This is a genomic window from Dyadobacter sp. OTU695, assembly GCF_038440355.1.
Taxonomy (GTDB): Bacteria; Bacteroidota; Bacteroidia; order Cytophagales; family Spirosomataceae; genus Dyadobacter.
The window spans coordinates 1-115,343 of the sequence record NZ_JASATN010000015.1 but is presented as its reverse complement, the minus strand read 5'-3'; the positions used below and the strand labels follow the sequence as shown (position 1 = coordinate 115,343).

Sequence of the window (115,343 nt, the reverse complement as noted above, 5' to 3'; positions counted from 1 at the left end):
CCTGGGCGTTACGTCCATCAAAATCGCTTTTGCCGGCGGCAGTTCATTCACTGAACCCACCATCCAGCCCGTCTGAACCTTTCCTCCAAGCGATTGATAATACGCAGCCAATGCGTCCGCGATGCTTTGGCTGCCACCCACCGGAATCACCCATCCTTTCATGTGCGCCGCCGCCATAAGCATGATACCAAATGCCGACGTAGCGATATTATCCAGCGGCTGAATCGAATGCGCAGCCATCCCGGCCCATAATGCGCGGCCTTCCGTTGTTTTAAACTTCTCGGCCGTCCAGGTAGCCGGGGCCAATGCCGCTAAACCAAACCTTGCCAGACGAAAAGGCTCGGCAGGCCATTTCAGCGGTCCCAGCAAATCCGGCAACAACTCAGGAACCGATTCAAGCAAACTACCCATCCATTTGCGATAAGTATCACCATCTGCACCCAATTGCGCGGCCGTCGACTCCACCGACTGGTCCAGCACCGCCACCCTCCCTCCGTCCAGCGGATGCGCCGCGTCGTGGGTCGGCTGAACGAACGTCAACCCGAAATCCGCGAGCGGTAGCCTTGCGAAAAAAGGAGACATTAAGGCCATCGGATGGATAGCCGAGCAAATGTCGTGTCGGAAGCCGGGTAATGTCAGTTCCGCAGTTCGCATTCCGCCACCAAGTGTGTCTTTGCCTTCGATCAGCAACACCGAAAGTCCCGACTCCCGCAAGGTAATGGCCGCTGCCAGCCCGTTCGGACCGGAGCCGACCACTATCGCATCGTATTCGGGAGCCGCCGCTCCGGGAGTCGCCGCTACGGGAGTTGCCACGCTGATCAGGGTTTAGCTGCGGCGAGGATCTTCAATGCCTCGTCGTCCTTGTACTCGTTCATCAATGCTTTCAGCTTGGTTTTGAGATCGGCTATTAGCGCTTCCGTTCCTTTTGATCCGTAAAGATTCGAAACCTCTTTCGGATCTTTTTGTAAATCGTATAGCTCCCATGAATCAGCACCGCCGTAGAAATAGGCCAGCTTATAACGGCTTGTCCTGAGCCCGAAATGCGGGTATACGTGGTGCGGCTGCGGGAATTCGTAATAGTGGTAATAGGCTTCTTTTCTCCACGGGATCTGTGCTGCGCGGTCCGCTTTCAATAATGGGAAGAACGATTTGCCCTGCATATCGGCGGGCGTTTTGACACCCGCGATATTGAGGACGGTCGGTGCCCAGTCGATATTGACCACGAGATCACTCACTTTGGTCCCCGGCTTAATCACACCCGGATAGCGGATTAGGAAAGGTGTTTTCAATGATTCTTCATAAATAAAACGCTTGTCGAACCAGCCATGCTCGCCAAGGTAAAAGCCCTGGTCGGAGGCGTAGATGACAACGGTATTTTTAGACAAACCGCTTTTGTCGAGGTAATCGAGGAGCTTGCCGATGTTTCGGTCGAGCGAGTTGGCGGTCGAGAAGTAATCGCGCAGGTAACGCTGGAATTTCCATTCCACCAGCGCTTTGCCGGTCAGGTTCTTGTCGGTAACTTCTTTTGAAACCTTGTCATAATAAGCCTTGAAAACCTTTTTCTGCTCGGGGTTTAGCCGATTGTAAAGAAAATCCTTTTCATAATCCACACCCACTTTCAAATCCAGCTTCATGCGCATGGTTTTGTCTATGGTCATGTCCTGGTCTGCGGCTGCCTTTCTTCCTTTATAATCGTCATAAAATGTCGACGGCAGCGGGAAGGTAACATCGTCGTAAGCACCCAGGTCCTCCAAGGCCGGCATCCATTCGCGGTGCGTCGCTTTATGGCCGACGATCAGGAAAAATGGCTTATCGTTGTCACGTTTTTCGAGCCAACCAGTGGCAAACTGCGTAATGAGATCGGAAACGTAACCGGTGTATTTAGTGGTATCGTTCGGCTGACCTACGAATTCCGGATTATAATAATGACCCTGGTCGGGCAGCACATTCCAGTAGTCGAAACCAGCCGGCAGACTATTCAAATGCATCTTACCGATCCAGGCCGTCTGATAGCCGTTCTTGCGGAGCGTTTCGGACAACAGCGTCTGGCTGGTATCGAATTTTGTCCGGTCATTGCGCTTATAGCCGTTCAGGTGGCTGTATTTACCGGTAAGAAGCGTGGCACGGCTCGGGCCGCATATAGAATTGGTAACCAGGTTATTGGTAAGTAACGCGCCTTCCCGGGCAATTCGGTCGATGTTCGGCGTTTTGGCGATTTTATTTCCATATGCGCCGATGCCCTGATAAGCATGGTCATCGGAAAAAATGAAGATAATGTTCGGGCGCTGAGCGGTCTGGCCGAGTGTTGTCGTGACTGGCATCACCAGTGCAAGCAAGCCTGAAAAGGCCGTTAAAATCAATTTCTCGAAGCGGGTAAGGATAGTATACATGAAATACTCTATATAATAGGTAGACAAAATAAACTTATGCAAAATCAAATCGCAAGCGTTTTACCGGAATTACTTTGCAAAGCCGGTCGGCGGCCGGGTTTAAAATTACAAATTGGTGATTTGTTTTCACTATCCCGCGATTTTTAAACGCAAAATGCCCGGAACACTTGGCGTTCCGGGCATTGCAAATCAGAGGTTCAGCTTACTTTACTTTTTTATCGATCGCCTCAGCCTCTTCCAGGTGATGCTTCAATGTCGGCAGTTTTCCCTGCGCCCATGCTTTCACATCCGGGTCTTTCGCGTCCTTTGCAGCCTCCTCGAACTCACTGATATCTTCCTTATGATCGTCGACCATGAAAGAAATGTAGGCTTTATCAAAGTCCTTGCCTTTCTTTTGGGCGAGGTCATCGTACTTTTTCTGCTTCTCGTCACTCAGTGCGGTCGGTAGGGTGATGTTTTTCTGGGTGGCGAGCGCTTTCAGTTCATCGCCGGCTTTCGAATGGTCGGTAACCATCATTTCGCCGAATTTTTTCACGTCTGCACTCGCGGCATTCGTTTTCGCCAGTTCGCCCAGTTTCACTTCCATCATCCCGCCATCGGCCGCTGCTACGGCAAATTCTGAATCATCTTCCAATGCGGTAGTATCCAGTTTCGCTTCGTTTTGCTCTTCGGCTACTTCCTTACTGTCTTCTGTCTTGTTGGTGTTACAAGCGGTGAATGCCACAACGGTGGCGGCCATAAGGATACTTAATGTGATCTTTTTCATAACAGGTTTTCATTTTTTGATGATATGGGTCCTTAAAGAAAAAAAACTATGCCATTGACCTCAAACAAATCGGATTCAGCATTGACGCTCTACCTTCCGACTCTAACGGGCACATTTAGTTTTTGGAAAAAGAATACATATTTTTGTAGCTGTCCGTCGACATCGTGTTGCGCGATGTATTTTTCAGCCACTTTCCAAACCTTCCTTTTGTCCCGATTAATGAGTCTCCCCACCCCCATGCGGATCTTGCTGGCCGACGATGACCATGATGATACTTTTCTGTTCCAGGAAGCGTTGGAACAAGTCTCCGCCGAAGCTCAGCTCTCTGTCGTTGAAAACGGCGTGGACCTTCTCCGGATGTTGAAAGACCTGGACGGCAAGCCCGACATCATATTTCTGGACATGAATATGCCTGTCAAAAACGGGCTTGAATGCCTGGAAGAAATCAGGGGTACGACCGGATACGAATTGATTCCGATTGTGATACTCTCCACATCCGTCGCGCAGTACCTGTGGGAATCGGCATTCCGGAACGGTGCAAACCTCTATATTCAAAAACCCACAAGCTTTAACGGTCTGATAGAAATCCTTAAAAAGTGCCTGCTCGAACGAGCGGGTTCGGCTATGCCTGAGGGGTTGGAACAATTTTTGATAACCAACTAATCTCAACAGGTTTCAATTTGCATTCAGTATGAGCGAAGCAACTGCTTTCGACACAGAGCAAGAGTTATTTTTCAAACGACTAAGACAAGAAACAGCGGAAAGCCATCAGAAACTGGAAAACAATCCACTTTCAGAAGCGATATTAGCTCCCTCCGTTTCCGTAAAGGACTATCAATCCTACCTGGCTGCTCTTTTCGGAGTAACCATTGCCTGCGAGGATCAGGTATTCCCTGCTATTTCCCACATTATCACTGATTTGTCGGCACGTTATAAGTCGCGGCTGATCATCGACGACCTGCTGGCCACCGGCCTTACGGAAGCTGAAATCGACGCGTTGCCTATACACCGTTTCGAATTTTCTTCGGTAGCGGAAGCGCTGGGAATTATGTATGTGCTGGAAGGCTCCACACTCGGTGGGAGGATTCTGTACAAGCATATCCACGAAGTGCACGGGTTCACGCCCGAGAGCGGCGCTTCCTATTTCTGGGGATATGGAGCGCAAACAGGAAATTTGTGGAAAAGTTTCATCTCTTCCCTTACCCAATTTGTCGACGAGCATGAAGGGCGGGACGAAGTAATCTCGAGCGCTAAAAATACATTTACCATTATTGACAATTGGCTAGGACAAGCGCGCGCGTCCAGCGTGGCTATGCCGGCCGTAAGTAATTGACCAGCAGTAATGAATATCAAGGACATTGTAAATCGCGATATCGTCAATCTGACGAATTGCGAAAGTGAACCCATCCATATACCAGGCAGCATTCAACCCCACGGCTTTTTGCTGGGGATCAAAAAAGGCGATTCGAGAATAGAGTTCTGCAGTGCCAACAGCGCCGACTATATCGGTATCGGTCCAGATAAGGTACTAGGGAAAGACATTTCGGACATTTTCCCGGAAGAGCAGGCTTCCCACTTCGCATCCTATGCGGGCGTGGAGACCATCGACTCTGCGAAACCGTTTGTGTTCTCACTGAACGGCACTTCGTTCAATACCACCGTTCACCAGAGCGGCGGCAACGTGATCATGGAGCTCGAACCGTTTCCCGACGGGACCCTGAATTTGCCAAACCTTTATACGCAGACACGCAATTTCGTGTCGATCATGGAAAAATCCAGCGGCTTGCTGGACCTCTGTCAGGAGATCGCGGACGAAACACGTGCCATTACCGGCTACGACCGGGTGATGATCTATCGCTTCGATGACCAATACAATGGAGAGGTGATCGCTGAAAGCCGGCGGGACGATCTGGTGTCGTTTGCCAATCAGAAATACCCGCATACCGACATCCCCGCCCAGGCGCGCGAACTGTATATCCGCAACCCGCTCAGGATGATCGCGGACATCAACTACACCCCTGTTCCGCTGTTAACGATAGACAACTCGGCGGATAAAGGCAACCATTCGTTGGACCTGAGCCTTTCGATCCTCCGCAGTGTGTCGCCGATGCATATAGAATATCTGAAAAATATGGGGGTAGGCGCGACGCTGACCATTTCTTTGCTCCAAAATCAGAAGCTTTGGGGGCTTATCGCTTGCCACCACTATGCGCCCAAGATATTGCCGCACTATACACGCCTTTCCGCATTGTTGCAGGGACATTTCCTTACGTCACAAATAGCGGTGCGGGAAGTTGCTGAGGAATATAACATTAGTGAAGATGTGGATAAAGCCCTCGTGGAAGCGCTGGCAATCCTGCACGAGACCGAAAACTTCATGGAAGCCAGCCACCAGTCGCCGGCATTGCTGAAACTCGCAAATGCGACCGGTGCTGCGATTTACCACGAAGGTATCTTGTACACCAATGGACTGGTTCCTTCGGATTCCGAACTGCTTGATTTGTTCACATTTCTTGCCAATGCGTATCCCAACCAGACATTTGAAACGGATAATCTTTCCGATGTTTATCCGGCTGCGAAAGACATCTCCAAATATGCCGCAGGAGCGATCTACCATTCGATGGTTTCCGGCGAAAACGACGGGATTTTGTGGTTGAGGCAGGAAAAAATCGAAACGATCAACTGGGCCGGCAACCCGGACAAGGCTGTCCTACCCAATGAAGATGGCGTACGGCTTTCGCCGCGGAAGTCGTTCGAGCTGTGGATGGAGATTGTGAAGGACAAAAGTTTGCCCTGGCGCAAATCGGAAGTCAATGCCGCGTCGAGCTTTTCCTATGCATTGCAGAAACATATCAACTACCGGGTTATCAGGGCGCAGGAAGATCAAAACAGTATCCTGAACGAAGAGTTGCGGCTTGCCAACAAAGAACTGGCCAATTTGAACTGGATTTCGACCCACGACCTGAAAGAACCGCTTCGGAAAATACAGATTTTCGCATCCAGGGTACTCGATCGTGAAGACCCGGACCTGTCAGCGCAGGTCAAAGATTCCGTTGAAAGAATGCGTTTCGCGGCCGAGAAAATGCAAATGCTGATCGAAGACATCCTGACCTATTCGAAAGCTGGTAGCATGGACAAGATTTTCGTCCCAACCGACCTGAACGAGATCCTGGGGAATGTTCTCTCGGAATTGCAGGACAACATGGATGAGAAACAGGCTACGGTTCAAGCGGAAGTTTTGCCAATCCTCGACATCATCCCATTCCAGGTGCATCAGCTCTTCATCAACCTGATCAGCAATGCCATCAAATTCGTAAAACCCGGCGAGCCGCCGGTGATCAGGATCACGGCGAACATAATGGATGCAACGGACATTCCTCGCGAAAAGACTGTTTCCGGACAATACCACGCCATCGCTTTTCATGACAACGGTATCGGTTTCGAAGCGGAATACGAAGGCCGGATTTTCGATATTTTTCAGCGCCTGCACCCCGCCCATAAGTACCCTGGTACGGGCATTGGGCTGGCGATCTGCAAGAAAATCATGGAGAACCATAAGGGGTTCATCGATGCGAAATCAGTGTTCGGTGAAGGTTCCGTGTTCACGATATATTTTCCCGTCGCATAGCAGCCGGCACCGGTGAGTACATTGTTCCTCAGCTTAGCCATTCACCAGGCAGAGGCTGGGGATTTTTTATGTGGAGGCAAACGGATACAATGCGGCTGACGGCAGTTTACGGCAGGCAGGGCTTTCCGCGGTGGGTTGGTATTAATTTATTAGGATTTCCGGGACAACAAACCGTAAACCAAATGTCAGTAGCCGCAGCTCTTTCCCTACCAACCGACGAGCCTGTCATAACAGCCCGTCAATTCAAAAAGCTCAGAAAGAATCCCGCATTAACCGCCGAAGCGGCGGGACTCCACTACGTCCGATCGGAGGATGCGCCGGGCTATATCCGGAAGGGAAAAGCACCGCGATTCTACTATATCAATGCCGCCGGCCTTCGTTGCAAGGACCCGCAAACGATCAAACGCATCAAATCGCTCGTGCTGCCACCGGCCTGGACCAACGTGTGGATCAGCGCCGACCCGGATTCACATTTGCAGGCGACGGGAATCGATGCCGCCAGCCGGAAACAATATCGCTACCATCCATACTGGAACCTCATCAGAAACCAGACCAAATATTATAAACTCCTGATGTTTTCCGAGGCCTTGCCCGGATTGCGCGAGCAGGTGGAACATGACCTCCGTAAACGCGACTTCGATCTTTCAAAAGCCATTGCACTGGTGATCAAGCTGATGGATAAAACCTGCATGCGTGTGGGAAACCAGCGGTACAAGGTCCTACACGGTTCCTCAGGCATCACCACGCTCGATGCCCGCTGCGCGACAGTCACAGGCAGCCGGATCCGGTTCATGTTTAAAGGCAAAAAGGGCATCCGCCAGGACATTACCCTGCGGGATAAACAACTCGCACGCCTTGTAAAACAATGCAAGGAAATGCCGGGCAAAAGGCTTTTTCAATATGTTACCGAAAGCGGGGGGAAATGCGCCCTGAATGCACAACAGGTAAATGACTATATCCGCCGCTACACAGGTGCTAACTTTTCGGCGAAGGATTTCCGCACGTGGATGGGCACAGTTACCGCATTCGAATACCTCAGTCACCAGGAAAAAGCCCCTTCGCAACGGCAATTAACCCGCGTACTGAACACCTGTCTCGACGCGGTAGCAGCGCATCTGGGAAACACCCGGGCTGTTTGTAAGAAATATTATATACACCCGGCGGTTTTCAGAGCCTATGAAAACAATCGCATCCAGCGCTTTCTGAACAAGCAGGTTGAAGAAGCCGCTCATTTTTCTGAAACCGAGCAGCGTGTACGGACATTGCTGGCCCGCCCCACCTGAGGATTCTGATGAGATTCAGAAGCATATACGCCGGCCATCTTATTTCCGTCGGGAAATATCTCCTACATATACGCAAACAGGAAATCGCCTCATACGCCTTCTCCCGGCTCATATTAAATAATGGCACAGCATTTGAAAGCAATGCAACCGTTTACAAATAAAACTTGTCACAAACTTTAACATTGAAGAATCATGGAAACCAATGAGAATCTGATTGAGGTACTGAATGATTTGATAAGAATTAATAACGACCGCGTCGACGGCTATGAAAAGGCCCTTAGCGAAGTTGAAGACATAGATGTCGACCTGAGGGGTATCTTTCAGAAAATGGCCAATGAAAGCCGTGAGAATATCAATGAGCTGAGCACGGAAATACGCAACCTCGGCGGTGAGGTAGCAACAGGGACGACAACCTCCGGTAAAATCTATCGCGTGTGGATGGATATTAAGGCAACATTTACCGGCCACGACCGCACATCTGTCCTCGAAAGCTGCGAATATGGCGAAGACGCTGCGCAGGAAGCTTACGACGATGCATTGGCTACGGACGCCGATTTGCCGGTCGACATTCGCCAGATGATTGCAAACCAGAAAGCGGAATTGCTCGAATCGCACAACCTCATCAAGAAATACCGCGACCTGCATCAGGCGGTCAACTAAAAAGACAACATATAACGCGTATAAGAAAAATGGGTGAGACCGGAAGGCTCACCCATTGCTATGTTAATATGTCTCCGGAGATTACCGCAGGTCTACCACTTCCACGCCGGGATACTGTTTGGCATTGAAAGCGAAGAAATTGTCGGCCACATTCACGTCGGGTACGAACTGATCTACCTTATAAGTTACCTCCTGTCCGTTTTTTTGGAAGATCTTCCAGCTGCTGATCGATTTATCGGCTTTATTCACCTCGATCTGCACTTTATTAACCTGGCTGCTTTTGTTGGTTGAAGTCAGTTCTACCACCTCGACGGCCTTGCCTGCTTCTTGTTTCTCTTTTACAAAAGCAGATTTGAAACCTTTTTTATAGGCGGTGTAAATTTTAGTCGGGTCGAGGTCGCCACCGGCAGCTGGGTCGAAATCCTGCAAATTCACCTCATTGGTTTCTTTGATGTACGTAGCCATCGATTTGCCGTCGTTAAAGATCTCCTGACCTGCCATTTTCAACCTAAACTTCGTACCCTTCACGGTCGCTTCCCCTTTCAGCGGCTTTTCTCCCTTGGTAATGTAGGTAAAAAGTGCTTTAAAGGATTTGATCTTCTGATACTTGCTGCTCATGGCGTTCAATATATCCGACGACTTCTTATCTCCCTGCGCATTGGAAGCGAATGGGTTCAAAAGCAGGATCGTCATTACCGCAAGCAAACAAGCACTATTCTTCAAATTTCTCATATTCAATTATTTAATACTTAGTATGTTTATAAAAAACGGGGTTTATAGTGAAATATTTCAATTTTAGACTCTGCAAACTCGCAAGGGTTTAACGTCGTTCAAAACTAGCTTACCCCCATGACGCGAAGATGTTCTTCCAGCATATTCAAATCGTGGTACATCACGTCCCGCGCTTTGCTTCCTGTGAACGGCCCTACCACGCCCAGCACTTCCAGTTGGTCCATGATCCGGCCTGCGCGGTTGTACCCCAGCTTCATCTTACGCTGGATCAGTGACGTACTGCCTTGCTGGTGCGTCACGATCAGACGGGCGGCATCCGGCAGCAAACTATCGAAATCATCCGGATTAAGGTCTGCCTTGCCTTCGGCGGCATCTTCTCCTTCATATTCAGGCAGGGCATAGGCTTCGTCGTAGCCACGCTGCCCGCCGATATATTCACAGACATCCTCGATCTCGCGGGTGTCGATGAACGGACATTGCAGACGGATCACTTCCGAGTTGATCGCCAGCAGCATATCTCCCTGTCCCACGAGCTGTTCGGCTCCACCCATATCGAGGATGGTACGCGAGTCGATACTTGACGTTACTCTGAACGACAGACGCGCCGGGAAGTTCGCCTTGATCAAACCCGTGATAACTTTCACCGAAGGCCGCTGCGTTGCCACTACCAGGTGGATACCCACCGCACGGGCCAGCTGCGCCAAACGGGCAATCGGCGTTTCAACCTCCTTACCGGCCGTCATCATCAAGTCGGCCAACTCATCTATGACCAGTACGATGTACGGCAGAAACCGGTGTCCTTTCTCAGGGTTCAGCCTTCTCGCCGCGAATTTCGCATTGTATTCTTTCAAATTCCGTACCGCAGCTTCTTTCAGCAGGTCATAACGGGAGTCCATTTCGATACACAGGGAGTTCAATGTAAAAATCACCTTTTTGGTATCGGTAATGATCGCTTCCTCGGCATTGGGGAGCTTGGCGAGGAAATGCCTTTCCAGCTTGTTGAAAAGGGTCAATTCCACCTTTTTCGGATCCACCAGTACAAATTTCAGCTCCGCCGGATGCTTTTTGTAAATCAACGAGGCTAGAATGACGTTCAAACCCACCGATTTTCCTTGTCCGGTCGCTCCCGCCATGAGCAAGTGGGGCATCTTCGCCAGGTCGGCTATGTGGATATCGTTTGAAATGGTTTTACCCAAAACAATCGGCAAGTCGTAATTCGACTTTTGGAACCGCTCGTTCGCCAGAACCGATCGGGCAAATACCGTCTCCCGGTTCTTGTTGGGCACCTCAATACCGATCGTTCCCCGTCCGGGCATTGGCGCAATGATACGGATGCCCAGGGCGGCAAGGCTCAATGCAATGTCGCCTTCTAGGTTCTTGATTTTCGAGATCCGCACACCCGCTTCCGGGATAATCTCATACAGCGTTACAGTCGGCCCGATCGTCGCCTTGATTTTGGATATATTAATTCCATAGCTGCCAAGCGTGTCGACAATCTTGGTCTTGTTGCTTTCCAGTTCTTCCTGGCTTACTTTTTCGTGCTGATTTTCGGTAACCTCATTCAGCAGGTCGATGTGGGGAAATTGGTAGGACGGCAAGTCGAGCATGGGGTCATATTGCCCGAATTCGCGCAATATCGACGCATTGACGTCTTCGTCCTCGAACTCCTCTTCCACAGCCGCTTTCACCTGCGTGGTGTCCTCCACCTCCAGTTCAAGAAGCGGCTCCGATGGCACGGCCGACACTTCCATTGGCAACTCCACGGTCGTCGACGTGACAGGCACTGAAGGAGCCGTAACGGGCAACACTACTGCGGGATGCGGGGCCGGGCGGGGCGCCTCCTCTTCCGTATCCACGTCGGCCGTTTCCACGTCGGAATCCGGGTTTTCTTCCGAAGCCAGTACCTCGTCGTCATATGTATCGTTCACAACCGACACAAATGTACTCTCAGGGGCAGCCGTAGCAGTCGGTTCGCCCGGAGAAAGCGGATCTACGGCATCGTCGCCTGCCACTTCCGGTTTCGCGTGCCTCGCCTGCCACGACTCATACCTGTCGCGCACGTCATAAAAGAACACCGCAAACACGAATAGCGCGAAGAGGATCGGCAATACACTTCCCCATTTCAGCCAGTCGAAAAGCGACACGTTGACCAGGTAACCGAAACCGCCGGAAAGAAAGCTCAATGTATTTTCGGTGTTGCTCATGAGAATCACATAGCCCATTAGCACGCTAACCCAGAGCGTGAAAAAGATAACCTCCCGGGTTGTTCTGCTTAACGGCAATATTTCCCTGCCGAATGCCATTTTCCAGCCCGCCACAAACGGTACGAGCGGCAACAGCAATGCACCCACCCCAAACCAGCGATATACGAAAATGTGGGAAACCACCGCTCCGAGCACGCCCAGGAAGTTGCGGGTCTGTCGGCCTGCATCGCGCAGCGACTGATGAGCCAGACCGTCCAGCACGCTCTGATCGGACAGGCCGGTAACGATGTAGGAGAAAAAGGAAGATTCCAGGATCACTCCCAGGATGATAAAGAATGTGCCCCAGGCCAACGTATTCTTCGGGCTGGTGAAAATGTGTTCCCAATCGAGGGATACACGAAAGCGGGGAGCGGCGATCTCCTCCGGTTTCTGGCGCTGTGTGTTACCTCTTGGCTTGTTTACTGACATTTATTTCTATTCCGGGAATGCGTGAAGTGCTGTTGTTAGATTTTACTTCCTGACCAATGCCTTGCAGATCCTGCTGACCACACCGGGTCCTTCGTAAATAAAGCCGGTATAAAGTTGAATCAGGCCGGCCCCTGCATTTATTTTCTCCAAAGCCTCTCCGGGAGTGGCGATGCCGCCGACTCCGATAACGGGAAAAGCATGATTGGATTGTTCACAAATGTAACGAATTACTTCCGTCGAGCGATGTGTCAATGGCGCTCCGCTCAATCCGCCCGCCCCTATTTGTGCTACCTCCGACTGGTCGGTTACAAGGCCTTCACGGCTGATTGTCGTATTCGTAGCGATCACCCCTGCAATGCCGGTTTCCTTTACTATATCGATAATATCGTCGAGTTGGCTGGTCGTCAGATCCGGCGCTATTTTAAGGAAAATGGGTTTGGGATTGGCCCTTTCTGCATTCCTGGTTTGCAATTCTTTCAAAATTTCCGTCAATGGGCCTTTCTCCTGCAAATCCCGTAATCCTGGCGTATTCGGCGAACTTACATTCACGACAAAATAGTCGACCACATCGAACAGTTCCCGGAAGCAGATCAGGTAATCGCTCAAAGCCTGCTCGTTCGGGGTATCCTTATTTTTACCAATATTACCTCCTACCAGGATTTTAGATTTGCGTTTTGCCAGTTTTGCCGCGGCCACCTGCACGCCCTTGTTATTAAAACCCATTCGGTTGATCAGTGCCTTGTCTTTTTTAAGACGGAACAGGCGTGGCTTATCGTTTCCCGGCTGCGGGCGCGGCGTCACCGTCCCGATCTCAATAAACCCGAAACCCAGCGCTTCCAGCTGGTCTACTATTTCGGCATTCTTGTCGAACCCTGCTGCCAGTCCTACCGGGTTACGGAACCGCAAGCCGGCCACCTCCTGCACCAGGTCGGGGTGCTCGTACGTATACAGCGCCCGTATGATCCGCGGCATAAAGGGGATTTTAAAAGCGATATGGAGCACCTCGCACACAAAATAGTGAATGCGTTCAGCGTCAAACAGAAAAAGTATAGGGGAGATCAGAATCTTATACATCCTGCAAAAATAGAATGTTTCGCAGGAAGGCTGGGGTGGGGTGGGGAATTTTATTTTAAGTCTTGAAGTAGTTGTTTTAAATGGGAGTCAGTGATCGTAGCGGTTTCTGATTTGTCGTAGATGCTGATCAGGAAAACGCATTTGTCAACAATTCTGACGTGGGTGATAAGTCTTCCACCTCCGCGTTTGCCAGTTCCCTTACTTTTGATAGCGAAGCGTATTTTGTAGCAATTTTTATAAACTTCGGATCCAAGTTGCGGCTTTTCTCGAAGCTCATCGACTAATTGCGCTAAATCAGTCCGAAGGGAGGGATATTTTTTATGAAGTTTTTTAAGTTCTTTTTCAAAGTTAAGTGTGGGTATGACTTCATAGCTCATTTAATAGGTCATCAATGTTTTTGGGTTTAAGTTTTCCTTCTTCAATCAGCTTTACTTCTGCAAGTCCCCTTTTTATACTCTCCGCAATATCACGAGCTGTGAGCTTTTTCTCAACTACCTTGCGAGCGGTTCTCTTTTCTTTGGGATCTGATGCTCTCCTTAAATCCATGACGATATCCTTTAATTATCTTCAAATATAACCAAAAAAGCACCCCGCTACCGCAGGATGCTTTCACAAATGTGCAAACTAACAAGCTTACTTCTTCTCCGGCCACACGTACTCAAATTTTCCGTTGATCGGCGCGCCGAAGTAGTTGACACCCAAGAAGTCCAGGCGTTTTTTGTGCGTTTCCATTCGTTTACTGAAATCCTCGAAGTTCTTGCCTTCTTTGGATGTCCAGCCGACCTCGGCCAGCGCTGTGGCGCGGGGCCATACCATATATTGTACGTAGGCAGGGGTTTTCATGTATTCGGTCCACACATTCCCTTGCACCCCGAGAATGTGTTTGGCTTCGTCGGCCGTAAGTTCGGCAGGCGTAGGCTCGTACGAATATGACTCGGCGAGGTCGGTGAAACCGCCGATAGCCACGGGCTGTGTTTTGGCGTCAGCCTGGTAGTGATCGAGGTAGCAGAAGTTCCCGGGCGTCATGATCACGTCGTGGCGTTCTTTCGCTGCGGCGATACCTCCTTCAATACCGCGCCAGCTCATCACAGTCGCGTTGGGCGACAGCCCACCTTCAAGAATTTCATCCCAACCGATCATCCGGCGACCTTTCGAGGTAATGAATTTGTCGATCCGCTTGATCACATAGCTTTGCAAGCCGTGCTCGTCTTTCAAACCTTCTTTTTGAATGATGTTCTGGGCAAAACGGCTTTCCTTCCACTGTACTTTCGGGCATTCGTCGCCCCCAATGTGGACATACTTGCTCGGGAAAAGGTCGATCACCTCGGTCAGCACGTCTTCCAGAAACTTGAAAGTTTCCTCGCGGGGCATGAAAACATCGTCATACACACCCCATTTGGTCCCTACCTCATATATCTTATCAGGATTATTGCCCAATTGCGGATAGGCCGCCAGCGCCGCCAGCGCATGGCCTGGCATTTCGATCTCAGGGATCACATTCACGAAACGGTCTTCCGCGTATTTGATCACTTCCTTAATTTCATCCTGCGTGTAAAATCCTTCATAAGGCTTACCATCGTATTTATTGTCGCCATAATGCCCCTTCATGGTCTCCTTCCGCTTCGAGCTGATGGTTTTCAGTTCAGGATATTTCTTGATTTCGATGCGCCAGCCCTGATCGTCCGTCAGGTGCCAGTGGAACTGGTTCTGCTTATGCAATGCGATCAGGTCGATGTACTTTTTGACAAACTCGATGGGCATGAAATGACGGCAAACGTCCAGCATTAAGCCACGGTATGCGTAACGGGGCATGTCCTTGATCGTTACATACGGAACTGTCCATTTCACGCCCGCAACGGGGGTTTCGCTGAACACCTCTGCCGGCAGCAGTTGCAGGAGGGTTTGCACGCCATAGAATGCGCCTTTGGCCGTCTTTGCCTGGATGGTTATGCCTTTGGAGCTGGAAAGCAGGCGGTATCCTTCCTCGCCCAGGCTGGCATCCTGTGATACTAAGAGCGAAATATCGCCTTTACCTTTGACGGTTTGTACTGTTTTTCCGGTGGCCTTGCCGAGCTGCGCGGTAAGCATGTCGGCCACGTGTAACCATTGGGCGTCGGCAGGTGCACCGACTTTCGTTTTTGCTTTCAGCGACCATGCGCCTTTGGCAGTCATAACCTGGGTGGGTTTGGGGATGACGTTGATCTGCGCGAATGCCGAGTGTACGAGCACGCAACAGATTAGTCCGAAAAGGAAGCGTTTCATGAATTAGGAATCTGGTATTTATTAAAATTATTTAAAAATACTGCAAGTTATCGTATTCCCATTTTAAAATACTGCGATTCTTAATTTTTTTATAATTTCATGTAATTATTCCAAAAACGGGTACGTTACCACAATTAGATGTAACTTTGTACCCTTTAATACTTTACAACTAGGTTTTGTTACATCCTCCACACGATATCAGCCAACTTGTCATACTTAACTCCTAATAAAATCTAAATCCTATACCCGTGAAAAGAATTCTGTTTCTTAACAGTATTGCCTTATTTCTACCTATACCACTAATTCTTGCATCCCCCAAAGGACGACCGGCTCCTGTGAATGGTACAAAATCGCAGCGCATGGTTGGCGGCAAGCTTGTGGGCAAGATCGTGGAAGCACCCGGTAATGCCGGGGTAGCCTTTGCCACGATAGCATTGCTGATGCCCAAAGATTCGTCCCTAGCCAACGGCGCGGTAGCCGATGAAAATGGTGTGTTTACCATTGCCGACGTGAAGCCGGGCAGCTACATCCTTCGGGTAACCAATATGGGTTATCAAACCCTCTACCAGCCCAATATAAAAGTAGCGGCCGAAGCCAGTTTACTAGATCTGGGTAGCATTACCGTGAAGCCCGAGGCACAGAAACTCGCCGAAGTGGTAGTGAAGGGCGAAAAAACCATGATTGTGGACGATATCGACAAGAAGATCGTCAACATCGGCAAGGATATGCTCGCTACGAGCAACAATGTAAGCGATCTGCTGGAAAAGGTACCGGCTGTTTCGCTCGATGAAAACGGCAACCCGCAGGTTCGCGGAAAGGGTAATGTGGTAGTGCTGATTGATGGTAAACCTTCCAACCTGTACGGCAGCGATCTTCCCACGATCCTGCAATCTTTTCCGGCGAACCTCATCGAAAGGATCGACGTGATGACGACGCCTTCCGCGAAATATGAAGGCGAAGGTGCGTCCGGGGTAATCGATATCATTACCAAAAAGACGAAAATCCGCGGGATGAACGGCGGGGCCCGGTTAAGTATCGGTAACAGAAACAACAATGCGGCGTCGGGCAACCTCAGCTACAAAGCTGGAAAATTTGGCTTGAATGCGTCGCTCAGCGGACAAACGCGCGCCATGACCTGGGAAAGGACATTGAGCCGCGATAATTTCGTGTCCGAGTCGACTTCGCACTTGCAACAGGAGGGTACCGGAGGAAACAAAGGCAAGAATGCGTTCGGCCGCGTGGGGGTGAACTACGATTTTAATGACAGAAATTCCATCGAAGCAGGTGTGAATTACTCGCGCGACAACAGCCGCAACAACAGCAATGTCCTGAATGAAACAACGCTTGCATCCGGCGTGGTATCTGAAACCTTCCGACGCCTGAACAACAGCAAAGGCAATGGCGATAACGTCAATTTCAACCTGGATTACCGCCTGAAATTTGCCGAAAAAGACCATCAGTTGAATTTCAATTCGAGCTACTCGCTGGGCGGGTCCGATGGAGAATCGTACTTCTCGCAGGAAAGCACCGTCGATAGCCTGATGCGCAACCAGCAAAACCTGCGGAATAACAACCGCCATTCGCTTTTCCTGAATGCCGATTATACCTGGCCGATCACGCCCAAGGCCACGCTCGAAGCGGGTGTACGCTCGCGCACGAGCTCGAACGACAATGTGAATGCGTTCTACAACCTCGACCGCGAGACCAACGCATATATTTTCGACAACACGATCAGCAACGTGTTCGGCTACAAAGATGCTACTTACACCGGCTTCATGACATTCTCGCAAAAAACGGACTTCTGGGGGCTGCGTGCCGGCTTGCGCGTGACCGATTACAACCAGGATATCGACCAGGTTAGCCGTAACCAGGATTTCAGCGTGCATTTCCTCACACTCGTGCCTTCACTCGCCGTGACGCGCAAACTGGGCGAATCGTCGCAGGTGAAGCTCAATTACAGTCGCCGCGTACAACGTCCCGAAGCCGACTGGCTGAATCCATATACCGACGTTTCCGACCCCCGGAATGTCAAAACCGGAAATCCAAACCTGCGTCCGGAGTTTACCCACAAGGCTGAAATGGGTTATTCCAATTATGAAGCCAATGGTGGCTGGGGGCCCTCGCTTTTCATGGATTATTCCAACAATGCGATCACGCAGATCCGGACGATCGACGAAGCGGGCGTTTCGCTCACCAGATATGACAATGTCGGTCGCGAGTTCTCTTATGGTTTTGAAACCGATTTTTCTCAAAAGCTATTTGGTGACGTCTTGAAACTCAATGGCAGCGGCCGTGTCTTCCGCAGCGAGGTAGTCTCGGCCATTGCCCAGATCGACAACCGCACATGGAGCTACTCGGGTAACCTGAACGCATTCATTACGCTTCCGGCCGACTTCCGCGCCTCTGCATACGTGAATTACGAAGGTCCGCGGGCGATCGCGCAAGGCACGCGCGAGGGCGTTTTTATAGCAAACATGGGTATCCGGAAGGATCTGCTGGAAAAGAAAGCAACCATTTCCTTTAATGTACAGGACATTTTCCTGTCCCGTAATTACAGAAGCCAGTTGAATACGGCCACCTATTCACAGTCGTCGAACTGGCATCAGACCAACCGGCTTGTGAATGTGACATTCCAATACAGATTTGGCAAAATTTCCGCAAGCGGCGACGATGCCTGATCGACAAAGCGAAATTGTTAATATATGTGAAAAGGAAGGGCCGTGGCGGCCCTTCCTTTTCATTTACAAGCAGTTCTCAATTTCCACTTCGCAGGCTGATATGCTCATTTTTGTCAAGATTCGGCGCCATGGAACGGTTTTTGCAAATAGCTCGCACAGGAGTCGATTAATTTTGCTTATTTAAACCCCGAACACGCAATGTGATCTAAAATCCGTGGGTCCGGAAACCGGATCGGAAAAGGTCCAAAACTTTAAACAAAATTTTACACAAATGAAAAAGCTCAAAATGCTGGCCGCGCTGCTACTTGTAACTGCCGGTTCGTACGCACAGAAATTGCCCGCTGACTCCATATTTTCACAGTTCTACAAAGCAACGGGCGGCAAAGGTCTTTGGGATGGGGTAAAATCCTATAACCTGACAAGAAGTTATTCCGCGGCCGCAGCCACTCCGTATAACGCGGTGATCACGGCTTCCATACCCGAGCAGTCAATTTACAAGAACAAAACCATCATGAAACGCAGCTTCGTGTACACTGTAAAAGGTGACCAGGGGTGGATTAAGGTACCGATCGGGCAGAAGGTGGATGTGAAAGACCTCAGCCAGGCCGAGCAGCAGAATATGCGCATGGAATTGTACGATAACCTGGTGCCTTTTATCAATTACAAAAATCGCGGGCTTATCGCGACGACTGTCGGTACTGAAACGCTCAACGGTGTTCAGGTTAACAATGTTGAATTACAGGGAAAAGGGGTTAAATATAACCTCTACTTCGATGCTAAATCGGGACTGCTGGTGCGCCAGAAAATGAACCAGGCGGGAGTCGAAACCACTACCGATTTGTCAGATTACACCAAATCCGCGTATGGTATTTCGTACCCGACCAAACTCGTGGAACTTAACAGTAACGATAAAAAAGCAGTTACGATCAAATCGGCGTTGACCGTCAACGACAATGTAAACGTCGAACTTTTTAAAAGATAGAAACACGGCATTATCCAGCCCGCATGTGACAGCCGCGTATCGCGTGCGCCACATCGGGCCGGATCAATGAAAATCAAGATTTTTAACGCCGCGACAGGGCGGAAAACAGCCGGGGATGAAGAAAGCACTCAAAGTATTGGCCATAATAATCCTGACAGTTTTGATTCTGGTTGGCGTGTTGATCTGGGGAATCCAGACACCGTTCGGCCAGAATTTTTTAACGTCCCAGGCGAATTCATTTTTGCGTAAAAAACTCAAAACAAAGGTCAATATCGAAAAAGTACGCTTCGACATTCCCGATTGGGTATTGCTAGAAGGCGTTTATTTCGAAGACTTACATGGCGACACCCTCATAGCAGGTAAGCGCCTGTACGTGGACCTCGATATGTACAGCCTCATTAAAGGCGACATCGGCATTAATAAGGTAGAACTGGAAGGTGTGAATGCCAACATCAGCCGGGTTCTGCCGGATACAACCTTCAATTTCCAATTCATCATAGATGCATTTACCGGCACCGATACCTCGGAGGTCGACACTACGCCGTCGAAACCGCTCAAAATGCGGCTCGACCAGGTCTCGCTCAAAAAGGTCCGGTTTTCTTACCGTGACGCCGTCATAGGCACCGACGCTTCGGGAAACATTGATTCGGCGGTTGTGAAATTCGATAAATTCAATCCAACCATTTCTCAATATCACCTCACCAGCACTGCCTTGCATAACAGCCAGGTAAAGCTGCGAATGTATCCGGCATTGAAAGTGGCGGCGGCAGGTCCCGAACCAAAGCCCGATCCGGCCGACTCGTTGGATATCAAAGCAGGCGATATCGATATTCAACAATTCAACTGGCAGTTCGATGATGAAGTTTCGGGATTGAAAAATGGCATGACGGTCGGGAAACTGGCCGGCCATGTGAACAGCATTTACATGGGCAGCCAGCGTGTGGATGTGAAGAATGTTTCGCTGCAAAACATGTCGCTTTTTGCCGAATTCGCTAAAAAACCGAAAACACCCGAGCAAAAGAAAGACACTACCTCTGCCGCAGACAGCCCCGGCTGGTATGTGAAAGTGGGTGAGATCAAGCTGGCGGACAATGATATCCGCTATGACGATTTCAATTCCCCGGCCGTCCCCAAAGGACTAGACTATGCACACCTGAATATCAAGGACCTGAATGTAGATTTGCGGAATTTCCTTTTCTCCCCCGAGAATATAGCGGGCGCGTTGAAATCGGCCTCATTCAGGGATAAAAGCGGCTTCCGCCTCGACGCATTCCGTACCGACTTTGCCTATGGCGATCAGGAAACCTATCTCCGCAATCTTTACCTCAAAACACCGAATACCCTTCTGCGCGACGAGCTGAGCCTGCGGTATAAGAACCTCGACCAGCTTACAAACGATATTGGCAAGGTAAAACTCAAACTGCGCCTCACCGACAGCCGTGTTGCCTTTGCGGACATTCTGTTATTGGTGCCCGATCTGGCCAAAACCCCGCCATTCGATACAGAACCGAACGGCGTCGTAAAAGGTACGGGACAGATTACCGGTTCAGTGGATGACATGCTGATCTCCAAGGCGAAATTTACCATGCTCGACGGCACCGTCCTGAGTGCGGATGGTCGTCTGAAAGGCCTGCCGAATGCGGAAAAGCTTGATATGGATTTGAATATCAGTGAAATATCCTCAACGAAGGCCGATTTGCTTAAAATGTTACCCGACAGCACTGTTCCCGCTTCCATAGAACTGCCGGACGAAATCAAGGTCTCGGGTAAAGTGAAAGGTTCGATGGATAACCTCACGCTTGCGACGACCGTGAATACATCTTTCGGCGGTGGTACATTTTCGGGCAATCTCAAAAACATTACCGATAGCCTGCGGGCACAGTACAATGGCACGCTTACCCTTACCGGATTTGACCTGGGCAAGCTTACCAAGCAGCCTCCTGCCGAAATGGGTAAACTGACGCTTCGCGCCGACGTAGACGGTGTCGGGTATGCGCCCAAGACAATGAAGGCGCGGCTGGACGGCAATATTGAAAGCGCGGACATTAAAGGTTATGTTTATCAAAACCTGAGATTAAAAGGCGACGTTGACCATGGACTGGCCAATATTTCGGCAAATATGGACGACCGCAACATCGATCTCGACCTCAATGCACAGGCCGATTTGTCGAAAGAATACCCATCGGTCAAAGCGGATCTCGAAGTAACCAACCTGAACCTCACGGCGCTGAATTTGTATGCCGACTCATTGCAGGTAAAAGGCAGCATTAAGGTCGATATGCCTTCTACCAATCCTGAAAATCCGCTCGGTACGGTGAATGTCGACAGTTTGGTACTGACACACCATCGCCGGCCGGTCGGCATTTCGAATATCCATGTGCAACTGACCGATTCCAGTGGCGGCAAACAGGCTTATATCGAATCACCTATGCTGAAAGCCAAAATGACCGGCCAATATTCTTACACAGAAATCGGCGACGCGATTTTGACCGAGGTAGGAAAGCATTTTAAATCACCCGACCTGACCTACAAGGAAGTTACCAGGCCGGTCAACTTCGCCCTGGACGCTACGCTTAACAATCATCCGGCGATACAGATTTTTGTCCCGGAAATACGGGAAATGAAAACGATCCAGCTGCACGCGCAAATGGATAACCAGAAAGACTCTTCCCTGGTGGCACGACTGAGCGTTCCGATGATCAACTACGACAGCACCATCATAGAGCGCGTGTCCGTCGATTTCAGCACGGTGGACGCCAATGCGGCATTGAATGCGAATGTAGGGTTGGTCAATACGGGCGGTTTCAGAATGCAGAATGCCTCGCTGTCAAGCCAGATCGTCAACAACGATGTGAAGTTCGATTTCGTCGTCCGCGATTCATTGAATGCCGAACGGCATGCGGTAAAAGGCGACCTGGCCGTCAACAACAATCAGTACCGCCTTAACCTGCGCGACGACCTGTTGCTCAATTACGGAAAATGGGAGGCCGACACTGCGGGTTACGTACAATATGCGTCCGACAGTGTGTATGTGAAGAATTTCGCGGTCAGCAACAACGGGCAGTCCCTGAAAATCAACTCGACTACGGAAGCGCCGAACAGTCCACTCGACATCGCCATGACGAATATCGCGATCGGCCCGCTCATCGAAATCGCAACACTGGATTCCACGCTTGCAACTGGTACTTTGAATGGGAAAGTGCTGCTGAGCAATTACATGACCTCACCTGTGTACACGGGAGAGCTGACGATCAATAACCTGGCTGTAACTAAAATACCCGTAGGAGACCTGTCTTTAAAATCAACCAACGAGACAGAAAACCTGATCCGTGTCGCCATGTCACTGGTAAACGACCAGAACGACGTCAATATCAATGGGAGCTACAATCTGAAATCAGAAAGTCCGATGGATTTCAAAATGGACCTGAAAAAACTCAGTGCCAAGACCATCGAAGCGTTCAGTTTTGGCGAGTTGAAACGGGCAGAAGGCAACCTGACGGGCGATGTCGCCATCACGGGCGCCACCGATAGCCCGCGGCTCGACGGCGCGGTTAATTTCGATAATGTAGCATTCAACGCGACCCAGTTGGGTTCAAGGTATTCGTTGGCCGGGCAGAAAATCCAGTTCAATGGCCAGAATATCAATTTCAACAACTTCACGATTACCGATTCGCTCAACCAGGCGATGAAAATCAACGGGAATGTGAGCATTGCAAAGCTGCCGGACGTGGGCTATAACCTGAATGTTTCCGCTAAAAACTTCAATGTCCTGAATTCAACCCAGAAACAGAATGAGCTATTTTTTGGAAAAGCCAATATCGACGCCAATCTGACTGTAAAAGGCCAGGGGGCGAAATCGGTGATCGATGGAAATGTAAAGGTGGATCCCGGGAGCAGTATCACCGTGGTAATGCCCAGCGATGCCACAGAGGCGGGTGACGCGACCAAAGGGGTGATCGAGTTCGTGGACATGAGCGACTCGACCCAGGTTGTCAAAAAGGATTCCGTCGAGGCTGCACAAAACGTTATGGTCGATTTTGCTTCGCAGATTTCGCTCGATATAGCCGTAGACGACAAATCGGAATTCAAAGTCGTGATCGATGAATTGAATGGGGATAATATCCGGCTGAAAGGCAATGCGCAGCTCAATACGGGCGTCGCGCCGAATGGGCAGTTGTTCCTTCTCGGATCTTACGATTTGACAGAAGGTTCCTATGATCTTACGCTGCAAATCCTGAAACGGCAGTTTGAAATCAAAAAGGGAAGTACCCTGCTCTGGACCGGCGACCCGATGAAGGCCGATTTGAATATCACAGCTTCCTACCCGGTAATGGTCGACCCCGGCTCGATTGCCGCCAAATTCCAGGGAGCAAGCAAAATACCGGTTGAAGTACAGATTGTGATCACTGGAAATCTCACAACACCTAACATTACATTCAACATCGTAATACCCGAGGATGCAGTCGACAAACAGGTACAAAACGACATTACCCAGCAGACCTTTTGGAAGGATATGCAGCAGAACCCGTCCGAGGCTAACAAGCAGGCGTTTGCATTGCTCATTACCAACAAGTTCATCACCGACCAGTCGACAGCCGGCTTCAATATCGGTTCGAGCGCCGAGGCGGTGGCCCGGCAAAGCGTGAGCCAGTTGCTTACCGATCAGCTCAATAACCTCGCATCGGACCTGGTAAAGGGTGTAGACCTTAACATTGGATTGAACTCCACCGCCGACCAGACCACCGGCGCACGCACGGACCTGAACGTGGGCCTTAGCAAAGCATTTTTGAACAACCGGTTGAAAATATCGGTAGGTAAGAACTTCGAGCTCGAAAGTAAGGGCAATGCGGGTAATTCCACTGAGGTATTCGACAATATTGCCCTCGATTACTCGATCAGCAAGGACGGCCGGTATATGTTCCGGGGTTATCGCAAAAACCAGTACCAGTCGATACTGGAAGGTTTCATCATCGAAACAGGTGTCAGTTTTATCATTACGGCGGATTACGATCTGATCCGCGAAATTTTCCAAAAGCAGCGCAATGAGAAGTAATGTAGGGTATATACTGGCAATTTGTATTTTCCTGGGCAGCTGCTCGGTCAATAGGTATGTACCCGAGGGACAGAGCATTTACGTGGGCAACAAGGTGAACGTGCAGCCCGACAGCATTTATAAGCCGAACGTGTCCGGGGTGGCCGATCAACTGGAAGAGCTGATCAAGCCGCCAGCGAACAAGACGATTTTTGGATTTCCGTGGAAAGTGTGGTTTTACTACTGGATCGGCGAGCCGAAAGACGAGGGCGGGCTCCGAAGCTGGTTCCGAAAGAAACTCGGCGAACCGCCGCGCTATGCTACTCAACGCATTGTGGATATCAATGCAGCTAATATGGTCGCATTCCTCGATAATGAAGGCTATTACCGTTCGAATGCGAAAGGCAGGATTGTTCCCAATAAAAATAAAAAGAAACGTACCGCGATTACCGAATATGACGCCTACGTAATGCCGCGCTATGTGATCAACGAAATCAGCTACGTGGTACCCGACAGTTCCCTTTTTAACCGCGACCTGGTTTTAGCCAAAGAAAAAACGCTGCTGAAAAAAGGCGATCCGATCCGACTGGAAGTGATCACGACCGAGCGTACGCGCATCGACCAGGAACTGAAAGGGAAAGGATATTATTATTTCAACCCCGATTACCTGATCGTAAAGGTCGATTCCACCATTGGTCGCGCCGATTCCACATTAGGGCCGCAGCAGGTAAATCTGTTTCTCGAGGTGAAGAAGGAAACAGCCCAGACTTCGCTCAAACAGTATTTCATCAACCGCATTTACGTCAATACAGGAACAGAGGAAAACAAACTGAACGACTCGACCGCCCTTACTATGCGCGGTCCGTTGCGCCGCGGCATTACCATCACTGACCCCGGTAACAATTACAAGCGCCGCATTTTCTACGACGCCATCGGTTTCAGAAGGGGAAATATGTATACCAATACAATGCATGACGTGTCGCTGCAAAGGCTGATCAACCTGCAAAATTTCCGGTTCGTCAAAAACCGCTTTGACCTCGTCCCCCGCTCGGATTCCGCATTGCTGGATGTGTACTACGACCTTTCGCCGATGAAGAAAAAATCGTTGCAGACCCAGCTATCGGCCAGCACCAAATCCAATAACCTGGGCGGCTCGCAGCTGGCTGTTAAATGGGCTCATCGCAACTTCTTTCGGGGTGCGGAAATGCTCGCGATCAGCGCTTATTTTGGGTTCGACGTGCAGTTAGGCGGGAGCCGTGCAACTTCCGACAACGTGGGCAACGAATATATCCGGTATGGTGCCCAGGCCGACCTGTCTTTCCCCAGGTTTATCATTCCGTTCGTGCGGATAAGACCTGAGAAAAGCCAGGCTTTGCCCAAGACTATTCTTTCATTAGCCTACGAAAACAGGATACAGCGTGATTTCTACACCACCAGATCAATCCGTGGTGATTGGTCGTACGTTTGGCGCCGAAATTCCGAAGTGGAGCACACGTTAACCCCTATTTCGATCAACTTCGTCGAACCGAGGAACGTTAATTACGAAACCTACGACAAGATCATTTTCGACCCGGATACCAACCCATTGGATGTTGACCGCTACCTGAAAATCCTGGAAACGAAATACCTGATCATGGGGTCTAACTACTCCATTTCGTACCGGCCCACTCCAAGGCCTTTCAGCAAAAATCAGTTTGCATTGAGCGGCGGGATCGATTATGGTGGTAACCTGTTAAGCCTTTTTGCCAAGAAAATGGCGTCGGACAGTATTCCCAAAGAGCTGTTCGGGGTACCTGTATTCCAGTATTTTAAAGTAGATGGAGATGTAAGATATTACCGTACCGTTACCCCTTCCATTAAGTGGGCAAACAGGCTCTTACTGGGCGCGATCAAGCCTTACGGGAACTCGAAGTTCATGCAAACACCGCAGTTCAAACAGTATTTTGCAGGTGGTAGCACTGGAATCCGGGCATTCAGGGCGAGATCGCTCGGCCCTGGCGCCCATCACGCAGATTCTACATCTGTCGAGTTGTTTGGTTATCAGAGCTTTGGTGATATCCGGATGGAATTCAATTCAGAAATTCGCATGAAATTCACCGACATCATCAATGGAGCTGTTTTTGTGGATGCTGGAAACGTCTGGTCATTCGGGGACAGCACCCGTGCTACCTATCCGGGTACGGCATTGATCAGCAGCAAATTCCTGAAACAGGTAGCAGTCGGCGGAGGTATCGGCTTGCGCCTCGATTTCTCATACCTCATTTTCAGGCTCGACCTGGCTACGCCATTCCGCAAACCGTGGTACGTAAATGAGGTCAAGAATGTGAGCGATGAAGGTGTTGTGGAATATAAAAATCCCTGGGTATTCAATGAGATCAATTTCGGGAGCAAAGCCTGGCGGAAGGAGAATTTGATATTGAATATCGCCGTCGGGTTACCGTTCTGACCAGGGCATTGAACTAACGGATCTCCTGACAAAGCTCGATCAACACCCCATTCGCACTTTTCGGATGAACGAAACACACGAGCTTATTATCGGCACCTTGTTTGGGTACTTCATTTAATAATGTAAAACCCGCACTGCGCAGCCTCTCCATTTCGGTGAAAATATCTTCCACTTCAAAAGCGATGTGGTGAATGCCTTCTCCCTTTCTTTCGATGAAACGGGCGATGGCGCTGTCCGCGCTGGTGGCTTCCAGCAGCTCTATTTTAGTTTGATTTACCTTAAAAAACGAGGTATTGACTCCTTCGGATTCGACTGCTTCCCGTTTATAGGGAGCTGAATTCAGCAGTGCCGAATAGAGCGCTTCCGACGCCGAAAGGTCACTGACGGCAATGCCGATATGCTCTACGTTCGTCATATTATTTCCGGTTATCCCCTCCTACCATAATGCTCAGATAACTCTCGTAACGGCTCATGGCGATGCTTCCCTCCGAGACGGCATCCTTTACGGCGCAGCCAGGCTCGTTGATGTGCTGACAGTTATTGAAACGGCATTGATTAAGCAAATCCCGCATTTCGGGGAAGTAATGGCTGATTTCCCCCAGTTCCATATCGGCAAGCCCGAGTTCCTTAATTCCCGGCGAGTCGATGATGAATGTGTCTTTTTCGAGCTCGAACATCTCGGCAAAAGTGGTGGTATGCACGCCTTTATTCGCAAATGTGGAGACTTCCTGCGTTTTTATGTCCAGTCCGGGTGCGATAGCGTTCACAAGCGTCGATTTGCCGACCCCTGAATGCCCCGAAAGCAGGGAGACCTTTCCTTTAAGAAGTGCATTGAACTCTCCCAGACCTGATTCCTCCAAGGCTGTTGTGGCAAGACAACGGTAACCGAGCGACGTATACAACTCCATAAGCTCGGCCTGGAAATCCTTCATATCATCGTTCAGCAGGTCCTGTTTGTTGAATACGAGCACGCCCGGAATTCGGAACGATTCAATGGCTACGAGGAAACGATCTATAAACCCCAGCGAAGTGCGGGGGAACACGAGGGTACAGATCAATATCGCCTGATCCACATTCGCAGCGATCAGGTGTGCGTGGGCCGTTTTGTGGACTGAACGGCGTATCACATAGTTCTCACGCGGAACGATCTCATGGATTATCCCGAAGTTTTCCCCCTCATCCTCCACCTCAAAATTCACATAATCCCCCACCGCGATCGGATTGGTCACTTTCAACCCCAATGCTTTGAACTTCCCTTTTAAACGACACTGCCAGATGTGCCCATCCCTGCTGTCCCTAACCTCGTACCACGAACCCGTCGAACGAAGTACCAAACCCCTTATTAAACTCATTTGTCTTTATTTTGGAACCAGCGAATTTAAAAGGACTTTGTCAGAAGTCACTAAAAATTGCCCGTTAAGTCAAAACGCTGCTTAAAACAAGTAGTTTTTTCGCATACCTGATTTTTATTTGTATTAAGTATAATAGCTTCTTCAAAGATAAATCCCCGTTTTGTGACCGCTGTGCTAATTATAAAACGTTTGGCCTATCGCCTGATTCACTAAGGATTTTACAACAAATAATAATATTTTTTAAAATCACACCCGTTTTTTCTGATTATTTCATACATTAGTATCACTTAATCATAAAGAAAATTAAAAACGCAATTATTCTTACTCCGCATAATGGACTTAGTGGCAGAAGAACCGAGTTCGGTCATTGATATTCGAAAAAATCGCATTAGAAGCAGCCTGCTGCTGCATCTGTATCAATCCGGAGACACTTCCATTAACAAAATGGCCAAGTTGTTCCATGCGAGTATCCCGTCTGCGACGGGAATTGTGAACGATCTGATGCGGGAAGGTTGGATTACGGAAACAGGGACAGGTCCTGCAAGAGCCGGCCGTCCGCCTGTACTTTATGGCCTGAATGCGAAAAAGTACCTTACGCTGATCATGGACATTAACCGCCATGATACGCAACTCTGCATATTTGATTTACATAATCAACTGATCCTCAAAAGAAAAGTTGATATCCGCCTCGACGATTCCGCTAATTTCCTCGAAGAGCTGTTTGAATCGACCGACGACTTCCTGAAATCCAACAATATCACCCGCAGCAAACTGTGGGGTATAGGCGTTTCAATGCCCGGCCTGATCAATTCCTCACAGGGTATTAATTTAACTTACCTGAACCTGACGCCTCCGGGTGTGCCGCTGGTAACGTACCTCAAAGAGCATTTCGACCTCCCTGTGTGCCTTTTCAACGATACCAAGGCTACTACGATCGGTGAACACCGCTTTGGCTATGCGGTGGATAAATCGCAGGTGCTGACGATCAATATCGACTGGGGAGTCGGTCTGGGTATTATCATCAATGGTGAGGTATTCAACGGCGCCTCAGGTTTCGCCGGGGAGCTGGGACATATTCAGGTCAAACCGGACGGAATGCTGTGCCACTGCGGAAAAGTAGGCTGCCTGGACACGATTACCTCCGCCATCGCATTGATCCGCCAGGCAAAGGAAGGGATCAGCAGCGGTCGTGCGACGATCCTGAAACAGATCGTGAATGGCAATCTCGACCTGTTGGAAACTTCCCACATTATTGAGGCCGTACACGCGGGCGACGAGTTTTCGATCGATCTGCTAAGCACCGTCGGAACCGAATTAGGCAAGGGACTGGCCACCGCCGTTCATTTGTTCAATCCCGAAGTGATCATTGTCGGTGGATTGCTCGCCGAAGCGGGGCCTTTCATTTCCAATCCGATCGAGCAGGCGATTAACAAATACTGCTTGTCGGATTTCAAAAACACGCTCTCTATCCATATTTCCAAGCTCGGTGCGAAAGCCCGCCTGCTTGGAACCCAGGCTTATCTGTTCGACAATCTGATTGCTAAGGAATTCTCCTGAAATGATATACTGATGGCGCTTTTAACCAGGTGCCATCAACTTATTGCCTCCTTCACTTTCTGCATGATCAAATCGGTGGCGCCTGTCCCTGACAGCACATATTCAGCACTTACATGACCGGCCTCCGAGGCCCCGAAAGGATTCTCAACCCAGTTTTGCATGATCTCGCGAAGCTGATTCACGTCCGCCACGGCGAATGCTCCCCCTTTTTCAACAAGATCCACCGCTTCCTGGAACCGGTGGTAGCTTTTATTGCCAAATACGATAGGCAAACCAAATGTTGCCGCTTCGAGGATATTATGCAGCCCGGCGCCAAATGAACCGCCGATGTAAGCCATATTTCCATACCGGTAGAGCGAGGAAAGCATTCCGATATTGTTGATAATCAGATAATCAAAATCAGCGGGACTTTGCCCGGCAGCTACTTCGGAATACAAAATGGAACGGCCATTCAATTTCGAGCGCCAGCCGGCTATCTCATCGGACTTGATTTCGTGCGGGGCGATGATCGCCTTCAATTTACCGGCCAGGCCGTTCAGCGCCGGAATGAGCACCTGCATATCCGCATCCCAGACCGACCCTGCGATCATGCAAAGGCTATCCCCCTTGAAACGCTCGATTTCGGGCAGCTCACGTGCGTTCGACGCGATCGCACGTACACGGTCGAAGCGCGTATCGCCCGCGATGCTGCACGCCTGTATGCCCGCTTGTTCAAGCAGCGTAACGGAAGCCTGGTTTTGGACAAAAAGGTGGTCGAAATACCCGAGCATTCCCCGGAAAAATCCGCCATAGGGTTTGAAAAAGATCTGGTTGGGGCGAAATATCGATGAAAATGAGAGGATATAACTCCCGTTCCGCCGCAGTTCGCGCAGGTAATTGAACCAAAATTCATATTTGATAAAAAATACGATACGCGGGTTTACAATTTCCACGAACTCGCGCGCATTTGATGGCGTATCAATGGGCAGGTAACAAATAAAGTCCGCTCCATTGTAATTCTTCCGGATTTCATAGCCCGACGGCGAGAAAAAAGTTAGTAAAATAAAATGACCCGGATAGGCTTTCCGATAGGCTTCCATTACCGGCCTCCCCTGCTCGAATTCACCCAGCGAAGCGGCATGGAACCAGGCCACCGGCCGGCCCGCCACCTGCGCCTGAAACGACGCACGCAGACGACCCAGAAGGCCTTTTCTTCCCTCTACTCCGAGCTTTAATTTATGATTGAAAGGTGCAACTAACCTGATTAGAAAAGCGAAAACCTGAATGGCGAGCTGATAGATGATTTTCACCAAAGCACTCTGATTAAAAGGATGTTAAAAAAGCACCAAACCGCCCCATATTTTGCGGATAAGAGTCCACTGACCGGCTTTTTAGCTTCTTTTTTCGTTTAAAGAACATAAATGTACAAAAAACCGTTAAAGTGATGTCCGTATACAGCAGCATACGCTATTATTTTGTACTTTCACTGTTCATACGACACATACATAGCCACAGACATTTATACTAATAATATGATGCGTGTAAAACTTTTACTTTCAGTATTGATTCTGTTTGCACTATCGACAGAAATATACGCTCAGCGCAGGTCTGTGAAGAACGAGGACGCAGAGGAGACCTATAAATCATTTACCTCTGTGGGTATCACCACCAATACCAACTCCGGGATTCTGGGTGGAGCGGTATTTCGTCAGTCATCGGCTTTGGGTTCCAAAATGTTTGGAAAGAATGCCTACCGCTATCTGGCGCTCGAACTTGTGAACGTAAAGCATCCCAAAGAGCTGTCCACTCAGGATTTTGTAACGGGCGCGAGGCTGGTTTATGGTAAACAAAACTACCTGTTCGTCCTTCGCCCGGAATATGGCCGCGAAATAGCGCTGTTCAGCAGGCAGGATGACGAAGGCATTTCCATCAGCGGGATAGTCGCGGCGGGGCCTTCTCTTGGATTTGAAAAACCGTATATGGTGCAGTACCAGGGCTCCGACGGCCGGGTAACCACTGAGCCATTCGACCCGAACAAGGCAGGGGATATTATCGGCGCGGGCAGCTTTTTCCAGGGTTTCGGAAAATCGAAAGTGGTTCCCGGGCTGCATGTTAAAACGGCGATGAGCTTCGAACTGAGCGCCTTCCGGGATAATGTGACAGGTGTCGAGATCGGTTTCATAGCCGAAGCTTTTTCAAGAAAAATTACCATTATGGCGGATGCGCAGAATAAGGCCTTTTTTACATCCGGATACCTGACCCTTTATTTTGGAAGTAAGAAAAGATAATTACCATTACAGATTGATATGATTGAATTGCCAGTAATACCATCGGAACGCAGAAAACGCCCCGATTGGCTCCGGGTTAAACTTCCCGCCGGCCCCGAATTCAGGAAAGTAAGACAGCTGGTCGATAACTATAAACTCCACACCATTTGCGAAAGCGGAAACTGCCCGAATATGGGAGAATGCTGGGGCGCCGGAACGGCCACCTTCATGATCCTGGGGAATGTGTGTACGAGAAGTTGCAGTTTTTGCGCGGTAGCAACCGGCCGGCCTAATGAATATGATACCGACGAGCCCCGTCGCGTTGCGGAGGCGATCAAGCTGATGCAGGTGAAACATGCGGTAATTACATCCGTAAACCGCGACGAACTGAAAGACAAAGGCGCGGAGATCTGGTACCAAACTGTTCGCCAGGTCAAAGAAAATACGCCTGAAACGACCATCGAAACACTGATCCCTGACGTTAAAAGCAACTGGGACGCATTGATCCACATGATCGAAGCGGGCCAGGAAGTGGTTTCCCACAATATGGAGACGGTGGAACGTTTATACCGTGCGGTACGCCCACAGGCTAAATACATCCGTAGCCTCGAACAGATCAAACGCACGAAGGAATTTGGACAGCGCACCAAGTCAGGCATTATGCTCGGCCTCGGCGAAACGCAGGACGAAGTGCACAAAGCGATGGACGACCTGGCTGAAAACGGCCTCGATATCCTCACGCTGGGACAATACCTGCAACCAACCAAAATGCACCACGAGGTAATCGAATGGATTACCCCCGAAATGTTTGACAATTACAGGGAAGAAGGATTGAAACGCGGATTGAAATATGTCGAATCCGGACCACTCGTACGTTCGAGCTACCACGCCGAGCGCCACGTGAATGTGCCGATCTGATCAGCAACAACTTCATATCATAGTAATAAAGCCGGTTTGACTAGTTTAAACCGGCTTTATTATTTCGCGTAGTTAATTTATCGTCACCGTTTGAAAGGTTGTATTTGAATATGTACTAGAAATATGTAGATTTATTAATCATACTATACAACTCACAATCAATGACTTCCCCCACAACACTCGTCAAACAGGCCATAAAAGGCCTGACACGGCATGTCAACTTTACGGCATCAATCAAACGGAACAATAAAAGTTTCAAAATCCCGGTGGTTAACAACATTGGGTTATCCAATTTTGCGGCCGAAGACGATGGCTGGTTTCTGCAACTGGTGAAGGCTATCGATTTGCCGGCAGGAAGCAGTTTCATAGACGTCGGCGTCAATGTGGGGCAGTCACTGGTCGCGTTCCGCAGCTATCGCGATAATCCCTATTATGGTTTTGAGCCAAGCCCGCACTGCGCATTTTATGTCAACAAACTGATCAAGGTAAATAAACTGCGCAACACGCATCTGATCCCGGCGGGTCTTTCCTCCTCTGCCGAAATTCTCAAATTCTACTGCAAAGTAGGCGCCGACTCCTCCGCCACGATGGTAGGCGAGCTCCGTCCCGGCCATTACAGCGAGGAAGACATCAGCTATGTCCCCGTTTTCCCATTCGACGAACTGGGCCTGGATGGAATGCCCGATATATCTTTCATCAAAATCGATGTAGAAGGCGCCGAACTGGAAGTCCTCACCGGTTTAAAACAGACGCTGCAAAAATACAACCCGGTGATCACCTGCGAAGTACTGGATTGCCACAATGCTGAAACCAATCTGCATATCTTGCAGGAACGTGCCAACCAGCTGGTAAAACTAGTTAAAAGCCTGAACTACACCATTTACAGAATCAGGCCGGAAAAGAGATTGAATTTTGATAAAATTGAGGAAATTATTCTTAAACAATACGATTCACAAAGTCAATATCTAAATGATTACTTATTTTTGCCAGCGACTAGGAAAATAGAAGAGCTTCTTATGAGGTAATTTTATCACACATTTAAACTTTTCTTTAACTTTTATTTCGTTTCCAATGCCATACTTATTCACCTCGGAGTCCGTATCTGAAGGACATCCTGACAAGGTAGCCGATCAAATATCAGATGCACTGATTGACAATTTTTTAGCATGGGATCCTAATAGTAAGGTGGCCTGCGAAACACTGGTGACAACCGGGCAAGTAGTTTTGGCCGGCGAGGTAAAGACCAACACCTATCTGGACGTTCAGAAGATCACCCGCGAAGTGATCAAAAGGATTGGTTACACGAAGAGTGAATACATGTTTGAAGCCAACTCCTGCGGTATCCTCTCGGCAATCCACGACCAGAGTGCGGATATCAACCAGGGTGTAGACCGCGCCGCAGCATCGGAGGATTTCGAATCCAAAGCGAATGCACAGGGAGCTGGTGACCAGGGTATGATGTTCGGGTATGCGACACGCGAGACAGCGAACTACATGCCGCTTGCCCTCGACCTTGCGCATAAGATCCTTCAGGAGATGTCGGACATCCGCAACAACGAGCCTGCATTGATCCCTTACCTGCGCCCCGATGCGAAATCACAGGTGACGATCGAATATAGCGACAATAACGTACCACAACGTATCGATACCATCGTGGTTTCGACACAGCACGACGACTTCGATAGCGAAGAAGCGATGCTTGCGAAAATCAAAAGCGACATTGTCAATATCGTAATCCCCCGCGTGAAGGCGAAACTGACGCCTGAACTGCAAAAACTGTTTACCGGCGACATTACCCACCACATCAACCCAACCGGAAAATTTGTGATCGGTGGTCCTCACGGTGATACCGGTCTTACGGGCCGTAAAATCATCGTAGATACTTACGGTGGCAAAGGTGCGCACGGTGGTGGTGCATTCTCCGGAAAAGATCCTTCCAAAGTTGACCGTTCCGCGGCATACGCAACCCGTCATATTGCTAAAAACCTGGTTGCTGCCGGTCTGTGCGATGAAGTTCTTGTTCAGGTTTCTTATGCGATCGGTGTTGCAGAGCCTTGCGGTTTGTACATCAACACTTACGGAACTGCGAAAGTATCTGAGAACGACGGAGCTATTGCGGCGAAAGTAAGCGAGATTTTCGACCTTCGCCCATACGCAATCGAGCAACGCCTGAAACTGCGCAACCCGATCTATTCCGAAACAGCGGCATATGGTCACATGGGCCGTAAGAATGAAATCGTTAAGAAGACATTCAAAGGTGCCAATGGCGAAGAGAAAGAAGTCGAAGTTGAACTCTTTACCTGGGAGAAGCTCGATTTCGTAGATGCAGTCAAAGCAAAATTTGCTCTTTAAGCGCTGACATATTCATTTGGGAGGGCCGGCATAGGTTGCCGGCCCTTTTGTTTTTTGAATACAAATTAAATTGCCCCAAATCGCTTTTACCGGAATAATGAGGCGTTGAGCAAATTAACATTGCCTCCAAACCAATAAATACCGCCGCTATCCCGTTCCTAATGGGCCGCCCCGAAAATGTTCATGTCGTACCCTTCCCATATGCAATACCAGAAAATCAAATTCACCAATGCCGAAAAAAGTACGTTTTTCACCACTTTAAGGCATCGGGTAGACCACTACTTTTCCGCGAACGAGCTTTGTAAATCAGGCGGTAATCAGATCATCTACAAGGCTCTCTTCATGCTAAGTCTCTACATCGTACCCTACGCATTGGTCCTTTCGGGCCACTTTTCTAACCTGGTCATGGCGGGGCTGGCCGTAGTAATGGGTTTTGGTGTGGCCGGCGTCGGAATGTCCGTCATGCACGACGCCATCCACGGATCGCTCGCCAAATCGCGGATTTTGAACAAGATATTCGGGGCCTCAATTTACCTGCTGGGCGGTAACGCCTATAACTGGGAAGTTCAGCATAATAGATTGCATCATACCTACACCAACATTCACGATGTGGATGAAGACATTACGGGCAAGTTTCTTTTACGGCTCTCATTTCAGGAAAAACAAAAGTACATTCACCGGTTCCAGCACATCTATGCTTTCCTTTTGTACAGCCTGATGACCGTGTCATTCTTATGGAAAGATTTCAAGGAGATCGGGGTTTTTAACAGAATGGCCGAGTCGGGCATGACGAAGCCCTATCCAACGAAAGAGCTGATCAGACTTATTGCCACTAAACTGGCTTATCTGTTTTTCATCTGCATTGTACCGCTCTCCTTCACCTCGCTGACATTCTGGGAATGGCTGGCGGGCTTTTTCCTGATGCACGGTACCGCAGGTATGATATTGAGTACCATATTCCAAATGGCCCACGTCGTGGAAGGCGCCGAGCAGCCTGAACCCGACAATACCGGCTGCATTGAAAATGCCTGGGCCGTTCACCAGTTGCAAACTACTTCCAATTTCGCAGGAAAGAACCGTATTCTCTCTTGGTTTATTGGCGGGCTGGATTATCAGATCGAACACCATCTTTTTCCTTCCATTTCCCATATCCACTACCACGCATTGTCGCCCATTGTAAAAGCCACCGCATTAGAATTCGGATTGGTTTACAATGCCAAAGCCAACTTCGGCAATGCCCTGGGCTCGCATGTGAGAATGCTAAAAAGTATGGGAACGAGGTAGGCCACGTTCCCATATATTCGCGAATAACCTTGATCAGGTCAGAAATGCGCAGGCTCCTCCAACTCGCTGTCCCTTGCGACGCGTTCGATCATTTTCATTTTCTCGAAGTTTTTAGGCCGTGAGAAGAATGTATAAATGGCCGGGATCACGTACAGCGTAAGTACGAGTGAAAAAAGAAGTCCTCCCATGATCACGATACCCATGGACATCCGGCTGCGGCCCGCTGACCCAAGCGCCATCGCGATGGGTAATGCGCCGAGGACGGTGGCCAAGCTCGTCATAAGGATAGGCCTGAAACGCATTGTTGCCGCTTCCAGGGCCGCTTCCTGGATACTCCTGCCTTGCTCCCGCAGTTGATTGGCGAATTCCACGATCAGAATACCGTTCTTCGTTACCAGTCCGATGAGCATGATCATTCCGATCTGGCTGAAAATATTGAGGGTCTGATCGAAGAACCAAAGCGAGAATACCGCCCCACCGATCGCCAGCGGCACGGTGAACATGATAATGAACGGATCTACGAAGCTTTCAAATTGCGCCGCCAGAATGAAATAGATCAGGATTAATGCCAGGAAGAAAGAGAACATGGTGTTCGATGAACTTTCGGCATAGTCACGGGACGAGCCGCTCAATGCGGTCTGAATCGTCTCGTCGTTCAACTTGTCGCGGATACGGTCCATGGCGGCGATGCCGTCGCCAATCGTCTTCCCGGGCGCTAGTGCGGCCTGCACGGTTGCGCTCATGTAGCGGTTATAATGGAAAAGTTGCGGCGGGCTGCTCTCCTCTTCCGCTTTCACGATGTTGTCCAGCTGTACCAGTCTGCCCGTATTGGTTTTGACAAACATACTTTTTAAATCCAGCGGTTCGTCGCGGTTGGCACGGTCATACTGACCGATCACCTGATACTGCCGACCGTTCATCGTGAAATAGCCGAAACGCTGTCCCGCAAATGCGAGCTGCATCGTCTGGGCTACATCCTGTACCGATACGCCCAGCGACTTCGCCTTCTCGCGGTCGATCGTGATCTGGATTTCCGGCTTGCTGAATTTCAGGTTCACATCCGTAATCGCGAAAGTCGGGTCTTCCGAAACTTCTTCCATGAATTTCGGAAGGTATTCTCTCAGCTTCTCGAAATCCGGCGCCTGGATCACATACTGGATTGGCAAACCACCGCGGGAGTCCACCGAAATCGTCTGCTGCTGTACGACAAACGACTTGGCGTCGGGCATTTGTTTAAGTTTTTTATTGATGTAATCCGCAATCTCCTGCTGCGATTCCTTCCTGAACTTCTTATCCACCAATGCGATGCGGCCACTTCCCGTATTGGCCGCACCAAGCCCTGAGTTTCCGGGCGAGGTGATCAGCATCAGGCCTTTTTTACCCGGCATGGAGTCCATCAGCATGTTACCTACATTCTGAACATACCGGTCGGTAAATTCAAATGAAGAGCCTTCGGGCGCAGTCATATTGATACGGAACCAATTGCGGTCGTCCAAGGGCGCCAGCTCCGATTGAAGATCTTTGCCAAAAAACCAGATCATTCCCAACGTAATGCCCACCAGCGGAATGGCCACCCAACGCATTTTGAGGAATTTCGCCAGCGCATTGCCGTAATCATTGGTAATTTTCTCAAAAAACGGCTCGGTCTTTTCGTAAAACCAGCTTTTCTTATGGGTCTTGCGCACCAGATATGCATTCAGCATCGGCGTCAGTGTCAGCGAGACGAACGCGGAGATTAATACAGCGGCGGAAATGACGATACCGAACTCCCGGAACAGTTTTCCTACAAAACCTTCCATAAAAATAACCGGCAAAAACACGGACGCCAGCGTAATGGATGTCGACAAAACGGCGAAAATGATCTCATTCGAACCTTTGATAGCCGCTTCGATCGGGCTCATGCCCTGCTCGATCTTCTTGAAAATGTTCTCCGTGACGACAATACCGTCATCCACCACGAGCCCTGTCGCGAGCACGATCGCGAGCAGCGTAAGCACGTTCACGGAAAAACCCATGATGTACATGATGAAGAATGTCCCGATCAGCGACACCGGGATGTCGATCAACGGACGGAAGGCGATGAGCCAATCGCGGAAGAAGAGGTAAATGATGATCACTACCAGAACGATGGCGATCAAGAGCGTTTCCCCTACTTCTTCGATAGAGCGCTCGACGAAAATGGTATTGTCGATCAGCGTGTCCAGCTTGTAATCTTTGGGAAGTTCCTTTTTAATGGACTCCATCCGCTTGTTGACCTCCTCGGCAATATTGAGGTAATTGGCCCCCGGCATCGGCGAAATCGCCAGACCGATCATTGGCACATTGTCGAGTCGCAGGATCGTTTCCTCATTCTCCGGTCCCAGCGTCGCCGAACCGATATCTTTGAGATGGATCGTTTGAGTGGCCGAATTTTTAATGATCATTTCATTAAAATCCTCTTCGCTACGGAAGCGGCCGATGGTTTTCACGGTCAGCTCCGTATTGTCGCCGGCGAGTTTCCCACTTGGTAATTCCACATTCTCCTTATCAAGCGCAGATTTCACATCCTGGGTAGTAATCCCCAGAGCGGCCATTTTGATGGGATCCATCCAGATCCGCATTGCATACTTTTTCTGCCCGAATATGCGGATTTCACTCACGCCCTCGATCGTTTGCAGGCGCTGGGCGATTACGTTTTCGGCGTAGTCGCTCACTTCGAGGTGCGAGCGGGTATTGCTCGTGAATGTCAGTACAATAATGGGCTCGGAGTTGGCATCGGCTTTACTTACGACCGGCGGGCCGTCGATATCGAGCGGTAATGTCCGCGAAGCCGAGCCTACTTTGTCACGCACATCGTTAGCGGCACGCTCCATATCCACACCAATGTCGAACTCGACGGTAATCTGGCTCGTGCCCTGGCTGCTGGTAGAGCTGATCGATTTGATACCTTCGATGCTATTCAGCTGCTTTTCGAGCGGTTCGGTGATCTGCGACTCGATGATATCGGCATTCGCTCCCGTATAGCTTGTTCGGATGGATACCACCGGCGGGTCGATCGACGGGAACTCGCGCATCCCCAGGAATTTATATCCCAGAAACCCGAACAAAATGATCAGCAGGTTCATCACAATCGCGAGAACCGGCCTTTTGATGGAAAGGGTTGAGATACTCATAGGTTGACCTTCACGGCGGTGTTGGGTTTGATGGCGATGATTCCCGAAGTAATCAGCGAATCGCCGGGCTGTAACCCGTCTATGATCTGGATCTTTTTGTCGGTACGTAAGCCGGTGGTCACCATTGCTTCCTGCGCTTTGCCATCCTTCACAACAAACACTTTCTTTCCTTTCAGGACCGGCACGATGGCCTCCGTCGGGATCATCATTGCCATGCGGTTAGCATCCAGGTCGGCTAGTACTTTCACGAACATGCCCGGCACAAACCGGCCTTCGGGATTGTTGGCCAACGCGCGCACGCGTAAAGTGCGAAGGTTTTCGTCCACTTTCGGGTCGATGGCCAGGATTTTGGCGCTGTAAGTCGAAGGGTCCCCGTCGAGATTGAATTTGACGGTACTCCCCACCCGGATACTGGGGCTGTATTTTTCGGGAACGGTAAAATCGATTTTCACCGGATTGCTCTGAACAATCGTGACGATGGGCGTACCCGGCGCCAGAAATGCTCCTTCGCTGATGAATTTCAACCCGATCCGACCGCTGAATGGTGCGCGGATTTCCGTCTTTTCAAGCTGTGCCTCGATCACTTCTTTTTCCGCTTCCAAAACGCGTATATTGTTGGAAGTCACATCATATTCTTCCAGGTTGATCGCCTCCACGTTCAGCAGCTTCTTCTGCCTCGCCTCTATTTTTTTGCTCAAATCCTGGTTGTAGGCTACTTTCTGCAACTGTGCGCGGAGCTCGCGGTCGTTGATTTTAGCAATAAGCTGACCTTTGTTAATGTAGGCCCCTTCCTTAATATCGAGCTTCACGAGCCGGCCCGAAATTTCGGCCATCAGGTTTACTTCCTCGTTGGGCAGTACAGTACCCGAAGCGAAGATCTGGTTCTCGATAGATTCCCTACCAACAATAAATACATTCACCGGCACGGCTCCGCCGGAAGATTTCGCATTCTTGGCATCCCCACCCTTTTTCGCATCGGAACCTTTCCCCTCACCGGGTTTTGAGAAAATAAACAACTTTCCCAACACCAGTGCGACGATGATCCCCGCCACCAACATGATCGTACGCATAGATTACTTAAAAATAAAATTCGTTCAAGAAGAGTAGTAATTAGTTATATTTTGCCAAAGCACTATTTAAAGATACTTCATATTGTAAAAAGAGGCAATGTAGATGTTTTATACTTCTGCAAAGCAATGCCTCCCCATGTTGTTTGCCGAATGACACTTTCCGGCTGCTCAATGCCGCTTTTGACACTGCGGCGTTTTATTATCTTTAAGCAATCATCACAAACCAAATTCCTCACACGATGAAAATAGCGTACACCTTCGGTTACTATCTGATCATCACCATTATCATATCGTTAACTATGCACACATACGGACAAGGCCCGGTTAAAAATTATAATGCAGAGTGGAAGAAAGTCGACGAGCTCACCGGCAAAGGACTTGACAAGGATGCTCTGGAACAGGTAAGAAAAATACATTTGCTTGCCAAACAAGACAAGCAGGATGCCCAGGTAATTAAAGCGGCTGTATATATGATACAGTTGCAGGCAGAGAACCGTGAGGATAATGCCATTGCGTCTATTCTTGATCTGGAAAAGGAGATATCCGCCAGCACCGGGCCTGCTAAGTCAATTCTGACCAACCTACTGGCATCTCAATACTACTTCTACTACCAAACCGTCCGCTGGCAACTTTATCGCCGCACCGCCACGGTCAACTTCGATAAAAAAGACATTGCTACCTGGGGAACCGAAGATTTTCATCAAAAAATAGGCGCATTATACCTCGAATCGATCCGCGACGAGGCACTTTTGAAAAATACCCGGCTTGAACCCTTTGACGCCATTATTACCAAAGGCAATACGCGTAAACTGCGGCCAACCCTATACGATCTGCTGACTTTCAAAGCATTGGAATACTTCTCTACCGACGAACCCAATATCAAAAAACCAGCCTACAAATTTGAAATCAACACGGCGTCGGCATTTGATCCTGCCGCCGACTTTATTCACCGGAAATTTGAAACAAAAGATCCGGCTTCGCTGGAACATCATGCCCTGCTACTTTATCAGAAACTAATCGCATTCCACCTGGAAGACAAGGATCCGGGCGCGTTGATCGACGTCGATCTCGCCCGTCTTCAATATGTCAGGCAGAAATCCGTACACCCGGATAAGGACGCGCTTTATTTTATGGCGGTCAGTCACATTGCCGACCAATACCAGTCTACGCCGGCAGCGGCGCAGGCATGGTACCTGAAAGCACTTTGGCTCAATGAAGAGGCAGATAATTATAAACCCGGAAGTGATTCGACACTCCGCTTTGAGCGCGTAAAAGCACTGGAAATCTGTCAAAGAATTGCCGGGAAAAACCCGGAGACGGAAGGTGGAATCAATGCATTTAATCTGGCCAAACAAATCATCCGGAAAAGCCTTTACTTTTCAATGGAGCAAGTGAATGTTGTCGATAAACCGTTCCGGATGCTGGTGAAGTACAAGAATTTTAACAAGTTGTTTGTACGGGTTGTCAAAGCCAACGATCTAATCAGAACCAGTATGGAACGGGACGACAACGATACAAAATGGACCCGGTTGGCGAGTTTGAAGCCATTCCGCGCTTGGGAACAGTCACTTCCGGAAACCGGAGATTATCAGGAACACGCCGTTGAAATAAAGTCCGAGGGCTTACCATCCGGAGAGTACGTGCTATTGGTGAGTTCCGACGCCGGTTTCAGAAATGGTGAAGCGGTACTCGGCGCTACATTGTTTTATGTATCCGATATTAGTTATGTGCAGAAAGGAGAGGATTTCTTTGTCCTGAACCGTGATAGCGGTCAACCGCTGGCCGGGGCAACCGTCCAGGTTTGGGAAAAAAGCTACAACTATAATACGAGGAGCTACGTCAGCACTAAAGGACCAAGGTTTACTACTGATCCGTTTGGCCGTTTCGAGCTACCTGCACCGGCCCAAACCAACAGTGCCAGACAAACGCTGCTGGAAATCACTTATCAGCAGGATGGGCTCTTCTTGCAGGAACACGCAAGCAGGTATTACTATAATGAAGAGAACACTGAAGAACAAGCCAACGGGACTATACAAGCATATCTTTTCACAGACCGCAGTTTATACCGCCCTGGCCAGACGGTTTACTACAAGGGTATTGTCAGAAAAGGTACCCGTGTACTCAACGATCAGAGCGCGGAATTCACCGTTACGCTCTATAACGCGAATGCGGAGCATGTGGCTGAGGCAAAGCATCACGTCAATGCATTCGGCAGTTTTAATGGCTCGTTTAATATTCCGCAAAGCGGGCTTACCGGTAATTTTTATATACAGATCAGGGATGAGTACCGGGCCGACTTCCGTGTAGAGGAATATAAACGACCGCTGTTTGCCGTAGGGTTTGACACACTTAAAACCACTTACAAGGTTAACGAGCAGATAAATGTGACGGGTAGGGCATTGGCCTACGCAGGGAATGCAATCGATGGAGCGACGGTAAAGTACCGGGTAATGCGTACGCCTAGAATGATCTACACCTGGCTGGTCAAACGCTGGTGGCAACCGGCGCAGCCTATGGAAATTGCACATGGCGATACCGTGACCGGCCCGGACGGTGCATTCCAGGTTCATTTCGAAGCTATTCCCGACCTCAAGATCGATTCCAAAACGGACCCGGTGTTTGACTACGTTGTCTACGCAGATGTAACGGACAGTAATGGGGAGACCAGGAGCTCCCAGACGCTGATTTCAGTGAGCTACAAGTCTTATGTGCTGCGAGCCGATATCCCTTCCAAAATGGATGTCGGCCAATTCAAATCGCTGTCTGTTCGTACCGAAAACCTCGCCGGCGCATTTGCCCCTGCGGACGCAACGATCCGGATCGAACGCATCTTGCCGGAAAAGAGGCTGATAAGGACCCGTTTCTGGCCACAGCCCGATTTGTTTGTAATGACTAAAAGCGAATACCTGGCTAATTTTCCAAACGATGAATATAACGATGAAACGGAAATGGAAAATTGGGAGGTGGCTGGCGTGGGCGTCGGTAAAACCGTTAGTCTCAGCCCCGATTCCGAAATTCCAGTCTCAGAATTTGGGCTCGGTGCCGGTTTCTATAAAATTCAGATCAGCGCGGTTAATGCCGCCGGAGAAAAACTCACCGACGTCAAGTTTATCGAACTGACCGACCCCAACGCTAAAAAACTTACGCATTCGCAGTACATCGCACCCACGCACAGCAAGGCCATTGAGCCGGGCGAAAAAGGCCAATATGCGTTGGGTACTTCCGCCGACAAGGTGTTTTTGGTTACGAGTACCAATCAAAAATCAGCTACGAAAGATTTTTCCTACATCACACTAAATGATGAAGTCAGGACCTTTAATTATACCGCTTCGGAAGCTGACCGTGGTGGCTATTCCGTGGATTACATGTTCGTCAAGCACAACCGGGTGCATACCTACATGGAAACCATCATGGTGCCCTGGACGAATAAAGACCTGCAAATTGAATATGAAACATTCCGGGACAAAACGCTGCCCGGAAGCAAGGAAACATGGAAAGTCAAAATCAGCGGTTACCGCAAAGAAAAAGTGGCTGCTGAAATGCTGGGCAGCATGTACGACGCATCACTGGATCAGTTTTACCCGCATCAATGGACAAAACCACACATCTGGCGCGAACAAACCGGCTTGACATACTGGACCGACAATGGCAACTTCCGTTCGGCAGACGCAAATATCCGTTATGCGGAGCATGGGGAATACAAGTATTTTGAGAAGAGCTATGATGTGCTAATCCAGGGATTGGGGATATATGCCGCGGATGTGGCCGGTGGAAGTCGTCCAAGGCGTATGCAAATGGCGGTCAGGGGGGCCGTTGCAGAATCCATGCCGCAAGCCGCACCAATGGCAATGGAAGAAAAAAGGGATACATCCATCGGCATGGACGGAGATCCCAAGTTGAACGAGGTTGTGAAGGTAGATTATGGCTTCAATCGCAATCAGGAAAAAACCAAAACAGAGGGCGCAGAACCCAATCCGACAGTTAATGCAGCATCGCCGCTTCGCACCAATTTCAACGAAACCGCATTCTTTCTCCCTGATTTAAAAACCGACGGCGAAGGGAACATCACCTTCTCCTTCACGATGCCGGAAGCGCTCACGAAATGGAAATTTCAGGCGCTGGCGCACACGCAGGAGCTTGCTTTGGGTTACAGTTCTAAGGAGATCATTACCCAAAAAGAACTGATGGTGCAACCCAATGCCCCGCGTTTCCTGCGGGAAGGCGACCGGATCAACTTCCCGGTCAAGGTAGTGAACCTTACCAAAGCAATGCTGAAAGGCGAAGTGGTGCTTCAACTGATCGATACGGAAACCAGCCTGCCTGTGGATGATCTTTTCAGGAATAACAGGCCGTCTGACGCCTTTTCAATTGCAGCCGGCCAAAGCGAAACTGTTCTGTTTTCACTGGAAATACCAAAGGGCTTCAACAAAATGGTTACCTGGCGGGCCGTTGCGAAAGCCGGAAACCTGTCGGATGGAGAAGAAAACATGCTGCCCGTTCTTCCCAACAGGATGCTGGTAACGGAAAGCATGCCGCTATCGATAAAAGGAAACGGCACGAAGCATTTTACATTCGAAAAACTGGCAGCATCCTCCCAGTCGGCTACATTGACCCATCAGTCGGTAACAGTTGAATACAGCAGTAACCCGGCCTGGTATGCGGTACAATCCCTGCCATATTTAATGGAATATCCGTACGAGTGTGCCGAGCAAACCTGGAACCGTTATTATGCCAACTCGCTTGCGTCGCATATCGTAAATGCGTCCACACGCATGGCGCAGATTTTCAAATTATGGAGAGGTAAGGAAGCATTGCAAAGTAATTTGCACAAGAATCAGGAGCTGAAATCGCTGGTGTTGCAAGAAACACCCTGGGTGCTGGCATCGAAAACGGAAGACGAGCAAAAACGCAACATTGCATTGCTGTTCGACCTTGCCAAAATGGAAAACGAGTTGAATGCAAGCATGGTCAAATTACAGGAAATGCAAAGCAGCAACGGTGGGTTTGTTTGGTTCAAAGGCGGGCCTGATGATCGTTACATTACCCAGTATATCGTTACCGGCATCGGGCATTTGCAAAAGATCAAGGCATTCCAGCCCGTACAACAGAAAGGTATCGATGCGATCCTTGAGAAAGCCATTCCTTACCTCGATAAACGCATTCAGGAAGATTACAAAAACCTCATCAAATATAAAACAGACCTGAAAAGCTATGTTCCGGGACCGGTAGCGTTGCAATATCTTTACGCGAGAAGCTTTTTCAGCCAGCCAATTCCAACCGGATCTCAAAAGGCATACCAGTACTACCGCGATCGGGCGAGAGCTACCTGGGTTTCCCAATCCAAATTGCTGCAAGGCATGACCGCATTAGTAGCACAGCGCACACAAGACAGTAAAACGGCAAATCAGATCCTTGAATCATTGCGCCAGACAGCTATCCGTAACGAAGAGCTCGGTATGTATTGGAAGGCGAACCAGCGCGGATGGTGGTGGCATGAGGCGCCCATTGAGCGCCAGGCTTTGCTCATTGAAGCGTTTCAGGAAATTGGCAATGATCAATCGACAATTGCCGCTCTGAAAACCTGGCTCCTCAAAAACAAGCAGACCAATAGCTGGGAAAGCACGAAAGCGACCGCAGAGGCTTGCTATGCCCTGCTCATGAATGGGAGCGATTGGCTAGCCGAATCTCCGCAAGCCACTGTCCGCGTTGGTGACACGGAAATCAGTTCTACGGGCCAAAAAACAGAAAGCGGTACCGGTTATTTTAAACAAACCATCGATTCAGGAATAACCGCAAAAATGGGGAATATCGATCTCATTGTGAATGGCGGAAAGGCATCTTCTCAGCTCCCTGGCTGGGGCGCCGTCTACTGGCAATACTTCGAAGATCTCGACAAAATCACCTTCGCCGAAACACCTTTAAAACTCACCAAACAGCTTTTTGTCGAAACAAATACAGATACCGGCCCGGCGCTCACACCCGTGCGCGAAGGCGCTGCCGTGAAGGTGGGCGATAAAATTAAAGTACGCATCGAGCTGCGCGTCGACCGGGATATGGAATATGTGCATATGAAGGATATGCGGGCGTCAGGGCTTGAACCGGTGAATGTCCTGAGCGGTTATCGCTGGCAAGGTAGTCTGGGTTACTACGAAAGCACGCGCGACGCGAGTACCAATTTCTTTTTCGATGCCTTGCGCAAAGGAACTTATGTATTCGAATATCCGCTTTTTATAACACACGAGGGCGATTTCAGCAATGGTATCACAACGATCCAATGCATGTACGCGCCGGAGTTTACCGCTCATAGCGAAGGAGTCAGATTAAAAGCATTACCCGGAAAGTAACATGTCCGTACAAATCATTCAAGCTACCATCAACGATCTGGACAGCGTCCGACAAATTGGAATAGACACTTTTTACGAATCTTTTTCTTCGGCTAACACAGAGGAAAACATGACGCATTACCTGGAAACCGGTTTCAGCCTGGAAAAAGTGGCGTCCGAACTCGGCAATCCTTTTTCAGAATTCCACCTTGCCTATGATGGCGACCAGCTGATCGGCTATCTCAAAATCAACCACGGTCCTGCGCAAAGTGAATTGAAAGATGATACGGCATTGGAAATCGAGCGGATATATGTCCTCCAAGCCTGGCAGGGACAGAAAATTGGTCAGCTGTTTTATGATAAAGCCATCGAAATCGCCCGCACACACCAGTACACCTATGTATGGCTGGGCGTGTGGGAAAAGAATGAAAAGGCAATCGGTTTTTACAAACGAAATGGTTTTGTGGAATTTGATAAACACCTTTTCACGCTCGGCACCGACATTCAGACCGATATTATGATGCGGAAAGAATTGTAAGAGCGCCGCACAGGAGGCATTCGCGTCAGCTGACCGCCTCCTGAATTTTCAAAATTGCGCTTGCAAATGCTTCCATGTCTTCCCGATCGCCCAGCATGGCATGTTGGAGAATCCAGACGGCGTCCGTATCACAGGCTTGTTCTGCTATCGGGCAAAAGGTGCGGCTGTAATCGGCGCTGTCGGGAATGGCGTAGCACATGAAGGTTTTGTTTTGAAAAAGCGGCTGCTTGTATAGCGGATGCGGGTAACCCTTGAAGCTCGGCACACCCTCGGCCGCTAGCATAGCGGCAAATTCGCTTTTGGTTAGCCCACCGAATTTCGAAGCGTCGTATTTGAATATGTAAATGTGATAACCGTGCAGCGTGATATGTTCGTTGCGTTCCAAAGGAGAAACACCTTCTATTTTCTCCAATAAACTACTTAAATACAGACCATTATCGTTCCTTCGGCGCGTTTGCTCTTCCAGTCTTTTCAGTTGTTCCGACAACAGCACCGCCTGCATTTGGGTAATGCGGTAATTGCAGCCCGGATTATAATGCTCATACCATTGCCCGCCTTCGATCCGCCCTACATTGCGCAGGGAATGCATCATCGCGTACAAATCATCATCATCGGTAATGACAATGCCGCCTTCACCGGAGGTCAGGTTTTTGGAGGATTGAAAACTAAAACTGCCCACATGGCCGATAGAGCCTAATTTTTTGCCTTTGTACTCGGCCCCGTGCCCATGTGCAGCATCCTCGATCACTTTCAGGTTGTACCGTCGCGCAATGTCCATGATCGCATCCATATCGCAAGCGAGCCCGCCAAAATGCACCGGCACGATCACCTTCGTCCGCGGGGTAATAGCCGCCTCGATAGCCGCCGGGCTGATATTGTAAGTCTCCGGATCGATATCCACAAAAATCGGCACACAATTGCACTCAATCACCGAAGACGCCGTAGTAATGAACGTATAAGGCGGCACGATCACCTCGTCACCGGGTTTCACCTCGCATGCCATCAGCGCCAGCCGGAGCGACACCGAGCCATTTACGCAGGTAATGGCATATTTACTTCCACAATAGGCAGCAAAAGCCTGCTCGAAACGCTCCACCTCATCGCCACAATCCGGATTGCCCCATTTGCCGCTCGCAACAACCGATGCAACGGCATTCACCTCGTTTTCATCGTAAATAGGCCAGGGAAATGTCTTTTCAATGGTCTTGGGTCTGCCGTAGATCGCGAGTTGTTCCTTTTTGCTGCTCATGGGTCTGGTATTCCGAAAATGTTGTGGCAATTTTTAACGGGAATACTATTGCAAACTCAAATCGGGCTATTTCCACCCTGCCGAGGGTAGGATTATAGTCTTTTTAGACGACAACCCAGTATTTATCCCACAAACCCTTAGTCGCATTCCGTTCATGAATAACAGACAACTACTCTATGCCCTGCTCATTGCAGGGATGTCACTGGGCACGGCCTGGGCCATACGCGGCCAGTTTGGGCACGAACAAGGCGCCGCCTGGGCAGGCGGTATCGGCGGATTGAGCATCGTCCTGATCGCCAAACGCAAAGACTGGTATGCCAAAGCATTCCAGCTTACCCTGGCTTCGGCGGCTGGCTGGGGTATAGGCGGTATCATCAGCTACGGCAAAGTCGTCGGTTTTGCACGCGGGCTCGAATTCGGGAACGTCTATTACGGATTTCTGATGCTCGGAATTATCGGTGGGCTGTTCGGACTGATCGGCGGAGGGCTATTCGGGCTTACCCTGGCCTCTTCCCGCGAAAAACCAGTGCAATGGCCGCAGCTAATCACGGAAATGACCGCCGGGGCGATCATTTTTTATTACCTGCTCATCGAGGAACTCGGCTGGCTTATGACACCGCCGCGCTCGGAAGCCTGGGCCGCGTGTCTTGGAATGACCGTCGCGTTGTTTTGGCACATGATCCGCCATCAGCAACGTTCGGCAATAAGGCTGGCCATTTTCGCCGGACTTGGCAGCGGTTTCGGCTTTGCATTCGGCAACTTCCTGCAGGTAATGGGAAGCGTGTCAGGCATTCATTTCAACTTCTGGAACGTCATGGAATATTCGATCGGCTTTTTCGGCGGCGTGGGAATGGCGTACGGCACGTTCACGTCCGAATGGGAAACTACCGATATGCAGGGCTCGCGCTCGCGCATGCTCGCACCGATCATTATCCTGACGTTAATCATCCCATTCATCGTCTGGGATCAGTCGTTTGAAACGAAAAGACTGGTTGAAACGATCCAGGGTTTCGACCCGCTCGCCGATGCGGCCGGAATCACGAATGCCGTACAATGGGTAGCATTGCTATTGGTACTGGCATTTGCCGGTTATGGTGTATTTAAATACTATATCGGGACAAAAGCACCTTTTTCCGCGCTTACATACGCGGCTATTCAGCTATTTTTCTTTCTTAACCTCGGCCTGTACACCGTTTACAGCATTCTCATTACCTGCGCATTCATGAGCCTCTACCGCATCGAACAATACCTCTACGTTCTGAATGTGGCGGTACTGGCTTTCCTCATGAAAAAAACGCAGGCATCCTTTTCCGACCGCGGTCTCAATATCAGTCGTTGGGCCATCAACTTCGCATTCATTATCGCCATTTTCGCGATCCTCACCGCCGTCGCCATCAGCACGCATGGAGAATTGAATGGAGCTAACAGGCGGTTTGAGTGAAAAGCGACGGATAATCGCTAACATTTTTGTGTCAATTAATGATAAAAGGGCTAGATTTAACTAACCAAACGAATGCTCAAATGGATGCCTTATCTAACGTTGTGCAGATTTTGAAAGAATTGAAACCAGAACTCACGGATAGATATCACGTAACCTCAATCGGGTTGTTTGGCTCGATTGTAAGAGATGATTTCAGTTCGGAAAGCGATGTAGACATTATTGTGGATTTTAGCCAGCCTGTCGGAATCGAATTCGTTGACCTCGCCGATCTGATTGAGGAGCGCATTGGAAAACCTGTCGATCTGGTATCCAAAAAAGGCATAAAACCCCGGTATTTTGAGGAGATATCTTCGGAAATACTTTATGTCTAGACGCAGACCTTCACTGCTTGTGCAGGATATGCTAGATAGCGGAACCAAAATTCTCTACTATACCAGAAATCTTACGTTTGAAGAATTTATCGATGACGACAAAACGGTTGATGCAGTAATCCGAAATTTTGAAATCATAGGCGAGGCGGCCAATCGGCTACCCGAGGAGTTCCGGGATCGCCACGCGAACATTGACTGGCATAAAATTCGAGGATTAAGAAACCGGATCGTTCACGACTATTTTGGCATTGACCTCTCAATCGTCTGGGAAGTAAAAAACCACTATTTGCCCATTCTTATAGCTGAATTAAGCCTCTTGGATTTTTAATTTGAGACAAAAGCCATCCTGACGATCTCAGAATGGCTTTTGTGTTTTAACGGTGCAACCCCAACTCCCTCAACCCGCGGATCATCTTCTCCGGCTCGTCGGTCTGGATGATATTGGCACCTTGGCTGGCAAGGCTTTTCAGCGTTTCGACGACATTCCCTTTCCTGATTTCAACATCCGGGGTACCTAATGCGTTGATCCAGATCCTCGCCCCCTTGCTTCTGATCAGACCCGTGACTTCGGGCGTATAGAATTTCGAATCGATATGTACGACTTCCGGTTTGAAGCGTGTCAATGCAGAGTCAGCCATGGCTTGCGAATAGGCCCGCGGCATAAGCATGTAGTTTTTAGAAGCAGCGTCGACCTTCGCGAGTATCTCGTAGTCGCTGTCGAAAAAGAATACAAAGTCGCCTGCCTCCATTTTCTTTACAACCTCGATTACCTTGTCGATTCGTTCTGTTTTCAGATCAAGATCGACCATAATGCGCCCCTTTGCTGTTTGCAATGCTTCCTCTAATGTCGGGATCGTTTCGTCCGTCACTTTGCCGTTGGAAACGAGCCGTAATTTCCGGAGCTCTTCGAAGCTTTGCGTCTCAAGGTCGCCTTTGCCGGTGGTAGTACGGTCAATTTTGCCGTCGTGCATGAGCATTGGAATACCATCCCTGCTCACTTTTACATCAATTTCTACAATATCAACGCCCAATCGGATCGCTTCCCTGATCGCTGGCAGCGAATTTTCCGGTAATTGGTGATGCACCGCCCGGTGCGATGCTACCAGCACATTTTTAGAGGTTCGGTCCAGAAATTCCTTCCTGATCGTTTCAACTTGCGCGTGGGTTTTGAAAACAACAAAAAATAATAGGATAACGGGTAATGTAATGCGGGTCATTATAATTCAAGTTATTAAACACTATTTCGTAATCGTCAGCTCGTCTTTTACCTCGCCTTCCGGGTTGTAACATTTGTAATGCAACGTATTTCCCTTGATCGATATATGCTGATAAAGCGGACCATCTTTATACCTTACCACCGCATAATCCTCCTTCGGCCACCGTACCTGCTTGCCGGGAATGCTGATTGACATCAGGTAAATGGTGCCTTTTGCCGGACTCGCAACTTCTTTCTCCTTAAACATCGGCTTCGTACGCAAGTAGTAATGCATATGCCCGCTCATGACCATATCCACATGGTATTTGTCAAAAAGCGTACACCACTCCCTTTTGATCTCGTCGTAAGGCTCCTCGAAGTTGTAGGGGGGAAAATGAAACATCGCAAACTTCCATTTGGCCTTCGAATTCCTGAGCTGATTTTCAACCCATTTGCTTTGCTCAGGCACCGAAAGCGTAGCGTCGATCATCAGGAAAAGCGCATCCTGGTAGTTGAATGCGTAGGTCATTTCAGAAGGCTGTCCGGCAGGGCCGTTTTCAGGCAGGCTGAACATTTCCTTGTACATCCATGCACCCAGACCGTCCTGGCTATCGTGGTTGCCCGGCACCGGCATCAGTGGTCGCGTGCTGAATGTAGAGCCGGCATGCGCCCAGAGCTGGTCCCAATCGTCGCGGTGCAGGCCGGTGGTCACCAGGTCGCCTGCGATGGAGAAAAAGGCCGTTTCAGGGTGTCGTTTGATGGATTTTTGCGCCATATCGCCCCATATAGGTGAGTAATGCGTATCGCCGAACCAGATAAACGAGAAATCCTTCACGCGATCGGAGGCAGTACGGAACGACGATGCTGGTGACCATGCACGTCCCGTACCAATCGAATAATGGTACAATGAGCCCGGGTTCAACCCCTTAAGCTGCGCGGTAAAGCGGTTCACGAACCGGTCGTTCTGCAACAGCCTGTCCTCCATCATAAATGCCGAAGCATCCGTAAAAAGGGTGTCGGAAGCACCTGGTTTCCAACATTTCACTTTGCTCCTTAACACCTTAGAGCTGGTACGCCACTGGATATTCGCCGTGGTAGCGGGGTCGCCACTCCATGTCATGATCACCTGGTCGGGCTTTTCTGACGACGGCGTCGCTGTTGTTCTGAATGCATTCACCAGGTGCGCCTCCCGTGCGCGTCCACGCACCGTCGTGAAGAGCGTCTGGCCTTTCAGTTCGTCGGGCACTTCTGTCAACACCAGACCGTCCCAGTCGTGGTAAGTAAATGCGCCCTTTTGCAACGTACTTAATGCATACTGTGCAGGAACCACGCTCGAGACCGCCAATTTTTCGGTCTTGTCCAGCGGCGCTACGCTAATGAAATATACCGGCCGATCTTTGTCAAAACCATTGATCCCAAGCCCTACCTGGCCTTTTTCGAAATCTTTTTGCCAGACTTCGTAGGTATATTCTTCGTTTTTAACAAGCATCTGTGTTTTTCTAAACCCGCTTTGTTGAAGCCAGAAAGGGGGCATGGCCTGCCCGGTATGCCGCATCAGCGATACTCTTACCGGAACATTCACTTCGAAAGTCCAGAAACGCGTTGCCAGCGTTTCCTTGTCACGATCGCTGAGAACGCTCAGGATATACGCATCCGAAATGGTATCAAGTTGCGCGGGTGTAAGTGTTTCATAGAGTCGTGTCACCGCGCGGTCGATCACTTCCTTCACCGTTCTTTCAGGTTGCTCATCGCTTCCCGCGTAAAAAGACATCCAAACAGGGCATAGCAAGGCCCACCAAAGCATTCTTTTATTTTTGATCATGGCTATTTGAAGTTTCCCGTTAGGTATAGTTACACCTATTTCGAAGATTTACAGAACCGACTTATTATCCGTTAAAAACACTCTTGTACTCTCCGTATACACGTCACCCTGGGGCGTTTTGTATTTTAGATCCACATAAAAAGCTCTGAAACCACTTGCAGGTAGTTCAGCGGTTACCTTTACGTCGGATTTCCGGCTTATTTTCAAACTCTGCGCGGTCCAGGTATCATTCCGCAAATCCTGGTCCGGCGAGTTGGCCGACCACAGGATCACATCCACCAGCGCATCGGAAGTAGCCTTGATATCGAGATTCACCTTCCGGTTAGCTATCGATTGGCTCCACTTGCATTCGGTATAAGGCCGCTTGTTAATCGTAGCGCCGAAGAACGCACTCAGGGCTTCCATAGCCTGCTTACCGTCGCCCAGGTCGTGGCCCGCATTCGGCACGTAATGCAGCATATTCTTTCCGGGAATTTTGTCGAGATAATTTTTGATATTGTCCACCACCCAGTATTCATCGTTAGTCCCCATAAATATCATCTTGGGCATCGTCAGCTTCGAGCGGTAGGAAAAAGGATCGATCATCGTCGTGATAGCCTGCCCGTCGGGCGAGCCGGTTGACTGTGGAATGCCCAGTTTTACATAATCTTCGATCTGGACGCTGTAATCGCCCCACGATTTAATCTGATAATCAAGACTTACCGGCATATTCAACACATCGATCACCATCGGCGCGATCGCCTCCACGCGCTTGTCGCTTGCGCCTGTAAGCCAGGTTGTCCACCCGCGCTTGGACGCGCCCGTGACCACGAAGCTGTTAACTGTATGCTTCAATTGTTTTTGGGAAAACTGCTGCACCGCGTCCATCGCCTTCACCGCACTTTTGACCATCGGAAAAAGCAGCGGCCAGGTATAGTCCTTGTCCTTTTTGAAGTTGTGCAACGTGTAAGAAATCAGTGCATCCTCCGTAAGATCGTCGAAAAACGGCTGGTTCGGCGTTTGTTTCAGCAATGCCACGATGGCCTGGTTCGTAGTAGCCACCGCGCCGAGCGATGCGTACATTTTTTCATCCTTTTTGCTGTTCCAGTTCGGCTGCCCGTTGGCGTTGGAGCCGCCGGTAATGAAAAGCAATGCGTCGTCGTGCCGGTTTTCCCTGGGTACGATCACCGTCATCTGGTGTGTCCAGGTAAATTCGCGCCATTTCTGCGAGGTAACGAGTATTTGGTAAAATGTCAGATCGTCGCGTTTGAACGTCTCTTTCACTTCCCATTTAAAGGTTTTGTCGCCATTGTTAAGATAACTTTCCAACGCATTTTCAGGCGTTACTTTTTGTGCATTCACAAAAACGTTGGCAAAAATTGCCAACAGTATAGACGAAACGGATTTGAGGATTATTTTCAAAAACATGATCACTCCTATTTGGTTTGAAAAATCGGTTTACTTGCCGGGCACAGTCGGCTTAGATGCTGTCGGTGCAGGCGCGGGGCTGTCTTTTACTAATTTCAATGCCTGCTCGATGTAAATCTCGCCTGTCATTTCGCCCAGGCTAGTCCGGCTTACGTAGTCATACCTTTTAAAACTGTTGAAATCCACCTTCGTAAGCATATAGCCAAAGGCATCGTTCGTCAGCCCGAAAAGGAACGGCTGTTTGGTATTCATATGCCTTTTTACATAGTACCCGATATTCGGTAATGCCTCGCCCGGCACTGTCAGCACCTGGGCGGTACCGATATTGAGCAGGTTAAGCAGGGTCACGATCCGGTTATCACCGGCCATTTCATTCTTAATGGGTGATTTTTGGAGGATAAAACGCATGATCTCGGAATCAACCGGGAACTCAATCCTGCGGGAAACACAGTAGACATCGGGATTTTCCTGAACTGCCGCATCTTTCACGATTCTCAACGCTTCGTCGGCCAACAGCTCGCCTATCCTTTTGCATTCACTCCAATCATTGGCCTCCTTCCCGTTTTCAAGACGGTTATCCGCCGTTACCATTCCGCCCTGCGCGCCGTTCATAAAAATGGCCGTTCCTCCACCCTGCGACTCGATGCGGTCATAGAGTGGTCCGCAAAGGTCGGGACTCAGAATACCCCTTCCCGACCCGATCACTTCCGGGTGCACCGCGTAGTTCACCAGGGTCGCAATAGGTTTGCCCTTGTTGGCCCCAGAAGTCGCAATAGCCTGGATTACACCGCAACGCGGATCATAAAGCTGGTCGGCGTAATAGTTGTAGGCGATCTTGCCTTTTGCTTCACCCACCGCAATTTTCAATGAAGCATCTTCCAGCTTCCCGACTGCCTCGTTCACAGCATCAGCAATTTGCTGTACGCAACGATCGAGGTAGGCAAGGTCGGCGAACGATTCGCCTTTTTCATTGGGAAAACCATAAGCGTCGGGCCCGCTATGCGTATGCGTAGCGCCTATGAGCACATTCTCGGGCGCGACGCCTTTGATAAGCTTTCTCGACCTGTTGCCCAAGGCGGCCGGCCAGCCGAGATTATCCACATTTACAATAGCTATCCGCACTGCGCCCTTCTCCATGACAAATGCCCTCGCATACAGCTCACCATTTTTTTCAGTCGCTTTTTTGGGGGTACCAATGCCGCCCGAAACCGGCAGCAGCGGATCGGGCGTGATCAACCTTACGGCTGCCGCTGCCCTGAAATGCTGACCAACGGCAACCTGGCTTATGTACAGGCAGAAACAGCAAAAGAGAATCGCCCTGAATTTCATGATGGAGATGGGATTTTATGAAAACTAAACCGGAACTGCTGGATGATTCCCGACAGTCCCGGTTTTAAATACTCACCTTAAAACAAATATGACTACCACGGCTTGCCCGTTCCTTGCAAAAGCCATTGCTTAGACCACGCACTGTTACCGTTATCGGCCTGCGAATAGCCGGTAACTTCCAGCTTGCTCACGGCATCGAGCGCATTCGTTTTGTTGATGCGCAGCTCATCCTGCATGTAATAGAAACGCACCGGCAAAACCTCCCGCTTGGCCGCCGGACCCGCCTTCAATGCAGGCAGACCGGTGCGACGGTAATCGAACCAGGCTTCGGTAGCAGCCGTCCAGCTGGCGATCCATTTCTGTTCGAGCACCTGTTTCAATGTATTATCGAAAATCACACCTGGTGTTGCAATGTAAGCGGCGTATTTGTCGCCCACCGTCCAGGTCTCCATCGATGCCTTTACTCCTGCTTCGTAGCGGTCTTTGGCAACACCGGTAGCCCACCCTTTCAGTGCGGCCTCGGCCAGGATGAAATTCACCTCGGCAGCCGAGATCAGCCGTGCCCGCAGCAACGGTCCTTTGGCAGCTTTGTAAATGTTGTTCAAAAACGATACGTGAGGGTTGAAGGACGTCTGCCCCGGCGTAGGGTTGAGGTTATACGCTGATGGTAATGCTGAGAAGCTCGGCGGCAATCCCACATATTCCGGGTCGGTATCTACTTGCGCATTCTTCACCTTGTCCGGCGAAAGTATCCGCTTGCCGTCTACGATCTTGTCAGTACCGGCTGGTTGAGTTGGATCTACTACCAATGGTATTTCCACCTTATTGGCCCAGATCCCGAGCCGCGGGTCTTTCAATGTCTGTAACCTTTCCACCAGTGTAGCGCACATTTTAATGCGGCGGTAATTGCTTCCGCTGGCGTCGCTCACGGTATTGGCCGGCCAGGAATCGGCTTCGCTGTTCCCGGGGAAGCCCATGGTGGCGTCATCCGCATTGGAAGTGATAATGGGATATTGTGCTGCATTCGCCACGATTTTCTCGATACCTGCCTTGGCAATATCGGGCTGCTTGCCCGAAATGCGCATATAGTAACGCAGCAAAAGCGAGTTAGCCATTTTGCGCCATTTCGTGGGGTTACCACCATAGAAAACGTCTACATTGTCGATGATACCTACATATTCGGCTTTCGGCTTGGAAAGCAAAGTATTGGCCTTTTCGAGATCGGCAATAATGCCCGCGTAGATCTTGTCCTGGCTGTCAAATGCAGGCAGAATATCCGCCGTAGTTCCTTCTTCCCCTTTCAGTGCAGTGGTATAGGGCGCATCGCCCCACAGATCGGTGATCAGCCCGAACATGAACGATTTCATGACCAGCGATACACCCTGGTGAAACTCGAAATTCGTTTCCAAAGCACGTTTATAGACCAGGTCGTTGTTACGCAGCACGTCGTAATAGGCGTTCCAGCTCTGATCGCCGCCCCAATCGTAGTCATTATGCCCGCTCGACCACGCATCTTTCTGAGTGTGCTGCACGACGCCTGCGATGTCCTGATAACCCAGGTTTACGTACAATTTTGCGGCCTCCGTCAACACGGTCGGCAACACAAGGTTCGGGTTTACCGACTCGGGTGTGACGCCGTTCGGGTTTTCATTGAGCTCCGTCAGATCTTTACAAGAAAAGATCATGCATGCCAGCAGCAGCGGTATGATGACGAACTTGTTATGAAACTTTTTCATGAGTTTATTTATATTTAAATATACTATATGATTCTTTATCAGAAAGTTAACCCAAGCTTGAAGCCCAATGGCATCACCCATGGGGTCACGTTATACCGCTCGATACCCTGCTTGAACTGAGTGCCCGCCTGCGCGCCTGACTCCTGCTGGAACGCCTGCTCGGGATCGATACCGATTTTCGCTTTGGTCCAAAGAATGATGTTTCTGCTGTAAATGGCCACATTCGCATTTTGCAGACCCAGGCGTTTGACAAAATTGGCGGGCAGGTCGTAGCCCAGGGACACTTCACGCAGCTTGATAAATGAAGCATCGAATGTAGCGGCACGTGTGAAATCCCAGGGATAGTTGTCGCCGTAGGGAATGTATTTCGTGTCCTTGCCACCGAGGTTTTCGGTATAACCTGTGATTTCACCGCCTTCATTGTATTGAGCGATCACACCCGGATTGAATACGGCATAATCGTAGGTATTGCCTCCGTATTCAAACGGGAAACCTCCATACTCTTTGGTAGGGCCACCGACGATATTGAATTTGTTTCCCTGAATAACCACCTTGTTGTTCTCTACCAAATAGTTACGCAGCTGGTCGCCGGTCATACCATTCGGATTGATCAGGTTATCAAGGAAACGTTGGGATTTCAGGTCGGATTCGCCGTAGCGGTAGGTTTGCGACACGAAATCACCACCCTGCCGCCAGTCGAACGACATATTGAGGCTGAAACCTTTATAGGACAGTGAAGTTTGTAAACCGAGGATGAAATCCGGGTTGAAGTTCCCGATCTTGTTGCGCGTTTTCGACGCGGCGATCGATTGCCAGGAACCATTTTCGTCCAGAATAGGGTAGCCAAAGTATGGCGAGTTCTTATCTTTCACGGTCACAATCTCGGCATCATAAATATCTCCGATCTTTTCGCCTACATACGTCCAAGCACCTCCCTTGGCGTCCGTCCAGAGTGTGTAAGAGTCGAGCCCTTCCGACAATGATTTAATCGTTGTCCGGTTTCTTGACCAGTTCGCATTGATATCCCAGCGCCAGCCATTCTTGTCGATCGGCGTTCCGCCTAATGTCAGTTCCAGACCTTTGCTCACGAGCAAGCCGGCATTGATGTTCATGGTTGTATAGCCGCTGGCCCCTGAAATTTTGGTCGGAATAATCTGGTTTCGGTTTTCAACCTGGTAATATGTGGCAGCTAGTCGCACGCGGTTGTGATAGAAATTCAGGTCGAGACCATATTCATACGACGTTGCGATCTCCGGTTTAAGGTCGGGGAGAAGGATTTGTCCGGGCTTGGACAAACGGGTGACGCCATCCCACGCACCTGCATTGCCCAGTGTTGCCAGCAAACTGTATGGGTTCGTATCATTACCTACCTGTGCCCAGCCGCCTCTCAGCTTGAACAAACTGATCTGGTTCGCCATCGGGAACATTTCATTCAGCAGCACGCTCAAAGAAGCCGATGGATAGAAGTACGAGCGGTTGGCCTTAGGCAATGTACTCGACCAGTCGTTTCGGGCGGTCAAATCCAGGTAAACCATGTCTTTGAAACCGAGGTTTACCAATCCGTAAGCGCTGAACACCGCTTTTTCGTATAACACATTGTTATAATTGAGGTTCGCAGGGGCAATATTTCCCAGGGTGTAAAGGCCGGGAATGATCAACCCTGTGCCGTTTTTGGTGGACGAATTCAAATCCGTGTTCTTTTGGTAACGCGTGTTACCGCCGCCTGAAACCGATACACTCAGCGCATTGATGTCACGCTTGTAACTTAAGAGGAAGTCCGCATTACGCTCGAACCGCGATAGGTTGATCACACCGAAACCGCCGCGGCTGTCGTTCGTGTAACTATTGCCGATTTTTGTCTGGCGTTCTTCGCGATAGGTGTCCAGTGCATAGCGGCCCATTAAGCTCAAATGCGGTGTGATCTGCCAGTCGGCCTTCACATTTCCGAAAACCCGGTCACGGACAAAGCTGTTATTGACCTCGTAAGCCAAAAACCAGGGGTTGTTATAAGCACCCGGTCCTTGCGACAACTGCTGTAAACCTTCCTGTCCCGGCACCCAATAGTTGCGCAGGTCACGTATATCGATGTGCGGCGATACCGCATAGGCCCATTGCAGCGGGTTGGTTCCACGGTTGGTAGACGGCCGGTTGTTCGAATTATTGCGGCTCAGATCAACGTTGGTGCTTACAGTCAGCTTCTTGCTGAGACGTACGGACGAATTCACGCTGAAAGAGTTGCGAAACAAATCAGAGTTGGGGATAATGCCGCGGTTCGACATGTTTGAATACGACAAACGGTAGGTCACCAGGTCGTTACTGTTGGAGATGGATACGCCATTGGTGGTCGTAATGCCCGTGCGGACAAAGTTCTTTACATTGTCGGGATGAGAAATGAGCTCGGTCGGAATGGGCTTACCGCTGGCATCTTTCGGACTATTCCATTGCACTGCTTTGTACCCCTTATCCAGCTCGGGGCCTACTCCTCCGGCGGATCCTTCGTCGATGATCAGCACACCTCCCGGGTATGGGTTATTGTCGGGTGTAAAAGGGAGAATACCTGTCGCGAATTTGTGGTGCATGTTCAGGTATTTGTAAGGTTTGTCAAAAACGGTACTGGAATTGACAGAAACAGTCATTTTCTTCGCTTTGCTACCGCTTTTAGTCGTGATAAGCACTACCCCGTGACCTGCACGCGAGCCGTAGAGCGCCGCCGCATTGGGTCCTTTCAGAATCGAAACGCTTTCAACATCGTCGGGGTTAATGCTTGAAATCGCATTACCGTAATCGACGCGGTTGTCCTTGCCTACCTCGCTGATGTTGTTCAGGGTGTTGGCAATCGGCACACCATCGACTACAAAAAGCGGCTGGTTGTCGTTACTGAGTGAGGTAGCGCCCCGGATGATCATACTCACCGACGACCCTGTGCCGCCCGTAGAGCTGATGGTAACACCGGGAACCTTTCCGGACAGGGAGTTCAGCACGTTTTCCTGTGCCACCCGGCTGATATCCTTACCCTGAACCTCCGCAACCGCATATCCCAGCGAGCGTTTTTCACGCGATAGGCCCAATGCCGTAACCACGGTCTCTCCCAGGGTCTCGACGCCTTCCGCGAGATCCACGTTAATCACCGATTCATTTCCCACGACCACTTCCCGGGTTTCATGTCCGATGTACGAAAAGACGAGCACAGCTTTCGACGGGTCGTTGACATTGATCGAGTAATTACCACTTACGTCCGTGGAAGTCCCCACCTGGGTACCCTTCACGACAATGCTGACGCCGGGCAGTGCCGCCCCGTCTATTTTTGAAGTAACTTTTCCTTTGATCGTCTTATCGAAGATTTCCCCCGCAAATGCCGGGCCGACGAGGGAAACAGCCACGAAAATGCATAAAAGCAACCTTCGCAGGCTAGCAGTAGAATTTGGGTCCATAGTTTTTGTATTTAAGGTGATGGGTACTGGTCATGATACTGAGAGAAAAGCTTTATGTTAAAAAATGAAAGCACGACAGTCTTATATAATCCGTGTCAGCGGTATTAATAACATGGTATCAGTTGAGTAGCGGATCACCTTCCGGGAGCTTTGCTCCGAAAAAACTTCTTGAAATCCTGCTCACATTACTGGGGATGGTGTCTTTTGGGCTATTCCTAGGAAACTGACTTTTTTAGTTTTTAACAAACAATTAATAGAGGGGTGAGTAATTGTAATATCTGTAATCCGCTATAATTCTTTCGGCCCGGCTTCGCCATTGGGCCTGCTCTCCTTCAACAAACGGTTGAAGTAAATTTCGAGCGCGTCGGAGTAGGTTTTACCCCGTTCCTCATCAGAAATCCCTGTGAGAAACTCCGCCAGTTCATCCTCGGATATCTTATTGCTGATTAGCTTGTTAATCAAAATTTCAGCCCGGGACAATGACATGGTGTTAGTTAGTTTTGGTATGTGACAAGGATACTGACAAAGTGCTGTAACAGACTATTCCCGGAATACGGATTTTTTGGAGAAAGCAGTTGCAAAGCAACCACGTCTCTCTGCACATTTTGCCCTGCCCGGTATTTCAGCGCATCCTTTTCTGTTTCAGGCTTAAATTGACAAAATAATGAAGGCTGATCCTCGGCTGGATGAAGAAACGGCTTTTTGTCAGGATGCAATAAAAGTTACCGAAATGCCCTATTTCCAGGCTGATACGCCGGTTGTAGCTAATACCGGCGTGAAGTCCGAGAAAATCGGCCCGGTAATCCCGGTTTACCATGCTGGCATTTAAACCAAAACACGGCCGTATACGTCCAGAACCGATATACCTGCCAAGGCCGACCTCGATAGTCCTGGCCGTACGGCTTTCCCAAGTGCTCGAAGAAGAGCTGGCGCCAATACCTGGTGTAAAGAAAATAGCCGCTCTGATGTAGCGATTTCGAAACTTTCGCGGGAAGTTTACCCGTAAACCGAAACCATAAGTCGGCTTATTTTGAATTTTAACCCTTCCCTCCCAACTGTCGACACCGGCGTTCAATTCGAGATCGAATGTTAACTGACGGCTTTCCGTCTGGGATCGTACGCTATCTTTTGTAAATGATGCGTTGTACGATTCAATATATCGCACCAGATATTTTTCCTGGTACGGCGGTAAGGGCCCATTGAACCGCTTCGAATCTCCACATAACCTCGCAAGCTGCCTTTTATATTCGTCATACACTAATAAGAAACTCTTATCTCCAACTGATTTGTAGAACGGATAGTAGTAGAGTTCCTTCAAATTACCACCCTTTTCAATAAAGAAGCGGGAATGTTGCGAACGATCCATCAACTCGAACAGCGTCACTTTACCAACCCCTACCAATTCCTGCAAAAATACCTGCGCAGAGTCCTTGCTCTCGAATGACGGAGTAAATGTATACGCGTTAGTTAAACTAATGTCAAGCAACCCGATTTTCTTGCTCTTATAAATCTCTTTTGCCGACACTAGTCCAAAACCGGCAATATTTTCAGCCGCATACGTTAATGCCGCCGTGTTTAACCTTTTGAATTCAATTCGTTCCGGGCTCACCGCCCAGTCTTCGTCACGGACAAGTCCGCGGATCGTGTCATTCTGATTGGTTAGGATGTAGCCTTCCACAAAGTTACCTTGCGCGAGGGTTTTGGTTATCGTGATTAAATGAAAGATAAACAGGCAAATGATTACATTATTGAAGATGTGTGTATAGTTCTTCATGATGTGTGTTGGTTGTGTTTTCATAGGTGTGTTTTTAATTAAAAGAAAACAATATTGACCGATATTCAGGCGATGGCTATCTGCCTTTAGCAAAAAACGGTTGCGCCCGAGGAAGTCACTCAAATACATCGCTGAACATCAGTCATCATAAAAAACTTTCACCTCGCTTCCAGTATTCATGTTCCTTTCTCTCTCCGCCTTGGTGGCGAGCATAACATAATAAACTCCTTTCCCCGAGGTCGGTCTTTCGTGGGCAGCAATTCTTCTATATCCTAATTTTCTTACGTTACTGTTAGCGGATTTGAAATAGCCGTCACCTGAAAGTAGCATTACCTTTTCTCTCTCACCGAAAACCAAATAGCCCGAAAAGCCGTCATTTATGCCGGAATATTCAACCCATACTCTTGGTGAATTATTGGAAATGTCCCCGTAATAAAATGTTGAAATCCCGCACTCATCTACCCGCTTGATTACCAATCCCTTGTATTCATAAATAACCTCAACATGCGTGTTACAACATGATGCTAAAAGCATTATTGCCGTAATGAAAAAAAGTAACCTCATAATCTTCAATTTATTTCTGTTTGCGAATGAAATTCTTCCCAATGTCAATCGACCGCTGAGTAAGTTTGCTTTCTCCATACTTACCTATCAAATAGCCTACACCAATCCCTACGCCCGGCGACCATAAAGTTAAAGCTCCCACACTAGCAGATAATAGTCCCGTTAGTGGCTTATTGTTATTTGTTAAGTTGTAGGCCCCATAGCCAAATTGAATGATGGGTTCTATAAAGGACAATTCTGCAACCGCGCCGGCGGCAAAGTTACCCGCATCTCTTGGTGATGCATATCTACCATACAGCAACGAACCGTTTGAAACATGCGTCTTTAAATCCCAGTCGCCATTAGTGCCAGCCCTATTGAAGTATTCCCCTATGGAAGGGTCTGAATTGATTATTGCCTGAACTCTTTCCGTGAGAGTTTTTGAACCGAAATCTATTTTGATATCGGCTTTTGCTACTTGTCCTGTCCTATTGTATAGGTTTTGGTCAGCAAAACTTAAGGCATGTAAACTCTGGCCCATCCGTTGTCCATCAGCGTCTGTATTACCTTCACTATATCTCGACTGTACGGCTTTTGCCGCCCCATCTCCGTTGCCTTGATGCTTATACACCCCTAAATCTCCATCGTCATAAACTGCTACTACGTTACCATTTTCATCGGTATGTGTGCTTAACATTCCTGTCGGATCAGTAAATTTAAGTGGATTGTTCATCACCCATCCGTAAGCAGACCAAGGGTAATAGTGATGAGACATCGGATCAATTTGGGCAGCTCGCCCAATTTCCGACATATAGATCCTAGCACCACAATCCAGGTATCCGATCCCAACCTGTAATTCCTTGTTATTATAAAGATATCGGTTGTAGCCGTTCCGCACTTTCAGCTGCTGTGCCGGATTGTTGCGGTCTATTTCCAGGCCGAAGGGATAGTAATCCGTGCGCTGCAACGTCTGGCCTTTTTCGTCAAAAACGAGCCTTACGTTACCTAAGTGGTCTTTCAGGTAGTATTCGAACGCGATATTGTTGTTACGAAAAATAGCCTGGCCTTCTGAAAGCGCTATGCGGTATGGATTATTGGCATTGCCGACCTGCCGGTATTGAAATTGACCGGCGTATTTCAAGGTAAGTGTGTCAAAAACGTATTTGTGCTTGCCGCCGAGTGCATCGTAATCGTAGGTTGCCGTTTTACCTCCCAGCGCTATGGTTTTAGGGAGATTGAGATAATTATACGTCAACGTCGCGCTCCGGTTCCCGTCGGAAGTCATATTGCCATTCCCATCGTAACCGTAAGAACTCGCTCCGCTTTTGACGCCCAAATTACTTCCGCTGCCATCATTGACTAACGATAACCGGTTACCAGAATAAGTATACGTCAGGTTATCGACCGCCGCTCCGGCCCTTACTATCGCTTTAAGATTTCCATTCTTGTCATAGATAACGCCGCCCTCCGTATCCGCATAACCGCCGACGCCCGCAGAACCGGTCATTCTGCTCGCGTGGTCATAAGTAAAATTGAGACCCTTTGTGTAGGAAGCGTCATTTTGGTTGAGCCACTGCATTTGGCTGATGTTGCCATTCGTGTAGCTGTTTCCGTTGGCATAACTCAGATTATACCCAAAGAAATTTTGCTCAGGATTGTTGTCTTGCTGCTTATAAACCGTCCGCCCCTCCGTTTGCCAGCTTCGGATGTTGTAGGTCAGATTGGTCTTGCGCAGGTAATGAACATTATCAGGCGAATGCAACCAATGACTTTGCTCCTGCCCAAGCGTATTGTAGCGATGTGCGGTCGTAAAGAGCTCTTTTGTCTTGTTGGCACTCATCACCTTTTCCTTCACACTTAGCAGCCGGTCTGCATGATCGTACTCGAAGCTGGCTATGTAAGTATGCGTTACATTGTTAGGCAAAAGCTGTTCTGTTTTCTGTTCCGCAGCGACCGGTGCCAAATCGTATTTGTACTGCGTTGAAATGCGTTCCCTGCTGTTTGCACCCAAATCAGACAATTCGCGAATAGCCTGAATGGGCCGGTATTCCGCATCGTAGTAGGTTACGGATGTCAGCCAACCACCAACAGCTCCGCTCCCGGGAAGCAACCTGGCACGTGTGCCTGTAGTTTGGCCTTTTACATTCGCATTGGACGACGGGTAATAGCTGGCGCTGTAGTTCAGATTGGCCGGTTTTGAAAAAGCATAATCATCATAAAATGTAATGGTTAACAAATTCGCCTCCGTTGCCGTCTTAGGGGCCGTTTTGTCCAAAGTATAACCCTGAACAGCACCGTTGTTACGTTCCTCGTGGTGCTCGGTGTTGGCATCGACAGTCATGGCCCAATTTTGCCTGGTAGCATTTGAAACTATTTCTCCCGTAACGACTGGCCTATCTAATGCGTCATATTTGGAAAAAGCCCATACACCACGCGCCAACTGATTGGGATCTCGGGAAAGGACCAGTCGGTTATATTGGTCTTATACGAGTTCCGTCACACCTCCGCCGGGTATTCGCCTGACGGTCATGCGGCCACGCTCATCGTAATCATAGGTGAACGCGTGATCGGTCAACGACGGCACATCCTGATAATTCGGCTGAAAAACACTCCGCAACAGCCCGGCATCGTCATAAATGTAGTAGGTGGACAAAACATTGCCGACATCGATAACAACCTGCCGACAGATTACCTGCCCGAGCAAGTCGGCAAACTCGTTGCTGACATTACCCTGTTCGTCGGTAATATTTTTGTAAGTCAATGTTCCTGCTGCATACGATCCTACCTGAACCATGGTGTTTGTCACGGGATCATAGTCATAGCGATTGACCTGATTTGCCGTATTCACCTTTTGTTTAATGACCGAAGTGCTGCTTTTATTACCAGGAGCCCGTTCTCCCGAGATGCGATTAGTCGGTGCGGGTTCAAAGAATGTCTCCTGATAAGACCTTCCCAGATCCGACGATACCAGGCCGGCACTGTTGGCATTGTACCAATTAGTGGCTTCGCTGGTCGCATTTCCATGAAACGCCCCATTTCCAGAAGCCGCATAAGGGAGGTATTTCTTGATAATCCGGCCAGCCGCGTCGTGCTCCAACGGTTCGACGAAATCCTGACCGACCGGATTCTGTGCTACTGTCACCTTTTGTAGCGGTCGGCCAAGACCATCGAAATACTGTACTTGTGTGGCGACCTTATTCACGTCGTCGTCATTTGCTCCCGACTGCTTATAAGTTTTATGGATAATGTAGTTACGCGTATTTGTCTGCTGTGCATAGCCTGTGATCCGCACAAGCATGCAGATCACGAGCCAGGATAATGTGTGTTTCATACCTGAATCTGAATTTAAGTAAATGAATAGAAAAAAGGACGGGCTATTGCCTTGCGACCCGGTGGATCCCTGTCGAACCGTCGCGATAGGCAATGCGTACGACGTACACCCCAGCAGGCAGGCTCGAAACATCAATCTCTGGCTGCCATGGAGTTGACAGGACCTCATCGCCTCCAGAATCAAAAATCGCAATTCGCGTAATTGCCGACGGATCCGATACCCTTATCTGCAACTTATTCCCGACGGAAATCGGATTGGGATAGAGTATGGCCTCACGCTGGTCCCCAAACGTCACACTTTGCATACGACTATAAGCATAAGAACCATCCTGATCGACCATTTTAAGCCTGTACAAATTTTCCGAGGGTAATGGAATGGTATCGGTAAAAGTGTAGGATTGTTTTTCACCACTTTCCCGATGCGACTTCACCATCGCTATCGTTTCCCATTGTTTCCCATTGCCGCTACGTTCAATTGCAAAATGGTCACTATTGGATTCATAGGTTGTTACCCACGACAGCAGAGCTGCATTTTCGCGCCGGACCGCGTTGAACTCAACCAGCGTTACCGGCAAAGCAGCCTCAGAAATAAGCAGTAAAGGAGGTGCAGAAACTGTTCCGGCGGGCGCCAATGCGGCACAATCGACTACCTGACCTGCGAGATTATAGCAATAACCCGCTCGTTTAGGCCCGGCGGCATTGTTTGAAATCACGGATTTCAACCTGTTGAAACTGTCGTACTCATAGAAAAGCGTTCTACCATTCGGATCCTGGATTGTTTCAACGCCTATGGCCGGCTTGTAATCGTAGGTCGAGGATTGCGCTGTAGATGTACCGTCTGCAATAGTTCGCTTTTTGAGTAAATCGGTCTTGCCTATGTTGGCAGTACCGAAATATTCCAACTTATTGACAGGCCCGTTAACTTCCTTGTAAGTCAGCAGGTTTCCTCTCGAATCGTAGGTAAGGAATTCGATGTCGGTGGTGAAAGACGGTGCAAAACCAAGTTTACTTTCTACCTTTTTAGGTTGGTAGTTCCCTGTAAAAAGATCGTAGGAAATCGTTGTTGCTCTAATCGGAGTTGGCGACACATCCAGACCGGTATAATTAAGCATTTCAACAACCGGGCCAATTATGTGTTTACTAGTCATAGCGATGCTTGCCGCGTCGCCTTGGTTGAATGGGTATCTGTACCTGTTTTTTATCATCCTTCCACGACTATCACTCTGCCCCTCTGTATCCAGTTGTCCGTTAGGCCAATACATTCTGCTGGTCATAGAACTACTAAATAGAACCGGATTATCCTGGTCATAAGTATTTTGAACTATCTCCGTCGGAAGAAACTTCCTTACATCTATCAAACTTGCTGTGCCTTCATAAACCTTATGATTAGTCTGACACAATAGTTCCACCAACGTCTTTACAGAGCGTGCAGAATACTCGCCGAGCGGTCCGATAGGGCTAAAAGTCTGTGTTGTCTTTGAAGCCAGATTTCCATTCTGATAATAGCTTGCGAGGTTGAGCAGCTTTCCTCTGGTATAAGATTTGTTGTTGTACGGCTGATAAGGTGTCGCACTAGGTTGGAGAAAACCCGACGGTGCCTCATCCCGATACCCGTTGTCGAAGTTCGAGAATTGATACACCTTCCACCCCTCCGTCGAAGACCGTTCAATGACTTGTGAATAACCCACATGTACCCCCATTGCATTTTCGGATATTGGTAGAACTGATTGGGTGGAAAAAATATCTTCCTCTATCAATACCCCGGCTGTCTCCGGTAATGGTTTGTAGTCGGGCCAATAATACTGCGTTTTACCGCCCAATACGCCACTCGAAAGTACTGACGACGAGGTGTCAGGATTAGCAGCATTGAAGCTGGCCAGATAGTAATATTTTTTCGTAACAGAAGGCAGTACTAAGCCAGGGTCATAGCTTACGACTTCACGGATTCTCAATCCGCCTGCTGTCTGATTCGATGCGAAACTGTCCTCGCCTTCCCAGCGTTTCAGTTTGACTTCCTTTGAGTAGCGATGCGGTTCAAACCAAAACTTTGTGATACCACCTGTTGGATATTTTATCTGAGACAATGATCCCAGACGATAATATTTCCCAAGGCTCGCCGGATTTCGCGAATTCAGGCCATAGTTGCCAAAATCATTAAAATCCGTATTCACATTAATCATTTTACCATTGTTGAATCCCCAGTGATCGGTATGCGACTTGCAATAGGGTGGTAAGCTCAACTGAGGGTCTACATGGTAGGTAAATTCGTACGCCGGTAATTTATTTGCATTATAACCTGACTTTTCCTCCACCTTCTGCAACATCAACCGCTCGGTAGCTATATTATTGAACGTGAGCTCAAACTCCTTGATAGTACTGCCGCCACCGTTCTGAATAACAATCTTATCCAGCTTCCGCCATTTGAGCTTTGCCAAAAGCTGCGCTAAACTTGGGCTACCGCAATTGTTGGGCGCTGTGTTAACGGGATAAAAACAGTCATACAGATAAGTAAGGTAGTCTCGCTTGTTGAACCCGGGAACACTCAATGAAAGGCCATTTATATATGGGTCAAAAATATCCTGAGAATAGGGTAACTCATTGCTAACACTCGTGTTATAGATGACCCTAAAATTATCCGCAGTGATTTGTTTAAGATAAATTGGAGAAATAAGCTTTCCATTATACGGCCCCATCTGACCAATCAACGATGACCAGTTACTGCACGAGAAAAGGTTTCCTCCGTTGACCCTTGCCATCTTGTTATAAATAGCAATGTACATCTGGGCTACAAAATCACCTCTCTCGTACAAAAACTGAATCGCCTGCCCTGCCGGTCGCACAATGCTTTTCAAATACCAGGAATTGCATGTCCAGTTAGATTTGCCCTGATTGAAAAAATCCAGACTATACTCCATGCAGGAATTATCACCACCTCCAAAAAATATATTGTGTGCCAAGCTCATCGGTAATTATGAAACCCTCAAAATGCTCTGCGTAATGTTGGTTATTAAAACTGTCCCATTGATTTCCCGTAAAGGTAGGAGGGGTAAAAGGCGGATAAATCGGTACTCCACTATTAATCAATTGAACTCTCACGGGGCGTTCGGATTGCACTTTCCACTTTGCATCACTGCCCAGATAAAATTTCCCCGAAAATCCCGGAGCCGAAAAGTTGAACTCGTCAGGTTCGGTATCGATATGAATCTGGTTTAGTGTGGTATTTGCGATGGCGATTATACCTGTGTTCTGAGACCAATCCACTCCGTTGAGCAATGCGGTATGATACGCATAACCGTGTTCGCCGAGCGTACTCGCATTGGGTTTGTTGTCATCCGGTGCATCTCTGACCGTCCTGGCTACTGCATAATGGGTAGACAATGTAAAGTTCATCCCTACCCACCCCGGATGTTGTTCTGGCCGAACACCGGCTGCGTCGTATACGAGTGAGATCGGTAACTTCACCGGGCCGTCGGCAACCTCATACAGATTGACCGAAATTTCCGGCTTGCCGGTATAAAGCGACACCGGAATTTCTCCATGAGACCCAAAGCTTGCTGCGTTAGGACTTTGAATTGTACTCGGAGCTTTCGGAATATTCTCCTGTATTTGCAAATATTGGATGGCATTCGCCAGCTTAACCGAATCTTCCGAATCTGGTTTGGGCACAATCTGCGCAGACAACCTTGTACAAAAAAAGCAAAGGGCAAAAGTCAATAGTAATGTGTGTCCCATGTAGATGATAGAGATAACCGGACAAAGAGCATCCAGCTGACCTGCAAGCAGGCCGGTGAAACAATAGTTACAGGTGCGAAATGCACAAAACGGGCATGATAATGAAAGCGGGTGCTGGTTCACACTAGTTGAGCTCCGGAATTCAACTAATGCTATACGGGCAAACATATACTACCAGTCCTTCCCTAAAAGTATATAGTTATCCAGCAACCCATTTCGACCATCGAACGGCTCAATGTTCGTGGCTAACCCCTATTTTTGTGAAAATTTTACCATATTAACAGGAAGTATCGTTTCTATACCGAAACCCGGATCGTGAAGAATGAACCCAAAGAAGTGCTATCAGGAGATTTACTTTCTGCTTTTTATCCTACTGATTTCCCATTTTGCCTCCGGCCAGTCCGTCGTTGCCGATAGTGCCGGCAATGTGATCGTGGGCGATATTACGGTGGAAGGGAACCATCGTACCCGCACGAGCATTATCATGCGCGAAATGGCGATCCGCAAAGGCGACACCCTTACGGCCGGATCACTTAAAGAAAAACTTGAAATCGACCGCAGAAAGGTGGTGAATACCAACCTGTTCGTCACCGTGGATTTAGTTACAAAACCCAATCCCGACTCGGTTCATACCGACATCCGCATTGCCGTAAAGGAGCGCTGGTACTTCATTATGTTACCCGTATTCCAGCTTGCCGACCGGAATTTCAACGAATGGTGGTACGAACGAAAGCGGGACCTCTCCCGCACGACCTATGGCGTATACCTCAGCTATGGTAATGTTACGGGCCGGGCGGATAAACTTCGTTTCCTGGCAGAGTTCGGTTTTATCCCGAAGTTCGAACTAGCATATACGTTGCCCTACATCGATAAGGCGCAAAAGACGGGGATTACCGTCGGGACTTCCTATTCCATTAATAAAAATACGGCATTCCGGACCTGGCGGGACAAGCTGCAATACCTGAGCAGCGAGGAGATCAACCGGGAGCGATTCTATGCCTATGTGAGCCTGACCCGGCGCAACAAATACTACACTTTTCATTCCGTGGACCTCCGGTGGAGTTACCTGACGATTTCGGACACGGTAGCGGCGTTAAACCCCAACTACCTGCTGAATGGGGATAAACGGCAACGTTATTTCCAATTGACCTACACTTACAGTTACGACAGGCGCGATAATGCACAATATGCCCTGCAGGGACAAACCGCCGGCTTGCAGATTTCCAAAACCGGGCTGCTGCCTTCGGACGACGTCAATACGCTTTATTTGTACGGCTCCTACCGAAAATTCATTCCGCTTGGCAAGAAATGGTTTTTCAACACCAATGTACGCGGGCGGGTTTCTTTTCCGAAGCGCCAACCTTATACGCAGACCGTGGGCCTCGGCTATCGCAACGACCTCGTACGCGGATACGAGCTCTACGTGATCGACGGACAAGACTATGCACTGATTAAAAATGAACTAAAATACAGGCTTTTTTCTGTTCAAAAGCACTTTTCATTCATTCCGGTGAGGCAGTTCAATACCATTCCGCTGGCGGCTTACGTCAACGCATTTGCCGATGCGGGGTATGTCAAAAACAGCTATCCCGAGTTCAGCAATACGAAACTGGGAAACTCTACGCTGTATGGCGCAGGGGCCGGGCTGGATGTCGTGACGTTCTATAATATCGTCGCGCGCTTCAATGTGACGCTGAACGGGCTGGGCGAGAAAAGGTTCTTTTTCAATCTTTCGAGAGAATTTTAAGGATATTTCCGGAAACAGTAAATAGGTATAAATTACATTTGACCAACGTTAGAACTAGTTACAAGGCACGATAATTTCTCAACTTATTTAAACCGCATGACACAACCTCTACGCTTATGAACACGCTAAAACATGGAATCGCATTGCTAGCTATGGCATTACTGGCTTCGGCTTGCGACACTAAGACAAACGAAAAGACCGAGGCGGCGGCGGATTCCGTCGTCCTCCACGAACCTGCTCCGGCCGAGTTGAACAGCGATCAGTCGGCACTGTTGAAAACAATCCTGGGCCCAGCCGAGCAAAACCCTGCCGGTACGGTCCTCAGGGGTATTGCATTCGGCGATCCGATCGCGAAGGTGAAGGCCACCGAGACGTTCGAAATGTTTGAAGAAACACCCGACCATTTGGGCTATACCTCGGAAACCACCCGGTTGGAGACCATCGACGTACAATATTTTCTGACACCCGAAAAGAAGGTAAATAAGATCACGATCGACGTTTACCTGAACAGTCCGGAGGCGACAAAACAGCTCTGGAATGCCAGCAAGCAGTATTTTAGCGAAGCCTATTCTACCCCAAAAGAAGAAACCAAAAAAATCACCTGGAATAATAAGACTGTCCGCGTAGATATGGAGGATGTTTCTGAGGGAAAAGATTACGGTTTGAAATTTCAATTCTTCCCGGCCGATAAAAACGTTCTGGCCGCTAAATAACACCTATGAAAACCAAAAGATCGATCCTACTGGGCGCACTATGCCTGATCGCACTGAATGTTTGTGCACAAAAAACATCCAAGAAAGACGAAGTAGTCACCGTCGATACCGACATGGGCACGATGCGTTTTATCCTTTTTGATGAAACCCCGAAGCACAAAGCCAATTTTATCAAACTCGCCAAGGATAAGTTTTATAACGGACTGCTTTTCCACCGCGTCATTGACGATTTCATGATCCAGGGCGGCGATCCCGAATCACGTAATGCCAAGCCGGATGCAATGCTCGGCCGTGGTGATAATGGCTACAAAATTGCGGCGGAATTCAATGGTAAGCTATTTCACCAGAAAGGCGCATTAGCCGCTGCCCGCGACAATAACCCCGCGAAAGAATCCAGCGGATGCCAGTTTTATATTGTGGAAGGCCGGAAATGGAGTAAGGCGGATCTGGAAAAACAATCGGCACGCGCGGCACGCAAACTGACCGACGCCCAGAAAAAAGTATATGAAACCGTTGGCGGCACACCCCATCTCGACGGCGCGTATACGGTTTTCGGACAACTGATCGACGGCATGGATGTACTCGATAAAATTGCTTCCGTCGATAAAGACGAACGCGACCGTCCGGAGAAAGACATTTCGATGAAAGTGTCTGTCAAAAAGATGAAAAAGAAGAAGATCACCCGCAAATACGGTTGGAAATACGAAGCTTAAATTGGAAAAGAAAAAGATCCTGATCACGGGCTCCAACGGGTTATTGGGGCAAAAATTAGTGGAACTGCTCGTTTCAAAAGCACATATTGAAACCGTTGCAACAGCCAGGGGCGGGAATCGCCTTCCATTCAGCAAGGGTTACCGGTACGTCGAAATGGACATTACCAACCCAGCTGCGGTTAATGAGGTGCTTGACGCCGAGCGTCCCGACGTGCTGATCCACACCGCCGCGATGACGAACGTGGATCAATGCGAAGCGGAAAAGGACGCCTGTTGGAAGCTGAATGTAACCGCGACAGAGACACTGGTCGCGGCCTGCGCGAAACACAACATTTTCCTGGAACACGTCTCGACCGATTTTGTTTTCGACGGGACTTCCGGTCCCTACCGCGAGGAAGATGTTCCTAACCCGATCAGTTTCTATGGATGGAGTAAGTATGCGGCCGAGAAGGCGGTCAAGTCTTCCGACATCGAATGGGCCATCGCCCGCACCGTGCTCGTGTACGGGATCGCGCACGACATGAGCAGGAGCAATATCATTCTCTGGGTTAAAAAGTCCTTGGAAGAAGGCAAGGGCATCAAAGTAGTCACCGACCAATTCCGCACGCCTACCCTGGCCGAAGACCTCGCAATGGGCTGTTTCCTCATCGCTGACCAAGAGGCGAAAGGCATTTATCACATTTCCGGCAAAGATTTCCTGACACCCTATCAAATGGCGTTGGCCACCGCGGACTACTTCGGATTGGACGCCTCGCTGATTTCACCTACCGACGCATCTACATTTACACAACCGGCCCGCAGACCTCCGCGCACAGGATTTAATCTTGCGAAATCAAGAAATGTGCTGGGTTATGAGCCGCATTCGTTTCGGGAAGGAATTGCGATTTTGGCCGGTCAGATGTAAGGATTTGTTTCCCTTCGTGGCCACTTTTAATTTTCGATTTCTCCTAAATTCAAAACAAATCCAGGAAAAAGCGGTTCTCCCGAAAGCTGAATATCGAGACTTGAATATTCAACAATAGCACATCCGGGCTCATAAACATACACTTTTTCTTTAATTCGATCGATCAGCCAGGCAAGACGGCATCCGTTGGCCAGATACTCCTGCATTTTGTTTTGCAGGTAAATAAGGCTATCTGATTTCGAACGAACTTCAATCACAAAATCGGGACAGATTGGCGAAAATCGTTCTTTGTCATTTCTTGACAAAGCATCCCATTTCTCGCGGTTAACCCATGCAACGTCCGGAGAGCGAACAGCACGGTTTGGAAGTGTGAAACCGGCCGATGGCCCGAACACTTTCCCGGGAACTTTATTTTCCCGAAGCCATGAGCTAAAAACGCCAAGTATGTCGGCATTAAAACTATCCGAAAAACATCCGGCAGGAGACATAAATATGATATTGCCTTCGCTGTCACGCTCCAAGTTTAGCGTATCGTTCATCTGGCAAAAACGAAAGAATTCGTCCTCGCTCATGATATCTCCTACGATGAATGTAACAGGCATGTCCATAACTTAACGATGTCTTGGAAGTCTTTCAATAATGTACTCAAATATAACGAATCTGCCGCAAAAGGTTTGCAGCGGTCCACGGTGACTTTTCATATACCCTGTTCATAAGGATCAACTGAGGGCCGCTGCTTTCGTGTGGCTTTATTTTAATTGTACAACAACTCGTAATACTCCCTCGCCATCCGGTCGGAGCTGAACGGCTCTGAAACGTCGTTCATACTATTCAAAGTCATTTTCTGCCATTTCTCGGGCGCATTGTAGTAAGTCGGGATCACAGAGCGCTCTAAAGTCTCCATCAGGTTATCGCAATCCTGCTTATTGATATCCCCTCCTTTGGCAACCGGAAGTAAAAATGCATTATGCCCATCCTTGGCGAATTCGCAGATCCAGCCATCGAATGTGGAAAGGTTCAAGGCCGCATTCATGGCTGCCGTCATCCCGCTGGTACCCGAGGCTTCACGCGTCACGACAGGCGTGTTGAGCCAGATATCCGCTCCGTCTTTGAGCAGCTTGGATAATGCCAGTTCATAGCCTGTCAATACCGCCATATTGGGAAAAAGGTGGCTCAGGTAGAAAAGATGGTTGAAAGTCCCGACCGCGCCTTCATCTTTCGGATAAGGCTTACCGGCCCAGATCACCTGTACCGGCTGGTCTTTATTTGCCATCATTCGCTTAAACCGTTCGATATCCCAAACCAGCATGTCCGGCCGCTTATATGCGGCGAACCGCCGGGCCCAGACAATCGTGAGCACATCCGGGTCAAACAATTTTCCACTCTGGTCGGCGACGGTTTTAAATAAAACTTTTTTTAGCTCCTTCTTACGTCCGACGATAGCATCAATGTCTTTATCAATCCGCGCTTTTTCAAGAACAGGATCTACCCAGTAAGCATTGTTCTGCGCATTGGTAATATGGCCGATCGGGGCAATTTTAGGATGCGCCTTCCACATTTTCCGCGAAACTTCCCCGTGCAATTTAGAAACGCCGTTGGCTTTATGGCTCAGGCTCAATGCGGCCAGCGAGTGATTGAACACCCCATCCCGAATGCCGCTGATCTTTCGTACGGTTTCCAGATCAAGACCGGAGAAAAAACCGAGTTTGTCCAGAAAATGAATGTCATGCTTTTCGTTACCGGCTTCTTCGGGCGTGTGTGTGGTAAAAACCACCTTTTTCTGCACTTCCGGCACGCTTTTGAATTTTTTATACAAATGAAAGAGGGCGGAAACCGCATGCGCTTCATTCAAATGGTAAACTTCCGGTTCGTACTGCAACGCTTCGAGCAGGCGCGCGCCTCCGATGCCGAGCAACATGCATTGCGCCACTTTATAGGTAACATCCGAATCGTACAAGGAGTAGCTGATCGCGCGTGTGGATTCGTCGTTGCCGTCTGTATCCGTGGTAAGAAGAAATAATGGCGCCGAACCGAATGTTTCGGGATCAAGGTAGTAGGCGGCAACCCAAACATCTTTACCCATGATCGGTATTTGAAAACGGATCCGGGTATCAACAAGATAGGAATACATTTTTTCCCTGAACTCTGGCTGCATGCTACCGTCCTTTTTGCGGCCCTGATCGTAATATCCGTACTTCCATAGCATTCCAATGCCGATCACGTTCTGTTTGAGCGCGTACACGCTGCGCATGTGCGATCCCGCGAGAAAGCCGAGACCGCCAGAGTAGATTTTTAATGCCTGGTCGACGGCGAATTCCATCGAAAAATAGGCTACTGACTTTTTGTACTTGTTATCCGCGACAAACGGGTGTTGGTAGGGAACTGCGAAAGTTTGTTGTGACATCAGAAGCAATTTTGGTAAAACAAAAGCTTGCATAAAAAACCCGGCCAATCGAAATAGGCCGGGTCGGAAAATTATTTTCGGGTACTTATCCGCCAAAGAGCCTGGCCCAGAAACCTTTTGTTTTGGTTTTCGTCTCGGCAACTTTCTCCGAGGCCTCTTGTTTCAATTCGGCTATCTCCTCGGTTGCTTTCGCTTTCAGCTCTGCGGCTTTGGCCTGGGCCTCGGCCAGCTTTTCAGCGGCAACTTCCTTCGCATCTTCGAATGCTTCGGCGGCATCTTCCCTGATTTCTTCATATTTATCCGTAGCGGCAACTTTCAGATCATCCAATTTCTCGGATGCAACCTCCTTAATGTCCTCAAACTTCTCTGTTGCCGCTTCTTTGAGGTCTTCGAACTTACCGGTAGCTGCCTCTGTCAGGTCAGCCAACTTAGCCGCAAAGCCGGATTGCACTTCTTCGGCCTTTTCAATAACATCCTCTTTCACAGCCTCTGCCTTGGCAGCAGCTTCCTCCTTCACTTCTGCCACAGCGTCCGCTGCCGCTGCTGCCTTGTCTTCGATTACCTCCTCCACTTCCGTGGTTTTGACTTCGGCTTGTGCTTTCAGGTCATCGAGCGTTTCGTAAACTTCGGTTTTAATGCCATCTGCTGTTTCCGCGTCGGCAACTTCGTCCGCCTTCGATTCCAGCGCCGCCACTTCTTCTTTCACCTTCCCGGTCGCCTCATTCTTTATTTCCAGCACCTCTTCCACGATCTCGTCCTTGGCTTCGGTCGCAGTAGTTTTGAGTTCTTCAACTTTATTTTCCAGCGATTCTTTTTCGTCTTCTGGTGTAGGTTCGGTATTCTCGGCCATGGGAAATGAGGTTTTAAGGTAAGAACAGTTGATACGATGAATGCGTAAGCTACAAAGGAGTTACCAAGGTTGCAAGCAATGCGAGCAGCTTTCTGCTAGGTTAACCTTCTAATCATCAAATTTTTAACCAACTCATAAAATGGCTCGGGCTGCAACGTACGCCAGTTATTGAGGTGCAGCGTACCGCCAAAATTGATGTAGTAGTCGAGGCGGTATTTCTTCCATTGCTCCTCCACATGCTCGCGGAAATTCACCGCGACGATCCAACCGTCTTCCACGTCGTCGAACCATTCCGCGTAATAATCGTCCTCGGCGCCGTGGAAATCCAGGACGTTCTCCCCAAGCAATACAAATTGATTAATACCCTGATCCACAAGCGGATCTATCACCTGTCGTTTCAGGAACATGATATCGTTATGCAATGCATCGTTCCATTCGCCGAACATTTCGATAATAACAAAACGCTTGTTGTAATCGGCAAAAAGGATTTTCACATACAACGTCTCCGACCCAATATGGTCCCAGAGCGGGTGGATGTAATAACCGTAAATCGCATTCTCGTAATAATCGAGGTTATAAGTGCGGCCATAGAACGGCGAGCGCTCGTCGTGACTGGCTACATAGTGTTTTTCCCAATTATAGTATGGTTCTAATTCCTGCATGGCAACGATATGGACTGGCATTGAAAACGAATATAAATGAAAACAGAAAAGGATTAAACGATGTTACCAATCGTTTAAGGCATTAAATTTTTGTACAGGTCAATATTACTGTATGGCCCCTGTAACCCCATCCTTGCTGATTCTGGTGGATTAATAATCAAAACGGGCTGCCTCATTTGAAGCAGCCCGTTTTTGCATTTCATAATATTCTAAATTCTTACAACTCGCGGATCCAGATGTTGCGGAAGCTGGTTGTGTTGTTGTGGTCCTGCAATTTGATAGGGCCTTTTCCGTGTGGCTCAATCGTCGGCTGACCTATGTAAGGAGTTGTTCCCTGGATCATCGTATGGTTCTGCACCAAAACACCATTGTGGATCACGGTAATGTATGGCGGATGCGTCATATGTCCATCCTTGTTGAAATGCGGCTGCGTATAGATCACATCATAAGTCTGCCATTCGCCCGGACCTACCGCTGCATTCACAAGCGGCATGGTTTGCTTGTAGATCGAACCGGCCTGGCCATTTGAGTATGTCGGGTTGTTGTAACTGTCGAGTACCTGCAATTCGTAGACGCCCTGCATGAAAATACCGCTGTTACCACGGCCTTGTCCGTTTCCGTCTACTTTCGCAGGTGTTCTCCACTCGATGTGCAGCTGGTAGTCGCCGAATGTCTGTTTGGTCTGAATGTCGCCCGACTTGGGAGCAACGGTCATCGCGCCGTCGGCCACTGTCCAGGGAGCAGCTGATTTACCGTCTTTCCCCGAAACCCACTGATCGAGGTTTTTACCATCGAACAGGACGATTGCATCGGAAGGGGCGGTGAAGCCCGAAACGGCCGAAGAACCTTTACCTGGCGTTACAACACGGGGAACCGGGTTCCACAATTCGCTGGATTCAGGAGTTTGCTTTGCAGGCTGCAATTGCGCGTGCGCGGCAAAGGCAGCAGCCATGCTGAACGCGGTAAGCATTAGTTTTTTCATTTGAAAGGTAACAGTTTTAGTCTAATAAGTCTTTGATATCGTATCAAAACACAACATTAGGTAAAAAGCATTAACAAAAAGGATTCTCACCTATAGAAATGTAATTTTCCCGATTCTTATCACGTAATTTGCAGGGCTAAAGGCATTCGTGGCCTGGATTGCTAATCTAAAACCGACTAAGCTTACTGCAAGTATGTTTAAAACCAACCGTTCACTTTTTCAATTAATCGCCTCTGGGGTAGCGGCTTTTGCCATGCACACCGCCTACGCCCAGCAGCCCATTCCTCTCAACGACCTCAGTGCTTTTACGACCAAATCCAGTGACTGGAAGATCGTCGGTAATGCATCGGCCGACCTCACGAAAGAAAACGCGCTGGTAACCAGCCCGGGTAAAGGCGTGCTGGCCTGTCTTCACGAAAAAGGCAAGTACGGCAGCGACTATGAATTGATTTCCAACTTCAAACACGGCGACCTCGACATTGAACTGGATTTCATGATGAGCAAAGGTTCCAATTCAGGGATCTATCTGCAAGGCAACTACGAAGTACAGCTTTTCGATAGTTGGGGTAAAAAAGGTGCTAAGTACAACGACTGCGGTGGTATTTACGAGCGCTGGAACGACTCCAAGCCCGAAGGCGAAAAGGGCTACGAAGGATATGCGCCCCGTTTTAATGTAGCGAAAGCACCGGGATTGTGGCAGCATATCAAAATCTCTTACCAGGCACCTCGTTTCGACGCCAACGGCAAGAAAATCGCGAATGCGGTATTTCTTTCAGTAGTATTGAACGGCGTGACAATCCATGAGAATGTAGAAGTAAGCGGCCCTACCCGCGGTTCACTTACCGCTGAGGATGTACCAATGGGTCCGATCCGCATTCAGGGCGACCACGGTTCACTCGCGATCCGCAACATTGTGGTGAACAATTTTGACAAAAAATCTGCAACCCTTTCCGAACTGACTTACAAAACCTATTACGGAGGTTTGACCGAAACAGAAGACCTTTCGAAACTTACCCCTGCTGAAACCGGCAAATCGGAATCGCTGAACTGGGAGATTTTGAAAGAAAACAACAACTACTCTTACGTTTACAACGGCCGTTTCAATGCACCAACCGAAGGCGACTACGCTTTCCGCCTGCAAGCTTCCGGTAATTCCTACCTGAAAATCGACGGCAAAGACGTGATCAAACCTGAATGGAAATCGAACAACGAATTCCGTTTCGGCAAAGTGAACCTGAAAGCCGGCGACCATACAATCGAAGTTTTCAATAACAAAAGAGATGGCTGGATGCGTCCGGTACTGGGCCTTTGGGCCAGCGGTCCGGGCTTCCGCGAGGTGGCTTACCATTCGAAAAGCTCGGCAATGGGCGGCGGTTCTACCGATCCGATCCTGATCCAGGCCTCTACCAATACCATTACCCGCTCTTTCATGGACTTCCGCAAGGACGAAAAAGCAAAAAGAACACGCGTTGTGCACGCGGTATCCGTGGGTAGCCCTGCGAGCCTGCATTATACGTACGACCTCGACAAAGGGGCAATCCTGCAAGTTTGGCGCGGCGAATTCCTCGATGCTACACCGATGTGGCACGACCGTGGTGACGGCTCTTCACGTCCGCGCGGCAGCGTGACGTTACTCGGCGACGACATGTTCCTGGGCAAATCAGGCAAATCTAAATGGGAGGCGGACACAACCGGCAGCGGTTACCGTCCGAAAGGTTATGTATTGGATGATTCCGACGTACCCACATTCCAGTATCAGGCGTTCGGATTAGCGATCACCGACTACATTTCTGTTGTCAACAACCAGTACTTCGAGCGTATTTTGAAGGTAAATAACCCTGCAAAAGACCTGGTGGCACGCCTGGCTGATGGTTCTTCGATCGAAAAAATTTCGGAAGGACTTTATGCAGTAGACGACAAATCGTACTACATCCAGCTGGCCGACAAAAAACTTAAACCAGAAATCAGAGGCGCCAAAGGCGAGCAGGAGCTCATTGTGCCTGTTAGCAACGGTGAAGTGAAGTACTCAATCCTGTTCTGATTTTAACCTTATTATTCCTGATTTGACAATGAAAAAACTTGCTCATATAGCATTCGCTCTTTTGGCTGGACTTTCTACGCTGAAAGCGCAGGAGTCACCAAAAGAAGAAGATTTTTACAAGATCGTTACCCCGCCGATCCCCGAGGGCATTATCCTCGAAGTAGGTGGCTTAACGACCATGCCAAACGGCTCTCTGGCCATTTCAACCCGCCGCGGTGAAGTCTGGATCGTAGACAACCCTACCAGCCGCACACCTTATTTCCGCAAGTTCGCGACAGGTTTGCACGAAATTCTCGGTCTGGCTTATAAAGAAGGTGCATTGTACTGCGCACAGCGCGGCGAACTGACCAAGCTGGTCGACAAAAATGGAGACGGCAAGGCGGATGTTTACGAAACGGTTTACGCGTGGCCATTGTCGGGGCACTATCACGAATACTCCTTCGGGCCAAAACTGGCTCCGGATGGCAGCTTCTTCGTAAGTGGTAACGTAGCATTTGGCGACGAAGAGTGGTGGAGAGGTGAAAGCCGTGTTCCCGGTCGTGGCTGGATTTTCCACATTACCAACGATGGCAAATACGAACCTTACGCAACCGGCGTGCGCTCCCCTGCGGGTATCAGCATGCTGAACGGCGAGCTGTTCTACACCGACAACCAGGGCGACTGGATGGGTACCGGTGCTATTTTCCAGGTTAAAAAAGGCGGCTTCATGGGCCACCCGGCAGGTTTGAAATGGGCAGGGCTTCCCAACTCACCCGTTAAACTGACTGAAAAGCAATTCTTCGCAGAGCGCGACAACCGCCAGAACAAAGACGCTCAAGGCCGCGCGATTAAGCCTGAAAATACATTGGGAGAAGCACCTCAGTTCCTGTACCAGTTGAAGCAGAAATACGACATGGTACAGCTTCCCGCTGTGTGGTTGCCGTATGGTGTCCACGGTGTATCTACCGCCGAATTGATTTTGGATGATACCAAAGGTGGTTTCGGTCCATTCACAGGTCAGGTGTTCGTAGGCGATCAGGGACAAAGCAACATCATGCGTATCGTTCTTGAAAAAGTAAAAGGTGAATACCAGGGTGCCAGCATCGGATTCCGCAGCGGGTTCCAGAGCGGCGTGTTACGGATGGCATTCGACAAGGACGGATCGATGTTCGTAGGAGAAACCAACCGCGGTTGGGGATCTGCCGGCGATGCCAACCAGGGCCTGCAGCGTCTGGTTTGGAACGGCAAAATGCCTTTCGAAATGTATACGGTGAAAGCACAGCCTGATGGTTTTGAAATCGAATTTACCATGCCTGTCGACCGTAAATCGGCGGAGGACCTGGATTCTTATAAAGTAAGCAGCTACCTCTACAAGCATTACCCTGTTTATGGTAGCCCGCAGATCAACCTGGAAGATGTAAAAATCGCCGGTGTGAAAGTATCCGACGACAATAAGAAAGTACGTATCGTGCTGGACGGAATGAAACAGTACTACGTTCACAAAATCTCTCTGGAAGGCGTTCGCTCAGCTACAAACAGCTGGTCATTGGTTCACCCCGATGCATACTATACGCTGAACAACATTCCTGATGGCGACAAGTTGAAAGTCTCAGACCTCAAAACTACCCGCTCAGGAAAAGCACAGGCTTCTGTTTCGACCGAGCCAGCCAAAGAGCACGTTTCTCCGGACGGCAAAGGCAAAGCATCTCCCGCAAAAGCCGGTGCAGCAGCCAAAGCACCATCCTGGGAGGAAGTGAAGCCATTGCTGGCGAAAAACACCTGCCTCGCATGCCACGCTCCCGACAAGAAAGTAGTCGGACCGTCTTACGCCGATGTTGCAAAACGTAAATACAGCAACGAAAAGATCGTTGAACTGATCTATGCGCCTAAGCCTGAAAACTGGCCTGATTACGCGACGCCAATGGCGCCTATGCCTCAGGTTCCTAAGGCGGAAGCTGCTAAAATCGCGGCGTGGATCAATTCACTTGCGAAATAATTGCATTCGGACCGGGCCGAGCCCGATTGAATATTTAAAAGGCTGCTTCCGCAATGGAGGCAGCCTTTTTAGTTGAGGATCAGTGCATTTTAGAATACATTTTAAAGCATTATCTTCACATTGCAAATGAGACTAATGTAGTGCGGATTGCACGTTTTACCCTTGAAAATGCGTTAGTTGACATTGAATGTTACCAAAACTATGTCTACTCTGCGTGGCCCGTCTTTCCTGAAATCGGTGAAGGGAAAAATCCTTCTCGGCTTTTTTATCGCCTCTCTCGCCCTGGCAGCGTCGTGGGTTACGAGCAAACTGGCGTTCAGCAATATGCTCACAACGCTTACGTCGCTTTCGACCCCGGACGACAAGATGCGGCTGGTTAATAAGATATTCAAGGATATCCTCACGCTCGATCACCTCCAGAACGAACGTAAACTGAAAGGCGAAGAGCTAAACGACGAAGTACTCGCACAATCGGTGGAGCTGATTGCGACATTGGACTCGCTAAGCGACATGAGCATCGGCGACGACATGCAGATCATCCGGATCGACTCGATGAAGAAGATCCTGAAAGAACGTGAAAAAATTTACGGGGACTATGTAAAAGTCCGTTCCAAACTGGTCAGCAACAAAGCTTTGGAGGATGAAGTCAAATCCATTTCCGGCCTTATCACCACCAAAGCACTCAAACCGGACAGCACCGTAGTTAAAACCGAAAAGCGGACCACCACAACCACCGTCTACACAGAAGTACCTGACACAACGCAAAAAGCCGGAGCCAAAAAAGGCTTCTTCGGCCGCGTTTTCGGTGGGAGTAAAAAGGCCAAAAAACCGGCACCGGAACCCACTAAACTGGTGCAAAAGCAGGAAGTAAACGTTCAGGTCGATACGATACGTGTAGCCAAGCAGGACAGCACCATCGAAAAGGTAGGCGAGGCCGTTCATGCCATTGAAAAATCGCAGAAAAAACGGGCGGTAACCTTCGTTGACCGCGAGCAGGAACTGGCAACTGCCGGCAACTCGCTGGTGAAACAGCTCCTGGATGTGATGCAAAAAGTCGAAAAAGAGGTATTGAAGGAATCGGGCGAGAACAGCGTCAGGGCAAAAGAGATCGTCGAGGGCAGCATCAATTACCTGGAATGGATCATGCTCGGCTTTTTCTTTCTCACCGCGGTAATGGCCTACTTTATCTTCACCGATATTACCAAAAGCAACGATTACCGGGAGCAGCTCGAAGAAGCCAAAGAGGAAGCCGAATACCACAGCATGGCCAAGCAGCGCTTTCTGGCCAATATGAGCCACGAAATCCGCACGCCCCTGCAATCGATTATCGGCTACGCCGAAGCATTGAAGAACGAGGAAAAACCACGGAAGCAGGACCTCGAAACCCTGCATTCGGCGTCCGAACATTTGCTGTACCTGGTCAACGAGGTGCTCGATTACAGCCGCATTATTTCCGACCGGTTCACATTTGAGGACAGAGTATTTTCTATTAATCCGCTCCTGAACGAGGTAGTTCAGGTATTAAGGCCCAATGCATTGGCGAAAGGCTTGGTGTTAAGGCTGGAAAATTCACTCAAACCAAACCTTTACCTGCACGGCGACCCATTCCGACTGCGGCAGGTTCTGTACAATTTGCTGACTAATGCAATCAAGTTCACAGAAAACGGCGAGGTAGTTCTGAAAGTGGCAGGACATGAAAGCGGGAATCTTGCTAAAATCGAATTCCAGGTTTCGGATACAGGTATCGGGTTGTCAAAAGAACAAATAGAACGCATTTTCAATCAATTTGAGCAGGCTGACCCATCCATTCAGCGCCGATACGGGGGGACGGGACTTGGCCTTAGCATAGTAAAAGCATTGGTAGAAGGCATGTCCGGCAGTGTCCATGTCACCAGTAAACAGGGAGAGGGCACGACTTTTTTTGTCACCACCAGTATGAAAAAGGCAGACACACTGGAATTGGCAGAAGAAACGCCGGAAAGAAGCTATCGGATCAATGGCAAAGTCTGGCTGGTTGACGATGACGCCTTCATTCTCAAATGGTGCTCGTCCGTTCTCGAAATGAACGGCATATCGCATACTGCATTCTCCTCGGCCGAGGAAGTACTGAGCCGGCCGTGGAACGACGAGGTAAAGTTCATTCTCACGGATATGCGAATGTCGGGCATGAACGGGGCCGAGCTCGTGAAGCGCCTCCGCAAATCGGCGCCGGACGACGTCAAATTCTTCGTTCTCACAGCGCAGGCGCTTCCCGAAGAGCGCAAGAAACTGCTTGGAATGGGCTTCGACGGCTATTTGATGAAACCTTTCCATTCCAGGGATTTACTGGAACTGCTCGAAGCGTCCTCCGAGACGGAAATAGCCCAGCCTCTGGTTGCGGCGGCGGAAGGCAATACGGCGGAAGATCAGGTGGCCCATAATCTCGACTTTGATTTCTCCATGCTCACCGAAATGACCTTCGGCGACGAGAGCCTGCTTCGCGAAATACTTGATCAGTTTGTAAAAGACTCGCGGAGTGATATCGATTCATTAAGGCACCACATCGCAGCAGGCGAGCTGGACCACGCCCAGGAACTCATGCACCGCATGGCCGGGCGTACGGGGCAGATCGGCGCACGCGACTTGTCGGCCCGGTTCCGCAACCTGGAAATCGCGCTTCGTGAAAACCCATTGGAAGTATCGGAAAAAGAAATGACGCAGGTCGTGAACGACGCTGCGTCAGTAGTGGAGCAAGTGGAAGAAAAAGCGCTCTCCTACTCTATATGATATTTCTCGATTTTGTAGTACAACGTCTTGCGATCGATATTCAGTAGCTTCGCTGCTTTGCTTTTATTGTAGCGCACTTCCTGCAATACTTTCTCGATCATTTCCTTTTCGTGCGTTTCCTGTAAAGCCTTCAAATCCGACCCGGGTGCAGGCTTTTGCTGGTCTTCCATAGCCGTAATCATCTCCGGCGGCAATGCGCTCAGGGTAGCTATCTCTTCTTTCGACAAAAGTACCAGGCGCTTGATCACATTGTTCAGCTCGCGCAGGTTACCCGGCCAATCGTATTTCTGGAAAACATCCATTACCTCTTTCGAGAGCTCTCTCACATTCCGGTCAAGTTCTTCATTAGCCTTGTCCACAAAATGCTGGACAAAGATCGGCAAGTCCTCGCCGCGCTTGCGCAATGCAGGAACTTCGATTTTGAACTCGTTCAGGCGGTGATAAAGGTCTTCCCGGAAATCTCCCGCAGCTGCGCTGGAAATAAGGTCCTCGTTCGTCGCTGCGATGAGCCGTACATCTACTTTAACCTGTTGGGTGCTGCCGATAGGAACAATAATGCGTTCCTGCAATGCACGGAGCAACTTGATCTGGACATCATAGCTCAGGTTACCGATCTCGTCCAGGAACAGTGTACCGCCGTCGGCCGCTTCGAACTGGCCTATCTTATCTTGCAACGCACCGGTAAATGCGCCTTTTTTATGGCCGAATAATTCGCTGGCCGCCAGGTCTTTGGACAACGATCCGCAGTCGATCGCTACAAAAGGGCCGTCGGCACGCTTGCTGAGACGGTGAATCGACTTCGCAACGTGTTCTTTGCCCGTCCCGCTCTCGCCTTGGATGATCACCGACATATCCGTAGGCGCCACCAGTCGTACATATTCGAAAAGCTGTTTGGCTATCTTGCTTTTGCCTTCGATGTAGTCGAGCGACTGTTTTTCCGCTTTCGAATTATTTTTGGCCTTCGGTGCGGTTTTCACACTCGTCACCTCGCCTTTATTCAGTGCTTCTCTCAGTACCATAAGCAGTTCTTCCGGGTTCACCGGTTTTGTGATATAGTCGAAAGCCCCAATTTGCATGGCGGTAACCGCGGTCCTTACGTCATGAAAGCTGGTCATGATAAAAGCCGGTGTGCGGTTGCCTTCGCTTCTGAGCGTTTTAAGAAAATCCACAGAATTACCGTCAGGCAGACGGTAATCGAGCATTAGTACTTCGAATGGGCCGTCTGAATTGTTCTTGCCAAGCGCTTCTCTCGCCTCTTTAATATTGGAACAAACTTTTACCTGATGACCATGCTTGCCGAGAAAATTGGTGAGCAACTTTGAAAATGTGGAATCGTCTTCAACGAGGAGCAGATGAGCCATGGGTGATGCTATTTCTAAAAAATAAATACAGTTAAACGAGTGGGTATTATGTAAAAGTACTAAAACAAACACCAAAAAGCCGGAGATGTCTCCGGCTTTTCGTGATCAGCCTGTCAGACGCGGGAATCGACCGCTTACTAGTCGATCTTCTTTCCGTATTTGTCCAGATTAAGGGTAGATGTTTCTTCCGCTCGCTTGATATTGACTTCGTAATACTGTGAATTATCGTCACGGGTAACCAGATAGGCACTGGTCACTTTCCACTCTGCGTAGGAGCCGGACAAGGTACTTTTGACGGCCTCCGGAAGGTCCTCCGGCCTTACGGCAACCTTACTTTGTTCGGCAATAACGGCTATACTGATAGAAGATTGTACGGATGCGTCAACATCCGGGATAATGACTGCTAGCAGGAGAGCGATGGCTATCGGGGTTATTCGCATGTTGGATCAGGCATTTAATTTTTAATGTAAACTGAAAAAGATATTCGTGCCAACGAAAGTGTGCCACAAAAAAAGCTGATAATGAGATATTAACCAATTTTAATTGACAAACGAGTAACCGGAGGGGACGGGAGCTGTGCCTCAGGTTGTGGAATTTCACACCAGCTATGTGAAATTTAATAACCAGTTTCTCCATGTACCTCTATGTTATAACGCAAACTAAAAAAAATTCAAATTTTTTTTAATTACTTGTTGCTTTTATAGGAACATATTCCATTATATTTGCGTAGAAATTATTTAGGCATAACAAGTAGCACGACTACTACGTACTCTTAGAAACTTAGCGCTATACATTCATACATTGAATTATATCTCAGGCATTTTTTACTCAACGTTATTTAAAAACAACATCGGTTAGTCTGAAAGCATCAAGAGTCCCCAAACGGGACTCTTTTTGTTTTTTACGCCCAGCCGGTTCCCCCTTCCCTTTCGTCCCTTTCTTTCTTTCTCTTTCTCCTTTTTCCGACCGGTTGATCTAAAGGAATCCAACCCACGTAGGTCTGTCAAATACTCTTTCGACACACGGAGAGTGGCTCAATAACCTTTATTACTATGAACAAACACACGAAAACGAAAATCAACTCCGGCAAGGAAGAAGGAGAAATCGCATCGGTTTTCAACAGGCGCTTGTTTTTGCGCTCGGCCGGATTAGCTACATCCCTGGGAACGATCGTAATTGCCGCCGCTTGCAACGACGACGACGACGATCCGATGATCCCAGGTACAGGCGACGCCGTCGACCTCGGTTCGGGTGACATTGGTGTACTCAACTATGCATACGCCCTAGAACAGCTCGAAGCCGCATTCTACATACAAGTAGTGCAGACGCCCTATTCGGGTATGACCGACGCCGAGAAAGCAATCCTTACCGACATCCGGGACCATGAAATCGTTCACCGCGAGTTTTTCAAAGCCGCGCTGGGCGACAAGGCCATCAAAGGGCTGACTCCTAACTTCGCAGCCATCGACTTCACCAAGAGAGATGCCGTCCTGGGCGCAGCCAAATTGTTTGAAGACACCGGCGTAGCTGCCTACAATGGTGCCGGCAAGCTCATCAAAGATGCGAATTACCTGCTGCTGGCCGGAAAGATCGTTTCTGTTGAAGCACGCCATGCCGCGGTTATCCGTGACCTGATCAGTCCCAAAACAGCCTCATTCGCTGGCGACGACATCATCGACGCCAACGGAATGGACAAGGCCGTCGCGCCTGCCGATATTCTGTCGGCTGTTAAGGGCTACGTGAAGGATACCATCACCGGTGCAAACGTAGGTAAATAATCAATCACACTAACAGGATCAGATACAATGGATATTTTCAAAATCATAGATAAGTTTCAGCAAATTGACGGCGACGCTGTCGGAAGACTCGAATACGCCTCGCGCCGTCACTTTATGAACAGGGTAGGAAGCAAACTCGCCGCTGCCGCCATTCCGACCGCCTTTGCGGCGATCGTGAACAAGGCATTTGCCCAATCGGCAGCCGCTGTGGACGTGCTCAATTACGCCCTCACGCTCGAATACCTGGAAGATGAATTCTATAAAGCAGGTAATGCGGCAGCTAACCTCATTCCGGCATCGGACAAGGCTATTTTTATGCAAATCGGAAAGCACGAATCGCAGCATGTGGCGTTCCTCGTGAAGGCACTGGGTGCCAAAGCCATTGCAAAACCAACTTTCGATTTCCAGTACGGCGGCGCATTTGGGGATGTTTTTACCAACTATAAAACCTTCGTCACGGTTTCGAGCGCACTCGAAGATACCGGCGTGCGCGCTTACAAAGGCCAGGCAGGTGTATTGATCGCCGACCCGCAGATCCTGGAATACGCATTGCAAGTGCATTCTGTCGAAGCCCGTCACGCGGCCGTGGCACGCAGGCTTGCTGCGACTTTGCTCGGCAACACCGCCATGAAAGGGTGGATTACCGGTAAGGAAGGTGCGGTACCGGCCATTTACGCAGGTGAGGAAAACATGACGCAAGGCGGCGTAAATCTCAAAGGGCTTGCTTCTAAAACGGACGCAGCCATTACCGAAGCATTCGACGAGCCTCTAACCAAGGAGGCAGTACTGGCCATTGCAGGTCCGTTCATCAAAAAATAACATACCTATTAACGTAAACTTTCCCTGTTCGGCTTATACATGCACTTTTAAACGGGCAATGCCCGGAGTGCCAAATCAACACACTATTAAGGATCAAGGGGTTACTGGCAACGGTATCCCCTTTTTTATGGGTAACCTGCCCGATTTGACCCGATACAATGGTTTTAGCCGCCTGGATTATGTAAATTTGGAAACCATGTTTTACAAGTTTTCCTGAACCAGTTGATGAATTCCGAATTAAACAGAAGAGATTTTCTCAAACAGGGCAGCCTCACAGCACTGGCTACCGCAATGGGCAGCCAGATCGTTTTTGCAAACCGGATGCCGGCAGGTTACCGCCCGATTTTCCTCGATGAAAAAGATGCATTGAAAGGCAAAAGTGCTGAAATGATCGTGCAGGGAGACAAACCCTGGAATGTGGAAACGCCGGTACATTTGCTAGACGACCGCATTACCCCGGTCGAGAAAATGTTCATCCGCAACAACGGCCTCGTTCCCGAGAAAATAGATGTGGCAAACTGGACGCTGACGATCGACGGAGAGTCGGTGAAAGCACCTAAAACGTACACATTGGCGGAGCTTAAAAAGAAATTCAAACCATACACCTATCAATTGGTCCTCGAATGCGGCGGAAACGGCCGCTCGGGTTTCCAGCCACAAGCCTCCGGCAACCAATGGGGCCAGGGTGCAGTGCACTGCGCTCAATGGACAGGCGTAAGGCTGAAAGACATCCTGAATGATGTGGGCATTAAAGGCGATGCCGTATACATAGGGTACCATGGCAAAGACCTGCACCTGAGCCGCGATCCCAAGAAAGAATCCATATCACGGGGCGTACCGATTGCCAAGGCGATGGAGGACGAAACGCTTATTGCCTGGCAAATGAACGGCACTGACATTCCCGAATTCCACGGCTACCCGCTCCGGCTTGTGATCGGCGGCTGGCCAGCGTCGGTATCAGGGAAATGGCTGAGCGGCATTTCGGTACGTAACAAGGTACACGACGGCGCTAAAATGGAAGGGCACAGCTACAAATTGCCCCGCAACCCGGTAGCGCCGGGCACTGATATTCCGGCGACCGACGAATATTACAAAATCATCGAATCCATGCCCGTGAAATCGCTGATCACTTATCCAAAAACAGGTGCTATGATTGATCCGGGAAAAGAACTCGCATTACGCGGGCACGCGTGGGCGGGAGATCATGCTGTGAAAAAGGTAGAAGTTTCGATCGATTTCGGGGCTACCTGGAAAGAATGCAAACTCGAAGCGCCTGTGAACAGGCTCGCCTGGCAGCATTGGAATACTAATATTAAATTCCCTGCGAACGGCTATTATGAAGTGTGGGTAAAAGCAACCGACGACAAAGGCACTGCACAGCCTATGCTGGCGCCGGCCTGGAACCCCGGCGGATATCTGAACAATGCCTGTGAAAGAATCGCTGTCAAGGTAGGTTAATATTGAAATACTATGAAGATCCTTTTGATTGCCATGCTCGGGGCAGGTATCCTCCTCCAAACCCTGCCCGAAACTACGGCTCGCTACAATAATAATGTGTTGGTTACCTTGGCCGATACCACGAAAAAGGACCCCGAAACGGGCCTCATTGTGGACGAAAACCTGTATATGGTGAAAGCACAATGCACCAGTTGCCACTCCACCAAGCTCATTACAGCCAACCGCTTCACACGCGACGGATGGAAGCAAAAGATCCGCTGGATGCAGGCTAACCACAACCTCTGGCAATTGGGCGATGCCGAGAAACCAGTGCTCGATTACCTGGAGAAAAATTATTCGCCAACTGCCTCAGTGGCAAGGAGAGCGCCATTAAAGGACATCAAATGGTACAAACTGGAACAAAACTGATCGGGAACAATGTCTATATTTGGCATTCAAACTTTATGAATTATCCGCGTGCCTGATTTTCGTTTCCTGATTTCCCGATTTGCATTTTCCAGCCTGCTCTTCCTCGTTCTCACAAGTGCCCCGACCATGCTCGCTTCGTGCGCGCTGACATCGGAAGACAGCCAGCAAGTACGCAGCAGCAGCGATTTACCCAACCCTCTCAAAGCCGAAGTAATTGGTATCCAGGATGGTGACACGATCGAACTGAAATTTATCTACACGGGCAAAAAGGCAGGACGCCGTATGGATAAGAATGTACGGATACGCTTTTTGCACGTAAATTGCCCTGAACGCGGTACGCCTTTTTACAACAATGCGAAGCAGTTTACAAGCGAAAAATGTTTCCGGAAGATCGTCAGTATTCGTCACAAAGGCGAATTCGATAAATATGGCCGTCTCCTAGGCGAAGTAGTGCTGCCTGACGGCAAAGTTTTGAATAAAGAATTGGTTAAAAAAGGCCTGGCGGTGCATTTCAAAAAATATTCGCACGATCAGGAATACGCCAATCTTGAAATAGCCGCTAATAAACAGAAAATAGGCATCTGGACGCAGCCTGGTATGGAACTCGGGCATTTGTAAAAATTATGGAGCATTCGTCGGTAGCACTTTTTCAGATCCTTTACCAGCATGAAACTTTGTTTCAGTTGGAAGATCGTGTGCTGACGGAACGCCCCGCCCTGGTGGAAGCGCAACCCGAGCCGCCTGTACCCGAACCAGCGCATGTCCAGGCGCCCGTACCCACATTACCTGCGACACCGGCCGTTCCCGTGCAGCCGCACGCATTACCTCCGACGCCAGCGATTGCGCCGCCAACGACTGTAAACACTTCCGTCCCGACACCAGCCGCTGCATTCCCAGCATTAAAACACAAGGTGCTTGTCCTCACCGACGAGCCGAAGCACCAGGAAATGCTCATGTCGGAGGCATTGTTCCTTGATAACATCCTCAAAGCCGTAGGACATTCGCTTGAAACGAGCGATGTTCTGAATTTCAGCTTCATGCCTGGGCAAGACGCACGCGCGGTGCTTTTGGGTAAAAAGACCAACTTTTTCATCTCCTTCGGCGTGCCGCTGATCAAGCTCAATCTCGACCTGTTGCTGGTGCCTTATACGCCTAAAAACCTGGAAGGGATCTGGTTCCTGCTTGCAGATCCGTTAGTCGTGATCGAGGCCGACCGGAATCTTAAGAAAAAGCTCTGGCAAGCGTTACAGAAGATGTTTGAAATGTCCTAATCCCCAGACTCTTACGTTTTTTAATAGCCGGTCATCACAATATTATAGTGATTTTGTTTGTTTTCATGGATAATCGCAGGCTAACCCATGAAAAACTATGGCCAAACTGACTGAAATAATTGCAGGCTGGTTTCGTCCGAGAGAGTCCGACGAAAACCAATTCTATGACGATGAGCCTGTTGAGGCAAACGACACCCCTACCCAATCAGTGGAACAAAATCAGATTATTCAAACACCAGTTGCCCAAACCAGGCAACCCTTAGTGGCTGCTGCACCGCAGTACCCCCAGGCAGCGATTCAGGGTGCAGCACCTTATTCGCCAGCACCTCAGCCGGTAGCACCTCAGCCGGTACCTCAACAGCTTCCCGACGCACAGCAACAGCCCAAAGTGGAGGTACAGATTCCGTACTGGCTCGAAGACGAGGACACATTGCGGGACGAAGGCGTGCTTTTCGGGCTTTCGGAGTCAGATCCGAATGAGAAAACCGACATCATTCACAAATATTTCTCGAACCTGGCTGCCTCACACCTCGCCGGTATCGAGGAGCATAATGAGCGCATCCAGGAGCTGAACCTTTTTATAGGTCAGAAACAAAACCGCATTGATGAACTGCAGGAGCGGCTAAAAACCCCGGGTACACGCACCGAAGGCGAACATCACCTGCCGCGTACGCTCATAGGCATCACATTATGCGCGGCTATGTGCGTAGGCAACTTCTTCCTGATCCGGGAATCACTGAAACCAGCATTTGCCGATAATTCCTGGATCGCGCTGGGAGTGTTCCTGGCAGGTATGTTCAGTCTGTTCGGACGCATTTCGCTTTTCCACGATACCGATTCGAAAGTAACATGGAAATCACTGCTGGAAGAAATAGGACTGCCGTTTGCGGCTGCATTGTTCGTGTTCGCAAATGTGATCACCTACCAGACCTGGTGGCAGGCGTTCGCATTGTTCGTATTCGTGTTTTTCCTTTTCCTCTTTGCGGGGAAACTGCTGCTCAGCAACATTACCGTGCTGCGCAATGATCTTCGGATTTGGTTAAATATTCGTCGCGATCGCCAGGATTATGTTGAAAATAACTACAACTGGGAGTCGGAATGCCAAACTCTGCAGGAAGAGATCGACGAGCTGCGTGTAAAAAAATGGCAGATACTACGCGAACAGAGCCACGCGGAGACCGAGCGCGACCGCCTTTTTGCCAAGCGGGACATGCTTATCAAGCTTTTTGAAAGCGAATTTTACCTCGCGCGCCGCATGAAAAACGAGCTCACAACCCGGCAGCTCAACCTGATCCAGAAGGGCAAATAGTGGCGGAAAGATGATCAGGAAAAGCGCCGATGGCGCGGTTTTTTAACCCAATTCACATTCGATCAACCCTAAATAGGATCATGAACGAGCAAAATCTAAATGAAAACGGAGATTACCAACACGGCTACACGCGTGGAATGGAAGGTATCGACCGTGAAGTATATGAAAACTATTTGTCGAGCAATGTAAGCCACGACTGGATACAGGACCGTCTCAACGAAAAGAAACAAGACCTATCGGAGACAAGGTCCCGGAACCAGCAGGCCCTGGCAGAACACAAAGCCGCGTACGGCAAATTGCAGAATGAGGTAATGGGCATCAACAATGCAGCGACGCAAATGAAGGATATGGAACGGTCGGTCGCCGAAATCGACACCCAGACCGCGGAGTTGAGAGAAAGACGCACCGAAAAAGCACCTTCCTATTCGCTGATCGCCGGCTTGATCTTCCTCGCCGCCGGTATTTCCTTTATCGCCGGTGACCTGATCATTTCCCACGAAATCGTCGCATATGCACTGAATATCCGGAACCCGAATGAGGCCTGGGCATTTGCGATCGGTCTGGCGATGCTGTCGGTATTGCTGAAACCTGCCTACGACCGTCTGGTAGAGGAGCCTTATCATAAAGACGAATCGCAGAAAGCCAAATCGCGATACGCGGGTTTTAAACTAGTGCTATCCATTTTCGCCATCGTGACGCTGATCGTGCTCGGCTGGTTCCGTTATGAAGCCTACCGTACCGACAAGCTGAAAGAAGCGATCAATAAATCGGTTAAAAACCTGCAATTGAATGCCGTCGACCCACTCACAGGCGCGCCGGTAGACAGCCCTGCTCTCACCAAAAAGATCGAGCAGGCGCTTCAAAACTCCGACCAGCTGAACCTGGACCTTGTCAACAGTCCCTGGGCATTGCTGTCGTTTGTGCTGAGCGGCGTCCTATTCGCGATCGCGGGTGCGGTGTCGCTGGGTATGGCCCTGCCGGTGTTGCAGGCATTCTGGTATCGTTGGTTACAAGTCGATCCAAAACTGTGGCGACTGCGCAGAAGAAGAAAGCGTATCCTGAAACAAATGGAGCCTTTGCAACTGGCCGTAACGCAGCATATGACCCAGAAAACGGTCCTGGAAAACGAAATCGAGCTCCTGCCTAAACTGGAAGAACTGAAAGCGGAAGAAGCGAAAATCAGGACGGAGATCGAGGCGCTGGAAAACGAACGGAAACAAGCGCTCACCGACAGCCGCATTCAGTCGTTCGGTGACGGTTATGCGCACGGGCAGGTAACGCGCGATGTGATGAACGAAGAAGAATACGACGCCTGGCGTAACAGTCATCTGACCGTTTCGAACCTTGCGTTACGTGCCAAATCCAATGCCTCGGCCGACCGCGCTGTAACCCGCACCCGCAGCACGGGAATGCGCCCGCACCAGGCCATACGCAAGGCAATTACCGACCGTTTTGACGAAAACAATTCATAGTTTCTTAAATTGGGGGGTTCATTTCCTTTATTATGATTCTGACCCCCCATTTAAGAATTATCTCATGCGACGATACGCTTTATGATGCTATCCGCATGGGAAACAATACATTAGCCCGGGTAATGGGCGTAAACGTCCCCAAAAAGTGGACCGAATTCCGCGACACTTTCACGCCGTCTTACCATCGTTGGAAAGCCCACCCGCCGCTGCGCGACTGGTGGGTTTATCTCATTATACACGTTCAAGACAATATGCTGATCGGCTCCTGCGGCTACAAAGGCGAGCCGGATGCTAACGGGATGGTAGAGATTGGTTATGAGGTCATTCCATCCTACCGCGAGAGGGGCCTGGGTACCGAAACGGCCAAAGGACTGCTGGATCATGCATTTCAGCACCCTTCCGTGCGCAAGGTAATCGCCCACACGATGGCCGAGGAGAATGCCTCGGGGCACATTCTGGAAAAACTGGGTTTCGCCCAGACGGAGGACGTCAATGATCCCGACGAAGGTTTGCTATGGCGCTGGGAAATTAGCCGCCGGTAATCATAATGTCTGCGATTTAACTCAAATTCGCAGGTTTTTACAGCTAAAAATAAATTGGATTGGTTCGATATTTTTTTGGCTTAATTGATTACCTTAATTCACAAATATTCGTTCACACCCTTTGCTCTCTACATTATGATCGCGATATCGAAGGATACCTATCCATGGCTTAAAAACTATCCGGAGGGCATTCCCTATGAAATAAATCCGGATGCATACTCGTCGCTGCTCGAAATGATGGAAGCGAGTTTCCGGGAAAATGCCGGCAAAGCAGCTTATTCCAATATGGACAAAAAGCTGACTTTCGGAGAACTGGATGAGCTTTCGCAGAATTTCGCCGCGTATCTCCAGAGTATTGGACTGAAACAGGGTGACCGTATTGCCCTGCAAATGCCCAATTTGCTGCAATATCCTGTGGTAATGATGGGTTCGTTGCGTGCAGGCCTTACAATCGTGAATACCAACCCGCTTTACACTCCACGCGAAATGCAGCACCAGTTCAAGGATTCGGGTGCGAAAGCCATTGTCATACTGGCCAATTTCGCCGCTAATCTTGAAAAGATTATTGCCAATACCGATATCGAACACGTGATCATTACCGAAATCGGCGATATGCTGGGCTTCCCCAAAAAGCTGATTGTGAACGCCGTCGTGAAATACGTGAAGAAAATGGTACCTGCCTACCACCTTAAAAATACGGTGACCCTGGCCCATGCCTTGTCGATCGGCTCTGGAATTACGTATCAAAAACCGAACGTATCCGGGCTGGATCTTGCATTTATCCAGTACACCGGCGGTACCACCGGCGTATCCAAGGGTGCCATGCTTACCCACAGGAACCTGATCGCCAATGTAGAGGGCATCAACGAATGGCTCATGTCCAAAATGCGCAATTCCGAGACCACCGGGCAGCTGACCCTCATTGCCGCATTGCCGCTTTACCACGTGTTCGCTATGACGATCAATGGGCTATGCGGAATCAAATGGGGTGCATTGAATGTCATGATCACCAATCCGAAGGATATTCCTGCATTTATAAAGGAGCTCAAAAAATACACGTTCCATATTTTCCCAGGCTTGAATACCCTTTTTAACGGTTTGCTGAACAATCCGGACTTCGCTTCGGTGGATTTCTCAAATCTTAAAATTACAATAGCCGGCGGAATGGCGTTGCAAAAAATCGTGGCGGAACGTTGGGAAAAAGCCACTGGCTGCCCGCTGGTGGAAGGTTATGGGCTCTCCGAGACTTCTCCGGTACTATCGGTAAACCCGTTGAACGGCAAACATAAGCAAGGTACCATAGGCCTGCCCTTCCCTAGCACGGAAATGCGTATCCTTTCCGAGGATAATGCATGGCTGCCCGTAGGCGAACGCGGCGAGATCTGTGCGAAAGGGCCGCAAATCATGCTCGGCTATTTTAACCGCCCCGATGAAACCGCCAAAGTGATCCTGGAAGACGAAAGCGGCCGCTGGTTCAAAACAGGCGACATCGGTATCGAAGATCCGGACGGCTTCTTCAAAATCGTGGACCGGAAAAAGGATATGATTCTCGTTTCGGGTTTCAATGTTTATCCCAATGAAATCGAAGACGTCGTAGCCCAGTGCCCCGGCGTTGCAGAAGTGGCTTGCGTGGGCATTCCGGATGAAAAATCAGGAGAGATGGTGAAGATTTTTGTAGTCAAAAAAGACCCGGAACTGACTGAGGAAAAGGTGAAAGCATTCTGTAAAGAGAACCTTACAGGCTACAAATGCCCGCGTCAGATCGAGTTCAGGAAGGAGCTTCCCAAAACGAATGTAGGTAAGATACTCCGCCGTGCGCTGCGCGAAGAAGAAATGGCGAAAGTTAGCCACTAGGGCCGCAAACGGAAGAAGGTTTAGTATATTTAGGCAAACAAGTTCTCAACCTTGAATGCAAATCTATATGAATCTACACCGGAAAACTTTGGTACTACTACATGGTCATGGCATAGACGACACGATTTGGGACAGCCTCGACGCTGCATTGAATGACACTTACACGGTAGTTAGGCCCAACATTTCGCTCTTTACTTCCTGTCAGTCGGTAGAGGAATATGCCGACGAGCTCCACCGCTTCCTGACCAATGCCAACATCCTGAAATGTATATTGATAGGCCATTCGATGGGCGGCTATATTTCCCTGGCATTTGCCGAAAAATACATGGACATGCTCGAAGGTTTCGGGCTTTTCCATTCCACGGCCTACGCCGATGACGACGCTAAAAAGCACCAGCGCGGTCAGATGATCGATCTGCTGCGGACTTACGGCACGGAGTCGTTCGTTAAAAGTACCGCCGCCAACCTTTTTGGTGACCGCTACAAAGAGCTTTATCCCGAGCGTATCAAAGAGCATATTGCCTATTTCAGCAAATTACCTGCCGAAGCGCTGATCGCCGGTATCACGGCCATGCGCAACCGCCCCGACCGTACCGCAGTACTGGCCAGTCTGCCTTTCCCCGTTTTATTCATTATTGGAATGCAGGACAAGCTGATCCCGTTCGAAAGCGTGATTGAACTGGCCGAATTCCCGAAAAAAAGCTATCCGCTGATCTTCGCCGAAGCGGGTCATATGGGAATGGTAGAGCGGCCGGATGCCACAGCCAGGATGATCAACTGGTATATGAGTAAAATTTAGTAGAAGAAAAAGGAGAAACTGTCATCAAAAACAGGCCATTATGCGTTACCATCCATGTACTAATGGCCTGTTTATCTTTTAGCTATGCAAAAATCTACCACCTCTGATCTTGTCCGTCGGCTTTCCTTTCTGCTCATTTGGAGCCTCCTCATTCTCAATTCGTGTAAGGATGACGATACGAAGCTGGTACCACCCAAGGAGGAGAATGTTTATTTAAAGGAAAGTGCTTCTATCAAGACCCTGACCAAGGATCAGGTTATCCAGCAGGCGGGTTCGCTTGGCGGGATCGTGGCGGGTTATGTAAAAAACGATATTAAAGTTTATAAAATCACCTACAAAACAAAGAATACGGACGGCACTGAAATTACAGCGTCCGGCGCGTTGATATTGCCCGTGGTAACCGGGCCGGTTTCGATGATCAGTGTACAGCACGGCACCATGCGCAACCCCAAAGAAGCGCCGTCCCTCTTTGCTGATAATTCCGAAGCAGCATCCTTTGGTTCGCTGTTTGGTTCAATGGGGTACGTAATCGCTTACCCCGACTATATTGGCTATGGTGCTTCCGAAACACTGCCACACCCGTATGAGCACCGCGCGAGCCTTGCGTCCGCATCCCTTGACATGCTGCGCGCTGCGAAAGAATTCCTTCAAGGCCAGACGGAAGTTAAATGGAATGAAAAGCTGTACGTCGCGGGATATTCAGAAGGAGGGTTCGCCACGATGTCGCTGCAAAGAAAAATCGAAGAAGAAGCTTCATCCGAATTCAACCTGAGGGCATCGAGCTGCGGGGCTGGCGCTTACGATAAGACCGCATTCATGAAGTACATCGTTAATTCTCCTACGGAAGGCACCTATAATTCGCTGTATCTGTGGGTTTTGCTTAGTTATGACAGGATTTACAAGCTTAACAAGCCTGCAACCTACTATTTCCGTGATAAATACGCATCGCAGATTGCACAGAATGGTATTAATGTAAATATCAATGAGAGTTTCAGCAGCATTCTGAACGATTCATTCAAAAAGGCATTGAACGACGGGACCGACAAAGGTTTCATCGACGCCATTGGCGATAATGACGTTTATAAATTCAAACCTAAAACACCGACCCGCCTTTATCACGGCGATCAGGACCCGCTGGTGTTTTACTTCAACTCCGTGAACGCACTTAACGCGATGAAAGCGGCAGGGGCCACAAATGTCGAATTGTTTACCATCAAAGGAGGAACGCACAGCAGTTCTATCTTCACATTCCTTTTAGGTACACAGCAATTTTTTGCCGACACCCAGTAATTATCCGATATATTTGCATCCCATTAGTTTCATAGGGTAAATATGCTTTTTACTGCCGAGTTTTCTATATTTTCCTCCAAGCGGGCATTCTTTACGTCTGTTCGATGTTGTTGATTTACGCTTTCAGAAAGAGGCCGGAATGCCGGTAGCTCTTGATACACGTACCTTTTTTGAATCACAACATCACGAATTTACACCATGTCATCATTACTGGATCTGGTAGGCAATACACCCCTGGTTGAATTACGAAGAGTTAATCCCAATCCCAAAGTCCGCATTTTTGGCAAGCTGGAAGGTAATAATCCCGGCGGTAGCGTGAAAGACCGCGCCGCATACAGCATGATTAAAGGAGCGCTGGAACGCGGAGAAATAAAGTCGGGCATGAAGCTCGTGGAGGCCACCAGCGGCAACACGGGCATTGCGCTCGCAATGATTGCGCGACTTTTTGACCTTGAAATAGAATTGCTGATGCCCCAGAGCTCCACCCGCGAGCGCGTGCTCACGATGGAAGCATTCGGCGCAAAGGTGATCCTCACCGAGACCATGGAAAGCGCCCGCGACCTGGCAGAAGAAAAGGCTGCGGCAGGCGACTATTTTATGCTCAACCAGTTTGCAAACCCCGATAACTGGAAGGCGCATTATCGCACTACCGGTCCTGAAATTTACCGCGATACCGATCAGCAGATCACGCATTTCGTGTCATCAATGGGTACCACGGGTACCATCATGGGGGTTTCACGCTATTTAAAAGAACAAAACAGCGATATCCGGATTGTAGGCTGCCAGCCAAACGACGGTTCAAGCATCCCCGGCATCCGCAAATGGCCGGTGGAATATCTTCCCAAAATATTTGAAAAGGACCGCGTAGACAGGGTGATCGAGGTATCTCAGGAGGATGCCACGCTTACAACCCGGCGCCTGGCTAACGAGGAAGCAATTTTTGCAGGAATGAGCAGCGGAGGCGCGGCCTGGGCAGCCATAGAGCTGGCGAAGGAATTAAAAGAAGGCGTAATCGTCTTCATCATCTGCGACCGTGGAGACCGCTATTTGTCCAGCGAGTTGTTTGGATAGGACTTCGGCAGTCAGCTTTCGGCAATCGGCTATCAAACCCAAAAAAGCCGATAGCCGATTGCCGAAAGCCGAAGTATATCAAAACCATCCCGATCCCAGATTCCGGAAAGGCCAGGGGATAGCTACGAGAATGATCACCAATGCCAGTGCGTAGAAGTAGAGAACGGTCCGGTGTTTGGCTGCGCCGGCGAGCTTCTTGGAACGCACCCTGCCCACGGTAATGAGCACAATCGCGATCAGCATCATGAACACGTGCTCTATCGAATAAAAACGAAATACTTTCTCGCTGATCAGATCAAAGTTAACTTTGGGGCTCATGAAATACAGCACCAGCCCGATCAACAGCTGGGTGTGGGTTGCAATGAGGGTAAAAAGGTACAGCTTGCTGTCCTCCTGGCTGCCTTGCTGCCACTTGGAGTATGCCGTAAAAATCGCTGCGATCAAAAGTCCTAACACCACATAACGGAGGCCCGAATGGGCGTGTAGAAGAATATTCATGATAATACTGTTTACGGTGAATAAGTATATGCATGCAAATGTAACTCGCAAACATAAATTTTTATAAAATGATCGTCTATAACATCACAGTCAATATCAGCTATCAGGCGGAAAAAGATTGGCTGCATTATATGAAATCGGTGTATATCCCGGAAATCGTGGCCACCGAACTGCCATTGGAATGTAACCTGTTACGGCTCCTGACCGAAATTGAGAACGAAGGCTCGACTTATACTACTCAGTTTAAATTCAGGACGATGGAAGACTTTCTGGCTTATCAAACGCATTTCCAGCCCGCTCTGCAGGAGCGCCATCACGAGCTCTTCAACGGGCAATATGTTTCTTTCAGGACACTTCTGGAAGAAGCGTAGGACGTTGGGCCGGGGATTTTCTGTACAAATAAATGTACCTTAAAAACCAGGGTTATTACTTGACATTAACTTAATATTTCCCTTTATTTAATCTACCGTTAAGGCAGATTTTACCAGGAGATCAGCCCGGATATGTTGGTTTTTTATAACTATCCGAAGATGAATAAAACTCCGGTTCAAATATGTGAAGGCGGTGGGAAATATGTTTTACTTTAAAATGATGTGTGCTTATGAGACTGCAGATGCAAGCAATTCACTTTGATGCCGATCCCAAATTGCTGACTTTCATTCAGCAAAAATTGGATAAACTGGATACGTTCTATGACCGGATCACCAGTGGAGAGGTATTCCTTAAGCTCGACAGGAATGATAATACCAAGTTGCATACCAAACTCCTTGAAGTGAAGCTCTACGTGCCCGGCGGAACGATGTTTGTGAGAGAGCAGGGAACCACATTTGAAGAAGCAACCGATTTGGCAATAGATACCCTGAAAATGCAGGTTAAAAAATTTAAAAATAAACGCAACAATTCCAGGGCTCCGAAAAGCCTTGATGGACTCTCCGAAGACAACGGGGTAGTCGTACTGGCCGAGGATATTGAAGAATAGGCCAGTTTGAACTTAACACAAGAAGCCGCCTCCGCCAGGCGGCTTTTTGTGTTTTAGGTGTATTTTTGAAATTCCATCAAGCAAATAGCCCTATTATGCAAATAGAACCCGTTGTTGATTCGACATTCGACCATCTTTTCAAATTCACGCAAGAGCAGGTGCAGGCATTCGCCGACCTCACAGGCGACAATAACCCAGTTCACCTCGATGCTGCATATGCTGCCACAACGCAGTTCAAAAAACCCATCATCCATGGAATGCTGGGTATTACGGTTTTCACAAAAGTGCTGGGTACTCAATTTCCCGGTTTTGGCTCCATTTACCTGAAACAAACCGTCGAATTTCTGCGTCCGATGTTCGTCGACACCGAATACCGCGCCGTTTTCAAGATCGTTTCCATTAACCCTGCCAAGCATATCGCCGAAATCTCGACCGAGATTTACGACGCGACCACCAAAAAAATCACTGTCCGTGGCATTGCCACGATGGTCAACGAGGAGAAGTTCTAAAAAAGCAAAAGCCCCGGCAAAATTGCCGGGGCTTTCAAAGTCTTCCGTGTGCTTCGTTACTTCTCGCCCTCGTTCTTCTTATTCTGAACTTCTGCGCGAATATCCTGAGCCAACGTTTTCAGATCCTGCATGCCCTTACGAACACGAGTTCCGGCAGCCTGGTTGCCTTTATTATAGAACTTATCGAAATCGCCTTCCAATGAAAGAACCAAATCTTTTACTTCATCGAATCTTGCCATGTTTTCCTTGTTTTTTAGTTTTAAAAAAATGCCTCTCACACGCTAAAAACGCATGTTTTGACCGAAATTTAGTAATTAAAACCATTTAAGCAACCCAAAAAACAAAAAAAAACACTTCTAAAATACAATTAAATACCAACACCCTCATAATATCCTCAATAACAGTATGTTACGCACAGTAACTTTTATTGCCCGGCGCTCAAAAAAAGAGGGCTCTTTTAAAAAAAAGCCCTCTGCGCGCAAAAAAAGCGGTTTTATAACTATTCCACGACTTCCTGCACATCGTCGCTCTGATACACTCTGTTTTTGAGTTTCTCTGCGAGCGTCGTGAATGCATTCAGGGTATATTCAACGTCTTCCAGGGTATGCGAGGCGGTCGGGATGATCCGTAGCATGATTTGTCCTTTTGGTACCACAGGATAAACGACGATCGAGCAGAAAACACCCATGTTCTCGCGGAGATCGCGCACCATCCGGGTAACCTCTGGCACACCGCCTTCGCTGTGAAGGAACACCGGCGTAACGGGCGATTCGGTTTCACCGATATTGAAACCGCGGCTGCGAAGGCCGTCCTGCATGGCTTTCACGTTTTCCCAAAGCTTCGAACGCAGCTCGGGCATTTGCTTGATCATCTCAAGACGCTTGCGGCAACCTTCAACGTAAGGCATCGGAAGCGCCTTGGCGTAGGTTTGCGAACGCATGTTGTATTTAAGGAACATGATGATCTCAGGGTCATTCGAAGCGATAAACGCGCCGATAGCCGCCATCGACTTCGCGAATGTGGAGAAGTACAGGTCAATTTCGTCCTGAACACCCAGCAACTCGCCTACCCCGGCACCAGTTTCACCCATTGTTCCGAAACCGTGCGCGTCGTCCACAAGCAGACGGAAGTTGTATTTCTTTTTCAGTTCGGCGATGGCTTTTAAATCACCTACCTTTCCCGACATCCCAAAAACGCCCTCAGTAATTACCAAAACGCCGCCACCTTTCTCTTCCGCGAGTTTGGTAGCCCTGATCAGATTCTTTTCCAGGCTCACCATGTCGTTATGGTTGAACTTGTAATATTCTCCTAATTTGGCTTTGTGAAGACGGATTCCGTCGATCAGACAGGCATGGGATTCGGCGTCGTAAACGATCACGTCGCGGTGGTCGCAAAGACATTCTATCGCGGACATTACGCCCTGATAACCGTAATTGAGGAGGAATGCATCTGTTTTACCAACAAATTGCGCCAGTTCCTTTTCAAAAGTCTCGTGGAGAACAGAATTCCCTGACATCATCCGCGCACCCATCGGGTAAGCAAGCCCCCATTTGGCAGCTGCCTCGGCATCCGCCTGGCGGACTTCCGGATGATTCGCCAGGCCCAGATAATTATTAAGACTCCAGTTCAGCACTTCCCGTCCCATAAACCTCATGCGCGGACCAAGCTCTCCTTCCAGCATCGGAAACGAAAAATAATGATGGCTGTTCAGCATTTTAGCCGGAGTTCCGATCGGACCTGAGTTGTTGCGCAATTTCTCGAAAATATCCACTCTCTCTTTTTTTATGTGGGTAACTGATGATTTGAATGTTAGATAAATGCAAAAATAAAAAAATTACATTTAACTAAAAAAAGACCGTCGTCATTGCAACCTACGGTAAGTTAGTAAATTAACAAAAACAGTGCCTTTAATCCGTACGCTGTATCCCAAACCTTACCACCATTTTTATGCCCCCAATCCGAAAAATTCTAGTCGCCAACCGGGGTGAGATTGCCTTGCGTATTATGCGTACCGCCCGTGAAATGGGCATTGCCACCGTCGCGGTTTACAGTGAGGCCGACCGTACGTCCCCGCATGTACGGTATGCCGATGAGGCCGTATGCCTGGGCGCGGCACCATCTTCGGAATCTTATCTTAATATTGATAAAATACTGAAAGCCTGCCAAGATCTTCATGCGGATGCGATCCATCCCGGTTACGGTTTTCTTTCAGAGAACGCAGGATTTGCGGCCAGGGTGAGGAATGCAGGGCTGATTTTCATTGGTCCGTCGCCGGAATCGATCGAGATCATGGGCAGCAAGCTGGCAGCCAAACAAGCAGCTTCGAAATACAATATTCCGATGGTACCCGGCACGCCGGATGCGATCGACGACCGCGACGAAGCGAAACAAATTGCCAGAGGGATTGGTTACCCGATCCTCATCAAAGCCAGTGCAGGCGGTGGTGGAAAGGGAATGCGCGTGGTAGAAAATGAAGCGGAATTCGACGAGCAGATGGATCGCGCTGTCAGCGAAGCGAAAGCCGCATTTGGCGACGGCTCCGTTTTCATCGAAAAATATATTACTTCTCCCAAACACATTGAAATTCAGGTCCTGGGCGACCATCATGGAAACATTATCCACCTTTTCGAACGCGAATGCTCCATCCAGCGAAGACATCAGAAAGTCGTTGAAGAGGCCCCGTCGATTTCCATTACACCCGAGATCCGTGAAGAAATGGGGCGGTGCGCCGTGGACGTGGCGCGCTCCTGCAACTATTATGGCGCAGGGACCGTGGAGTTTATCATGAACGAAAAAAAGAATTTCTACTTCCTGGAAATGAATACACGCTTGCAGGTCGAACATCCCGTAACTGAAATGATCACGGGCGTCGACCTGGTAAAGGAAATGATTTTGATTGCGGAAGGCCGTCCGCTGGCCATTGCGCAGGAAAATCTGCACATCAGGGGCCATGCAATCGAAGTGAGGGTATATGCGGAAGACGCCGCCAATCATTTTCTTCCCGACATTGGCACTTTGCATACCTACGTAAAACCCGACGGCAATGGTGTCCGCGTGGACGATGGTTTTGAACAGGGCATGGAGATCCCGATCTATTACGACCCGATGATCTCCAAGCTGATCACTTACGGGGAAGATCGGGAAACGGCGATCCGGAAAATGACGAGGGCCATCGACGAATACCAGATCAGCGGGGTGCAGACGACCCTTTCATTCTGCCGGTTTGTGATGCAACATGAGGCATTTGTGAACGGCAGCTTCGATACGAATTTCGTGAGCCGGTATTTCCACCCGGATGCCTTAAGTACAAATACCGGTCACGGAGAAGCAAGCCTTGCAGCCGTGATTTCCGTGCTTCTGAACAACACGTCAACAGAACAGAAACCCGTTCAGAATGAGGAAGTGGCGGTAAATGCATCCAAATGGAAAGCCCGTCGGTTTGCCGCACATTAAAAGCGCCGTATTTATTGAAATTTTTTAAAAAATTTCGTACTTTTGCGGTCTTATTTTAGGTAAGGGCTGATTATACAAAATTTTGCGCAATTTGAAACACTTGTAAGTATTCCCGATGTCAATTTTTCTTTGAATGAAGAATGCTTATGTAGTTAATAATTGCTATCATTCGTTGTAATAAGTGCCGGAATCCGTCAGAAATAGGGATTTACCCTTCTTCGTGACAATATCTACGACCAAAGAAATTCACAGAATATCCAGCTATGAAGCTATCCGAATTTAAGTTTGATCTTCCCCAGAGTCTAATTGCACTTCATCCTTCTGACCGCGGGGAGTCCCGCCTGATGGTCGTTCACCGGAAAACAGGAGAAATTGAACATAAAACATTCGCTGATGTGATCAATTATTTTGATGACGGCGATGTAATGGCTATTAACGACACTAAGGTATTCCCGGCGCGCCTCTACGGCCAAAAGGAAAAGACCGGCGCAAAAATAGAAGTATTTCTTCTGCGCGAACTGAACCGCGAAATGCGTCTTTGGGATGTTCTGGTTGATCCGGCACGTAAAATACGTGTGGGGAACAAACTGTATTTCGGTGACAGCGACCTGGTTGCCGAGGTAATTGACAACACGACCTCCCGTGGCCGTACGATCCGGTTCCTTTACGACGGTGACAATGACGCATTCATGAAACTGGTCGACGAACTGGGCGAGACGCCCCTTCCTCCCGAAATTATTTCACGCCGCAAGGTGGAAAGTGCCGACCGCGAGCGTTTCCAGACCATTTTCGCCGAGCACGTAGGTGCGGTAGCGGCCCCGACAGCAGGTATGCACTTTACAAAGGCGATCATGAAGCGGCTGGAAATCAAAGGTGTCAGCTTCGCGCCGGTTACTTTGCACGTGGGCCTTGGCACGTTCCGTACAGTGGACGTGGAAGATTTGACGAAACACAAAACAGATTCTGAAAATTACCGCATCACGCAAAGCACTTCCGAGATCGTCAACAAGGCGATCGATGGCAAAAAACGCATTTGTGCGGTTGGTACCACTTCATTGAGGGCTATCGAGTCGTCGGTATCGGCGAGCGGCCACTTGAAACCCGTAGAAGGCTGGACGGATAAATTCGTGTTCCCTCCCTACGATTTCAAGATTGCTAATGCATTGCTATCTAATTTCCAGCTACCGGAATCGATCCTTTTGATGGCCGCCTGTGCCTTCGGAGGTTTTGATCTGGTCATGAAAGCTTATGACATCGCTATCAAGGAGAAATACAAATTCTTCACGTACGGCGACGCGATGCTGATCATTTAATATACAACCCAACTACCCAATGGTCATTTATGATCAGCGACCTTTGTCCTGAGCCGTAAATGACCATTTTTTTGTTAGCACAAAGTCCATGCAAGAATACGTCATTATCGTGGCCGGCGGCAGCGGGAGCCGCATGAAAAGCGATATCCCCAAACAGTTTCTGCCGGTCAACGGTCAGCCTGTCCTCATGCATACGATCCGCGCATTTGCAGGCTACTCGCGCGACCTGCGCATTATAGTGGTACTGCCTGCGGAGCAAATCGGTTTTTGGGACGAATTATGCAAGGAGCACCATTTCGAAATCGAACATCAACTGGTTACCGGTGGAGAAACACGATTCCATTCCGTCAAAAACGGGCTGAACAGCATTGTTGATCAGGCGGAGTGCCTAATTGCCGTTCACGACGGCGTACGACCGGTTATTTCAACTGAAATCATCGCTGATAGCTTCATAAATGCTGCGTTGCATGGCGCCGCCGTGGTAAGTGTTCCATTGAAGGACTCCATCCGTATCGTAGGCCAGAATGAAGGCAATAAAGCAATGGACCGCACGCTGTTCAGGCTCATTCAAACCCCGCAAACTTTCAGATCCTCATGGATGCGGGCCGCCTTCGCTGCCGACTACCACGAATCGTTTACAGACTGCGCCAGCGTGCTCGAAGCCTGGGGCTACCCCATCCAGCTTATCGACGGCGCCTACGAGAATATCAAGATCACAACACCCGAAGATCTTCGCTGGGCGGAAATCTACCTTAAAGCCACTTCCTGAACCATTCGAACGCCTCTTTCTGCATATCGGCGTCAAACTTGTGAGGACCGTCGTAAAAGCTGGCCTTGTATTTGTCGGAAGCGCCGGCTTTTTTGTAAACCTCCGTCAACACAGCATCTGCATTCTTCATTTCCGGAAGGGTGTACAGCTCGTCCTGGTTGTTGTTCAATACCAATGTCGGCAATGGCACTCTAAGTCCCAGAATTTCGGGGAAATCTAGGTATTTAGGCAGTAATGGCGTGTAGGTCATCCAGGTATGGTTGAATGACTTATTTAAAACCAAATCCTTCCAGGTAGTCATAAAACCAACGCAAACGGCGCATTTGATCCGTGGATCGAGTCCCGCCAGGTATACCGTCCGCAAACCACCTCCTGAAAGTCCGCCGCAACCAAGGCGGCTGGCGTCCACATCCTTCCGGTCGGCCAGAATGTCCAATGCAACCTGGTCTTCCATGAGAAATACGCCCGGCCAGGTCGTCCCGGCCGAAAACAGCGATTTGGACATTACGTGCTCATGCTCGGACGACCATGCATTGTACGTCCGTATATTCTCTGCCTTTTCAGGATCGGCATCCGATTTCCCATGGGTACTCACCGCTCCCCAATTCAGCCCCTTTGTATCCTCATAATAAACCCTCCGGCTACCGAACGCATAAGTATCATGTACCAGCACCACGTGGCCCTGCTTCGCAATCTCATTCGCCCATGCCCTGCCGCCGTAGTCCGTCTCCTGATGTTCCTTCAATATCGGATGCTGATCGTCCGAGGTTTTGACAATTTTCCGCAAACCGAAATACTTCATTCCTGCATGATCGTGAAGCCCCAGGATGCCTGGCAGCGGCTTGGTAGAGCCTGCCGGTTTAAGCAAAACAGCCTCGGTTGGCCTTCCGTAAGGCAGTTGCCACGAGAGTTCTTCAATTTCCAGCCCGTCGTAGACATACTTTTTCTTAACAGTAACTTTGGGCAAACCCGGTTTTGCCGGGGCAGACACAAGGTCTTTCGTCTTTTCCAGTGCTTCCTTCCGCCAGGTGTCTACATTATCCCACCTTTTATTGCGAAAAGAAAGGGGAGGTTGCGCCGGGAGCAACGAGGCGGCCCAGGGGCCATAGGCGCCGATCAGACTTTTTTCTGATGCCATAGATTGATTGTGATTGCTGTCTGAATGAAAAACCGGGGCAGCTATACCGGCCGTAGCGCCTCCGGCGATAGATAACGCGACCGTACCGGCCGTAGTCTTAATGAAAGATCTTCTCGAAACATCCCCCGAAATGCGGCCCATATCGTCGGTTTTCATTATATTAAACTTTGACAAAGATTTTGTGACGGTACAAAAAGTAGAGGAACAACCAGACAAGTACAAAGCCTCCCAGCGCATTGTAAACCTCATGCCAATTTTGCGGCGCGTGTTTGTAAATACCTTCGAAAAGCAACCGCGAAGATTCGTTGAAATCTACAAACCTGACGGCGAGGTAAATAACAAGCGAATTCAGACCGATAACCCGGAAGAAAAACGACCATTTCTGATAACCTTTCACATCGATAATCCAGTAAAACAACGCGAGCATGACAAATGCCATTCCGGAAGTAAGCATGATAAACGAACTGGACCAAAGGTGTTTATTCACAGGAAATACAAAATTCCAGAGCAATCCGACGACAATACCTGTCAATCCGAACGCGAAGAGCTTCTGCAATTTGGGTCCGGTATTCCGTTCCCCCAACAAGGTATCACCCGCCACAGTACCGAAAATGGTAAGACATATTGCGGGAAACTGGGTTAACAGCGCCAGCTCATCGTAGGTATCTTGTTTCAATTTACCTGGCATAAAGCTCCGATCGAACCATCCCACCAGGTTGCCCTCGAAAGAAAGATCGCCAGCGCCGAAGCCAGGCACCGGCACCAAAATCAAAGTGAGGTAATAGCCGACGAGGATTCCGACCGCTATGTATAGCCGCCGATTCGTACTAAATTTCATATACAGAATAGCCGAAATGAACGTCGCCAGACCGATCCGCCCGAGCACGCTTCCGTACCGGATATGTGCGGGATCGAAAATATCCATCGGTGCATTCTTATCGAGTATCCCCAGGGCAATCAGGATCAGCATCCGCTTGAATACCTTGTTGCGAATCACCGACTGCGGAATACCCTTCGCGACTCCGCCCGTGACGCTGAATGCGAGTGAGGTGCCCGCGAGAAAGAGAAACAGCGGGAAAATAAAATCATAAAATGTAAACCCATTCCAGGCAGGATGTTCAAACTGCGCAGCGATGGCATCGATAAGCGGAATACCCGTCTTTCCGCCCAGCAGAGCTATAAACTGCCCGCCGCCGGCAATCATCAACATATCGAATCCACGCAATGCATCGATGGACGCAAGCCGGCCAGGCGCATTGGATTGCTTTAATTCCTTGTGAACGACAATAGACGGTGCTTCCATAGGTTTAGGGTAACTGTTTGGAATATAAGTTATTGTACTGCTGTTTTTTACCCAAAACAATCCATACTATTTCGCGACCCGGGTATCTTGGTCGGCAGTTTCGGTTCCGATCAATAATCCTGAAGATTCCCTGTCCAGGAAAAATGTGCAATTCGGATGGAGCTGCAAAATACTGGCTGGAAATGCATTGCTGACTTCGTTTTCCAGGCTGTTTTTCACCGCTACCGCTTTTCTCTCATCAGGAACTGAGCATATAATGTGCGTCGACTTCATGATCTGCCGCACCGACATGCTGATTGCCTGCAAAGGCACTTCGTCGAGTGACCCGAACCAGCCCTCACCCATTTGCTGTCGACGGCACGGCTCATCCAGGTTCACTATCAGGTAGGGTGTATCGGTGTCAAAATCTGCCGGTGGGTCGTTAAAAGCCAAATGCCCGTTCTCGCCAACTCCTACCAGAGCTACATCAATCGGATGCTCGCTGATCCGTCTCGCCAGATAGCTTAACTCTTCTTCCAGGTTACCTTCCCCGTTGATCAGATACGAAGCCCGGAGCGGAGGTACCCGGGATAGAAAACGCTCGGTCAGATATTTCCGAAAACTCGCCGGATGCGTTACGGAAAGACCTATATATTCATCCAAATGAAACATCGTGACCTTCGACCAATCGATATCACCTTCTATTACAAGCTGATTCAAGGTCTCAAACTGGCTGGTACCAGTCGCCAGGATAATATTAGCATACCCTTGCTTGGCTATCGTATCTCTGATAATCATGGCCGCATAAGCGCCGGCACTTTGCCCCAGCTCCTCCTTTGTCTCCGAAATAATAACTTTCATACGCTTTATGATTTTACTTCCGTATTACCGCCCTCTTTTAATGCGATGTCCACAGGCCTGTTTTTCTTCCATGAACCGTTTGTAAAATCCGGAATATCAATTGAATTGGATTTGTTGGCCACCGACCATTCGCTCAGAGGCGAGATTACACTCCATGACGCTGCATCATATACGTCCTGATCCAAGGGTAGGCCGTTGCGCAGGCAGTCTATTAATCTCCAGTCCATCAGGAAATCCATTCCCCCATGCCCGCCTACCTTTTTTGCCAGTTCTCCGACCCGTTTCACAATTTCAGGACGGTATTTTTCTTCCAGCGCTTTGAATTCATCAGCTTTGACCCATTCATGGCCATGGGAGATACGTCCCTGGATGCCGTCTTCCGGCAATGGATATTTCTGTGCAGCACCTTTGGTCCCGCTGATCAAATGCAAACGCGAATAGGGGCGGGGAGACGACACATCATGCTGCAACATGATCGTTTTTCCTTTATTCGTTTTAATCGTCGTAGTGTTCATATTGCCCCGGTAGGATTTGCCTGCATATTTCTTGAAGTCAGGATCCCGGGTTGCAAGCTCGTCTGCCCTTGCCCGCAGCATGTAGTCGTTGCTACTCATCGATACAAGGTAATCCATTTTATCGCCACGGTTAATATCCAGGATTTGCGCCACCGGTCCCAGTCCATGGGTAGGATATAAATTGCCGTTCCGTTGATTTTCTTTCAATCTCCAAAGATCAAAACGCTTGTCTTTTTGAAATAGAGATTCGAAAATGTCGTGAATGTACGCACCTTCCACATGAACGATTTCTCCAAAAAAGCCCTGCCGGGCCATGTTGAGTGTAAGTAATTCAAAAAAATCATAACAGCAATTTTCAAGCATCATGCAATGCTTTTTGGTTCGCTCCGATGTTTCCACCATCTTCCAGCAATCTTCCACAGTGGTAGCCGCCGGAATTTCCGTTGCGACGTGTTTTCCGTGCTCCATAGCGTATAGCGCCATCGGTGCGTGGAGGTTCCAGGGTGTGCAAATGTAAATCAGGTCGATGTCGTCCCGCTCGCAAAGCTTCTTCCATGCATCCGGCGAACCGGAATAGGCATCGGGAGTATGTCCTGCCTCAGTCAGAAACTTCTTTGCGCTGTTGGCTTTTTCAGGCAATATGTCAGCCACGCCTTTCACCTGCACGCTGGCGAGATGGACAATCCTTTTAATGGCGCCGCCACCGCGATTACCCATACCGATATAGCCTATACGTACCACATCCATCTTTGGTGCTGCGTAACCGCACATGTTAAAGGCCTGCTTTTTATCCCATGGTACGACCAAATCCGGTGCTCCGGTAACCCTCGCATTAGTCCCGGCTATTCCCAGCGTACCTAAACCGGCTATTTTCAAAAATTCCCGCTTTTTCATTTGCTCTGATTTGGTATACAATCCAAAAAAACGTTTTGCAATCGTACAATTTTACAATGTTTTATAGCGGCATTCCAGATATTTACTTTAAATAGTAGCGAGAACGTTATCGAAACCAGAATTTCATTCCATGCCATGAACCGGTTAGTTCAATGACAAAAAGAATAACCACAATCAAAGACATTGCCAAAACACTTGGGATATCGGTAGCTACGGTTTCACGCGCGATGAGAGATACTTATGATGTCAGTGCGGAGACCAGAAAACTGGTATTGGATACTGCGGCAAAAATGAATTACCGCCCCAACTTTAATGCAACGGGGTTAGTCAAAAGCGGGACGCATAAAATCGCGGTGATCATTCCGGCTATTACCAATTACTATTTTTCTACTGTAATTACGGGGATTCAGGAATATGCTTTGGAACAAAATTATCAGGTGATGCTGTATCTGACGAACGATTCGGCGTACTGGGAAAGGAAGGTTGTCCAGGAACTCTCGCTAAGTAGTGTCGACGGACTGCTGGCATGCATTACCTGCGAAACAATCGATTTCAGCCATTTCGAAGAACTGATCGAAGCAGATATGCCATTGGTATTCTTTGATCGTGTACCCGAGTCTATCAGCACATCCGTGGTAGTCCAGGACGACTATACCGGCGCTTGTATGGCTACCGAGCATTTGATTGCCCAGGGATACTCCAAAATTGCCCATCTGGCAGGTCCCCGTGACCTGAACCTTACCCAACAACGGCTGCAAGGTTACCTTGATACATTAAAAAAGCACGATCTTGAATCCTATGGCGTCATTCATTCCGGGTTCAGCGATGAAAACGGTCGGCACGACATGGAAATACTATTCAACAGCCCGTCAAAACCAGATGCTGTCTTCTCCGTGAACGATCGAAAAGGCTTCGGGGCCATTCTTTGGCTGCGTGGGCATGGTATTCTTGTTGGGAAAGAAGTAGGTGTGATTGGTTTCACCAACGATCCTACGTCGAAAATTATCACGCCCTCTCTCTCCACAATTGCGGAGCCTGCCTACGAAATCGGACGTAAAAGCTGCGAAGTGCTTATTAAACATATTCAAAAGCAAAACTACCCCATTCAGCAAGTTTCATTGCCGACTGAACTTATTGTAAGGGAGTCCACGCAGAGAAAGCTTTACCAAGTTTGATGGGGGCGCCC

89 protein-coding genes (1 of these 89 running past the window's edge) are annotated in these 115,343 nt (G+C 49.1%); 47 read left to right on the top strand and 42 right to left on the bottom strand.

Annotated features, from left to right (window positions below; translation table 11 throughout):
• The 3 genes from AAHB90_RS24185 to AAHB90_RS24175 all read right to left on the bottom strand — a co-directional run.
• Positions 1-813, bottom strand: partial view of a phytoene desaturase family protein gene (locus AAHB90_RS24185; RefSeq protein WP_342087821.1) — the 5' portion only. The gene continues 660 nt to the left of window position 1, outside the view; 813 of the gene's 1,473 nt are visible here — the first part of the coding sequence; it begins with the start codon at positions 811-813; its stop codon lies off the left edge, out of view.
• Positions 814-818: 5 nt separating this feature from the next.
• Positions 819-2,390: a sulfatase family protein gene (locus AAHB90_RS24180; RefSeq protein ID WP_342087820.1), complete on the bottom strand. Its 1,572-nt coding sequence runs from the start codon at positions 2,388-2,390 to the stop codon at positions 819-821.
• 202 nt (positions 2,391-2,592) lie between these two features.
• Positions 2,593-3,156, bottom strand: coding sequence for a DUF4142 domain-containing protein (locus tag AAHB90_RS24175; protein WP_342087819.1), 564 nt, complete (start codon positions 3,154-3,156; stop codon positions 2,593-2,595).
• A 219-nt stretch (positions 3,157-3,375) separates the two neighbouring features.
• Here AAHB90_RS24175 and AAHB90_RS24170 point away from each other — a divergent pair, with 219 nt between their 5' ends.
• From AAHB90_RS24170 to AAHB90_RS24150, 5 genes are all read left to right on the top strand, one after another.
• Entirely contained in the window at positions 3,376-3,819 is a 444-nt protein-coding gene (locus tag AAHB90_RS24170) for a response regulator (protein WP_342087818.1), read from the top strand.
• 28 nt (positions 3,820-3,847) lie between these two features.
• Positions 3,848-4,489 (top strand): biliverdin-producing heme oxygenase, encoded by a 642-nt coding sequence (locus AAHB90_RS24165; RefSeq protein WP_342087817.1) that lies wholly within the window; start codon positions 3,848-3,850, stop codon positions 4,487-4,489.
• Between the two features lie 9 nt (positions 4,490-4,498).
• Positions 4,499-6,784, top strand: coding sequence for an ATP-binding protein (locus AAHB90_RS24160; protein WP_342087816.1), 2,286 nt, complete (start codon positions 4,499-4,501; stop codon positions 6,782-6,784).
• 182 nt (positions 6,785-6,966) lie between these two features.
• Positions 6,967-8,067, top strand: coding sequence for a DNA topoisomerase IB (locus tag AAHB90_RS24155; protein ID WP_342087815.1), 1,101 nt, complete (start codon positions 6,967-6,969; stop codon positions 8,065-8,067).
• 192 nt (positions 8,068-8,259) lie between these two features.
• Positions 8,260-8,727: a ferritin-like domain-containing protein gene (locus AAHB90_RS24150; RefSeq protein ID WP_342087814.1), complete on the top strand. Its 468-nt coding sequence runs from the start codon at positions 8,260-8,262 to the stop codon at positions 8,725-8,727.
• Positions 8,728-8,808: 81 nt separating this feature from the next.
• On the opposite strand, the gene AAHB90_RS24145 is transcribed toward AAHB90_RS24150, so the two are convergent.
• From AAHB90_RS24145 to AAHB90_RS24120, 6 genes are all read right to left on the bottom strand, one after another.
• A complete protein-coding gene (locus AAHB90_RS24145) occupies positions 8,809-9,459 on the bottom strand; it encodes a LolA family protein (protein ID WP_342087813.1) in 651 nt (216 codons plus the stop codon).
• A 104-nt stretch (positions 9,460-9,563) separates the two neighbouring features.
• Entirely contained in the window at positions 9,564-12,131 is a 2,568-nt protein-coding gene (locus tag AAHB90_RS24140; protein ID WP_342087812.1) for an FtsK/SpoIIIE family DNA translocase, read from the bottom strand.
• 42 nt (positions 12,132-12,173) lie between these two features.
• Positions 12,174-13,205, bottom strand: coding sequence for a quinone-dependent dihydroorotate dehydrogenase (locus AAHB90_RS24135; protein WP_342087811.1), 1,032 nt, complete (start codon positions 13,203-13,205; stop codon positions 12,174-12,176).
• Between the two features lie 50 nt (positions 13,206-13,255).
• Positions 13,256-13,582, bottom strand: a complete 327-nt coding sequence (locus AAHB90_RS24130) for a hypothetical protein (protein WP_342087810.1) — start codon at positions 13,580-13,582, stop codon at positions 13,256-13,258.
• On the bottom strand, positions 13,572-13,751 hold the full coding sequence (locus AAHB90_RS24125) for a hypothetical protein (RefSeq protein ID WP_342087809.1): 180 nt from the start codon (positions 13,749-13,751) through the stop codon (positions 13,572-13,574). The genes AAHB90_RS24130 and AAHB90_RS24125 overlap by 11 nt, the downstream gene beginning before the upstream one ends.
• 87 nt (positions 13,752-13,838) lie before the next feature.
• Entirely contained in the window at positions 13,839-15,467 is a 1,629-nt protein-coding gene (locus AAHB90_RS24120) for a beta-N-acetylhexosaminidase (protein ID WP_342087808.1), read from the bottom strand.
• A 248-nt stretch (positions 15,468-15,715) separates the two neighbouring features.
• Between AAHB90_RS24120 and AAHB90_RS24115 the strand changes: the two genes are divergently transcribed.
• The 4 genes from AAHB90_RS24115 (at position 15,716) to tamL (ending at position 26,605) form a co-directional block, all read left to right on the top strand.
• Positions 15,716-18,145: a TonB-dependent receptor domain-containing protein gene (locus AAHB90_RS24115; protein ID WP_342087807.1), complete on the top strand. Its 2,430-nt coding sequence runs from the start codon at positions 15,716-15,718 to the stop codon at positions 18,143-18,145.
• A gap of 271 nt (positions 18,146-18,416) precedes the next feature.
• The gene (locus AAHB90_RS24110; RefSeq protein WP_342087806.1) at positions 18,417-19,127 is read left to right on the top strand and encodes a hypothetical protein; all 711 of its coding nucleotides are present in this window, start codon (positions 18,417-18,419) and stop codon (positions 19,125-19,127) included.
• A gap of 115 nt (positions 19,128-19,242) precedes the next feature.
• Positions 19,243-24,180: a translocation/assembly module TamB domain-containing protein gene (locus tag AAHB90_RS24105; protein ID WP_342087805.1), complete on the top strand. Its 4,938-nt coding sequence runs from the start codon at positions 19,243-19,245 to the stop codon at positions 24,178-24,180.
• Complete coding sequence (tamL, locus tag AAHB90_RS24100; RefSeq protein ID WP_342087804.1) at positions 24,170-26,605, top strand: translocation and assembly module lipoprotein TamL; 2,436 nt, start codon at positions 24,170-24,172, stop codon at positions 26,603-26,605. The genes AAHB90_RS24105 and tamL overlap by 11 nt, the downstream gene beginning before the upstream one ends.
• Positions 26,606-26,618: 13 nt before the next feature.
• On the opposite strand, the gene mce is transcribed toward tamL, so the two are convergent.
• Entirely contained in the window at positions 26,619-27,020 is a 402-nt protein-coding gene (gene mce / locus AAHB90_RS24095; protein WP_342087803.1) for a methylmalonyl-CoA epimerase, read from the bottom strand.
• Between the two features lies 1 nt (position 27,021).
• Positions 27,022-27,957: a ribosome small subunit-dependent GTPase A gene (rsgA, locus tag AAHB90_RS24090; RefSeq protein ID WP_342087802.1), complete on the bottom strand. Its 936-nt coding sequence runs from the start codon at positions 27,955-27,957 to the stop codon at positions 27,022-27,024.
• Positions 27,958-28,290: 333 nt separating this feature from the next.
• Between rsgA and AAHB90_RS24085 the strand changes: the two genes are divergently transcribed.
• Positions 28,291-29,514, top strand: a complete 1,224-nt coding sequence (locus AAHB90_RS24085) for an ROK family transcriptional regulator (protein WP_342087801.1) — start codon at positions 28,291-28,293, stop codon at positions 29,512-29,514.
• A gap of 35 nt (positions 29,515-29,549) precedes the next feature.
• Here the strand turns inward: AAHB90_RS24085 and AAHB90_RS24080 are convergent, their stop codons facing one another.
• Positions 29,550-30,806, bottom strand: coding sequence for a 3-deoxy-D-manno-octulosonic acid transferase (locus AAHB90_RS24080; protein ID WP_446717924.1), 1,257 nt, complete (start codon positions 30,804-30,806; stop codon positions 29,550-29,552).
• A 219-nt stretch (positions 30,807-31,025) separates the two neighbouring features.
• On the opposite strand from AAHB90_RS24080, the gene AAHB90_RS24075 reads away from it, so the two are divergent.
• The 5 genes from AAHB90_RS24075 (at position 31,026) to AAHB90_RS24055 (ending at position 36,314) form a co-directional block, all read left to right on the top strand.
• Complete coding sequence (locus AAHB90_RS24075; protein ID WP_342087799.1) at positions 31,026-31,781, top strand: hypothetical protein; 756 nt, start codon at positions 31,026-31,028, stop codon at positions 31,779-31,781.
• Between the two features lie 18 nt (positions 31,782-31,799).
• The gene (lipA, locus tag AAHB90_RS24070) at positions 31,800-32,678 is read left to right on the top strand and encodes a lipoyl synthase (RefSeq protein ID WP_342087798.1); all 879 of its coding nucleotides are present in this window, start codon (positions 31,800-31,802) and stop codon (positions 32,676-32,678) included.
• Between the two features lie 161 nt (positions 32,679-32,839).
• On the top strand, positions 32,840-33,703 hold the full coding sequence (locus tag AAHB90_RS24065) for an FkbM family methyltransferase (RefSeq protein ID WP_342087797.1): 864 nt from the start codon (positions 32,840-32,842) through the stop codon (positions 33,701-33,703).
• Positions 33,704-33,749: 46 nt separating this feature from the next.
• The gene (metK, locus tag AAHB90_RS24060) at positions 33,750-35,030 is read left to right on the top strand and encodes a methionine adenosyltransferase (RefSeq protein WP_342087796.1); all 1,281 of its coding nucleotides are present in this window, start codon (positions 33,750-33,752) and stop codon (positions 35,028-35,030) included.
• Positions 35,031-35,231: 201 nt separating this feature from the next.
• Positions 35,232-36,314 carry a fatty acid desaturase family protein gene (locus tag AAHB90_RS24055; RefSeq protein WP_342087795.1) on the top strand — a complete coding sequence of 361 codons (1,083 nt, stop codon included), beginning with the start codon at positions 35,232-35,234 and terminating at the stop codon, positions 36,312-36,314.
• Positions 36,315-36,352: 38 nt separating this feature from the next.
• Here the strand turns inward: AAHB90_RS24055 and AAHB90_RS24050 are convergent, their stop codons facing one another.
• Both AAHB90_RS24050 and AAHB90_RS24045 read right to left on the bottom strand, forming a co-directional pair.
• On the bottom strand, positions 36,353-39,466 hold the full coding sequence (locus tag AAHB90_RS24050; RefSeq protein ID WP_342087794.1) for an efflux RND transporter permease subunit: 3,114 nt from the start codon (positions 39,464-39,466) through the stop codon (positions 36,353-36,355).
• Positions 39,463-40,536 (bottom strand): efflux RND transporter periplasmic adaptor subunit, encoded by a 1,074-nt coding sequence (locus AAHB90_RS24045; protein ID WP_342087793.1) that lies wholly within the window; start codon positions 40,534-40,536, stop codon positions 39,463-39,465. The genes AAHB90_RS24050 and AAHB90_RS24045 overlap by 4 nt, the downstream gene beginning before the upstream one ends.
• A 239-nt stretch (positions 40,537-40,775) precedes the next feature.
• Here AAHB90_RS24045 and AAHB90_RS24040 point away from each other — a divergent pair, with 239 nt between their 5' ends.
• Together AAHB90_RS24040 and AAHB90_RS24035 are read left to right on the top strand one after the other, a co-directional pair.
• Positions 40,776-46,880, top strand: a complete 6,105-nt coding sequence (locus tag AAHB90_RS24040) for an alpha-2-macroglobulin family protein (RefSeq protein WP_342087792.1) — start codon at positions 40,776-40,778, stop codon at positions 46,878-46,880.
• Position 46,881: 1 nt separating this feature from the next.
• On the top strand, positions 46,882-47,397 hold the full coding sequence (locus AAHB90_RS24035; RefSeq protein ID WP_342087791.1) for a GNAT family N-acetyltransferase: 516 nt from the start codon (positions 46,882-46,884) through the stop codon (positions 47,395-47,397).
• Positions 47,398-47,422: 25 nt separating this feature from the next.
• Here AAHB90_RS24035 and AAHB90_RS24030 read toward each other — a convergent pair whose 3' ends face one another.
• Positions 47,423-48,646, bottom strand: coding sequence for a DegT/DnrJ/EryC1/StrS family aminotransferase (locus AAHB90_RS24030; RefSeq protein ID WP_342087790.1), 1,224 nt, complete (start codon positions 48,644-48,646; stop codon positions 47,423-47,425).
• 154 nt (positions 48,647-48,800) lie between these two features.
• On the opposite strand from AAHB90_RS24030, the gene AAHB90_RS24025 reads away from it, so the two are divergent.
• The 3 genes from AAHB90_RS24025 (at position 48,801) to AAHB90_RS24015 (ending at position 50,786) form a co-directional block, all read left to right on the top strand.
• Entirely contained in the window at positions 48,801-50,087 is a 1,287-nt protein-coding gene (locus AAHB90_RS24025) for a hypothetical protein (protein WP_342087789.1), read from the top strand.
• 80 nt (positions 50,088-50,167) lie between these two features.
• Positions 50,168-50,458 (top strand): nucleotidyltransferase family protein, encoded by a 291-nt coding sequence (locus tag AAHB90_RS24020; protein ID WP_342087788.1) that lies wholly within the window; start codon positions 50,168-50,170, stop codon positions 50,456-50,458.
• Positions 50,451-50,786, top strand: a complete 336-nt coding sequence (locus tag AAHB90_RS24015) for a HepT-like ribonuclease domain-containing protein (RefSeq protein ID WP_342087787.1) — start codon at positions 50,451-50,453, stop codon at positions 50,784-50,786. The genes AAHB90_RS24020 and AAHB90_RS24015 overlap by 8 nt, the downstream gene beginning before the upstream one ends.
• A 46-nt stretch (positions 50,787-50,832) precedes the next feature.
• Here the strand turns inward: AAHB90_RS24015 and AAHB90_RS24010 are convergent, their stop codons facing one another.
• The 13 genes from AAHB90_RS24010 to AAHB90_RS23950 form a co-directional block, all read right to left on the bottom strand.
• Positions 50,833-51,675, bottom strand: coding sequence for a glycerophosphodiester phosphodiesterase family protein (locus AAHB90_RS24010; protein WP_342087786.1), 843 nt, complete (start codon positions 51,673-51,675; stop codon positions 50,833-50,835).
• Between the two features lie 21 nt (positions 51,676-51,696).
• On the bottom strand, positions 51,697-53,475 hold the full coding sequence (locus tag AAHB90_RS24005) for a metallophosphoesterase family protein (protein WP_342087785.1): 1,779 nt from the start codon (positions 53,473-53,475) through the stop codon (positions 51,697-51,699).
• A 48-nt stretch (positions 53,476-53,523) separates the two neighbouring features.
• Positions 53,524-54,882, bottom strand: coding sequence for a PhoPQ-activated pathogenicity-related family protein (locus AAHB90_RS24000; RefSeq protein ID WP_342087784.1), 1,359 nt, complete (start codon positions 54,880-54,882; stop codon positions 53,524-53,526).
• A 30-nt stretch (positions 54,883-54,912) separates the two neighbouring features.
• Positions 54,913-56,211 (bottom strand): hypothetical protein, encoded by a 1,299-nt coding sequence (locus tag AAHB90_RS23995; RefSeq protein ID WP_342087783.1) that lies wholly within the window; start codon positions 56,209-56,211, stop codon positions 54,913-54,915.
• Between the two features lie 92 nt (positions 56,212-56,303).
• Complete coding sequence (locus AAHB90_RS23990; RefSeq protein WP_342087782.1) at positions 56,304-57,947, bottom strand: SusD/RagB family nutrient-binding outer membrane lipoprotein; 1,644 nt, start codon at positions 57,945-57,947, stop codon at positions 56,304-56,306.
• 38 nt (positions 57,948-57,985) lie between these two features.
• On the bottom strand, positions 57,986-61,378 hold the full coding sequence (locus AAHB90_RS23985) for a SusC/RagA family TonB-linked outer membrane protein (RefSeq protein WP_342087781.1): 3,393 nt from the start codon (positions 61,376-61,378) through the stop codon (positions 57,986-57,988).
• A gap of 288 nt (positions 61,379-61,666) precedes the next feature.
• Positions 61,667-61,864, bottom strand: a complete 198-nt coding sequence (locus tag AAHB90_RS23980) for a hypothetical protein (RefSeq protein WP_342087780.1) — start codon at positions 61,862-61,864, stop codon at positions 61,667-61,669.
• Positions 61,865-62,000: 136 nt separating this feature from the next.
• Positions 62,001-63,176, bottom strand: a complete 1,176-nt coding sequence (locus AAHB90_RS23975) for a hypothetical protein (protein ID WP_342087779.1) — start codon at positions 63,174-63,176, stop codon at positions 62,001-62,003.
• 114 nt (positions 63,177-63,290) lie between these two features.
• Positions 63,291-63,716 (bottom strand): hypothetical protein, encoded by a 426-nt coding sequence (locus tag AAHB90_RS23970; RefSeq protein ID WP_342087778.1) that lies wholly within the window; start codon positions 63,714-63,716, stop codon positions 63,291-63,293.
• Positions 63,717-63,726: 10 nt separating this feature from the next.
• A complete protein-coding gene (locus AAHB90_RS23965; protein ID WP_342087777.1) occupies positions 63,727-66,036 on the bottom strand; it encodes an RHS repeat domain-containing protein in 2,310 nt (769 codons plus the stop codon).
• 141 nt (positions 66,037-66,177) lie between these two features.
• Complete coding sequence (locus tag AAHB90_RS23960; protein WP_342087776.1) at positions 66,178-67,026, bottom strand: DUF6443 domain-containing protein; 849 nt, start codon at positions 67,024-67,026, stop codon at positions 66,178-66,180.
• 43 nt (positions 67,027-67,069) lie between these two features.
• Positions 67,070-69,877, bottom strand: coding sequence for a T9SS type A sorting domain-containing protein (locus AAHB90_RS23955; protein ID WP_342087775.1), 2,808 nt, complete (start codon positions 69,875-69,877; stop codon positions 67,070-67,072).
• A 73-nt stretch (positions 69,878-69,950) separates the two neighbouring features.
• Complete coding sequence (locus AAHB90_RS23950) at positions 69,951-70,880, bottom strand: hypothetical protein (protein ID WP_342087774.1); 930 nt, start codon at positions 70,878-70,880, stop codon at positions 69,951-69,953.
• 199 nt (positions 70,881-71,079) lie between these two features.
• On the opposite strand from AAHB90_RS23950, the gene AAHB90_RS23945 reads away from it, so the two are divergent.
• The 4 genes from AAHB90_RS23945 (at position 71,080) to rfbD (ending at position 74,834) form a co-directional block, all read left to right on the top strand.
• The gene (locus AAHB90_RS23945; RefSeq protein WP_342087773.1) at positions 71,080-72,504 is read left to right on the top strand and encodes a BamA/TamA family outer membrane protein; all 1,425 of its coding nucleotides are present in this window, start codon (positions 71,080-71,082) and stop codon (positions 72,502-72,504) included.
• Between the two features lie 116 nt (positions 72,505-72,620).
• Positions 72,621-73,217: a hypothetical protein gene (locus AAHB90_RS23940; protein ID WP_342087772.1), complete on the top strand. Its 597-nt coding sequence runs from the start codon at positions 72,621-72,623 to the stop codon at positions 73,215-73,217.
• 5 nt (positions 73,218-73,222) lie between these two features.
• The gene (locus tag AAHB90_RS23935) at positions 73,223-73,930 is read left to right on the top strand and encodes a peptidylprolyl isomerase (protein ID WP_342087771.1); all 708 of its coding nucleotides are present in this window, start codon (positions 73,223-73,225) and stop codon (positions 73,928-73,930) included.
• A 1-nt stretch (position 73,931) separates the two neighbouring features.
• Positions 73,932-74,834: a dTDP-4-dehydrorhamnose reductase gene (gene rfbD / locus AAHB90_RS23930; RefSeq protein ID WP_342087770.1), complete on the top strand. Its 903-nt coding sequence runs from the start codon at positions 73,932-73,934 to the stop codon at positions 74,832-74,834.
• 26 nt (positions 74,835-74,860) lie between these two features.
• Here the strand turns inward: rfbD and AAHB90_RS23925 are convergent, their stop codons facing one another.
• From AAHB90_RS23925 to AAHB90_RS23905, 5 genes are all read right to left on the bottom strand, one after another.
• Positions 74,861-75,406, bottom strand: coding sequence for a Uma2 family endonuclease (locus tag AAHB90_RS23925; protein ID WP_342087769.1), 546 nt, complete (start codon positions 75,404-75,406; stop codon positions 74,861-74,863).
• A 182-nt stretch (positions 75,407-75,588) separates the two neighbouring features.
• A complete protein-coding gene (gene glgP / locus AAHB90_RS23920) occupies positions 75,589-77,238 on the bottom strand; it encodes an alpha-glucan family phosphorylase (RefSeq protein ID WP_342087768.1) in 1,650 nt (549 codons plus the stop codon).
• Between the two features lie 85 nt (positions 77,239-77,323).
• Complete coding sequence (locus AAHB90_RS23915) at positions 77,324-78,088, bottom strand: hypothetical protein (RefSeq protein ID WP_342087767.1); 765 nt, start codon at positions 78,086-78,088, stop codon at positions 77,324-77,326.
• 95 nt (positions 78,089-78,183) lie between these two features.
• Positions 78,184-78,750: a hypothetical protein gene (locus tag AAHB90_RS23910; RefSeq protein ID WP_342087766.1), complete on the bottom strand. Its 567-nt coding sequence runs from the start codon at positions 78,748-78,750 to the stop codon at positions 78,184-78,186.
• A 217-nt stretch (positions 78,751-78,967) separates the two neighbouring features.
• Positions 78,968-79,732: a 3-keto-disaccharide hydrolase gene (locus AAHB90_RS23905; RefSeq protein ID WP_291207180.1), complete on the bottom strand. Its 765-nt coding sequence runs from the start codon at positions 79,730-79,732 to the stop codon at positions 78,968-78,970.
• Between the two features lie 193 nt (positions 79,733-79,925).
• Between AAHB90_RS23905 and AAHB90_RS23900 the strand changes: the two genes are divergently transcribed.
• From AAHB90_RS23900 to AAHB90_RS23890, 3 genes are all read left to right on the top strand, one after another.
• A complete protein-coding gene (locus AAHB90_RS23900; RefSeq protein ID WP_342087765.1) occupies positions 79,926-81,773 on the top strand; it encodes a family 16 glycoside hydrolase in 1,848 nt (615 codons plus the stop codon).
• 28 nt (positions 81,774-81,801) lie between these two features.
• On the top strand, positions 81,802-83,748 hold the full coding sequence (locus AAHB90_RS23895; RefSeq protein WP_342087764.1) for a c-type cytochrome: 1,947 nt from the start codon (positions 81,802-81,804) through the stop codon (positions 83,746-83,748).
• A 201-nt stretch (positions 83,749-83,949) separates the two neighbouring features.
• Positions 83,950-86,514, top strand: coding sequence for a hybrid sensor histidine kinase/response regulator (locus AAHB90_RS23890; RefSeq protein ID WP_342087763.1), 2,565 nt, complete (start codon positions 83,950-83,952; stop codon positions 86,512-86,514).
• Here the strand turns inward: AAHB90_RS23890 and AAHB90_RS23885 are convergent.
• Together AAHB90_RS23885 and AAHB90_RS23880 are read right to left on the bottom strand one after the other, a co-directional pair.
• Positions 86,502-87,875, bottom strand: coding sequence for a sigma-54-dependent transcriptional regulator (locus tag AAHB90_RS23885; protein WP_342087762.1), 1,374 nt, complete (start codon positions 87,873-87,875; stop codon positions 86,502-86,504). The two genes, AAHB90_RS23890 and AAHB90_RS23885, sit on opposite strands and share 13 nt — an antisense overlap.
• Positions 87,876-88,012: 137 nt before the next feature.
• A complete protein-coding gene (locus tag AAHB90_RS23880) occupies positions 88,013-88,315 on the bottom strand; it encodes a hypothetical protein (RefSeq protein WP_342087761.1) in 303 nt (100 codons plus the stop codon).
• A 612-nt stretch (positions 88,316-88,927) separates the two neighbouring features.
• Here AAHB90_RS23880 and AAHB90_RS23875 point away from each other — a divergent pair.
• The 13 genes from AAHB90_RS23875 (at position 88,928) to cysM (ending at position 101,946) form a co-directional block, all read left to right on the top strand.
• Positions 88,928-89,653: a ferritin-like domain-containing protein gene (locus AAHB90_RS23875; RefSeq protein WP_342087760.1), complete on the top strand. Its 726-nt coding sequence runs from the start codon at positions 88,928-88,930 to the stop codon at positions 89,651-89,653.
• A gap of 27 nt (positions 89,654-89,680) precedes the next feature.
• On the top strand, positions 89,681-90,472 hold the full coding sequence (locus AAHB90_RS23870; protein WP_342087759.1) for a ferritin-like domain-containing protein: 792 nt from the start codon (positions 89,681-89,683) through the stop codon (positions 90,470-90,472).
• 225 nt (positions 90,473-90,697) lie between these two features.
• Positions 90,698-91,930: a sulfite oxidase gene (locus tag AAHB90_RS23865; RefSeq protein ID WP_342087758.1), complete on the top strand. Its 1,233-nt coding sequence runs from the start codon at positions 90,698-90,700 to the stop codon at positions 91,928-91,930.
• Positions 91,931-91,942: 12 nt separating this feature from the next.
• Positions 91,943-92,338, top strand: a complete 396-nt coding sequence (locus tag AAHB90_RS23860; RefSeq protein ID WP_342087757.1) for a hypothetical protein — start codon at positions 91,943-91,945, stop codon at positions 92,336-92,338.
• 48 nt (positions 92,339-92,386) lie between these two features.
• The gene (locus tag AAHB90_RS23855; protein WP_342087756.1) at positions 92,387-92,956 is read left to right on the top strand and encodes a thermonuclease family protein; all 570 of its coding nucleotides are present in this window, start codon (positions 92,387-92,389) and stop codon (positions 92,954-92,956) included.
• 5 nt (positions 92,957-92,961) lie between these two features.
• Positions 92,962-93,609 carry a hypothetical protein gene (locus tag AAHB90_RS23850; RefSeq protein WP_342087755.1) on the top strand — a complete coding sequence of 216 codons (648 nt, stop codon included), beginning with the start codon at positions 92,962-92,964 and terminating at the stop codon, positions 93,607-93,609.
• 97 nt (positions 93,610-93,706) lie between these two features.
• Entirely contained in the window at positions 93,707-94,918 is a 1,212-nt protein-coding gene (locus AAHB90_RS23845) for a hypothetical protein (RefSeq protein ID WP_342087754.1), read from the top strand.
• Between the two features lie 80 nt (positions 94,919-94,998).
• A complete protein-coding gene (locus AAHB90_RS23840; protein ID WP_342087753.1) occupies positions 94,999-96,390 on the top strand; it encodes a hypothetical protein in 1,392 nt (463 codons plus the stop codon).
• Between the two features lie 32 nt (positions 96,391-96,422).
• The gene (locus AAHB90_RS23835; protein WP_342087752.1) at positions 96,423-96,932 is read left to right on the top strand and encodes a GNAT family N-acetyltransferase; all 510 of its coding nucleotides are present in this window, start codon (positions 96,423-96,425) and stop codon (positions 96,930-96,932) included.
• 135 nt (positions 96,933-97,067) lie between these two features.
• On the top strand, positions 97,068-98,786 hold the full coding sequence (locus AAHB90_RS23830; RefSeq protein ID WP_342087751.1) for an AMP-binding protein: 1,719 nt from the start codon (positions 97,068-97,070) through the stop codon (positions 98,784-98,786).
• 67 nt (positions 98,787-98,853) lie between these two features.
• Positions 98,854-99,585: an alpha/beta fold hydrolase gene (locus AAHB90_RS23825; protein WP_342087750.1), complete on the top strand. Its 732-nt coding sequence runs from the start codon at positions 98,854-98,856 to the stop codon at positions 99,583-99,585.
• Positions 99,586-99,669: 84 nt separating this feature from the next.
• A complete protein-coding gene (locus AAHB90_RS23820) occupies positions 99,670-100,875 on the top strand; it encodes an alpha/beta hydrolase family protein (protein ID WP_342087749.1) in 1,206 nt (401 codons plus the stop codon).
• Between the two features lie 198 nt (positions 100,876-101,073).
• Entirely contained in the window at positions 101,074-101,946 is an 873-nt protein-coding gene (cysM, locus tag AAHB90_RS23815) for a cysteine synthase CysM (RefSeq protein WP_342087748.1), read from the top strand.
• Between the two features lie 78 nt (positions 101,947-102,024).
• Here the strand turns inward: cysM and AAHB90_RS23810 are convergent, their stop codons facing one another.
• Positions 102,025-102,444, bottom strand: coding sequence for a cytochrome B (locus AAHB90_RS23810; protein ID WP_342087747.1), 420 nt, complete (start codon positions 102,442-102,444; stop codon positions 102,025-102,027).
• A gap of 68 nt (positions 102,445-102,512) precedes the next feature.
• Here AAHB90_RS23810 and AAHB90_RS23805 point away from each other — a divergent pair, with 68 nt between their 5' ends.
• The 3 genes from AAHB90_RS23805 (at position 102,513) to AAHB90_RS23795 (ending at position 103,932) form a co-directional block, all read left to right on the top strand.
• On the top strand, positions 102,513-102,815 hold the full coding sequence (locus AAHB90_RS23805) for a DUF4286 family protein (RefSeq protein ID WP_342087746.1): 303 nt from the start codon (positions 102,513-102,515) through the stop codon (positions 102,813-102,815).
• A gap of 230 nt (positions 102,816-103,045) precedes the next feature.
• Positions 103,046-103,423 (top strand): ribosome hibernation-promoting factor, HPF/YfiA family, encoded by a 378-nt coding sequence (gene hpf / locus AAHB90_RS23800; RefSeq protein ID WP_188937173.1) that lies wholly within the window; start codon positions 103,046-103,048, stop codon positions 103,421-103,423.
• Positions 103,424-103,518: 95 nt separating this feature from the next.
• A complete protein-coding gene (locus AAHB90_RS23795) occupies positions 103,519-103,932 on the top strand; it encodes a MaoC family dehydratase (protein ID WP_342087745.1) in 414 nt (137 codons plus the stop codon).
• A 56-nt stretch (positions 103,933-103,988) separates the two neighbouring features.
• On the opposite strand, the gene AAHB90_RS23790 is transcribed toward AAHB90_RS23795, so the two are convergent.
• Positions 103,989-104,171: a histone H1 gene (locus AAHB90_RS23790; protein WP_342087744.1), complete on the bottom strand. Its 183-nt coding sequence runs from the start codon at positions 104,169-104,171 to the stop codon at positions 103,989-103,991.
• Positions 104,172-104,431: 260 nt separating this feature from the next.
• Complete coding sequence (locus tag AAHB90_RS23785) at positions 104,432-105,703, bottom strand: aminotransferase class I/II-fold pyridoxal phosphate-dependent enzyme (protein ID WP_342087743.1); 1,272 nt, start codon at positions 105,701-105,703, stop codon at positions 104,432-104,434.
• 176 nt (positions 105,704-105,879) lie between these two features.
• Between AAHB90_RS23785 and accC the strand changes: the two genes are divergently transcribed.
• From accC to AAHB90_RS23770, 3 genes are all read left to right on the top strand, one after another.
• The gene (accC, locus tag AAHB90_RS23780; protein ID WP_342087742.1) at positions 105,880-107,385 is read left to right on the top strand and encodes an acetyl-CoA carboxylase biotin carboxylase subunit; all 1,506 of its coding nucleotides are present in this window, start codon (positions 105,880-105,882) and stop codon (positions 107,383-107,385) included.
• A gap of 263 nt (positions 107,386-107,648) precedes the next feature.
• Positions 107,649-108,698, top strand: coding sequence for a tRNA preQ1(34) S-adenosylmethionine ribosyltransferase-isomerase QueA (gene queA / locus AAHB90_RS23775; protein ID WP_090374545.1), 1,050 nt, complete (start codon positions 107,649-107,651; stop codon positions 108,696-108,698).
• 88 nt (positions 108,699-108,786) lie between these two features.
• Positions 108,787-109,467: a 2-C-methyl-D-erythritol 4-phosphate cytidylyltransferase gene (locus AAHB90_RS23770; RefSeq protein WP_342087741.1), complete on the top strand. Its 681-nt coding sequence runs from the start codon at positions 108,787-108,789 to the stop codon at positions 109,465-109,467.
• Here the strand turns inward: AAHB90_RS23770 and AAHB90_RS23765 are convergent.
• From AAHB90_RS23765 to AAHB90_RS23750, 4 genes are all read right to left on the bottom strand, one after another.
• The gene (locus AAHB90_RS23765; RefSeq protein WP_342087740.1) at positions 109,451-110,761 is read right to left on the bottom strand and encodes a hypothetical protein; all 1,311 of its coding nucleotides are present in this window, start codon (positions 110,759-110,761) and stop codon (positions 109,451-109,453) included. The two genes, AAHB90_RS23770 and AAHB90_RS23765, sit on opposite strands and share 17 nt — an antisense overlap.
• A gap of 4 nt (positions 110,762-110,765) precedes the next feature.
• Positions 110,766-111,908 (bottom strand): acyltransferase family protein, encoded by a 1,143-nt coding sequence (locus tag AAHB90_RS23760; RefSeq protein ID WP_342087739.1) that lies wholly within the window; start codon positions 111,906-111,908, stop codon positions 110,766-110,768.
• 66 nt (positions 111,909-111,974) lie between these two features.
• Entirely contained in the window at positions 111,975-112,748 is a 774-nt protein-coding gene (locus AAHB90_RS23755) for a glucosamine-6-phosphate deaminase (RefSeq protein ID WP_342087738.1), read from the bottom strand.
• Between the two features lie 5 nt (positions 112,749-112,753).
• The gene (locus AAHB90_RS23750) at positions 112,754-114,157 is read right to left on the bottom strand and encodes a Gfo/Idh/MocA family protein (RefSeq protein WP_342087737.1); all 1,404 of its coding nucleotides are present in this window, start codon (positions 114,155-114,157) and stop codon (positions 112,754-112,756) included.
• 152 nt (positions 114,158-114,309) lie between these two features.
• Here AAHB90_RS23750 and AAHB90_RS23745 point away from each other — a divergent pair, with 152 nt between their 5' ends.
• Positions 114,310-115,332, top strand: coding sequence for a LacI family DNA-binding transcriptional regulator (locus tag AAHB90_RS23745; protein WP_342087736.1), 1,023 nt, complete (start codon positions 114,310-114,312; stop codon positions 115,330-115,332).
• Positions 115,333-115,343: the final 11 nt, after the last annotated feature.

Coding starts and splice junctions, on each gene's coding strand:
- AAHB90_RS24180 (WP_342087820.1), bottom strand. CDS start 2,390: ATGTATACTATCCTTACCCGCTTCGAGAAATTGATTTTAACGGCCTTT.
- AAHB90_RS24175 (WP_342087819.1), bottom strand. CDS start 3,156: ATGAAAAAGATCACATTAAGTATCCTTATGGCCGCCACCGTTGTGGCA.
- AAHB90_RS24170 (WP_342087818.1), top strand. CDS start 3,376: ATGAGTCTCCCCACCCCCATGCGGATCTTGCTGGCCGACGATGACCAT.
- AAHB90_RS24165 (WP_342087817.1), top strand. CDS start 3,848: ATGAGCGAAGCAACTGCTTTCGACACAGAGCAAGAGTTATTTTTCAAA.
- AAHB90_RS24160 (WP_342087816.1), top strand. CDS start 4,499: ATGAATATCAAGGACATTGTAAATCGCGATATCGTCAATCTGACGAAT.
- AAHB90_RS24155 (WP_342087815.1), top strand. CDS start 6,967: ATGTCAGTAGCCGCAGCTCTTTCCCTACCAACCGACGAGCCTGTCATA.
- AAHB90_RS24150 (WP_342087814.1), top strand. CDS start 8,260: ATGGAAACCAATGAGAATCTGATTGAGGTACTGAATGATTTGATAAGA.
- AAHB90_RS24145 (WP_342087813.1), bottom strand. CDS start 9,459: ATGAGAAATTTGAAGAATAGTGCTTGTTTGCTTGCGGTAATGACGATC.
- AAHB90_RS24140 (WP_342087812.1), bottom strand. CDS start 12,131: ATGTCAGTAAACAAGCCAAGAGGTAACACACAGCGCCAGAAACCGGAG.
- AAHB90_RS24135 (WP_342087811.1), bottom strand. CDS start 13,205: ATGTATAAGATTCTGATCTCCCCTATACTTTTTCTGTTTGACGCTGAA.
- AAHB90_RS24130 (WP_342087810.1), bottom strand. CDS start 13,582: ATGAGCTATGAAGTCATACCCACACTTAACTTTGAAAAAGAACTTAAA.
- AAHB90_RS24125 (WP_342087809.1), bottom strand. CDS start 13,751: ATGGATTTAAGGAGAGCATCAGATCCCAAAGAAAAGAGAACCGCTCGC.
- AAHB90_RS24120 (WP_342087808.1), bottom strand. CDS start 15,467: ATGAAACGCTTCCTTTTCGGACTAATCTGTTGCGTGCTCGTACACTCG.
- AAHB90_RS24110 (WP_342087806.1), top strand. CDS start 18,417: ATGAAAAAGCTCAAAATGCTGGCCGCGCTGCTACTTGTAACTGCCGGT.
- AAHB90_RS24105 (WP_342087805.1), top strand. CDS start 19,243: ATGAAGAAAGCACTCAAAGTATTGGCCATAATAATCCTGACAGTTTTG.
- tamL (WP_342087804.1), top strand. CDS start 24,170: ATGAGAAGTAATGTAGGGTATATACTGGCAATTTGTATTTTCCTGGGC.
- mce (WP_342087803.1), bottom strand. CDS start 27,020: ATGACGAACGTAGAGCATATCGGCATTGCCGTCAGTGACCTTTCGGCG.
- rsgA (WP_342087802.1), bottom strand. CDS start 27,957: ATGAGTTTAATAAGGGGTTTGGTACTTCGTTCGACGGGTTCGTGGTAC.
- AAHB90_RS24085 (WP_342087801.1), top strand. CDS start 28,291: ATGGACTTAGTGGCAGAAGAACCGAGTTCGGTCATTGATATTCGAAAA.
- AAHB90_RS24075 (WP_342087799.1), top strand. CDS start 31,026: ATGATGCGTGTAAAACTTTTACTTTCAGTATTGATTCTGTTTGCACTA.
- lipA (WP_342087798.1), top strand. CDS start 31,800: ATGATTGAATTGCCAGTAATACCATCGGAACGCAGAAAACGCCCCGAT.
- AAHB90_RS24065 (WP_342087797.1), top strand. CDS start 32,840: ATGACTTCCCCCACAACACTCGTCAAACAGGCCATAAAAGGCCTGACA.
- metK (WP_342087796.1), top strand. CDS start 33,750: ATGCCATACTTATTCACCTCGGAGTCCGTATCTGAAGGACATCCTGAC.
- AAHB90_RS24055 (WP_342087795.1), top strand. CDS start 35,232: ATGCAATACCAGAAAATCAAATTCACCAATGCCGAAAAAAGTACGTTT.
- AAHB90_RS24050 (WP_342087794.1), bottom strand. CDS start 39,466: ATGAGTATCTCAACCCTTTCCATCAAAAGGCCGGTTCTCGCGATTGTG.
- AAHB90_RS24045 (WP_342087793.1), bottom strand. CDS start 40,536: ATGCGTACGATCATGTTGGTGGCGGGGATCATCGTCGCACTGGTGTTG.
- AAHB90_RS24040 (WP_342087792.1), top strand. CDS start 40,776: ATGAAAATAGCGTACACCTTCGGTTACTATCTGATCATCACCATTATC.
- AAHB90_RS24035 (WP_342087791.1), top strand. CDS start 46,882: ATGTCCGTACAAATCATTCAAGCTACCATCAACGATCTGGACAGCGTC.
- AAHB90_RS24030 (WP_342087790.1), bottom strand. CDS start 48,646: ATGAGCAGCAAAAAGGAACAACTCGCGATCTACGGCAGACCCAAGACC.
- AAHB90_RS24025 (WP_342087789.1), top strand. CDS start 48,801: ATGAATAACAGACAACTACTCTATGCCCTGCTCATTGCAGGGATGTCA.
- AAHB90_RS24020 (WP_342087788.1), top strand. CDS start 50,168: ATGGATGCCTTATCTAACGTTGTGCAGATTTTGAAAGAATTGAAACCA.
- AAHB90_RS24015 (WP_342087787.1), top strand. CDS start 50,451: ATGTCTAGACGCAGACCTTCACTGCTTGTGCAGGATATGCTAGATAGC.
- AAHB90_RS24010 (WP_342087786.1), bottom strand. CDS start 51,675: ATGACCCGCATTACATTACCCGTTATCCTATTATTTTTTGTTGTTTTC.
- AAHB90_RS24005 (WP_342087785.1), bottom strand. CDS start 53,475: ATGATCAAAAATAAAAGAATGCTTTGGTGGGCCTTGCTATGCCCTGTT.
- AAHB90_RS24000 (WP_342087784.1), bottom strand. CDS start 54,882: ATGTTTTTGAAAATAATCCTCAAATCCGTTTCGTCTATACTGTTGGCA.
- AAHB90_RS23995 (WP_342087783.1), bottom strand. CDS start 56,211: ATGAAATTCAGGGCGATTCTCTTTTGCTGTTTCTGCCTGTACATAAGC.
- AAHB90_RS23990 (WP_342087782.1), bottom strand. CDS start 57,947: ATGAAAAAGTTTCATAACAAGTTCGTCATCATACCGCTGCTGCTGGCA.
- AAHB90_RS23985 (WP_342087781.1), bottom strand. CDS start 61,378: ATGGACCCAAATTCTACTGCTAGCCTGCGAAGGTTGCTTTTATGCATT.
- AAHB90_RS23980 (WP_342087780.1), bottom strand. CDS start 61,864: ATGTCATTGTCCCGGGCTGAAATTTTGATTAACAAGCTAATCAGCAAT.
- AAHB90_RS23975 (WP_342087779.1), bottom strand. CDS start 63,176: ATGAAAACACAACCAACACACATCATGAAGAACTATACACACATCTTC.
- AAHB90_RS23970 (WP_342087778.1), bottom strand. CDS start 63,716: ATGAGGTTACTTTTTTTCATTACGGCAATAATGCTTTTAGCATCATGT.
- AAHB90_RS23965 (WP_342087777.1), bottom strand. CDS start 66,036: ATGACTGTCGATGCCAACACCGAGCACCACGAGGAACGTAACAACGGT.
- AAHB90_RS23960 (WP_342087776.1), bottom strand. CDS start 67,026: ATGAAACACACATTATCCTGGCTCGTGATCTGCATGCTTGTGCGGATC.
- AAHB90_RS23945 (WP_342087773.1), top strand. CDS start 71,080: ATGAACCCAAAGAAGTGCTATCAGGAGATTTACTTTCTGCTTTTTATC.
- AAHB90_RS23940 (WP_342087772.1), top strand. CDS start 72,621: ATGAACACGCTAAAACATGGAATCGCATTGCTAGCTATGGCATTACTG.
- AAHB90_RS23935 (WP_342087771.1), top strand. CDS start 73,223: ATGAAAACCAAAAGATCGATCCTACTGGGCGCACTATGCCTGATCGCA.
- AAHB90_RS23925 (WP_342087769.1), bottom strand. CDS start 75,406: ATGAGCGAGGACGAATTCTTTCGTTTTTGCCAGATGAACGATACGCTA.
- glgP (WP_342087768.1), bottom strand. CDS start 77,238: ATGTCACAACAAACTTTCGCAGTTCCCTACCAACACCCGTTTGTCGCG.
- AAHB90_RS23915 (WP_342087767.1), bottom strand. CDS start 78,088: ATGGCCGAGAATACCGAACCTACACCAGAAGACGAAAAAGAATCGCTG.
- AAHB90_RS23910 (WP_342087766.1), bottom strand. CDS start 78,750: ATGCAGGAATTAGAACCATACTATAATTGGGAAAAACACTATGTAGCC.
- AAHB90_RS23905 (WP_291207180.1), bottom strand. CDS start 79,732: ATGAAAAAACTAATGCTTACCGCGTTCAGCATGGCTGCTGCCTTTGCC.
- AAHB90_RS23900 (WP_342087765.1), top strand. CDS start 79,926: ATGTTTAAAACCAACCGTTCACTTTTTCAATTAATCGCCTCTGGGGTA.
- AAHB90_RS23895 (WP_342087764.1), top strand. CDS start 81,802: ATGAAAAAACTTGCTCATATAGCATTCGCTCTTTTGGCTGGACTTTCT.
- AAHB90_RS23890 (WP_342087763.1), top strand. CDS start 83,950: ATGTCTACTCTGCGTGGCCCGTCTTTCCTGAAATCGGTGAAGGGAAAA.
- AAHB90_RS23885 (WP_342087762.1), bottom strand. CDS start 87,875: ATGGCTCATCTGCTCCTCGTTGAAGACGATTCCACATTTTCAAAGTTG.
- AAHB90_RS23880 (WP_342087761.1), bottom strand. CDS start 88,315: ATGCGAATAACCCCGATAGCCATCGCTCTCCTGCTAGCAGTCATTATC.
- AAHB90_RS23875 (WP_342087760.1), top strand. CDS start 88,928: ATGAACAAACACACGAAAACGAAAATCAACTCCGGCAAGGAAGAAGGA.
- AAHB90_RS23870 (WP_342087759.1), top strand. CDS start 89,681: ATGGATATTTTCAAAATCATAGATAAGTTTCAGCAAATTGACGGCGAC.
- AAHB90_RS23865 (WP_342087758.1), top strand. CDS start 90,698: ATGAATTCCGAATTAAACAGAAGAGATTTTCTCAAACAGGGCAGCCTC.
- AAHB90_RS23860 (WP_342087757.1), top strand. CDS start 91,943: ATGAAGATCCTTTTGATTGCCATGCTCGGGGCAGGTATCCTCCTCCAA.
- AAHB90_RS23850 (WP_342087755.1), top strand. CDS start 92,962: ATGGAGCATTCGTCGGTAGCACTTTTTCAGATCCTTTACCAGCATGAA.
- AAHB90_RS23845 (WP_342087754.1), top strand. CDS start 93,707: ATGGCCAAACTGACTGAAATAATTGCAGGCTGGTTTCGTCCGAGAGAG.
- AAHB90_RS23840 (WP_342087753.1), top strand. CDS start 94,999: ATGAACGAGCAAAATCTAAATGAAAACGGAGATTACCAACACGGCTAC.
- AAHB90_RS23835 (WP_342087752.1), top strand. CDS start 96,423: ATGATTCTGACCCCCCATTTAAGAATTATCTCATGCGACGATACGCTT.
- AAHB90_RS23830 (WP_342087751.1), top strand. CDS start 97,068: ATGATCGCGATATCGAAGGATACCTATCCATGGCTTAAAAACTATCCG.
- AAHB90_RS23825 (WP_342087750.1), top strand. CDS start 98,854: ATGAATCTACACCGGAAAACTTTGGTACTACTACATGGTCATGGCATA.
- AAHB90_RS23820 (WP_342087749.1), top strand. CDS start 99,670: ATGCAAAAATCTACCACCTCTGATCTTGTCCGTCGGCTTTCCTTTCTG.
- cysM (WP_342087748.1), top strand. CDS start 101,074: ATGTCATCATTACTGGATCTGGTAGGCAATACACCCCTGGTTGAATTA.
- AAHB90_RS23810 (WP_342087747.1), bottom strand. CDS start 102,444: ATGAATATTCTTCTACACGCCCATTCGGGCCTCCGTTATGTGGTGTTA.
- AAHB90_RS23805 (WP_342087746.1), top strand. CDS start 102,513: ATGATCGTCTATAACATCACAGTCAATATCAGCTATCAGGCGGAAAAA.
- hpf (WP_188937173.1), top strand. CDS start 103,046: ATGAGACTGCAGATGCAAGCAATTCACTTTGATGCCGATCCCAAATTG.
- AAHB90_RS23795 (WP_342087745.1), top strand. CDS start 103,519: ATGCAAATAGAACCCGTTGTTGATTCGACATTCGACCATCTTTTCAAA.
- AAHB90_RS23790 (WP_342087744.1), bottom strand. CDS start 104,171: ATGGCAAGATTCGATGAAGTAAAAGATTTGGTTCTTTCATTGGAAGGC.
- accC (WP_342087742.1), top strand. CDS start 105,880: ATGCCCCCAATCCGAAAAATTCTAGTCGCCAACCGGGGTGAGATTGCC.
- queA (WP_090374545.1), top strand. CDS start 107,649: ATGAAGCTATCCGAATTTAAGTTTGATCTTCCCCAGAGTCTAATTGCA.
- AAHB90_RS23770 (WP_342087741.1), top strand. CDS start 108,787: ATGCAAGAATACGTCATTATCGTGGCCGGCGGCAGCGGGAGCCGCATG.
- AAHB90_RS23765 (WP_342087740.1), bottom strand. CDS start 110,761: ATGAAAACCGACGATATGGGCCGCATTTCGGGGGATGTTTCGAGAAGA.
- AAHB90_RS23760 (WP_342087739.1), bottom strand. CDS start 111,908: ATGGAAGCACCGTCTATTGTCGTTCACAAGGAATTAAAGCAATCCAAT.
- AAHB90_RS23755 (WP_342087738.1), bottom strand. CDS start 112,748: ATGAAAGTTATTATTTCGGAGACAAAGGAGGAGCTGGGGCAAAGTGCC.
- AAHB90_RS23750 (WP_342087737.1), bottom strand. CDS start 114,157: ATGAAAAAGCGGGAATTTTTGAAAATAGCCGGTTTAGGTACGCTGGGA.
- AAHB90_RS23745 (WP_342087736.1), top strand. CDS start 114,310: ATGACAAAAAGAATAACCACAATCAAAGACATTGCCAAAACACTTGGG.